Origin of the sequence: Pseudomonas sp. GM18, from assembly GCF_000282195.1 — a bacterium.
Taxonomy (GTDB): domain Bacteria; phylum Pseudomonadota; class Gammaproteobacteria; order Pseudomonadales; family Pseudomonadaceae; genus Aquipseudomonas.
The window spans coordinates 1-112,247 of sequence record NZ_AKJT01000036.1 but is presented as its reverse complement, the minus strand read 5'-3'; the positions used below and the strand labels follow the sequence as shown (position 1 = coordinate 112,247).

113 protein-coding genes and 2 pseudogenes (1 of these 115 running past the window's edge) are annotated in these 112,247 nt (G+C 58.4%); 43 read left to right on the top strand and 72 right to left on the bottom strand.

The genetic code is table 11. From position 1 onward, the window contains the following. The 7 genes in view from PMI21_RS17605 to PMI21_RS17635 are tightly spaced (at most 32 nt apart) and all read right to left on the bottom strand, a layout consistent with a single transcriptional unit that may run on beyond the window. Nucleotides 1–706, bottom strand: the 5' portion of a protein-coding gene (locus tag PMI21_RS17605; RefSeq protein ID WP_007937035.1) for an O-antigen ligase family protein. It extends 662 nt beyond the left edge of the window; only the first 706 of its 1,368 coding nucleotides appear in the window; it begins with the start codon at nt 704–706; its stop codon lies off the left edge, out of view. Beyond that, a complete protein-coding gene (locus PMI21_RS17610) occupies nt 703–1,758 on the bottom strand; it encodes a glycosyltransferase family 4 protein (RefSeq protein ID WP_050550136.1) in 1,056 nt (351 codons plus the stop codon). The genes PMI21_RS17605 and PMI21_RS17610 overlap by 4 nt, the downstream gene beginning before the upstream one ends. 32 nt (nt 1,759–1,790) lie before the next feature. Beyond that, nucleotides 1,791–3,386: a GumC family protein gene (locus PMI21_RS17615; RefSeq protein WP_007937033.1), complete on the bottom strand. Its 1,596-nt coding sequence runs from the start codon at nt 3,384–3,386 to the stop codon at nt 1,791–1,793. Between the two features lie 17 nt (nt 3,387–3,403). Then, nucleotides 3,404–4,426 carry a polysaccharide biosynthesis/export family protein gene (locus PMI21_RS17620; protein ID WP_007937032.1) on the bottom strand — a complete coding sequence of 341 codons (1,023 nt, stop codon included), beginning with the start codon at nt 4,424–4,426 and terminating at the stop codon, nt 3,404–3,406. Nucleotides 4,427–4,449: 23 nt separating this feature from the next. Beyond that, a complete protein-coding gene (locus PMI21_RS17625; RefSeq protein ID WP_007937030.1) occupies nt 4,450–5,094 on the bottom strand; it encodes a CpsD/CapB family tyrosine-protein kinase in 645 nt (214 codons plus the stop codon). Continuing rightward, the gene (locus PMI21_RS17630) at nt 5,095–5,841 is read right to left on the bottom strand and encodes a sugar transferase (protein ID WP_007937029.1); all 747 of its coding nucleotides are present in this window, start codon (nt 5,839–5,841) and stop codon (nt 5,095–5,097) included. Nucleotides 5,842–5,852: 11 nt separating this feature from the next. Then, nucleotides 5,853–6,896, bottom strand: coding sequence for an NAD-dependent epimerase (locus PMI21_RS17635; RefSeq protein ID WP_007937028.1), 1,044 nt, complete (start codon nt 6,894–6,896; stop codon nt 5,853–5,855). 477 nt (nt 6,897–7,373) lie between these two features. Here PMI21_RS17635 and PMI21_RS17640 point away from each other — a divergent pair, with 477 nt between their 5' ends. The 5 genes from PMI21_RS17640 to PMI21_RS17660 all read left to right on the top strand — a co-directional run bounded on the left by PMI21_RS17640 (nt 7,374) and on the right by PMI21_RS17660 (nt 14,938). After that, the gene (locus tag PMI21_RS17640) at nt 7,374–9,071 is read left to right on the top strand and encodes a sulfatase-like hydrolase/transferase (RefSeq protein WP_007937027.1); all 1,698 of its coding nucleotides are present in this window, start codon (nt 7,374–7,376) and stop codon (nt 9,069–9,071) included. A gap of 115 nt (nt 9,072–9,186) precedes the next feature. Further along, entirely contained in the window at nt 9,187–9,855 is a 669-nt protein-coding gene (locus tag PMI21_RS17645) for an ABC transporter ATP-binding protein (protein ID WP_007937026.1), read from the top strand. 1 nt (nt 9,856) lies between these two features. Then, a complete protein-coding gene (locus PMI21_RS17650; RefSeq protein ID WP_007937025.1) occupies nt 9,857–12,328 on the top strand; it encodes an ABC transporter permease in 2,472 nt (823 codons plus the stop codon). After that, nucleotides 12,318–13,388, top strand: a complete 1,071-nt coding sequence (locus PMI21_RS17655) for a lipocalin-like domain-containing protein (RefSeq protein WP_007937024.1) — start codon at nt 12,318–12,320, stop codon at nt 13,386–13,388. The genes PMI21_RS17650 and PMI21_RS17655 overlap by 11 nt, the downstream gene beginning before the upstream one ends. Nucleotides 13,389–14,119: 731 nt before the next feature. After that, entirely contained in the window at nt 14,120–14,938 is an 819-nt protein-coding gene (locus PMI21_RS17660) for a cyclase family protein (RefSeq protein WP_007937023.1), read from the top strand. Between the two features lie 7 nt (nt 14,939–14,945). Here the strand turns inward: PMI21_RS17660 and PMI21_RS17665 are convergent, their stop codons facing one another. From PMI21_RS17665 to PMI21_RS29480, 11 genes are all read right to left on the bottom strand, one after another. Continuing rightward, on the bottom strand, nt 14,946–16,832 hold the full coding sequence (locus tag PMI21_RS17665; RefSeq protein WP_007937021.1) for an ATP-binding protein: 1,887 nt from the start codon (nt 16,830–16,832) through the stop codon (nt 14,946–14,948). 303 nt (nt 16,833–17,135) lie between these two features. Further along, complete coding sequence (locus PMI21_RS17670; RefSeq protein ID WP_007937020.1) at nt 17,136–17,402, bottom strand: hypothetical protein; 267 nt, start codon at nt 17,400–17,402, stop codon at nt 17,136–17,138. After that, the gene (locus PMI21_RS17675; protein ID WP_007937019.1) at nt 17,399–17,746 is read right to left on the bottom strand and encodes a DUF6124 family protein; all 348 of its coding nucleotides are present in this window, start codon (nt 17,744–17,746) and stop codon (nt 17,399–17,401) included. The genes PMI21_RS17670 and PMI21_RS17675 overlap by 4 nt, the downstream gene beginning before the upstream one ends. Before the next feature lie 227 nt (nt 17,747–17,973). Next, nucleotides 17,974–18,405, bottom strand: a complete 432-nt coding sequence (locus PMI21_RS0128075; protein ID WP_033063941.1) for a hypothetical protein — start codon at nt 18,403–18,405, stop codon at nt 17,974–17,976. Nucleotides 18,406–18,538: 133 nt separating this feature from the next. Then, nucleotides 18,539–18,883: a hypothetical protein gene (locus PMI21_RS17680; protein WP_007937017.1), complete on the bottom strand. Its 345-nt coding sequence runs from the start codon at nt 18,881–18,883 to the stop codon at nt 18,539–18,541. A gap of 81 nt (nt 18,884–18,964) precedes the next feature. Then, on the bottom strand, nt 18,965–19,258 hold the full coding sequence (locus PMI21_RS17685) for a hypothetical protein (RefSeq protein WP_007937015.1): 294 nt from the start codon (nt 19,256–19,258) through the stop codon (nt 18,965–18,967). Next, entirely contained in the window at nt 19,258–23,919 is a 4,662-nt protein-coding gene (locus tag PMI21_RS17690; protein WP_007937014.1) for an RHS repeat-associated core domain-containing protein, read from the bottom strand. The genes PMI21_RS17685 and PMI21_RS17690 overlap by 1 nt, the downstream gene beginning before the upstream one ends. Beyond that, complete coding sequence (locus PMI21_RS17695; protein ID WP_007937013.1) at nt 23,919–24,656, bottom strand: DUF4123 domain-containing protein; 738 nt, start codon at nt 24,654–24,656, stop codon at nt 23,919–23,921. The genes PMI21_RS17690 and PMI21_RS17695 overlap by 1 nt, the downstream gene beginning before the upstream one ends. Continuing rightward, nucleotides 24,646–26,688, bottom strand: coding sequence for a type VI secretion system Vgr family protein (gene tssI / locus PMI21_RS17700; RefSeq protein ID WP_007937012.1), 2,043 nt, complete (start codon nt 26,686–26,688; stop codon nt 24,646–24,648). The genes PMI21_RS17695 and tssI overlap by 11 nt, the downstream gene beginning before the upstream one ends. Before the next feature lie 132 nt (nt 26,689–26,820). Further along, the gene (locus tag PMI21_RS17705) at nt 26,821–27,336 is read right to left on the bottom strand and encodes an Hcp family type VI secretion system effector (protein ID WP_007900657.1); all 516 of its coding nucleotides are present in this window, start codon (nt 27,334–27,336) and stop codon (nt 26,821–26,823) included. Nucleotides 27,337–27,441: 105 nt separating this feature from the next. Beyond that, complete coding sequence (locus tag PMI21_RS29480) at nt 27,442–27,636, bottom strand: hypothetical protein (RefSeq protein ID WP_157214303.1); 195 nt, start codon at nt 27,634–27,636, stop codon at nt 27,442–27,444. A 133-nt stretch (nt 27,637–27,769) separates the two neighbouring features. Between PMI21_RS29480 and ligD the strand changes: the two genes are divergently transcribed. After that, entirely contained in the window at nt 27,770–30,316 is a 2,547-nt protein-coding gene (gene ligD, locus PMI21_RS17710) for a DNA ligase D (RefSeq protein ID WP_007937011.1), read from the top strand. 155 nt (nt 30,317–30,471) lie between these two features. Here ligD and PMI21_RS17715 read toward each other — a convergent pair whose 3' ends face one another. From PMI21_RS17715 to PMI21_RS17725, 3 genes are all read right to left on the bottom strand, one after another. Then, nucleotides 30,472–30,753 carry a DUF3303 domain-containing protein gene (locus PMI21_RS17715; protein WP_007937010.1) on the bottom strand — a complete coding sequence of 94 codons (282 nt, stop codon included), beginning with the start codon at nt 30,751–30,753 and terminating at the stop codon, nt 30,472–30,474. A 219-nt stretch (nt 30,754–30,972) separates the two neighbouring features. Continuing rightward, nucleotides 30,973–31,374, bottom strand: coding sequence for a hypothetical protein (locus PMI21_RS17720; RefSeq protein WP_007937009.1), 402 nt, complete (start codon nt 31,372–31,374; stop codon nt 30,973–30,975). A gap of 132 nt (nt 31,375–31,506) precedes the next feature. Then, nucleotides 31,507–31,797, bottom strand: coding sequence for a hypothetical protein (locus tag PMI21_RS17725; protein ID WP_007937008.1), 291 nt, complete (start codon nt 31,795–31,797; stop codon nt 31,507–31,509). A gap of 256 nt (nt 31,798–32,053) precedes the next feature. Here PMI21_RS17725 and PMI21_RS17730 point away from each other — a divergent pair, with 256 nt between their 5' ends. Next, nucleotides 32,054–32,398 (top strand): cupin domain-containing protein, encoded by a 345-nt coding sequence (locus PMI21_RS17730; protein ID WP_007937007.1) that lies wholly within the window; start codon nt 32,054–32,056, stop codon nt 32,396–32,398. Nucleotides 32,399–32,456: 58 nt separating this feature from the next. On the opposite strand, the gene PMI21_RS17735 is transcribed toward PMI21_RS17730, so the two are convergent. From PMI21_RS17735 to PMI21_RS17750, 4 genes are all read right to left on the bottom strand, one after another. Further along, nucleotides 32,457–33,353 (bottom strand): SDR family NAD(P)-dependent oxidoreductase, encoded by an 897-nt coding sequence (locus PMI21_RS17735; protein WP_007937006.1) that lies wholly within the window; start codon nt 33,351–33,353, stop codon nt 32,457–32,459. A 117-nt stretch (nt 33,354–33,470) separates the two neighbouring features. Then, complete coding sequence (locus tag PMI21_RS17740; RefSeq protein WP_238541209.1) at nt 33,471–34,094, bottom strand: eCIS core domain-containing protein; 624 nt, start codon at nt 34,092–34,094, stop codon at nt 33,471–33,473. A gap of 133 nt (nt 34,095–34,227) precedes the next feature. Beyond that, nucleotides 34,228–34,650 carry an MAPEG family protein gene (locus PMI21_RS17745; RefSeq protein WP_007937004.1) on the bottom strand — a complete coding sequence of 141 codons (423 nt, stop codon included), beginning with the start codon at nt 34,648–34,650 and terminating at the stop codon, nt 34,228–34,230. Between the two features lie 81 nt (nt 34,651–34,731). Then, complete coding sequence (locus tag PMI21_RS17750) at nt 34,732–35,685, bottom strand: diiron oxygenase (RefSeq protein WP_007937003.1); 954 nt, start codon at nt 35,683–35,685, stop codon at nt 34,732–34,734. 175 nt (nt 35,686–35,860) lie between these two features. On the opposite strand from PMI21_RS17750, the gene PMI21_RS0128070 reads away from it, so the two are divergent. Then, nucleotides 35,861–36,817: an AraC family transcriptional regulator gene (locus PMI21_RS0128070; RefSeq protein ID WP_033063939.1), complete on the top strand. Its 957-nt coding sequence runs from the start codon at nt 35,861–35,863 to the stop codon at nt 36,815–36,817. 31 nt (nt 36,818–36,848) lie between these two features. Here PMI21_RS0128070 and PMI21_RS17755 read toward each other — a convergent pair whose 3' ends face one another. From PMI21_RS17755 to PMI21_RS17765, 3 genes are read right to left on the bottom strand one after another with little or no spacing between them, the layout of a single operon-like run. Continuing rightward, on the bottom strand, nt 36,849–37,364 hold the full coding sequence (locus tag PMI21_RS17755) for a GNAT family N-acetyltransferase (protein WP_007937001.1): 516 nt from the start codon (nt 37,362–37,364) through the stop codon (nt 36,849–36,851). A 29-nt stretch (nt 37,365–37,393) separates the two neighbouring features. Further along, nucleotides 37,394–37,714, bottom strand: a complete 321-nt coding sequence (locus PMI21_RS17760) for an isochorismate lyase (protein ID WP_007937000.1) — start codon at nt 37,712–37,714, stop codon at nt 37,394–37,396. Between the two features lie 59 nt (nt 37,715–37,773). Then, nucleotides 37,774–38,727: a LysR family transcriptional regulator gene (locus PMI21_RS17765; protein ID WP_007936999.1), complete on the bottom strand. Its 954-nt coding sequence runs from the start codon at nt 38,725–38,727 to the stop codon at nt 37,774–37,776. A gap of 112 nt (nt 38,728–38,839) precedes the next feature. Between PMI21_RS17765 and PMI21_RS17770 the strand changes: the two genes are divergently transcribed. Together PMI21_RS17770 and PMI21_RS17775 are read left to right on the top strand one after the other, a co-directional pair. Next, a complete protein-coding gene (locus PMI21_RS17770) occupies nt 38,840–39,580 on the top strand; it encodes an AzlC family ABC transporter permease (protein WP_007936998.1) in 741 nt (246 codons plus the stop codon). Further along, nucleotides 39,577–39,903 (top strand): AzlD domain-containing protein, encoded by a 327-nt coding sequence (locus PMI21_RS17775; protein ID WP_007936997.1) that lies wholly within the window; start codon nt 39,577–39,579, stop codon nt 39,901–39,903. Before PMI21_RS17770 ends, PMI21_RS17775 begins: the two co-directional genes overlap by 4 nt. 13 nt (nt 39,904–39,916) lie before the next feature. Here PMI21_RS17775 and PMI21_RS17780 read toward each other — a convergent pair whose 3' ends face one another. Next, entirely contained in the window at nt 39,917–40,819 is a 903-nt protein-coding gene (locus PMI21_RS17780; RefSeq protein WP_007936996.1) for a LysR family transcriptional regulator, read from the bottom strand. 92 nt (nt 40,820–40,911) lie between these two features. Between PMI21_RS17780 and PMI21_RS17785 the strand changes: the two genes are divergently transcribed. From PMI21_RS17785 to PMI21_RS17820, 8 genes are all read left to right on the top strand, one after another. Then, nucleotides 40,912–41,919 (top strand): aldo/keto reductase, encoded by a 1,008-nt coding sequence (locus PMI21_RS17785; protein ID WP_007936995.1) that lies wholly within the window; start codon nt 40,912–40,914, stop codon nt 41,917–41,919. 181 nt (nt 41,920–42,100) lie between these two features. Next, a complete protein-coding gene (gene mhpA, locus PMI21_RS17790; RefSeq protein ID WP_007936994.1) occupies nt 42,101–43,759 on the top strand; it encodes a bifunctional 3-(3-hydroxy-phenyl)propionate/3-hydroxycinnamic acid hydroxylase MhpA in 1,659 nt (552 codons plus the stop codon). 2 nt (nt 43,760–43,761) lie between these two features. Continuing rightward, nucleotides 43,762–44,406, top strand: coding sequence for a TetR/AcrR family transcriptional regulator (locus PMI21_RS17795; RefSeq protein ID WP_007936993.1), 645 nt, complete (start codon nt 43,762–43,764; stop codon nt 44,404–44,406). 434 nt (nt 44,407–44,840) lie between these two features. Continuing rightward, nucleotides 44,841–45,455, top strand: a complete 615-nt coding sequence (locus PMI21_RS17800; protein WP_007936992.1) for a TetR/AcrR family transcriptional regulator — start codon at nt 44,841–44,843, stop codon at nt 45,453–45,455. Nucleotides 45,456–45,544: 89 nt separating this feature from the next. Continuing rightward, a complete protein-coding gene (locus PMI21_RS17805) occupies nt 45,545–46,636 on the top strand; it encodes a VOC family protein (RefSeq protein ID WP_007936990.1) in 1,092 nt (363 codons plus the stop codon). Between the two features lie 82 nt (nt 46,637–46,718). Continuing rightward, nucleotides 46,719–47,675, top strand: coding sequence for a fumarylacetoacetate hydrolase family protein (locus PMI21_RS17810; RefSeq protein WP_007936987.1), 957 nt, complete (start codon nt 46,719–46,721; stop codon nt 47,673–47,675). Beyond that, nucleotides 47,675–49,576, top strand: a complete 1,902-nt coding sequence (locus PMI21_RS17815) for an acyl-CoA synthetase (RefSeq protein WP_007936986.1) — start codon at nt 47,675–47,677, stop codon at nt 49,574–49,576. The genes PMI21_RS17810 and PMI21_RS17815 overlap by 1 nt, the downstream gene beginning before the upstream one ends. Before the next feature lie 162 nt (nt 49,577–49,738). After that, nucleotides 49,739–51,058 (top strand): outer membrane protein transport protein, encoded by a 1,320-nt coding sequence (locus tag PMI21_RS17820; protein ID WP_007936984.1) that lies wholly within the window; start codon nt 49,739–49,741, stop codon nt 51,056–51,058. Between the two features lie 286 nt (nt 51,059–51,344). Here the strand turns inward: PMI21_RS17820 and PMI21_RS29875 are convergent, their stop codons facing one another. Further along, entirely contained in the window at nt 51,345–51,656 is a 312-nt protein-coding gene (locus tag PMI21_RS29875) for a hypothetical protein (RefSeq protein ID WP_007936982.1), read from the bottom strand. A gap of 160 nt (nt 51,657–51,816) precedes the next feature. After that, nucleotides 51,817–52,881, bottom strand: coding sequence for an alpha/beta fold hydrolase (locus tag PMI21_RS17825; RefSeq protein WP_007936980.1), 1,065 nt, complete (start codon nt 52,879–52,881; stop codon nt 51,817–51,819). Nucleotides 52,882–53,087: 206 nt separating this feature from the next. Here PMI21_RS17825 and PMI21_RS0128065 point away from each other — a divergent pair, with 206 nt between their 5' ends. Next, a complete protein-coding gene (locus PMI21_RS0128065) occupies nt 53,088–53,552 on the top strand; it encodes a VOC family protein (RefSeq protein WP_033063938.1) in 465 nt (154 codons plus the stop codon). A gap of 113 nt (nt 53,553–53,665) precedes the next feature. Further along, entirely contained in the window at nt 53,666–54,028 is a 363-nt protein-coding gene (locus PMI21_RS28815) for an ASCH domain-containing protein (RefSeq protein WP_081499474.1), read from the top strand. Between the two features lie 74 nt (nt 54,029–54,102). On the opposite strand, the gene PMI21_RS29695 is transcribed toward PMI21_RS28815, so the two are convergent. The 4 genes and pseudogenes from PMI21_RS29695 to PMI21_RS17835 all read right to left on the bottom strand — a co-directional run bounded on the left by PMI21_RS29695 (nt 54,103) and on the right by PMI21_RS17835 (nt 56,731). After that, a complete protein-coding gene (locus PMI21_RS29695; protein ID WP_274517586.1) occupies nt 54,103–54,495 on the bottom strand; it encodes an NUDIX hydrolase in 393 nt (130 codons plus the stop codon). Between the two features lie 75 nt (nt 54,496–54,570). Further along, nucleotides 54,571–55,044: pseudogene (locus tag PMI21_RS0128055) on the bottom strand (GrpB family protein); the annotation flags it as partial. A gap of 166 nt (nt 55,045–55,210) precedes the next feature. Then, nucleotides 55,211–56,083: an AraC family transcriptional regulator gene (locus tag PMI21_RS17830; RefSeq protein ID WP_007936976.1), complete on the bottom strand. Its 873-nt coding sequence runs from the start codon at nt 56,081–56,083 to the stop codon at nt 55,211–55,213. Between the two features lie 129 nt (nt 56,084–56,212). Continuing rightward, complete coding sequence (locus PMI21_RS17835; protein ID WP_007936975.1) at nt 56,213–56,731, bottom strand: cysteine hydrolase family protein; 519 nt, start codon at nt 56,729–56,731, stop codon at nt 56,213–56,215. 313 nt (nt 56,732–57,044) lie between these two features. Here PMI21_RS17835 and PMI21_RS17840 point away from each other — a divergent pair, with 313 nt between their 5' ends. The 3 genes from PMI21_RS17840 to PMI21_RS17850 all read left to right on the top strand — a co-directional run bounded on the left by PMI21_RS17840 (nt 57,045) and on the right by PMI21_RS17850 (nt 59,332). Then, nucleotides 57,045–57,629 carry an eCIS core domain-containing protein gene (locus PMI21_RS17840; RefSeq protein WP_007936974.1) on the top strand — a complete coding sequence of 195 codons (585 nt, stop codon included), beginning with the start codon at nt 57,045–57,047 and terminating at the stop codon, nt 57,627–57,629. Between the two features lie 82 nt (nt 57,630–57,711). Next, complete coding sequence (locus tag PMI21_RS17845; protein ID WP_007936973.1) at nt 57,712–58,839, top strand: saccharopine dehydrogenase family protein; 1,128 nt, start codon at nt 57,712–57,714, stop codon at nt 58,837–58,839. A 1-nt stretch (nt 58,840) separates the two neighbouring features. Continuing rightward, nucleotides 58,841–59,332, top strand: a complete 492-nt coding sequence (locus PMI21_RS17850) for a DUF2269 family protein (protein WP_007936972.1) — start codon at nt 58,841–58,843, stop codon at nt 59,330–59,332. Nucleotides 59,333–59,346: 14 nt separating this feature from the next. Here PMI21_RS17850 and PMI21_RS17855 read toward each other — a convergent pair whose 3' ends face one another. Together PMI21_RS17855 and PMI21_RS17860 are read right to left on the bottom strand one after the other, a co-directional pair. Continuing rightward, nucleotides 59,347–59,715, bottom strand: coding sequence for a DoxX-like family protein (locus PMI21_RS17855; protein ID WP_007936971.1), 369 nt, complete (start codon nt 59,713–59,715; stop codon nt 59,347–59,349). Further along, the gene (locus PMI21_RS17860; protein WP_007936963.1) at nt 59,712–60,164 is read right to left on the bottom strand and encodes a thiol-disulfide oxidoreductase DCC family protein; all 453 of its coding nucleotides are present in this window, start codon (nt 60,162–60,164) and stop codon (nt 59,712–59,714) included. Before PMI21_RS17860 ends, PMI21_RS17855 begins: the two co-directional genes overlap by 4 nt. A gap of 155 nt (nt 60,165–60,319) precedes the next feature. Here PMI21_RS17860 and PMI21_RS17865 point away from each other — a divergent pair, with 155 nt between their 5' ends. Continuing rightward, nucleotides 60,320–60,676 (top strand): VOC family protein, encoded by a 357-nt coding sequence (locus PMI21_RS17865; RefSeq protein ID WP_007936962.1) that lies wholly within the window; start codon nt 60,320–60,322, stop codon nt 60,674–60,676. Between the two features lie 181 nt (nt 60,677–60,857). After that, nucleotides 60,858–61,553 carry a tRNA (adenine(22)-N(1))-methyltransferase gene (locus PMI21_RS17870; RefSeq protein ID WP_338010001.1) on the top strand — a complete coding sequence of 232 codons (696 nt, stop codon included), beginning with the start codon at nt 60,858–60,860 and terminating at the stop codon, nt 61,551–61,553. 10 nt (nt 61,554–61,563) lie between these two features. Here the strand turns inward: PMI21_RS17870 and argC are convergent, their stop codons facing one another. Continuing rightward, entirely contained in the window at nt 61,564–62,493 is a 930-nt protein-coding gene (gene argC, locus PMI21_RS17875) for an N-acetyl-gamma-glutamyl-phosphate reductase (protein WP_007936960.1), read from the bottom strand. 114 nt (nt 62,494–62,607) lie between these two features. Between argC and PMI21_RS17880 the strand changes: the two genes are divergently transcribed. Then, entirely contained in the window at nt 62,608–63,492 is an 885-nt protein-coding gene (locus PMI21_RS17880; protein ID WP_007936959.1) for a LysR family transcriptional regulator, read from the top strand. Between the two features lie 34 nt (nt 63,493–63,526). Here PMI21_RS17880 and PMI21_RS17885 read toward each other — a convergent pair whose 3' ends face one another. From PMI21_RS17885 to PMI21_RS17930, 11 genes are all read right to left on the bottom strand, one after another. Continuing rightward, a complete protein-coding gene (locus tag PMI21_RS17885) occupies nt 63,527–64,141 on the bottom strand; it encodes a LysE family translocator (protein WP_007936958.1) in 615 nt (204 codons plus the stop codon). Between the two features lie 175 nt (nt 64,142–64,316). Beyond that, nucleotides 64,317–64,490, bottom strand: a complete 174-nt coding sequence (locus PMI21_RS29340) for a hypothetical protein (RefSeq protein WP_238541208.1) — start codon at nt 64,488–64,490, stop codon at nt 64,317–64,319. A 39-nt stretch (nt 64,491–64,529) separates the two neighbouring features. Continuing rightward, nucleotides 64,530–65,270, bottom strand: a complete 741-nt coding sequence (locus PMI21_RS17890; protein ID WP_007936957.1) for a Mut7-C RNAse domain-containing protein — start codon at nt 65,268–65,270, stop codon at nt 64,530–64,532. A 121-nt stretch (nt 65,271–65,391) separates the two neighbouring features. Then, entirely contained in the window at nt 65,392–66,156 is a 765-nt protein-coding gene (locus PMI21_RS17895; protein WP_007936956.1) for an ABC transporter ATP-binding protein, read from the bottom strand. A gap of 16 nt (nt 66,157–66,172) precedes the next feature. After that, nucleotides 66,173–66,883, bottom strand: a complete 711-nt coding sequence (locus PMI21_RS17900) for an ABC transporter permease (RefSeq protein ID WP_007936955.1) — start codon at nt 66,881–66,883, stop codon at nt 66,173–66,175. Further along, on the bottom strand, nt 66,880–67,608 hold the full coding sequence (locus tag PMI21_RS17905; RefSeq protein WP_007936954.1) for an ABC transporter permease: 729 nt from the start codon (nt 67,606–67,608) through the stop codon (nt 66,880–66,882). The genes PMI21_RS17900 and PMI21_RS17905 overlap by 4 nt, the downstream gene beginning before the upstream one ends. 55 nt (nt 67,609–67,663) lie before the next feature. Further along, nucleotides 67,664–68,446: a transporter substrate-binding domain-containing protein gene (locus PMI21_RS17910; protein ID WP_007936953.1), complete on the bottom strand. Its 783-nt coding sequence runs from the start codon at nt 68,444–68,446 to the stop codon at nt 67,664–67,666. A gap of 292 nt (nt 68,447–68,738) precedes the next feature. Further along, entirely contained in the window at nt 68,739–69,506 is a 768-nt protein-coding gene (gene phnE, locus PMI21_RS17915) for a phosphonate ABC transporter, permease protein PhnE (protein WP_007936952.1), read from the bottom strand. After that, nucleotides 69,503–70,330, bottom strand: coding sequence for a phosphonate ABC transporter, permease protein PhnE (gene phnE / locus PMI21_RS17920; RefSeq protein ID WP_007936951.1), 828 nt, complete (start codon nt 70,328–70,330; stop codon nt 69,503–69,505). The genes phnE (PMI21_RS17915) and phnE (PMI21_RS17920) overlap by 4 nt, the downstream gene beginning before the upstream one ends. After that, on the bottom strand, nt 70,324–71,121 hold the full coding sequence (locus PMI21_RS17925) for a phosphonate ABC transporter ATP-binding protein (protein ID WP_007936949.1): 798 nt from the start codon (nt 71,119–71,121) through the stop codon (nt 70,324–70,326). The genes phnE (PMI21_RS17920) and PMI21_RS17925 overlap by 7 nt, the downstream gene beginning before the upstream one ends. Then, nucleotides 71,118–71,969 (bottom strand): putative selenate ABC transporter substrate-binding protein, encoded by an 852-nt coding sequence (locus PMI21_RS17930; protein ID WP_007936948.1) that lies wholly within the window; start codon nt 71,967–71,969, stop codon nt 71,118–71,120. The genes PMI21_RS17925 and PMI21_RS17930 overlap by 4 nt, the downstream gene beginning before the upstream one ends. 501 nt (nt 71,970–72,470) lie before the next feature. Here PMI21_RS17930 and PMI21_RS29475 point away from each other — a divergent pair. Further along, nucleotides 72,471–73,532, top strand: coding sequence for a hypothetical protein (locus PMI21_RS29475; RefSeq protein WP_007936946.1), 1,062 nt, complete (start codon nt 72,471–72,473; stop codon nt 73,530–73,532). Nucleotides 73,533–73,942: 410 nt separating this feature from the next. Here PMI21_RS29475 and PMI21_RS28810 read toward each other — a convergent pair whose 3' ends face one another. After that, nucleotides 73,943–74,452, bottom strand: a complete 510-nt coding sequence (locus PMI21_RS28810) for a hypothetical protein (RefSeq protein ID WP_007936937.1) — start codon at nt 74,450–74,452, stop codon at nt 73,943–73,945. A gap of 383 nt (nt 74,453–74,835) precedes the next feature. On the opposite strand from PMI21_RS28810, the gene PMI21_RS17940 reads away from it, so the two are divergent. Continuing rightward, nucleotides 74,836–75,414 carry a hypothetical protein gene (locus PMI21_RS17940; protein WP_007936935.1) on the top strand — a complete coding sequence of 193 codons (579 nt, stop codon included), beginning with the start codon at nt 74,836–74,838 and terminating at the stop codon, nt 75,412–75,414. On the opposite strand, the gene PMI21_RS28805 is transcribed toward PMI21_RS17940, so the two are convergent. Together PMI21_RS28805 and PMI21_RS17945 are read right to left on the bottom strand one after the other, a co-directional pair. Then, on the bottom strand, nt 75,403–75,690 hold the full coding sequence (locus PMI21_RS28805; protein WP_443200763.1) for a DUF7693 family protein: 288 nt from the start codon (nt 75,688–75,690) through the stop codon (nt 75,403–75,405). The genes PMI21_RS17940 and PMI21_RS28805 overlap by 12 nt on opposite strands. 174 nt (nt 75,691–75,864) lie before the next feature. Next, nucleotides 75,865–76,737 (bottom strand): LysR substrate-binding domain-containing protein, encoded by an 873-nt coding sequence (locus PMI21_RS17945; RefSeq protein WP_007936931.1) that lies wholly within the window; start codon nt 76,735–76,737, stop codon nt 75,865–75,867. A 135-nt stretch (nt 76,738–76,872) separates the two neighbouring features. Between PMI21_RS17945 and PMI21_RS17950 the strand changes: the two genes are divergently transcribed. The 4 genes from PMI21_RS17950 to PMI21_RS17965 are packed head-to-tail and all read left to right on the top strand — an operon-like array spanning nt 76,873 to nt 81,091. Then, entirely contained in the window at nt 76,873–77,925 is a 1,053-nt protein-coding gene (locus tag PMI21_RS17950) for an agmatine deiminase family protein (RefSeq protein WP_007936929.1), read from the top strand. A 4-nt stretch (nt 77,926–77,929) separates the two neighbouring features. Then, a complete protein-coding gene (aguB, locus tag PMI21_RS17955; RefSeq protein WP_007936925.1) occupies nt 77,930–78,838 on the top strand; it encodes an N-carbamoylputrescine amidase in 909 nt (302 codons plus the stop codon). A 1-nt stretch (nt 78,839) separates the two neighbouring features. Next, complete coding sequence (locus PMI21_RS17960; protein WP_007936924.1) at nt 78,840–79,943, top strand: extracellular solute-binding protein; 1,104 nt, start codon at nt 78,840–78,842, stop codon at nt 79,941–79,943. Between the two features lie 23 nt (nt 79,944–79,966). Next, nucleotides 79,967–81,091, top strand: coding sequence for an agmatine deiminase family protein (locus tag PMI21_RS17965; protein WP_007936923.1), 1,125 nt, complete (start codon nt 79,967–79,969; stop codon nt 81,089–81,091). 44 nt (nt 81,092–81,135) lie between these two features. Here PMI21_RS17965 and PMI21_RS17970 read toward each other — a convergent pair whose 3' ends face one another. The 4 genes from PMI21_RS17970 to PMI21_RS17985 all read right to left on the bottom strand — a co-directional run bounded on the left by PMI21_RS17970 (nt 81,136) and on the right by PMI21_RS17985 (nt 84,673). Continuing rightward, nucleotides 81,136–81,615: a VOC family protein gene (locus tag PMI21_RS17970; RefSeq protein ID WP_007936922.1), complete on the bottom strand. Its 480-nt coding sequence runs from the start codon at nt 81,613–81,615 to the stop codon at nt 81,136–81,138. Nucleotides 81,616–81,746: 131 nt separating this feature from the next. Continuing rightward, nucleotides 81,747–82,325, bottom strand: a complete 579-nt coding sequence (gfa, locus tag PMI21_RS17975) for an S-(hydroxymethyl)glutathione synthase (RefSeq protein WP_007936921.1) — start codon at nt 82,323–82,325, stop codon at nt 81,747–81,749. Nucleotides 82,326–82,502: 177 nt separating this feature from the next. Next, a complete protein-coding gene (locus PMI21_RS17980) occupies nt 82,503–83,423 on the bottom strand; it encodes a hypothetical protein (RefSeq protein ID WP_007936920.1) in 921 nt (306 codons plus the stop codon). Between the two features lie 278 nt (nt 83,424–83,701). Further along, a complete protein-coding gene (locus PMI21_RS17985; protein ID WP_007936919.1) occupies nt 83,702–84,673 on the bottom strand; it encodes a threo-3-hydroxy-L-aspartate ammonia-lyase in 972 nt (323 codons plus the stop codon). A 216-nt stretch (nt 84,674–84,889) separates the two neighbouring features. Here PMI21_RS17985 and PMI21_RS28800 point away from each other — a divergent pair. Both PMI21_RS28800 and PMI21_RS17990 read left to right on the top strand, forming a co-directional pair. Beyond that, nucleotides 84,890–85,014 (top strand): annotated as a pseudogene (locus PMI21_RS28800) (Mut7-C RNAse domain-containing protein); the annotation flags it as partial. Nucleotides 85,015–85,069: 55 nt separating this feature from the next. Next, complete coding sequence (locus PMI21_RS17990; RefSeq protein ID WP_007936918.1) at nt 85,070–85,369, top strand: alpha/beta fold hydrolase; 300 nt, start codon at nt 85,070–85,072, stop codon at nt 85,367–85,369. Nucleotides 85,370–85,378: 9 nt separating this feature from the next. Here the strand turns inward: PMI21_RS17990 and PMI21_RS17995 are convergent, their stop codons facing one another. The 6 genes from PMI21_RS17995 to xylA form a co-directional block, all read right to left on the bottom strand. After that, nucleotides 85,379–85,957: a DUF4337 domain-containing protein gene (locus tag PMI21_RS17995; protein WP_007936916.1), complete on the bottom strand. Its 579-nt coding sequence runs from the start codon at nt 85,955–85,957 to the stop codon at nt 85,379–85,381. A 380-nt stretch (nt 85,958–86,337) separates the two neighbouring features. Then, nucleotides 86,338–87,267, bottom strand: a complete 930-nt coding sequence (locus PMI21_RS18000) for a malate dehydrogenase (protein ID WP_033063943.1) — start codon at nt 87,265–87,267, stop codon at nt 86,338–86,340. Nucleotides 87,268–87,572: 305 nt separating this feature from the next. Beyond that, on the bottom strand, nt 87,573–88,709 hold the full coding sequence (locus PMI21_RS18005) for a sugar ABC transporter permease (protein ID WP_007936914.1): 1,137 nt from the start codon (nt 88,707–88,709) through the stop codon (nt 87,573–87,575). After that, nucleotides 88,710–90,266 carry a D-xylose ABC transporter ATP-binding protein gene (xylG, locus tag PMI21_RS18010; protein ID WP_007936913.1) on the bottom strand — a complete coding sequence of 519 codons (1,557 nt, stop codon included), beginning with the start codon at nt 90,264–90,266 and terminating at the stop codon, nt 88,710–88,712. A 78-nt stretch (nt 90,267–90,344) separates the two neighbouring features. Further along, entirely contained in the window at nt 90,345–91,346 is a 1,002-nt protein-coding gene (gene xylF, locus PMI21_RS18015) for a D-xylose ABC transporter substrate-binding protein (RefSeq protein ID WP_007936912.1), read from the bottom strand. Between the two features lie 149 nt (nt 91,347–91,495). Beyond that, the gene (xylA, locus tag PMI21_RS18020; RefSeq protein WP_007936911.1) at nt 91,496–92,812 is read right to left on the bottom strand and encodes a xylose isomerase; all 1,317 of its coding nucleotides are present in this window, start codon (nt 92,810–92,812) and stop codon (nt 91,496–91,498) included. Nucleotides 92,813–92,987: 175 nt separating this feature from the next. Here xylA and PMI21_RS18025 point away from each other — a divergent pair, with 175 nt between their 5' ends. Continuing rightward, complete coding sequence (locus PMI21_RS18025; RefSeq protein ID WP_007936905.1) at nt 92,988–94,163, top strand: XylR family transcriptional regulator; 1,176 nt, start codon at nt 92,988–92,990, stop codon at nt 94,161–94,163. A gap of 68 nt (nt 94,164–94,231) precedes the next feature. Here the strand turns inward: PMI21_RS18025 and PMI21_RS18030 are convergent, their stop codons facing one another. From PMI21_RS18030 to PMI21_RS18040, 3 genes are read right to left on the bottom strand one after another with little or no spacing between them, the layout of a single operon-like run. Continuing rightward, the gene (locus PMI21_RS18030) at nt 94,232–94,717 is read right to left on the bottom strand and encodes a MaoC family dehydratase (RefSeq protein WP_007936899.1); all 486 of its coding nucleotides are present in this window, start codon (nt 94,715–94,717) and stop codon (nt 94,232–94,234) included. 20 nt (nt 94,718–94,737) lie between these two features. Then, nucleotides 94,738–95,580 carry a 3-methyl-2-oxobutanoate hydroxymethyltransferase gene (panB, locus tag PMI21_RS18035; protein WP_007936897.1) on the bottom strand — a complete coding sequence of 281 codons (843 nt, stop codon included), beginning with the start codon at nt 95,578–95,580 and terminating at the stop codon, nt 94,738–94,740. A 28-nt stretch (nt 95,581–95,608) separates the two neighbouring features. Next, nucleotides 95,609–96,226: a LysE family translocator gene (locus PMI21_RS18040; RefSeq protein WP_007936896.1), complete on the bottom strand. Its 618-nt coding sequence runs from the start codon at nt 96,224–96,226 to the stop codon at nt 95,609–95,611. A gap of 189 nt (nt 96,227–96,415) precedes the next feature. Between PMI21_RS18040 and PMI21_RS18045 the strand changes: the two genes are divergently transcribed. Both PMI21_RS18045 and PMI21_RS18050 read left to right on the top strand, forming a co-directional pair. Then, nucleotides 96,416–96,868 carry an Lrp/AsnC family transcriptional regulator gene (locus PMI21_RS18045; protein ID WP_007936894.1) on the top strand — a complete coding sequence of 151 codons (453 nt, stop codon included), beginning with the start codon at nt 96,416–96,418 and terminating at the stop codon, nt 96,866–96,868. Between the two features lie 210 nt (nt 96,869–97,078). Beyond that, nucleotides 97,079–98,062, top strand: coding sequence for a GlxA family transcriptional regulator (locus PMI21_RS18050; protein WP_033063931.1), 984 nt, complete (start codon nt 97,079–97,081; stop codon nt 98,060–98,062). An 84-nt stretch (nt 98,063–98,146) separates the two neighbouring features. Here PMI21_RS18050 and PMI21_RS18055 read toward each other — a convergent pair whose 3' ends face one another. From PMI21_RS18055 to PMI21_RS18065, 3 genes are all read right to left on the bottom strand, one after another. Continuing rightward, nucleotides 98,147–99,073, bottom strand: a complete 927-nt coding sequence (locus tag PMI21_RS18055) for a sugar ABC transporter substrate-binding protein (RefSeq protein ID WP_007936889.1) — start codon at nt 99,071–99,073, stop codon at nt 98,147–98,149. Between the two features lie 222 nt (nt 99,074–99,295). Beyond that, a complete protein-coding gene (locus PMI21_RS18060) occupies nt 99,296–100,084 on the bottom strand; it encodes a TIM barrel protein (RefSeq protein WP_007936881.1) in 789 nt (262 codons plus the stop codon). Further along, on the bottom strand, nt 100,081–101,103 hold the full coding sequence (locus PMI21_RS18065) for a Gfo/Idh/MocA family oxidoreductase (protein WP_007936879.1): 1,023 nt from the start codon (nt 101,101–101,103) through the stop codon (nt 100,081–100,083). Before PMI21_RS18065 ends, PMI21_RS18060 begins: the two co-directional genes overlap by 4 nt. 193 nt (nt 101,104–101,296) lie before the next feature. Between PMI21_RS18065 and PMI21_RS18070 the strand changes: the two genes are divergently transcribed. Then, the gene (locus PMI21_RS18070) at nt 101,297–103,312 is read left to right on the top strand and encodes a sigma-54 interaction domain-containing protein (RefSeq protein ID WP_033063930.1); all 2,016 of its coding nucleotides are present in this window, start codon (nt 101,297–101,299) and stop codon (nt 103,310–103,312) included. Between the two features lie 6 nt (nt 103,313–103,318). Here the strand turns inward: PMI21_RS18070 and PMI21_RS18075 are convergent, their stop codons facing one another. Then, complete coding sequence (locus PMI21_RS18075) at nt 103,319–104,368, bottom strand: substrate-binding domain-containing protein (protein WP_007936874.1); 1,050 nt, start codon at nt 104,366–104,368, stop codon at nt 103,319–103,321. A 183-nt stretch (nt 104,369–104,551) separates the two neighbouring features. Between PMI21_RS18075 and PMI21_RS18080 the strand changes: the two genes are divergently transcribed. The 4 genes from PMI21_RS18080 to PMI21_RS18095 are packed head-to-tail and all read left to right on the top strand — an operon-like array spanning nt 104,552 to nt 108,131. Next, on the top strand, nt 104,552–105,664 hold the full coding sequence (locus PMI21_RS18080; protein ID WP_007936872.1) for a fatty acid desaturase family protein: 1,113 nt from the start codon (nt 104,552–104,554) through the stop codon (nt 105,662–105,664). Between the two features lie 36 nt (nt 105,665–105,700). Then, the gene (locus PMI21_RS18085) at nt 105,701–106,021 is read left to right on the top strand and encodes a MocE family 2Fe-2S type ferredoxin (protein ID WP_007936871.1); all 321 of its coding nucleotides are present in this window, start codon (nt 105,701–105,703) and stop codon (nt 106,019–106,021) included. 18 nt (nt 106,022–106,039) lie between these two features. Next, the gene (locus tag PMI21_RS18090) at nt 106,040–107,281 is read left to right on the top strand and encodes an NAD(P)/FAD-dependent oxidoreductase (RefSeq protein ID WP_007936870.1); all 1,242 of its coding nucleotides are present in this window, start codon (nt 106,040–106,042) and stop codon (nt 107,279–107,281) included. 1 nt (nt 107,282) lies between these two features. Further along, nucleotides 107,283–108,131 (top strand): sugar phosphate isomerase/epimerase family protein, encoded by an 849-nt coding sequence (locus PMI21_RS18095; RefSeq protein WP_007936869.1) that lies wholly within the window; start codon nt 107,283–107,285, stop codon nt 108,129–108,131. Nucleotides 108,132–108,231: 100 nt separating this feature from the next. Here the strand turns inward: PMI21_RS18095 and PMI21_RS18100 are convergent, their stop codons facing one another. Next, entirely contained in the window at nt 108,232–108,714 is a 483-nt protein-coding gene (locus PMI21_RS18100; protein ID WP_033063929.1) for a cupin domain-containing protein, read from the bottom strand. A 399-nt stretch (nt 108,715–109,113) separates the two neighbouring features. Here PMI21_RS18100 and PMI21_RS18105 point away from each other — a divergent pair, with 399 nt between their 5' ends. Beyond that, nucleotides 109,114–110,025, top strand: a complete 912-nt coding sequence (locus tag PMI21_RS18105; protein ID WP_050550135.1) for a bifunctional helix-turn-helix transcriptional regulator/GNAT family N-acetyltransferase — start codon at nt 109,114–109,116, stop codon at nt 110,023–110,025. Nucleotides 110,026–110,174: 149 nt separating this feature from the next. On the opposite strand, the gene PMI21_RS18110 is transcribed toward PMI21_RS18105, so the two are convergent. Together PMI21_RS18110 and PMI21_RS29870 are read right to left on the bottom strand one after the other, a co-directional pair. Then, nucleotides 110,175–111,890: an amidase gene (locus tag PMI21_RS18110; RefSeq protein WP_007936866.1), complete on the bottom strand. Its 1,716-nt coding sequence runs from the start codon at nt 111,888–111,890 to the stop codon at nt 110,175–110,177. Between the two features lie 155 nt (nt 111,891–112,045). Further along, nucleotides 112,046–112,247, bottom strand: a 202-nt coding sequence (locus PMI21_RS29870; protein ID WP_238541207.1) for a hypothetical protein, incomplete at its 5' end; no start/stop codon positions are given.

The window sequence follows — 112,247 nt, the reverse complement described above, 5'->3', positions numbered from 1 at the left end:
CCAGCCCGGAACGGGAATCGGTCTTGGTCATGCCGCCCAGCAGCAAAATGCAGCAGCCGCCCCAGAACAATCGGTGCAACAGGTTCGGGCCGCGGATCACCAGCAGCAGGGCCAACGGTACGGCGAAGGCGATCAGCAGGGCAAACGAGTTCGCGTCTTCCAGCAGCCCGGCGGCGCGGCCCTGGTCCTGATACTTGGTGGAGAACATGGCCAGCACAGAGGTCGCGGCGACGCTGAGGGTCACCAGCCGGGCGAACAGATCGAGGTTCAACTCACGGCCGATCAGCAAGGTGATCACAAACAGCACCATGCCGACACTCATGTCCCGCAGATGACTCTGGGACATGTCCATGTTGTCGGTATTGATCATGCTCAACAGATACAACACCACGAAGCCGATCAGGAAGCGCCAGATGTTGCTGCGCAGACGCTCGGACGGAATCTGGTGAATGGCCAGTTGCAACATCAGGATCAGGGCCAGTGACGCACCGATGAATTTGGTGCCTGACAGCGCGCTGCCCTTGAAGAAACCTTCGAACGGCACCAGCGCCGCGATGCCCAACAACCCCCAGGCGGGTTTTCGGTAGAGAACACCGACAGCGACCATGCCCAGCACCGCGCCGGGCGCCAGATAGGGGAAAGGGCTGGCCAGCAAACCGAGGCAGACCAGGGCGAGCAGACTGACGATCGAGAGCGGAAAGATCACGTGCGTGCCTCCCGTGCAGTACGGATATAAAGCTGCGACCAGCGTTCGGCCAAGGCCTTCAGGTCGTAACGGTCCTGTTGCGTACGTTTTGCGTTGTCGATCAGTTCGCCAGCCAGTGCCGGCTCACTCAGCAGCGTGTCGAGCTGCCGGGCGAGGGCGACGCTGTCGGTGGGGGGCGCCAGCAGGCCGTTGTGCCGATCCTCCAGCACATCGGGAATTCCGCCGACGCTGAACGCCACCACCGGCACTCCGGCCTGCATCGCTTCGAGCAAAATCATCGGCGTGCCCTCGGTGCGCGAGCTGATCACCAGCGCATCGAGTTGCGGCCACCAGCGGTTCATGTCGGTCTGGTAACCCGGCAGGGTGATGCGGTTGCGCAAACCGGTGGCGGCTATTCGCGCCTGCAGGGGGTCCCGTTCCGGGCCATCGCCGAGCATCACCGCGTCCAGTTGTGGGTGTTGCTGACACAGCGGGATCAGCGCATCGAGAAACAGGTCCGGGCCTTTTTCATGGGTCAGCCGACCGACGTAGCCCGCCAGCCAGCGTGGGTGTCTGGCGTTGTGGGGCAGAAGACCGTTGGCGGTTGGCAGACCATTGGGAATCACTTGCAGCTTCTCCGTTCGAACACTGGCCTTGCGGTGCAGCACCGCGATGCTTTCGGCCACGCACACCACCCGATTCACCGACGCCGTGCGGCACAGTTGCAGGCTCAGCCAGCCGTAGAAGCGTTGCTTGCGACTGCGTGGGGTGAAACCGTGCTGGGTAATCACCAACGGCAAGTCCAACAATGTCGCGCCGACCCAGCCAAACACCAGACCTTTGAAATTGTGCGTATTGATCAGCGGATGTTCAGCCCGCCGATAACGTAAATGACCCAGCAATTGCCCCAGTCCCGCGAAAGCGCGGCAGTCGATCCCGGCCTCGCGGAAGCGGTCGATCAGGGCCTGCGGCGCATCCAGAAACAGCACCTGGTGGTGTCCCGGCGTCGCCAGGCAATGGTCCAGCAACATCCGCTCAGCGCCATAAAAGCCGCCGCTGCTGATCAAATGCATGATCGGCAGCGCGCTGGCGTTGAGCGGCCCGTTCAATGGCGCACCCAATACATGAAGCTAGGCACGGTCCAGTTCTTGTGCGGGTTGTTCGGCAAAGCGTCCTGATCGTTGATCACCAACAGCACCGGCAAGCCCAGTTCATGGGTGATTTGCGCTGGATGTTTGAAGCTGTGATCGAAGAACTCACGCACGTAGACGAAGGCAATCGCCAGCAGCAGACCGGTCAGCATCCCGAACGGAATGATCAGCAGCGGTTTGGGAAACGCCACCTCGGTCGGTTCGAACGGCGGGCTGAGCACCCGGGCGTTGGACAAATCGCTGTCCAGCGCGCGGGCGGTGCTGCTTTCGGCAAAGCGCTGGGCGTAGGTGGAGAACGCCGCGTGCAAGGCATTGATCTCGGTATCCATCTGCTGCAACTTGCTCTGCGCCACTTGCAACTGGTGGATGCGGTTCTTGAACTCGGCGATGCGCGCGGTTTTCTGGTTGATCACCGAGGTGACAATGGCCAGGTCGCTGGTGCGCTCCTGAATCCGGTTGCTGACGATTTTCAGGAACTGCTGGCGGGTGCGGGTAATTTGCTCGCGGGCCAGCAGCATCGGTTCGCTGCCCGGCTGGAAGACCGCCAGGTCGTTCATGTAGCGGCTGACTTGAGTCGTCAGTTGCTCACCGATCTGCCGGATCTCCCGGTCTTCGAAGGCAATGTTGTCCACCGTGGTGGTGAAGGTGAAAGGGAAGGTGTAGTCGTTGAGCCGAGTGGTATTGTTGGCCGCCGCCAGCGCGGTTTTCAGGTAGTCGAGCCAGCGCTGGCTTTGCAGCAAGCGATCCTGATACTGGTTCAGGTTCTCTTCCTCGGTGTTGATGGCGTTGAGGCGGAAGGTGATTTCTTCCTTCGGATCGGACGCGCCGATCTTTTCGAGCAACGCCAGTCGAGTGCCTTCCAGGCCATCGAGCCGCACCTGATACTGCTTCTTCTTGGTTTCGTAGAAGCTCTGTGGCAGGTCGATCGATTGCAGTTCCTGACGGCTGGCCAGGTAGTTTTGCAACATCGTTGCGACAAACCGGGTGCCTTGGGTCGGATCGCTTGAGCTGTAGATAATGGAGATCACGTTGGAGCCGGGCAGGGTGTCGATCTTCAGGCTATCGATGGCCTCCTGGGTGAAGGTATCCAGGGTGGTGTCCCGCACCGGATCGATTGCAAGCCCGAGCGCGCCGCGCACCGGGTTGATCACGTATTCACGCAAGGGGTTGGTCACGAAACGCTGGATCGGTTCGGTCACCAGTTTGTTGAAGGCCCCGGGGTTGGGCGTGTACTCGCCTTTGGCCTGCAGGTCGCTGATGGTCTGACGGATCAGGGCCGGCGAGCGCAGGATATTGCTCTCGGTTTCCATGTCTGCCAGTGACGGCGGAATGAAAGAGGCGTCGCCCTGGGTCAGGGATGTGGTGGCGTCTCCCTGAGAGAGTTTTTTGGACTGCACGAGCACCTGCGCGGTGATATCGAAGCTCTGTTTGAGCACCAGCGGCAGGAGCAGGGCGATCACTGCAAAGATCAGGAAGATTCGCTTCACCAACCGCTTGTTGGCGAAGAAGATCCTGAAGAACTCATGCAGGTAGTTTTCCTTTGGGTTCATGATCGGTCACCTGAGCTTTAGTTGTTACTGCCTTTGTTGTCGACGCGGTAGCCGAAGCTGAAGCCGACCCCTTGGAACAACACCACGTCCGCCAGTTGCCGCGCGAGTTCGCCGGCGCTGGCCAGTTTGGTCTTGGGTACGTAGAGCATGTCGTCCGGTTGCAGGTAAGCAATCTGCGACGCGTCACCGGCCAAGGCTTTTTCCACGTCGTAGTGCACGGCCTGCACCTGGTTGCCGGTGCGGCGCATGATCACCACCGAATCGAGGCGCGCCTTGACGCTGGTGCCACGGGCCAGGGTCAACGCTTCGAGCACCGAGACCGGGCGGCGAATCGGGTAGGAGCCCGGCTGCCCGACTTCACCCAGTACATAGATTTCGTTGCCCGATGTGGACTTGAGCATGACGTCGACTGTCATCCGTCCCGGCAATTGCGCGTAACGTTGATTGAGGAACGTTTCGAGCTGGTTGACGGTCATGCCTTGCAGCGGCACGGAGCCGATTTCCGGGAAACTCGCATAGCCGTCGTTGCCCACGGTGATCTCCCGGCTCATGCCGGTAGCGGGGTGGTTCAGGGCGCTCTTGAGGTTTTGCTCGTTGCTCAGCGGGCTGGTGACCAGCACGGTCAACTGGTTGCGATTGGGCTGGAACAGGGCTTTGCGGTTATAGGCGCGCTGGATTTCCTCCCGGGCCTGGACCGAGGTCATCCCGCCGATTTTCACCGCGGTGTTGGCCCCCGGCAGTTCGATGGTGCCATCGGGCAGCACCAGTTGCGTGCCGTTGAGCTGGCTGGCCGCGGTGAAGTTCAGGGCGACCTGGTCACCGGGCTGAATGCGGTAAGCCTCCGAGCCACTGGTGCTGACGTGGAAGATCACGTCCAGCACGTCCTTGGGCCGCAAGGTCTGTTCGACCTTGGGCATGTCGGTGGCCTGGGCGTTGGCCGGCTCGGCCGTGAGGATCTGCACCGGCATGTTCTGGGTTTCACTGGTGCTGGAGCAACCTGCAAGCGGTAGCAACAGCAGGACAAGCACTTTGGCATTCATGACTTCATCCTTCAGGTGGGTGCTTACAGGTTTTTGTAGAGCCATTTGGGCATGTAGTACTTGCGTCGGTTGAAGACGCTGCCCACCAGTTTCGCGCCGGCCTGGGTCAGGCGCTGAGCCGCGGCCTGGGCCACTTCCCAGCGGGTGTCTTCCGCGCGCACCACCATGATCACGCCGTCCACCAGAGTGCTGATGACCAGGGTGTCGACGGCCGCATACACCGCATCGCCGTCGATCACCACGAAGCGATACCGATCGACCAACTGCTCGAGCAACGGGTTCAGCTGTTCGCTCGTCAGGTGCTCGGTGCCGCGGATGTGCCGCCCGTTCGGCAGGATGTGGAAGGGCAGGCTGGAGACGTTCACCAGGCAGTCCTGCAGCAACGGCGGGGAGTCGTTGAACAGCAGGTCGCGAAAGCCGCGCTCTTTACTCAGCCCCAGCTGTTGCGTGAGGTTGCCCGCCGACTGGCTGGCGTCCACCAGCAGCACTTGGCCGCTGCTCATTGCCGCCAATTGGCTGGCCAGCGCCAGGGCGCTGGTGGTGGTGCCCGTGCCTGCGTTGGCAGCGGTCAGAAAAAGGATCCGCAGATCCAGGTCGAGCACGGTCGAGGTCAGGTTGGACTCGCTCGGGCTGGCGATGGTCAGGCTGTTGTTCGATGAACCGTCCATTTAACTCGCTCCGTGGCCGTTGAATACGATGAAGGGGGTTTTCAACAGAATCTTCAGATCAAGCAACAGGCTCTGCTCGGCGATGTAGGTGAGGTCCAACTCAACGCGCTGGTCGAAGTCGATATTGCTGCGCCCGGAGATCTGCCACAGGCCGGTCATGCCGGGGTAGATGCTCAGGCGTGCAAGATGGCTGTCCTTGTAACGATGGGCATTGAACGAGGTGGGTCGCGGGCCGACTAAACGCATGTCGCCGCTCACCACATTGATCAGGTTCGGTAACTCATCGAGGCTGCTGCGCCGCAGGAAGCTGCCGATGGGGGTAATCCGCGGGTCGTCGTCGATCTTGAAGTCGATGGCGTCGGCGCCGTGCTTGTTCAGATGCCGCAGGGACTCCTTGAGCTCCTCGGCGTTGGCCACCATGGTGCGGAATTTGTACATGCCGAACATGCGGCCGCGGTAGCCGGTGCGTTTCTGCACGAACAACACCGGCCCCGGGCTGCTGAACTTGATTGCCAGTGCCAGCCCCAGCAGCACCGGGGAGATCAACAGCAAAATCACCAGTGCACCGAGGCAGGCGAGCACCCGATTGGTGCGCGACAGGGTCCAGGGCCGACCACCGTTGCGGCCGGTCACCCAGCCGTGACCCTGCACGTGGATCGCCTTGTCGAGGCGCATCCGGTGCTCGGGATCCAGGCGGTTGTCACTCTGCATGTGATCGAGCAACATGCCTTTTTCATGTCCAGTCATAGAGTCCTCCGCTAAAGCCCTGCCATGAATGGCGAGTGGGCGCTACGCAGTGGGTAGTAGTCACGGAACCAGGCGATGAATCGTCCGAGTCCTTCATCCAGCTCTATCCGTGGCTGGAAACCGGTGGCCTGTGCCAGATCGCTGGCATCGGCGCAGGTGTTGAGCACGTCACCCGGTTGCAGGGGCAACAACTCGACGAGGGCCTTTTGCCCAAGGTGCTTTTCCAGCAGCGCCAGGTAGTCCTTGAGCGCTACCGGCTGCTGTCCGCCAATGTTGTAAATGCGCCATGGCGCCATGCTGCTGGCCGGGTCCGGTTGCTCGCGGTTCCAGTCCGGTGCGGGCTGGGGCGCGCGTTCGATCAGGCGGGCGATGCTCTCGATGATGTCGTCGATGTAGGTGAAGTCCCGCTGGTGCTGGCCGTAGTTGAACAGTTTCAGCGGCTGACCTTCGACAATCGCCCGGGCGAACTGGATCGGCGACATGTCGGGCCGGCCCCAGGGCCCGTACACAGTGAAAAAACGCAAACCGGTGCAGGGAATGCCGAACAGATGGCTGTAGCTGTGGGCCATCGACTCGTTGGCTTTTTTGGTCGCGGCGTACAGCGACATCGGATGGTCGACGTTGTCCTTGACCGAATAAGGCGTGTGCTGGTTGGCGCCGTACACCGAACTGGACGAGGCATAGATCAAGTGCCTGACCGGGTGGTGACGGCAGCTTTCGAGAATGTTGAGGAACCCGCTCAGATTGCTGTCGAGGTAGGCCCGGGGATTTTCCAGGGAGTGCCGCACCCCGGCCTGGGCCGCGAGGTGAATCACCACTTCCGGTTGTTCACACTCGAACAGTGCGTCGAGGGCCTCGGTATCGGCCAGGTCGACTTTTGCGAGGGGGAAATCGCCGACCTGCTCGCGTACCCAATCCACGCGATCATGTTTGAGTTGCGGGTCGTAGTAGTCATTGAAGTTGTCCAGCCCGCACACCTGATGCCCGTCGCTCAACAGCCGCAACACACAATGGGCACCAATGAAGCCGGCGGCTCCAGTGACGAGTATCTTCATGATCGTGGCGCCTCGGGAGCAGCCAATGCCGCAGCTTGGATCAGGCCGACGTAGCCCGTACCAAATACGCTTACGTCCATATTGGCGCGCCTCGTAAGACGGTGGATGTAACTGAAATGAGACTGTCAAAAGGGGTATAGCCCAGCCTTGGGAAAGCGTGTCAGCAAAATGACGGGTAGCGTGGGCTGGAAACCCTGATTTCAAGGGCTATTTGCTATCAAGTGCTTGCCGTTGCTGGATTTGTCGCGGTTTTGAGGGCTTGCTGAGGGTTTCAAGAAAACGATAAACGGTCGAAAGGCTTGTATTACAAGGGTTACAGGCGTTTTTGGGTGTCAGATTTGAGTCAATGTTTTTTTGACGCTTTTGGCAAAAAACCGGCATTTCTTGCGCTTCCGTGGCTCGGTGCTAGTGTCAGAAAATGGCTGATAATCATTGGTTTCCATAGGCTAATGGCGGCCATGGAGGTACTGCACCACCATGATCCGATACCTCAAGGAACTGTTGCTGGTTCTGTATTTACTCAAAAGCTACGACTTTTACCTCGACCGTCTCGACGCGTTGGGCATCGGTTTGCCGATGTTGCTGTATGGCGGGATGTTCGTGGTGCTGACGATCGCGCTGTTCATGACCGCGTACATTCGTCAGACGCTGATCCGTCATTTGTTTGCGTTGGCGATGTTTGGCTCGGCGGTTTTCTTTGACGTTTACACGCAAGTGACTGCCGGTTACCTGACTTACAGCAGTTTTGTGTCGCTGGTGTATTCCGGCGGGTTCATTCAGGAAGCGGCTTACCAGTACCGCGATGCGATCATCGGCGCGATAGTCAGTGGCTTGTTGCTGCTGTTGGGTATCGGGCTCAAGCCGCGTCGACGGCTGCCGTTGCCGGGGGCGCTGTTGGTGGCGGCGCCGGTGCTCGGGGTGTTGCTGCTCAGTGTCGTGCTGTTCGTGCGGGCCGGCGAGGGCGCCCGTGGCTTGCCGATCATGTACACGCCGTTGGCTTATCTGAATCTGTTTACCTATGAAGCGCTGCACAACACCGTCGGCCCGCGCGAGCCGGTGAGCCTGGCGCGCATCGATCAGCCGGTGGGCCACGACATCGTACTGATCATCGACGAGAGCATTTCCGGCAACTACCTGGACATCAACACGCCGTTCGGTGTGCACAGCAACCTCAAGGAAGCGCATCCGGGCGTGGATATCTTCAATTACGGCTACGCCGCGTCCATCGCCAATTGCAGCGCCGACACCAACGTCACCCTGCGCTATGGCGGCACCCGCGCCGATTACATGCGGATCAACACCACGCTGCCGTCGATCTGGCAGTACGCGAAAAAGGCCGGGCTGCGCACGGTTTATATCGATGCCCAGCGCACGGGCGGCAACTTGCAGAACCTGATGAACGCTGCCGAGAAGCAGGACATCGACGAGTTCGTGCAATTCGACCAGACCAGTGTGCGTGACCGCGACATGGCCGCGGCGGCCAGGTTGATCGATCTGCTCAACGACGGCACGCCGGAACTGGTGGTGATCAACAAGGTCGGCGCGCATTTTCCGGTACACGACAAATACCCGGATGCGTTTATGGCCTACCGCCCGACCTTGCCTCGGGGGCAGTTTGTCGAGGTGGCGGACACCGGTAAGCGCGATGGCTTCAACGGTCAGCCGGATGATTGGGTGCTGTACCGCAATGCCTACAAAAATACTGTGCTGTGGAATGTCGGCGAGTTCTTCGCACGGGTTTTCGCCCAGGCGGATTTGCGCAATGCGTTGCTGATCTACACCTCGGACCATGGGCAGGATCTGCATGAGCGCGGTAACCCGGGGCTCAACACTCACTGCGGCAGTGATCCGGTAGAGGAGGAGGGCTTAGTGCCGTTGGTGGTGATTTCGGGCAGCGATTTGAAGACCCAGGACTGGCAGGCGCAATTGCCGGCCAACAAGGATCGCTCCAGTCACTACAACATCTTCCCGACGTTGCTGCAGTTGATGGGCTATGACCTGGCGGGGATCGAGGCGGTGTATGGCAAACCGTTGAGCGTGTCGACGGCGGATGATTTCACCTTCAACTATCGCTTCAATGCGCGGCTCGGCGCTGTGCCGGCGTGGAAGTACATTGACCTGAAGAGCATTGTGACGCCGGGGCCGGTGGTGCCGAGTGTGGCGGTGGGGGAGTGAGATTTTGAGTGAATGAGCGGGCCTATTCGCGGGCAAGTCGTCAGACCGTTCAACCAAAGATCATCGGGTGTACTCTCTATCCTTGCCCCAAGCTCATCAAAGAGAGTTTCCCTTCATGCTCCACGTCCAGGGCGTCTTCAAAAGCTACGCCACCCCCCAAGGCCCATTGCCGGTGCTGCAAGGCGTCGACCTCACGTTGAAACCCGGCAGCAGCCTGGCGTTGATGGGCGAGTCGGGCAGTGGCAAAAGCACCTTGCTGCACCTGATCGCCGGCCTGGACAAGGTCGATCGCGGCAGCATTCGCAGCGGCGAGCATCGGCTGGAGCAGATGAACGAAGGCCAATTGGCTAACTGGCGGCGCACCGAAATCGGCCTGGTGTTTCAGCAGTTCAACCTGATCGGCAGTTTGCGGGTCGAGGACAATCTGGCGTTTCAGGCGCGTCTGGCCGGGCGCCACGATCCGCGTTGGCAGGCGCATCTGGTGCAGCGTCTCGGATTGGGAGACCTGCTGCTGCGCTATCCGGAACAACTGTCTGGCGGGCAACAACAACGAGTTGCACTTGGCAGGGCGTTGGCCTCGCAACCGAAACTGCTGCTGGCCGACGAACCCACCGGCAGTCTTGATGAAGCCACCAGCGATGAGGTGTTGAAGTTATTACTGGAGCTGCTCGACGACAGCCCGACGACGTTGCTAATGGTCACTCACAGCCCACGGGTCGCCGCGCGGCTGGCGGAAAAAGTGGTGCTGCACGGTGGCCGTCTGGCTGGCGCGGACGAGCGCTGAAGTGCGGGTTTTTCGCGAGACATTGCGGGCGCTGCTCAGCCATTGGCGGCAACACCCGGTGCAATTTTTCAGTGTGCTGACCGGGCTCTGGCTCGCCACCAGTCTGCTGACCGGTGTGCAGGCGCTGAACAGCCAAGCGCGAGAAAGCTACGCGCGGGCCAGTCAGTTGATCGGCGGCGAACCTCAAGCCAGCCTCAGCGCGCCCGGCGGCGGAGTGTTCCCTCAGCAATTGTTTATCGACCTGCGTCGCGCGGGTTGGCCGGTATCGCCGGTGTTGCGAGGCCGGGTGACGCTCAAGGGCCATGAAGACCAGCGCTTGCAATTGATGGGCATTGAGCCGGTGTCGCTGCCGGCCGGTTCCGCAGTGGCCGGGCGGTTGTTGCCGATCGAGCAGGTTGTCGAGTTCTTCACGGCGCCGGGCAGCACCTGGATTTCGCCGCAGACCTTGCAGGCGTTGGGCCTGGGTGAAGGTGAAACACCGGTGGCCCAGAGCGGTATCGCCTTGCCGCCCCTGCGTGCCCAGCCCGACATGGCCCCCGGTGTGTTGCTGGTGGACATCGGCTTCGCCCAGCAGATTCTGCAGATGCCCGATCAACTGTCGCGCCTGCTGCTGCCCAAGGATTTCACCGCGCCCCTGCCTGATCAGTTCAAGGGCCAACTCCAGCTCATCAGCAGCGGCGAAGAAAACAATCTTGCGCGCCTGACCGAGAGCTTCCACCTGAACCTCGACGCTTTGGGCTTTCTGTCGTTCGTGGTTGGCCTGTTCATCGTGCACGCGGCGATCGGCCTGGCGCTGGAGCAACGTCGAGGCTTGCTCAGAACCCTGCGCGCCTGTGGCGTCAGCGCGCGAATGTTGATTGCCGGCCTCGCCGTCGAGCTGGGATGTCTGGCGTTGATCGGTGGTGTCGCCGGCGTGGTCAGCGGCTACCTGCTGGCCGGCGTGCTGTTGCCGGATGTCGCCGCCAGTTTGCGCGGCTTGTACGGCGCCGAAGTGCCGGGCCAGTTGAGCCTAAGCCCGCTGTGGTGGTTCAGTGGTATCGGTCTGAGCCTGCTCGGCGCCTTGCTCGCCGGTACCAACAGTTTGCTGCGAGCAGCGCGCTTGCCGTTGCTGGCGCTGGCCGATCCGCAAGCCTGGCATCAGGCCCACGCGCGCTGGTTGCGGCGCCAGGGTTGGGTCGCGGCGATGGCGGCGTTGATCGCGTTGCTGGCGTTGATGTTCGGCGACAGCCTGAGCAGTGGTTTCGTGCTGATGGCCGCGTTGTTGATCGGCGCCGCACTGGCCTTGCCGGTAGTGTTGAACAGCGTGCTCAACCGGGTGCTTCGGCACAGTCGTTCGGTGCTCGGCCAATGGTTTGTCGCCGACTGCCGTCAGCAGTTGCCGGCCCTGAGCCTGGCCCTGATGGCGCTGTTATTGGCGCTGGCGGCTAACATCGGCGCCGGCAGCATGACCGCCGGTTTCCGCCAGACCTTCAGCAACTGGCTCGAACAACGCCTGACCGCCGAGTTGTATGTCAATCCGCAAAATCCGGCCCAGGCCCGAGAGCTTTACACCTGGCTCAAACAACAACCCCACGTCAGCGCGGTGCTACCCAACTGGCAAGTGTCGATTCAGTTACAGGGCTGGCCGGCGGACGTCTTCGGCGTGATCGATCACCCAACCTATCGCCAGCACTGGCCACTGCTGGAAGCCTTGGGCGACGACCCTTGGGAGCGGCTGGCCAAGGACGACGCGCTGATGCTCAGCGAACAACTGGCCCGGCGGTTGAAGGTGCGCCTGGGTGATCACATGACCATTGCCACGCCCAACGGTCCATGGTCGCCACGGATCGTCGGGATCTACGCTGACTACGGCAATCCCAAGGGCCATCTGCTGGTCAACAACAATCACCTACTGCGCGGCTGGCCGCAGCTGACCCCCAGTCGTTTCAACCTGCGCATCGAGCCGGCATCGATTCCCGCGTTCCTGACCGCGCTGCAAGCGCGCTTCGCCCTGGACGACAGCCGCATCGTCGATCAGGCCCGGCTCAAGGGTTGGTCCACCCAAGTGTTCGAGCGCACCTTCGCCGCCACCGCCGCACTCAACAGCCTGACGCTTTGCGTCGCGGGCGTGGCGCTGTTCATCAGCCTGCTGACCCAGAGCCAGAGCCGCCTCGGACAACTCGCGCCGCTGTGGGCGCTGGGCGTGACGCGGCGGCAGTTGATGCTGCTCAACCTCGGGCAAACCTGGTTGCTCGCGGTGCTGACGTTGGTGCTGGCATTGCCGTTGGGCATCGCGTTGGCGTGGTGCCTGGACACGGTGATCAACGTTCAGGCCTTCGGCTGGCGCTTGCCGCTACGGGTGTTTCCGCTGCAACTGTTGCAGTTGATGGGCCTGGCCTTGCTCGCCACGTTGCTCGCATCGGCGTGGCCGTTGTACTCGCTGTATCGCACGCAACCGGCGGATCTGCTGAGGACGTTTGCTCATGAAGATTAAAGTCGGCGTGTTGTTGCTGGCGTTGCTGAGCGGCTGTGACAACACGTCTGCACCGGAAAAAGGCTTCGCCGGCCTCGGCCATCAGGCCGCCGCATTTACCCCGGTGGTGCCCGGGCGAGTGTTCAGTTTCCCGGCGGACCATGGCCCCCACGATGGCTTTCGCATCGAATGGTGGTACGTCACCGCCAACCTCAAGGACGATCAGGGCCATGAGTTCGGCGCGCAATGGACGCTGTTTCGCAGCGCCTTGCAAGCGACGCCCGAGCAACCCGGCTGGGGCAATCAGACCATCTGGCTGGGCCATGCGGCCGTGACATCCGCCACCGCGCACCATGCCGCCGAACGCTACGCCCGAGGCGGCGTCGGCCAGGCCGGTGTGATCCTGGCGCCGTTCAACGCGTGGATCGACGACTGGCGTTTCAGCAGTCAGGCCACCGACGCAAACCCGCTGGCAGACCTGCAACTCAGCGCCCGCGACAAGGCGTTCAGCTACCAGCTTCGATTGACTTCAACCCGGCCACTGGTGCTTCAGGGAGACAAAGGCTTCAGCCAGAAATCCGAACAAGGCCAGGCGTCGTACTACTACAGCCAGCCGTTTTTCCAGGCCAGCGGCCAACTCGAAATCGACGGCAAAACCTACACGGTCAACGGCCCGGCCTGGCTCGACCGCGAGTGGAGCAGCCAACCGCTGACCGCCAACCAGACCGGATGGGACTGGTTCTCCCTGCACCTGGACGGCGGCGAGCAGGTGATGCTCTACCGCATGCGGCAAAAGGACGGCGCGCCATACCTCACTGGCACCTGGATCGACGCCCAAGGACAGACGCAGTTGCTGCACGCCGACGACCTCAGCCTCACACCGCAAGATACCGCCAAGGTCGCCGGGCGTTCGATGCCTGTGCGCTGGTCGATCAAAATCCCGGGCAAGCACCTCGAAATCACCATCGACGCCCTCAACCCCAAGGCCTGGATGGACTTGCGCATCCCCTATTGGGAAGGGCCGGTGCGGCTGAGCGGCAGTCATGGGGGGCAGGGGTATCTGGAGATGACCGGGTATTGAGTTGGAGCTTTGGGCGAAATTGAAGGATCTGAAAGTAGGGCAAAGCGTTGTGCTGATCTATACCGATGTGTTGAAGATGACCAGCCAGCACCCAAGCTGATCATTACTTGTACGTATTGATTGTTCTTGTGCAGATAGCTGTATAAGAACAATCAATTTTAATGGTCGAACTGGTGTGTTTCAGAAGTTTGTAGACGTTGTGTGAGCGAAGCCTTACGAAATATTGCGTGTACAAAATTTCACGTTTATACACGAGGACATATCGGCCAAATTCTATTAAAATCCTTCCCGTTCGCCCGGTGTCAGGGCTCTTTACCGGTGCATGGATTGCCAAGGCCATTACACTGGGCGAACACCTTCTTTGGGAGGTGCTGTTTAAAAGTTTCGGATATAAGAATGGGCGACCCTGGAGTCGCCCATTTTTATTGGAAGATCTAAAGCTGCTTCCGCAAATGCTGCCCGACCACATCCATCAAATCGCAACCGTCCTGCAACGGGATGACCAACCCGCATAAAGTGCTGCGAATATGCCCGGCGAGCCTCAAAGGAGATGATGTCGATGCATAGTGGGGCGCCTGGACGGTTACGGTGATGCATTGAAACGATCAATATTGATACTCTCCAATACACAAACCTCTTCAGGATCAACGAACAGGGAGTAGAGAATGGCTGGAGCCACAGCTGGGCTCGAGGGTAGGAGTCCTTAATGATCAAAGGGGGAGCCAATCGTTATGGCGAGATCAAAGCAAAACAAGAGCTGTTTTAAACGGGTATCCATCGGCGTGCTGGCCGCTTTGCTGTCGGTCGGCGTCGCTAAAAGTTTCGCAGAGGATAAGGACGTCAAAGGAATGCAGAGTATTCAGTTTCGAAAGGTCATTGACCTCAGCCATGTCATTAGCACGACGATTCCACTGTGGCCTAACGACCCTCCAGTGACATTCGATGTGGTGGCTACACAGGAAAAAGACGGTTATTACCTGCGGCGTTTCAGTATTGGCGAGCACAGCGCTACCCATATGAACGCGCCCAATAGCTTTCACCCCAATGCCATCGGGATTGATGCCTATAAACCGGAGTCCCTGGTGCGTCCGGCCGTCGTGATTGATATACGAACCCAGGCTCGGGATAACCCGGATTATGTGATTGGCGTCCAGGACATCGAAAAATGGGAACAGGCTAACGGGCGCATCGACCAAGGCTCTGTTGTGCTGTTTTATACGGGATGGCAAGCCCTGTGGAACGATCCCAAGCGCTTTATCAATGAAGACGCGAAAGGCCCACACTTTCCCGGTGTGGGCGCTGCTACGACCAAATTTTTGCTTGAAGAACGCCAAATCGCCGGTGTCGGTATCGATACACATGGCGCTGATCCAGGTCAGGATACGGTTTACGCCACCAACAGCCAGATTCTGGCCAAAGATGGCATCGTCCTGGAGTGTCTGACTAATCTCGATCAGCTACCTGCGAAAGGCACGACACTGGTCATTGGCGTGCTTCGGCTCAAAGAGGGGTCGGGTTCTCCTGTTTCCGTAATGGCGTTTGTACCCTGAGCCCATTTCAATTTGAAATTGCATCCACTACCGGAGTACTGGCCTGGAGCTGTCGCCGGTAGTTGGCTGCACGCTGAAGTACTTGGGTCAAGGCCTGGAAGTTTGCCGGCTTGGTTAAAATGTCATTGGCACCGGCAGCCCTGAAACGTTCTATCTCGCTCGAAAAAGCGCTCGCGGTGAACGCAACGATGTAGCAAGTATCGCCCAGTGGTAGTTCGCGGATTTTATGGATGGCCGCTAGCCCATCCATAACGGGCATATTGATATCCATAAAAATGATATCTGGAGTCGACGTCATGCACTCGTTGACCGCCTCCAGACCATCTGACGCAAGGGCGGGTGCATAACCCAACGCCTGTAACATCGCCAAGGCAACTTTCTGACTAATGGGATGGTTCTCCACCAGTAGGATATCGAGCGGGTAATCCCTGGCAAAAGATGAGTCGAAACCAACCGTTGCATGATCGTCCCCGAGGGGTATTTCCGAGACGGAAAAAGGCTCCATGGGGAGTGAGAAGGAAAACGTCGATCCGATGCCAGGTTGACTGGTAAAGGATAAAGTCCCCTGTTGCGCCTCGACCAGGCTCTTGCAAATTGAAAGACCGAGCCCACTCCCGGTAAAGCGTTGACTGGCCGGCCCTTTGAACTGAACAAAGGGCTTGAACAGGCTGTCTTGCCGCGCCAAAGGGATACCTATGCCAGTATCGCGTACGGAGAAGTCGAGTCGGGCTCGAGGGCCGTCACCGCTCGTCTTGACCTCGAGCGATACTGTTCCGGTTTCGGTGAACTTGACCGCATTGCCCAACAAGTTGATCAGTATCTGGCGAAGGCAATCGGTATCGGTTTTGACCCAGTGCGGTACATTCGGTGATACCTGAGCCTCAATGATTATTGGTTTGCCCTGGGTGTTTTGCCGGATCATTTCAATACTGGATGAAACCAATGCTCTCACTTCGAATACACGAGGCCTCAATTCAAGTTTGCCCGCTTCGATCTTTGCCAGGTCGAGAATGTTGTCGATAAGCGACAGCAGGGTTCGTCCGCTGGTATGAATCGTATTGACCAGACCGCTTTGCTCGGGATTCAGGGCGGAGCCGGCCAGTAACTCGGTCGCACCGATGACACCGTACATGGGCGTGCGGATTTCATGACTCATGGTGGCTAAAAAACGTGTCTTGGAACGATCCGCGTCTTCGGCGGCATCTTTTGCCTGACTCAATACCTGTTCGTTTATTTGCAGTTGCTGAAGATGAGCACGCATGCGCAATAAGTCGATCACGAACAAAAGACTGAAGGCGAGAAATACCAGAATGGCAAGGATGATATGGTGCAGAGAGTCCTGATTAAGTTGTTGGTAGTAGTCCGCCAACGTCATCTCCGCGCCCGCCACATAAACCGTCCCATCCTGGGATTTCATCGGGACGAAAACCGCGCGAAAGTCTCCCCAGTGATCCGAATAATCGATCCAGGTGGGCTCGGTGCGCTCAAAACTGTCGAGCAGAGCCTGACTGGCATCTGGATAAGGATCAAAAAAACGTACGTAATTCTGTTCTTGAATTTCTTTTTTCGATGCGCTGGAGCTGATCAGATAGGCTTCCCCAGCGCGTTTGACCACGCTGTAGACAAAGGCGGTGCCCATGGACTCGTTGAACCTGGAGAGTCGCTGAATGGCATCCCAGTCTTGCGCTTCCGTTTTCGATTGTTTGTCGATCAGATTGTCATGGTAGCGGTCGCCGAGGATGGCCGACGCGCCCAGCGCGGCATGCAGCAGCTTGTTATTAATGTTGTCAGTGAGGATTCCTTGAGTCTCGACATAGAGGTAGTAGATATAACCACTGACACCTACGATGTAGACCAAAAGTAAAGCCCATGTTTTCCGTCTGAGTTTGAACATTCATCACAGCCTCCATACTGTCAGCCCAAGCATAGATTGAAGACTGGCTCAAAACCAATATTTCTCAGTGAGGAAGTTACTTGACCGAATAGCCAGTTTTTCTGGGTTTTTGGGGTGATTGGGATTTTGTGGAAGAGTCCACCATAGTGGAAATTGGAAGAATTTTGCTCCTGTATCAAGAAATTTGCAGACGAAGTTTTAGCAGCCCCTTGCGAAATGCTCTGTGTATAAAATTGAGGGATGATATTAAACGTCGGATATAAAAATGGGCGACCCAGGAGTCGCCCATTTTTATTGGCTGAATTAAAGCTGCGCCCGTAACCGTCGCCCGACTACATCCAGCAAATCGCAGCCGTCCCGCAATGGGATTGCCAACACCCGCGCAAACTCTTGCAACAGTGCAGCGTCACCGCCAGGCGCTTCGCCCATAGACAGCGTTTCCAACAGTTGAGTGACGCAACGAATGCGATGCGCCGCCGTGTCGTGCAACACGTCGACAGGTGCTTCTGTGTCGATCAGCAGCGAAGGGATCGTGCAGTCGATGCCGGTAATCGGCATGTATCGAGTCATGGCTGAACCTCCTGAGCGTCGGACGCCCCACCGGGTGGGTCGAGGTTGTCCAGCGCCCGGTTTACCAACAACTCGCCCAGGACGGCCAATTGTTGAATCGATAGCGCCAGGCTTCGGTGTGAGCCTTCGAGTTCGCAGGCAAGGTCGGTGGTCAGTACGTTGAGCGAAGCGAGGGTTTCGCAGGCGTGGCTTAGCAGGGTTTCGGTGCGGATGTTGGGGAGAAGGGTGAAGACGTGGCTGATGGGGTCGGGATTTTTGGGGTTGCGGAGGCGGGCGCTGACGGCGCGTTGGGTTGCTTGGCTGAGTTGGAGGGGATCGAGAGACTCGGGTGGAAACTTTTTCATCGTGAAGCTCCTGAATCAACGGAGCCGCAAAGCGGCATTTGCATGCCTTGATCGTGTTCGGTCTGTCAGAACCGGTCGCTGAGGTTGCAGTGACTGGGGGAGGTTATCTGGGGAGGAGGGGGATGTACAAGTTCATGGATGGTGATGGGAGTTGCGGGAAATGTCCGAAGCTCCTGTAAGGTGTATTGAGGGAACCGCAGGGATGCTTTTTGTCATTGGGCGCTGCGTTAGACGTTTAGGTATGGAAAGGTTTCGCCGTTAATGATCAAGGTGTTGTCTATTATTTTGACACTCTTTATATTGCTTATGACTAATTTTAAGTTTTCTGATGTGGGGAATAACGCATCCAGCAGATCAAAGTAAAGATAATCTCTAATGAGCAAGGCAGCTAAGTCAGGTGCGTTTTTAATTAGGTCTGTAAAGTTCTGGTAGTTTGATTTTTTCAATGCATGAATGCCTGCATAGCCTTGTTGTTCATCATCGATCTTGCATTGAGTGATGAAAGAGTTTGCCCTTTCCAAAAAGTCCATCGCTAACTCTTGTGTGGTTGTAAGTAACTCAAAATTTTCTGTTTTGAGTTTCGTGTCTTCTCCAAAGCCAAGGCTGCGGTAACCAACAGTAGACGGGTTGATAGTCTGTCCAGCGGACTTGAAAATCATGGCGATGTTCTTAGTTGTAATATTGGCTAAAGGCAGCCAAAAGCAAACAGATTCATTTTTAATCAGCCAAAAGTGGACGGATTTATTTTCGAGAGCACGCAGAAGAGTGTCTGTCTATATTTTTCTTGGGTGGTCATTGTTCTAGTTTGTTTAAGGCGTTAGAAATTTCTTTGTTTAGATCCGTCCAGTTTTTTGCTTTTTCGCTGAAAGCTGGGTGCTCCCAGTCATTGGCTTTAATTAAAGAAATTCTAAATGCGCCGTTTTCACAGAACTCAGGGTACCAACCTATATCGATAAATTGATCATGGGGGAAGACGGCTTGGAATAGATCCTCCTTTAAGTCGTCGACGATCATTGAAGTGTCAATAAGCTGATTGATATGGGGTATGTCATCAAATGTGATTATTCCGCCAAGTTCAATTATTTTTTTTAGTGTCCATTCAATTTTTTGCTTTGAGTAAAAAGGGTGCTCAGTCAAATGGATGCCTCCTTTTCTAGTCCACTTTTCTTAAAGGTGGGGTGTGTATTTCCTAGTGTGGAAAATAAATATCTCTACTTTTTATTCTGGCTTCCAGAACTCAATGTTTTCCATGCGTCTCTCTATGTCATCCATGTCGTCTTCGCCAAGCGTGTTATCAAAACTTTCGCTTAGAATTCGTCGTACCTTGGCGAGTTTTTGTGTGACTTTTTCGTTGTCTATAAAATCGGTTGTCGCGCGTTGGTAGTCTGCAATAGGTTTATCACTATAATAGCTACCCATTTTATGTAGAGATATTAAGATGAATTCTATCTCTGCTAGTGCTTCGAGTGCGGATTCTCCGGGTATAATAATTTCTTTGTTTGTGTCTAGCATTATTTTCTCCTCGTGAATGTTGGGTTTTCTAGTTTTAGGTTTCCCTTGATTGTTAACTCCATGGTTCCGTATCTTGGATTTTTAACCCATTCCAATTGTGATTCAGGTACATCCGTCTCTATATAGTCTCGCCCTCGGCCTCTTCCTATTTGATATTTTTCTTCAGCTGTGAGTTGGCTAAGAGCTTTTTTGTTGGCAGGTTCTACATATACTCTATTGTTGTCTTGGGCGCTAATTACGCCATCGCTTTCAATACCTGTTGAGCCTTTTCTGTTGGTGTAATGGCGGACTCGGACCGTTTTCTCTGCGTTGCCTGCGGGCGCAGGAACTGGTGGTTCCCCTTGATTTACTTTTGCCTTGCCTGCTGGGTTTTCAGTGCCTGTTGGCGGTTTACATGCATCTCCGCCTGGACATTCCCTATTCAACCCCAATGGATCCACCCACCCCGTAGGGTTAGGCACGTACTGGTAGTTGTTCAACCCACCCGCAAGCTTGATCGGATCCGGCGTCAAAAACCGCCCAGTCCCCGGATTGTAGTAGCGATGCCGGTTGTAGTGTAAGCCCGTTTCCGCATCGAAATACTGACCCTGGAAGCGCAACGGGTTGTCGATTTCTGCAACGTCGAGGGTGGCGAGGTTGCCGTAGGCGCGGTATTTCGCTGACCACATGATCTCGCCGCTGTAGTCGGTGAGTTCTTGCGGGGTGCCGAGGTGGTCGAGTTGGTAGTAGAACGGCGTGGCTTTCAGCGGGCCTTCGCCATCGAGCATGGCCAGCGGGCGGAAGCTGCCCGGTTCATAAATGTAAGTGCGGTAGCGGTTGTCGGAACTCTCGGCGATGAGACGTTCGCCTTGCCACAGGAATTCCGTGGTGTGGCCATCGACGGTTTTGGCGATGCGACGGCCGAAGGCGTCGTACTTGTAGCTTGCGATGCTGCCGCCGGGGAGGTTGACACCGATCAAACGGTGCTGGCAGTCGTAGCGATACTCGGTAACGAGTTTCTGGCCGGCGCCGCGACGTTCGCGGATCAGGTTGCCGTGAGCGTCGTAGTCGTAATGACGGTCGCCCTGCATGAGCAGACGGTTGCCTTTGACGTTGGCGAGGTTCGCGGTCGGTTGATCGCCTTGACCCAGGAGGTTGCCCGCCGGGTCGTGGGCGAAGCTTTCAGGCGTAGCTCCGCGCACGCTGATCAGGCGATCGAGCGGATCGTAATGGTAGCTGCGGTTGCCTTTGCGGCTGTCCTCGATGCCGGCAAGATTGCCGTTGGCATCATAGGCGTAGCGACGACGAAACAGGTTGCGGTCTTGCTGGCTGACGGTGTGGGCTTGCAGTCGGCCTTGTTCGTCGTACTGGTATTGGCTGAGCAGCAGGCCTTGTTGGCGCTGCTGTTCGCGACCGGCGTTGAACTGGTGCGTGGTCAGGCGCGAGCCATTGAGGTCGATGCTGCTCAGGCGGCCGCCGGGTTGGTGGCGGTAGTCGAGTTTGCTACCGTCGGGGAGGCGGCAGTGGCTGAGTTGGCCGAGGTTGTCGTACTCGTAGCGCGTGGTGCCCCAGCCCTGGTGTTCGGTGATCAGGCGGTCTTGCAGGTCGTATTCGTATGCGAGGGGCCAGTGGCCGTCGTCGACGTTCACGAGGCGGCCGAGGGCATCGTAGCTGTAATGAATTTCCTCGCCGTCGGCCAGGGTTTTCACCAGCAGGCGGCCAGCGGCGTCACGCTGGTACTCGGTAACCAGCTCACTGGCGTCGTCGCCGAATTCGGTTTTCTTCAGCAGTTGGCCGTTGAGGTCGTACTCGTAGGCCGTACGGCGACCATCGAAACCGGTTTCCTGCTGGATAAGGCCGTTGGGGTAGTAATCGAGGTGGTAGCGCTCGCCACGTTCGTTTTCGATCTCAGTGAGCAGCAAGCGCGAGTTGTCGTAGCGATAACGCAGTTGGCTGCCATCAGGGTTGATACGACGGCTAACCATATGCAGGCCATCGGCATATTCGTAGCGGGTCACGCGACCCAGCTCATCGCGCTCTGCTGTGACGCGGCCATAGGGGTTGTAGGTGAACGCACGGGTTGCGCCGCCGGGCAGGGTGATTTGCGCGAGGCGGTTGGCGGCGTCCCATTGGTATTGGGTGATGGCGCCGGTTTCTTCCTGACGGGTGATCTGCCGGCCCAGTGCGTCGTAACGGTATTTGCGCTGGCCGCCGTCGGGCAGGCGCTCTTCCAGCAACTGGCCGAGGTTGTTCCAGCCCAGTTGATGGCGGCTGCCATCGGGATGGCGAATTTCCAGCAGACGGCCCTGGCGGTCGTAGCTGTAGAGGGTGGAATTGCCGTCCGGGTCGATCTGTTGAGTGATGTCGCCCTGAATGTTGCGTTGATACTTCCAGGTCGCCTTGCCGCGACTTACTTTACTTACGAATCCATTGCTGTATTCGTAGCCGGTAGGTTGGTCTTCCGGGGGAATAACCGCCACCATGTGACCGGATTCGTTGTAGTGGTATTCCGTGATTGCGCCGAGCGGATCCTGTTCTGCGATCAAACGACCCTTTTCGTCGTAGGCCTTGAGGTTCTCAGCACCATCCGGGTCAATTTTGGCGATCAGTCGGGCCTGATCGTCGTGGGTATATATCTCTTCGCTGCCGTCCGCATTGGTGACAGTAACGCTGCCCTTGTCATCCCAGGCGTAGTGCGCGTCCATCTGCGAGAAGCTTGCCCAGTGATGAATGCAGCGTGCCGACTTGCCTTCTTTTTCCCACTCCCAGTAGAAACTGGCGCCACCGGCCAGTCGGCGCTCAAGAATGACGTTCTGCTCATTGTAGGCGTAGCGCTCGGCTTCGCCTGCCGCGTTTTTGGCTTCGATCAGGCGGTGCTGAGCGTCATAGCTATAGGTGACCAAGGTCTGGACGGTGCTCCAGGCATCTTCCAGATTGTCTGCCGGACTGAACTGCTGGTAATCGACTGCGACGATGTGTTTGCGGTCATAACGCAGGAGCAGGGCGCGACCGGCGCCATTGTCGACACGTTTGATCCGGCCGTGTATGTCGCGGGTGATGTGCAGGCGGTTGTTGTAGGTGTCGCTAATGGCGATCAGCGTCGCGCCTTTGCTGTTGTAGCGGAAATGATAGAACTGGGAACGGTCGTCAGCTTGAGTGAGGATCAGTTCGGAAGGATCGTCACCGATGAAAATCGCCGCTTCGGACAAACTGTTGGTAATCGCCGGTCGTTGCATACTCGGCAATGGGAAGGTCGTAATGCGGTTTTCGTGGTCGGTCCAGACCACCTCATCACCGTTGATTTCCACCCTTTGCGCCAGAGCGTGACTCCACCCGTAGCCGAGGCCGCAATCGATTTCCGCGGCGCTGGTGCGATAGAGGCGGGTCCAACTGAATGGCAGTAGCCCTCCGAGTTCACCATCGGTCAGGGTCAACAGTTCCTCACCCGTCACCATCGAAACCGGACAGCCATTGGTGCAGGTGCTTTTGGCGCAGTTAGCACTTTTTTCGTCAGGAGTCTTGGACTGAGCGGGTACATCGTGGTGGACTTTCGGCGTTTCTACGGTAGTCACTCGCTTCCCGTCAAAACGAACCTGTGCAATCCCTTTCTTCACCTGAGCCGTCACGCCACGAGCCGCCACCGCCGTGTACTTCGCGACGTACTCCATGAAGCCTTTGATGATCTTGAACACCGCCTCAACAAAACCGGTCACGGCCTTGATGACGATTTCACCGTACTTTTTCAAGCGCGCGGCGAGGTAGATGACCCCGGTACCCTCTGCAGCAACGGTCAGCACGATCGAAATCACGATGTCGATCGCGATGCCGACTACCGCTGCCGTGGTCATTTTTGCGGCGTCACCGGCCATCTTCATTGGTGGCAAACCGGCCAGCCAGATCACGGCACTGCGTACCATCAGGAACAGAGCGGCCTCGTCGCTGGCCAACAGCATGGCCTTCTTCATGACGTCTGGCGTTTCTTTTGCCAGTGCTATCAGCTTTTGGGTACCGGCACCGAGGTCTTTGGCAAACTTGCTCGGGTCTTGCAGGATATCGAGCACCAGGCTGATGCCGTCCCAAACCCCTTTGATTGCTTCCCAGCCGCCTTCAAGGATGCCGTTGCCAATCGCCGAGACCGTTCCCAAGGCGGATATGTTCGACCATTGCGGTTTGAAACCGGCCCATTCCTTGCGCAGAAAACCTTCCAGTTGGTCTGTCAGACCGCCGTAGGATTTGAACAAGGTATCGATTTGATCCGGCGTCACTTCATGATGAACGCGAATCTTATAAAACTTGCCTGGAACGCCTTCTGTCCAGCTAGCTTTACCCTGAGCGTCCAACGTAACTTTGCTGACCGCACCGCCTTCCACCGCAACGATTTCAACTTCGATGTCACCCAATGGGATGTCATACACCGATTCGAACTTGCTCTCGATCAGCAACGGTCCCTTGAGCGGGCACTGGGCAACGTTCGAGGTGAAGTCGCCATCGGTCATGCTCACCGATTTGCTGGTGTTACCGACTTTTATCACGCGCTCCATGCCCAGCAGGGAGGGCAGGTCTGCGGCTCGACTGCCTTTGTCGGCGGCTTTCGCGTACCAGGTTTTGGTCTGTTCTTGATACAGCTTCAAGCTGTCCTTGAACGTGCTCAGTTGGTTGTCAACGTAGGCAACGCGATCCATCAGCCTTGCTCCAGAATCAGGTGGTTTAACAGTGCTTCATTAAGGTTTTTCGGAGCATCGGGCCGGCGCACGAAACGTGCGATTTTCAGCTTCAGATTGCTCTCGGGGTAAGCGGCGTAGATGTCTGGACGTTCCTCTTCCAGCCATTGCATCAGGTTACCGATCAGGGTCGACGGGTTTTGCTTCGCCAGGCTGTCGAGCAGCTTCTGCGGCACTTCCCACCACGGCCAGTCTTTCGCCGGTGGCACCGCGCGTGGCCCCACTTCCAGACTCTTCCCATTGATCAGATACCGATCAAACACCGGCAACACCTCACCAGCGGCATCGCCGAGGCCTTCCAGAATCGGGTAGATATGCCGTCCATCCCAGAACCGGAAAAACACCTCGCTACCGTCGGGCATCCGCACTTGAGTCAGACTGCGCAGATGTTCGAACACCACATCCGGCTCACTGGTGGATACCGCCAACCAACCCCAGTCCTGAGCATCGGTTTCGGCAATCCACGGCAGAAAACTTGAGTTGGGTTTCAACTCAATGAGGTAGGGCATCACCGGCTGCCACCCGGCATAGGGTGTACCGCCCCAAATCGGGATCGCCTGGGTTGTGGGTTCGCTTTGGTAAAGTGACTTGAGCGCTTCAGCATCACTGGCCGCACTAACAATCAAGTACAACCGCTCACCCGTCCGCAACGGCCGTTCAGCTAGCCACGCCTGTGGAGTCACCAGATCAGATCGCACAAGCACCTGCCTTGCACTTCTCGCACTCTTCGCAGAACGGCGCATTGCGTTTCAGGGTGTTGATCTGCGCCGGCGTCAGTACCGCGCCAGCCTTGTTGGCATCAGCCTGTTTCAGCGCCCCAGGCATCAGCGGTGCCGCGCCGGTGCCGCTGCCCGGGCTGCCGCCGGAGTTCATGTTGATCGCCGGGCCGCTGAGGGTGACGCCGCTGGCGTCGATCTTGATGAAGCTGCCGCCGCCCTTGAGGGTGAGTTCGCTGCCGGCTTCGAGCACGACTTTCATGCCGCTGCTCAGGTGGATTTCCTGGCCGGCTTCGATGAATTGGCCGGTGCCGACCTTGATGTGCTGGTTGACGCCCACGGTGAGGTGGTCGTTGGCGCGGGCTTCGACTTTGCGGTCGGCGTAGACGGTGTGGTGTTCTTCGGCCTTGAATTCGCTGTAGCTGTTTTGCTCGACGGTGTCGTGGCGCTCGTTGCCGACGCGGATTTTCTGGTCGTGCTCGACGTTTTCGTTCCAGTCGCGCTGGGCGTGCAGGAAGATCTGTTCCTGGCCCTTTTTGTCTTCGATGCGCAGTTCGTTGAAGCCGCCGCCGCCCGGAGAGCTCAGGGTTTTGAAGGTGCTGCGGGTCTTGTTCGCCGGCAGGTCGTAGGGGACGACGTTTTCCTTGTGGTACAGGCAGCCGGTGATCAGCGGTTGGTCGGGGTCGCCTTCGAGGAAGGTGACCAGCACTTCCATGCCGACCCGCGGGATGGCGATGCCGCCGTAATGGGCGCCAGCCCAGGCGGAGGAGACACGCAGCCAGCAGCTGGTCTTGTCGTCGGCCTGGCCTTCGCGGTCCCAATGGAATTGCACTTTGACGCGGCCGTATTGGTCGCAGTGGATCTCTTCACCTTTTGGCCCGGTGACCACGGCGCTCTGGCTGCCGAGGATCCGTGGCTTGGGGTGGTTCAGCGGCGGGCGGTTCGGCACGTCCCAGGGGGTGGCCTGGAAGCGGTTGCGGTAGCCCTGGTGGAAATCGTCTTTGAGGTTGGTGGTGTTGCTGGTCACCGACTCTTCCAGCACTTGCGGCTGTTTGCCTTCGTGGAGGATTTCGGTCAGCAGCCACAGGTCGTTCCACTTGGCCTTGGGGTGTTGGGTCAGGGCCAGGAAGTGGCCGCTGACCAGCAACGGCTGATCGCTTCGGCCTTCGGCCAACTGGAAGTCGCTGCGGTGACGCTCGAGGGCGCGTTTGGCCAGGTGCTTGCCGCGTTCGCGGTCGATGAAGCGGCCGGGGTAGTCGTAGTCTTCGAGGTCGGGCAGGGCGTCGCCACGGTTCTCACTTTCCAGTTTCAGGCGCGGTTTTTCGAAGTCGTAGTCGCGGCGGGTGGTACGGCTGGTGCGGGTTTCCAGGCGCAGGTCGAAGCGCTTGATCACCGGGTCGTTGGCGACCATGCCGGAGTCTTGCTGGTAGGCTACGGGCGCGAGTTTCGGGAACACCGTCTGGTCATCGCCGAACACCAGCTTGTGGGCCGTGGCGCTGTGCTGGAAGTGGTAATGGATACCTTCTTCCTCGCACAGGCGCTGGATGAATTGCAGGTCCGATTCATCGTACTGAACGCAATAAATGCGCTCGGGATAAATCGCCCCGACTTTGAATTCGTAGGCATTGCTCTGGATGCCGTGCTCTTCGAGGACCATACCGATGATTTTCGGCACGCTGAGGTTCTGGAAGATGCGTTGGTTGATGCGGTGCGCCAGGTAGGACAGCTGCGGGCGCAGGGTCACGGCGTAGCGGGTCAGGCGTTTGCCCGAATCGCCCTGGGCGGCGCGGTAGATCTGGCCATGAATGCCGCTGCCATCAGGCGAGAGCTGCAAGAAGGCCGGTTTGTGCAATAGCGTTTCGAGGTCCAGGGACGGCTGTTCACTGACCAGCTCCACCTCAAACACAAAAGGCTGGCTGATGGCTTCCCGACCTTGCAGGGCAAGGACCTGGAGATCGTTTTCCAGACCTTCGACAGTCAGGGCAAAGTGAGTCTGATTGGCCGGCGCGAACATCCCTTGTTCCTCGTGCAGTGCTGCGGCGCGCGTTGACACCCGAAAGCCGGATCAACGGACGCGAAAATTCCTGGAAGGCGCAAATGACATCGACCAGCAGAGCTGGCCGATGTTTGGAACCGTCAGCCGCGATTAAGCGACTGGAACACGCCAGTCATCGGAACCCGAAGTACCGGATACTTCGTGGGTCCAGGTGATTTTGCGGTAGGTGAATTGCACTTCTTCCAGGTGCGTGAAGTGCGAGTTCGACGGATCCTGGCAGTTGTGCATTTTGTTGTTGATGGCGACGATGATCGCGTCTTCCAGTTTGGTGGTGTAGTAGTGCTCTTGGGTACCTTGAGCAGAGGTGCGGTACCACTGGATAACGATTTCGCTCATGCGCTCGCCGGAGGTCAGCGCCGCTTGCAGCAGTGGCGAAGACTTGTCGTAGACCTTGGTGATCACGACTGGCTTGTGTACACGCTGACCGGTTGGTTGGCCGGACTGTGGGTCACGCGGGATGATCACGTCGTGGCTGAAAGCCTGAACCATGACCTGGTCTTCGTGGCCTTCCTGGTAGGTGTTGCCAACGGAGTCGGCGGTGAATGCGCCGGCAGTGATCAGGCCTTGTTTCTCGCCAGTAACGGACATGTACGCTGGTGTAGCCATGGATGTGCTCCTTGCTAAAAGTTAGGGTGCCCGGGAGGCGGTATCGCCCGGTGGGTGCCTGACTGTTATCAAGGAGCGTGCCAAAAATGATTTTTGCCATATAAATCAGGTGGTTGGTGAGATTTTTAAAGCGCGCAGAGGTTTTTCAGCAACGATCACCTGAGAAAGTGCGCAAGAAGTTGCGCAGTGGTGCGCAAGAAGTTGCGCACTCGGCTGGAGGGCTCGATCTACCTGGTGTTCAGCGTTGTTGAGGGGGGCTTGGGGCGAAAAACTGCGCAACTTCTTGCGCATCAAGGCCATGAGCCATCATCCCGATAAACCCAGCCGTCTGTCCGGGCAATTCCAATGGTGATGGAATTTTTTTCCGGACCTGTCGCTCTGCTGATGTAGAGACGTGCCGATTCAGCGTCCGCCAGCGAGCACCCGGTAAGCCATGAACAAGACCCTGGACGATTACAACCGCATACGTGACTTTGTGGCGACTCCGGAACCGGCCGCCGCCAAGCGTTCGGGCAAAAAAACGGCAAAGGATCATGCGCTGCAATTCTGCATTCAGAAACACGACGCGTCGCACCTGCACTATGACTTTCGCCTTGAGCTCGATGGCGCGCTGAAAAGTTGGGCCGTACCGAAAGGCCCGTCGCTGGACCCCAAGGTCAAGCGCCTGGCAATCCACGTCGAAGACCATCCGCTCGATTACGCCACGTTCGAGGGCACCATTCCCGAAGGGCATTACGGCGCCGGCGAGGTGATCGTGTGGGATCGTGGGGTGTGGATTCCCCAGGACGACCCGGCCAAGGCGTACGCCGAGGGCCGGCTGAAATTCGAGCTGCAAGGGGAAAAGCTCGGCGGCCTGTGGAACCTCGTGCGCACGCACATGCCGGGCAAGCAGGAGCAATGGTTTCTGATCAAACATCAGGACGGCGCGGCCAGGCCCGAAAGCGATTACGACGTGGTCGCCGCCGAGCCCGACAGCGTGCTCAGCGATCGCACCATTGTCGCCAGGTCGAAACCCGGTCCCGTAAAAAAGCCAGCGGCGAGGGCGCGCAGAGAGCGCTCATCACAGCTGACAGGCGCTCGCAAAGCCAGGCTGCCGGAGCTGCTCAAACCCGAATTGGCGACACTGGTGGAATCCGCGCCGGACGGCGAATGGAGCTACGAGATCAAGTTCGACGGCTACCGGGTGATGGCGCGCATCGACCACGATGAGGTCAAACTCTTCACCCGCAACGGTCACGACTGGACCCACAAATTGCCAGAGCAGGCCGCAGCGCTGGCGGCGTTGGGCCTGGAGTCGGCCTGGCTCGACGGCGAAATGGTGGTGGCGGACGAGCAGGGCGTTCCGGATTTTCAGGCGCTGCAAAACGCCTTCGATGCCGGTCATAGCGCCAGCATCGTTTACTACCTGTTCGATTTGCCTTACCTCAATGGCGTGGACCTGCGCGAAGTCGCTGTCGAAGCGCGCAGGGTGGCGCTGGCGACTGTGCTCAAGCCCAATGAAAACCCGCTGTTGCGATACTCCGATACGTTCAACGAATCCCCGGAGGCGTTACTCGACAGCGCCTGTAAAATGCACATGGAAGGGGTGATCGGCAAACGCCTGGGCTCGCTTTACGTGTCCCGGCGCAGCAGTGACTGGATCAAACTCAAGTGCAAGCATCGGCAGGAATTTATCGTGGTCGGCTTCACCGACCCCAAAGGCTCGCGCAGTGCATTTGGTGCGTTGCTGCTGGGGCTGCACGACCGTGACAGCGGCGAGTTGCGCTATGCGGGCAAGGTCGGCACCGGATTCAGCGAGGCGAGCCTCAAGCGTCTTTACGGACAACTGAAACCGCTGCTGACGAAAAAGCCGTCGGTGGTCAACCCGCCCACCGGTGTTGAAGCCAAGGCTGTGCATTGGCTCAAACCCGTTTTGCTGGCGGAAGTGGCCTTCGCCGAGATGACCAAGGACGGCTCGGTGCGCCAGGCCGTGTTCCATGGGCTGCGCGAGGACAAGCCTGCCGCAGGCATCACTGAGGAGCGTCCGACAACCGTGAAGACCTCAGGCACTAAAACGAAAAACACCCAAGCCGCACCGTCACAAGTCGGTCTGGGGCGGGGCAAGGTGCGCATCACACATCCGGAGCGGGTGATCGATGCCAGCAGCGGCACCACCAAGATGCAATTGGCGGAGTATTACGCCAGTGTCGCCGAGTGGATTCTGCCGCAACTCAAGGACCGGCCGGTGGCGCTGGTGCGCGCACCGGACGGCATCGCGGGCGAACTGTTCTTTCAGAAGAACGCCGAGAATCTGGCCATACCAGGCATTATCACTCTGGACAAGGCACTGACGGGCCAACCGATGATGGTCATCAACAATGCCGAAGCCCTGATTGGCGCGGTGCAGATGAGCACGGTGGAGCTGCACACCTGGAACGCCACGTCGGTCGATCTGGACAAACCCGACCGCTTCGTCCTCGACCTCGACCCGGATCCGGCGTTGCCCTGGAGGAGCATGGTCGAAGCGACCCGGCTGACCCTCACGGTGCTCGATGAGCTGGGGCTCAAGGCGTTTCTCAAGACCAGCGGCGGCAAGGGGATTCACCTGGTCGTACCACTGACCCGCAAACACGGTTGGGATGAGGTCAAGGACTTCAGCCACGCGATTGTCAGTCACATGGCCAAGCTGCTGCCGGAACGTTTTTCCGCGGTGTCGGGGCCGAAAAACCGGGTTGGGCGCATCTTCATCGATTACCTGCGCAACGGCCTCGGCGCCACCACGATCTGCGCTTATGCCGTGCGCACTCGCGAAGGGCTGCCAGTGTCGGTGCCGATCTTTCGCGAAGAAGTGGCTGAGCTCAAGGGCGCCAATCAATGGAACCTGCACACCGTGCATGAGCGCCTGGCCGAGGTCGGCGATGAACCCTGGGCCGACCTGAAGAAAACCCGGCAGACGATAACTGCCGAGATGCGGCGGCGGATCGGGATGAAAAAGCAGTGAATCAGAAGGCTGTGGCGAGGGGGCTTGTCGGAACGCCGCATCGCCCCGTTTGAGTGCGTAGCACTCACAAAATCTTTGGTACATCAGAGATTTTGGGGCCGCTTCGCAGCCCAACGGGGGCAAGCCCCCTCACCACAGACTCGCCGCCTCGACAACTATTGCTTGCCGACTGCGGCAGCGAGCAGCGGTGCCACCTGTTCATCGGTCAATGCGGCGTGGACTTCCATGTTCATGAGGTCGCTCCATTCCAGCACCCACTTCTGAATCGCCACCGGATCACTGGCTTCGGCAATGCCTACACCGCTGGAACCGCCGACGGCATGCCAGCGCCCCAGCATGCTGACGCCTGCGGGTGGGGCGCCACCGGTCTTGAGAAAACGTTCGATCGCGCTGTTACGTTGTTGCGGACTGATGGACCAACGGACCATGAATAACATCTGCCACCTCCTGCTACGGACTGGCACCTTTTAACTTCGCGTTCCTGGCTGGCGCCGGGGCCACGGTCACGCCTGAGTTTCCAGCTCCGTCCTGGCTGGCCTGAAACCTGTTCTCCCATGAGAAGGCATAGCAGTGGACCGTGTCGCGCGTACGACCGCTGATCCTGTTTCAGGGCATTCGAATGAACGTATCGGGATAACGGTGCAAGCCATCAGGTATCAGGCATCACGCAACAAGTCGTTGGCATTGAGCAGCTCGTAGGCAACTTCCGGGTGCTTCTCCAGTCCTCGGCGAATGGCCGCCGGGATCGACTGACGGGTTTTGCGGCACAGGCCCGGCAGTTCGCCGAGGGTGATGTTGATACCGCGCATGGTGCGCACTTCATTGAAGCCGGGAGCGATCTCCACCCGCAGGCCCAACTGCTCATACATTCGCCGTTGCAGACGTTCCAGGTCGCTCAGGCTCTGGAGGTTTTCCAGGCGTTCGATCAGGCGCTTTTCTTCCGACTGGGTCAGGCTCAGGATGCGCAGGTCCGTGCCGGGCGTTTCCAACAGCTGCTCACGCTCGCAGATGCAGGCGCCGGGAGGGCAGGGTTGGCGGATCGGAAGAGAGGTCGTCATGGGGTTCAATCATAGAGCGCTATGATCGGGTTTGCCCATGGGGTTGTTGTAGCGTTGAGCGCGATGTTTTCCGTCGATGCAACACGCCTCCTGTTTACACAGTGTTTAGTGTGCTGCATCGATCGGTTGAATCTATTTTATCTGCACAATGACCGGACCTTCCGTCACGATCGGCGGTTTCGCTTGGATATGCGAAGCATTTTTCTGAATCCAGTCGCGCGCGACTTTCAAGCTCGCATCGGTGCCGGTCTTGTCCGTGCAAACCGTCACTGATGTACCGCCATCACCCGTATTGAGCAGTGTGTAGCTTACGAGGCCAGGCACTGTCCGCAGGGCCGCGTCGACGTCGGCATTGCGCTCTTCCAGAAACTCGAAAAGCTGCTTTGCGCCAGCACCCAGGTAGGTTCTTATCACCGCATACATAGTCGTCTCCTTTGGGGGTACCGTCTTGATGCCCATCCAGATCTGCTGATGGTTGCCATCATTCCGGTTTCAGTTCCCCCCCGATTTATTCAGCTTAGCCAAACGCCGGTGACAAGCGACATGCCACGACCACCGGCCACTTTTGGCCGGCTGGCGACGGTTTGGCGGCGACCGTCGCCGGGCGGATTTACACCGCTGTCTGTTCTTAGGGTCTTTACTTCCAGTCAGGCCCTGTATGTACAGAGAGGAGAGCACGATGAGCAACGAACAGGCGGCACCCGAAACGCAAGGTGTTGCGGTGAAGTTACTGGCAACGGTCGACCTTGGCCCCGAGATCGAAGGCATGGCGGGGCGCCAACTTAGAATGCGCATGGTGACCATTGAGCCTGGAGGCGTCTTCGGGCCGGTTCACAACCATAAAGACAGACCCGGTACCGTCTACATCCTGCAAGGAACAATCACTGATCATCGAAATGGCGTCGCCACGGACTATGGGCCGGGCGTGGGTTGGCCTGAGGACAGGCACACCACGCACTGGCTTGAGAACCGAGGCACGATTGCGGCGGTGGAGATCTCGGTCGATATTGTCAGGCAGGAGTAAGCAGGTCACCGGGTTGGAACTCGCGGTGTGATCTTCAAACGTCCGTGATGGAGGGCGATCAAGAGGCCGCGACTGAAATACCCGTCCGGGAAACCAGTGTTTCGGAGGCGATCATGAACTGGCTGATGTGCGCTTCAGTCATGCCTGCAGACGGCAGGATCGCTTGGCCCTTGTTGTTGAACATCGCGCCGCCGCGATCCTCGATCTCAGGGGCAACCAGTAGCGGGACGATTCTCTTCGCATACGTTTCGGCGGTGGGTGTCAGCAGCCCGATCAGGCCCTCCGCGATGCGTGATTTCAGAGAGCCCTTGCCGAAAAAGTTATCGCGGATACTGGTTTTGATCAGGCCGGGATTCAGGCCAAAAACGTCCAGGTGCGGGTAGCGCTTCACCGCATCCAGAACGAGCATTTCGTTGCCGGCCACAGTGTTCATGTGCGCGGACATGGCCTTGTAGGATCTTTCAGCATTGAGGTCGTCGAACGTCCCTATCTGGCCCGTGCCGGGATACCCCACGACAATCACCCTTGGTTTGCTCGTAGTCTTGGGCCTGTCTGTACCCAACTTCGGCCCGACGCTGCGCAGGATGACCATGCGGTTCAGATAGCTGACCGCCAGATCGCGCTCAATACCCTCTGCTGTTTCCTGACGCTGGGAGGCGGCAAAGATACCGGTGGTGAAAATGAGCAGGTCCAGGGATTCCGCCGGCAGCTGTTTGGCGACTCGCAGAGCCTCACTCATCAGGCTCAGATCCGCCTGGAGAAAATCGATTCCCTGCGTGCCAGCATCACGAAAGGTTTGCCCAACGACCAGGACGCGAGCGCCGCGAGAGGCCAGCAAGCGACTCAATGCCTGCCCGATGCCACCGGTGCCACCCACAACGGCAACCCGCATCCCGTTGAGGTCAAGGTTCTCTGCATCGACGTGGCGCCACGTCAGGCTGGTGTCACGCTTCATGATGGCTCTCACATAAATGGCTGGAGGCGCATCATCCGCTCTATTGTTTTTGGGATAAATATGGTTTTTTGGATTTGACTGATCCATTTATGGAGCAAACGCCTAACCCTTTGAACATTAAGGATGTCGAGGCGGTTCTGACTGGGCCACGCTGGCTCTTAGCGCTCTGGCTACCTTGGCTTGAATCTCGTAAGCAGGCGCCTCGACGGTTGTGTAATCACGGGCATAGCGAGTAGAAAACTCCCGAACACCCCATTGCTGGTACTGCTGCACGTGCTTCAGTTCATGCGCCCACAGCGCGACATTGTTAAGTGCATCGTCGGGACTGCGAAAGACGATGATGTCTATAAGGGTGACTGCAGTGACATCGGGATTCTGCAGCATGGTGTTTGCGGCGTTAAGCTCCTCATCATCGCCTACCTTGTAGCGAGCCGAATCAAGCACTTGAATGTCATAGTAGGGTTCGAGTTGGGCTCGGATATTCAGCGGGATTGTCCGAATATCGCCAGTTGCCGCGGTGTTGCGCGATTGCACAATCCAACTCTGTAATCCAGTGGAAGCCATTTTGTTCATGCTTTCAAAGATCGGCCCCATTTCCTCTTTGGAGCCTGGAGCACAAAAACAAGTGACCACGCAGGCTTCGTACTGCCCTGCTGGGCAGGCGTAAACAGAAAACGAAGTGCCAACGGAAAAGAGCAGTACCGATAGCCGGAAAACTTGACGTAAAAAGACAGCTGACAATTGGTTCTCCCAGAGGTAGTGGCGGTCGGCAGGAGATGCTTCTGGTAGCTCGCACCCGGCGTCCAACCACGCGTATGACCGCTGCGGCCACTGTTTGTTGCCTTGGCCCGGATTTATCCCTCTATTTGCGTATTCATGCGCCGTAACAGGCAGCGATGACAATGAGCGCGAGAAAACAGACCAACTGAACGCAAAAGAAGGTAAACCGAACCGCTACGAACGTATCGGTTTGCACATGGGATACGTGAACCAGAGACTGGCACACGCGAGCGATCAGGACGCATATGGACAAGTAGTTCACTGCAGGGCCGTCGACACCAAGGGCTGAAATCACCAACACGATGACGCCAAAGACAGGCAGGTTTTCCACGCAGTTGGCGTGTGCTCTTGTCCCGCGCCGATACCAGTCCTCGCCTTCGAGCTGATCGCTTCGGAAAGAGGCAATCGGAACATTTGAGAAGAGGATGCCGACCCAGCGATACACCCCGACGGTTGCCATCAAGAGCAGCAAGGTCCAGGTCGCAAATCCAAGCAACATCCACATCGGTATCGTCATGGCTGCCATCCTCAATCAATCATTTTCAGCACGTCATGCCACAGCCGCGCGGCCGACAAACGGTCGGTCGCGCGCTGTCGATCAATTGCTCATGATGGGTGCCAGTGCGGTCTGAACCCTGGACATCTGTGCTGGCGTTGTCATGTGCGTCAGCAGCCGGCCAAAGTGTGGATGCTGCACGCCCGAGATAATGTACTGCCAGCGGTAGGCGCTCAGAATGCAGGCATGGATTTGCGCTGTCTCATCGACACTGAACGGTCTTGAGGCACTTCGAATAAAGTAGTCGGCATCGGATGCCGATTGTGCCTGCAGGATTGCGTCGACGGCCGCCACCAGCGCAATCAGATCGTTCACTGCCTGGTCACACTCGGCTGGCGAGAGTTTCGCATGCTCCGCCTTCCACTCCAGCTCATCGAGTACGACGTGCCGGCTTTCATCCTTCCAGTGAAATTTGAAGACATCCTTGAACAGGGGGCACAACTCCTCGCGCGGTGCGATGCTCTGTGTGTAGTGCGCCTGAACAAACAGCTCGATATGACAGGTCAGCGCCAGCACCGACCACGTGCTGGCTGCAAGAACCGCACGCGCCACATCGTTTGGATCGGCCACTTGACGATATCCCGCTGGCAATTGCGAACCAATCATCGTCTCCATGCGCCGGAATAACTCCTGGTGCTTGATCTCGTCGTTGGAAAAGCGCACCAGCGCTTCGAGTGCGAGCTGATCGTCAAATACATGGGCTCGACCTTGATCGAGCATTTTGGCACTGATAAAGCGCTCGACCAGGCCAAAGATATACGCATAGGTTCGGCCCTGAATCTGACTGAGCAGGCGTGCCTCGGTCTCGGCGAGAAAGGTCAGGCGGTCGATCTGCGATAGTCCATCGGGCAAGAATTTGCGCGAGAAGTCGAAACTCCGGTCCTGTATCAAATCGCGATCGATTTGCCATTCGGTTTTTTTCGATGATCTGACCATTTGAGCATAACGGGCGGCGTTGCCTGACTCTGAGCTGGGTAGGGTAGCGACGGTGTTCATATGGATCTCCTGCTGCCTTGGTCGAGTTGGAATGGGGCAATTACGATTGACGTCGGAGCCAACGACCATCGATCTCTGAGTCCGCGTTGGTGCTAATCTAGGCGTCGCAGTTCAGGCGGTGAATGACCGATGCGCCTGAATACCTGCTCCGGAGTCCGGAAAAGAGGACAGGCAAGTGTTGGATGCGCTTTCTGATGTCTTGCGTGTGATCAGGCTGTCTGGAGGGGTCTTCCTCGAGGCGGAACTCACTGCGCCCTGGTGCATCAACGGCAGAATCTCGGCGGATGATTGCAAACCGTTCCTGGCGGCACCTCGACATATCATTGCGTCGCATTTTGTCGCCGCGGGGCACATGCAAATACGAATAGACGGTGGTGCCACCCTCGACGTAGGGGCAGGCGAACTCGTTCTGCTTCCTCGCAATGACGCTCATTCTTTTGGCAGTGACCTGAGCATTGCGCCCATGCCGGCGAGGGAAGTCATTCAGCCGCCAGACGTCGGCGGCATTTCACGAATCAAGTACGGCGGGGGCGGCGAGGCCACGCAGTTATTGTGCGGATTCCTCGGCTCTGAAACACCCTTCAGTCCGTTGCTTTCGTCGCTGCCATCCTTATTGAAACTGGACCTGCGGGCGACGGCTTCGGGCACCTGGATCGAAAGCTCTTTCCGTTTTGCTGTGAGTGAAATCGCGGCGGGACGCGTCGGCTCGACAACGGTCATCGCCAAGCTGTCCGAATTGCTATTCGTCGAAGCCGTCAGCCAGTATGTCGCCAGCCTTCCCGCCGAGCGGCGCGGGTGGCTGGCGGGTTTGCGAGACCCGCATGTCGGGCGCGCACTGGCGCTACTCCATGCTCGTCCAACCGAAGGCTGGACTGCAGAAGCCCTGGCTCTTGAAGTGGGCATGTCGCGCTCGGTATTCGCGGAGCGATTCACGGCATTGGTCGGACAGCCACCGATGCAATACCTGACGCTTTGGCGTATGCACGTGGCGGCTCAACACCTGCGCGAAGGTCGCGGCAATGTGGCGCAAATTGGCTTTGCCGTTGGCTACGAGTCCGAAGCCGCGTTCAGTCGCGCATTCAAACGCCAGTTCGGCACGTCACCCGGCACTTGGCGCAGACAATCAGCATGAGAAGTTCCGGTGTCGATGGACACTCACTCAGCTAAATCGAAAGACCAAACCGATATTCGTGCCCTGGCCCTTCTTTCCGTGTCCCTTCTTGCCGAGACGCATGTTCGATCAAGAAGCCACACCGTTCGAGAACTTTTGCCGAGCCGATATTTCCAGCGTATACGGTGGCAACCAGTTGTTTAAGGTTCCAATGCAACTGCGCCTGCTGGATCAGATGCCTCACCGCCAGCGTTGCCAGTCCCTGTCCACAGGCGCTTTGGGCAATCCGATAGCCGACTTCTGCCGACTGCTCGGACATGTCGATGCCTTTGAGGTTCGCCCGACCCACTATGTTTCCGCCGTCATCTTCGATGACGAATGGGTGCCAGGTTCCGGCGGCAAAATCAGCTAAATAAGCCGCAATGTGGTCGGTGACGCCCTGCACTGAGTAAAAAGCAGAACCGCGCGGGTCAATGTGGCGCTCGAACCATTCGCGGTTGTCCACTTCGAATGTCAGCAACGCCTCGGCATCGGTACTTTCCAGGGTACGAATTCTGACGGGTTTCATAAGGTCGCTTTCCTTGCGGGTCACTAGCGTCAGGCTTCGGATCGATGAGCCGCCCAGTGTTTCATCTCTTCGGCAATGAAGTGGTTCACCAGATCGCTGTACATCTTCTCGATGGCATCCGGGCTCAGGCCCTCGGCTTCGGCCCATTCGCGTCGTGTTGCCAGCATGGCCTTGAAACGCTCCGGCGCGCGCACCGAAGTCACCGAGGTCTTGAACTTCGAGGCGGCCAGCACGTAGTGAAAACGCTTGCCCAACAGCTTGATAACGGCTTGATCAAGGGCATCGATTTCGCGTCGGATATCTTCCATGCCTGCACACTCTGCGGGCTGCAACTGATTGATGACTTCCATGTAGGTGACTCCGTTTGTTGAAAAAATCGTGAATTAAATCGTGCCGCTTGCTGTTTTCCTTACTTGAATTGAGCGATCAGCCAATCCTTCAGGCGGCAACACGCTGGATCATCGGCCTTGTTCTCATTGATCATCAGGTAATGAACCGCTTCCCTGAGAACCAGTTCCTCCGATACGGGCCGAACCAGGCGCCCCAGCTGCACAAAATGGCTGACCAGATGATCCCAGCCCAGAGCGACCCCTTGATCATCCAGCGCCATTTGCATGAGCAGGCTGTAGTCATTGCTACTGAAGTAATGCGGGCTTTCCGAGGTCGGGATTTGCAAATCGTGCGACTGGAAAGCGAACCACACGTTCCAGTCGACCTGCTCTGACAGCTGGGAACGGCCGTAAGGGTTCAGATCCAGCAGTACGCTGTTTCGCATGCCCTCCAACGTGCTCAGTTCAGGGTGAGCTTCCAGATACTGAGGTGTGCACACGGGATAGACGACTTCATGAAACAGCGGTATGCGCAGGTAGCCGGGGCGAAGATCAAACGTTTTGGTCATGAAGATATCGGGATTTACACCAGGCTCCATGACCAGAAAATGTTGAGTGGTGATGACGTTCAGGTCGACATCAGGATTGGCGCTGAAGAAGTCTTTCAGTCTGTGCGACAGCCAAAGAGCCGATAGCGCGGGTGAGCAGCAGAGTGTCAGCGTGCGCTTATCGCTTTTTTCTCGGCGAATTCTTTCAGTTGCCTGAAATATGTTGAGCAGCGACAGCTGTGCAGCATCGAAGAGTGCTGCTCCCGAGGCTGTCAGCCTGACCTCCCGCCCTGTACGCGTGAACAACTCTGTACCCAAATAGGTTTCAAGCTCGCGTATCTGCCGACTGATCGCCGCCTGAGTGACGCATAGCGCTTCGGCGGCCCGGGTAAAGTTCCGATACTTGGCGGCTGCCACGAACGATCTCATGGCCTTGAACGACGGCATTGCGATCAGGGACTGATCAGGCTGGGAGCTTTTAGCCATAACAAAAATTACCTGTTTTCCCGGAAAAAAAGTCGGTTTTGCCCATCGGGTCCCGGGTCCACACTCTACCGCGCGATGCGCTGCGCACCACTGGGTAAAATAAGGAGACGAGATGCCGTACCAAATAGGAAGGCAAGCGTTCATGCAAGGTGTCCGGGCGCTCATGCCATTGACTCCCGGCGTCATTCCATTCGGCCTGGTGACGGGGGTCATGGCTATCAAAATGGGCATGTCGCCTGGCACGACCATCGGCATGACGCTGCTGTTCTACTCTGGATCCGCCCAGATGGTCGCACTCCAATTGCTACAGGGCGGTGTTGTGCCGCTGGCGATTGTGGTCACTGCCCTGGTCATCAACTTGCGCTTTATCATGTACAGCGCTTCGCTGGCCCCTCATATGCACCAGTTGCCCCGGCGCTGGACGTGGCCCGTGTCCTACCTGCTTTCTGACCAGTCCTATGCGCTGTGCAGCCTCAAGTTTTCCTCAGGTGAACTTGGGCAATTCGCACACCACTTCTATGCCGGCACGGCTGTTGCCATGTGGTTGTCCTGGCAATTATCGGTATTGGCGGGTATCTACCTCGGAGCCAGCATCCCCGAGACCTGGTCATTAGGCTTTGCCATCCCTCTTTCTTTTCTGGCGCTGCTGGTTCCCGGCATTCGTGGCGCGGCGAGTCTGGGCGCCGCCCTGGTCGGTGGGCTGCTCGCGGTGTTTGCGGTCAATATGCCCTACAACCTTGGTCTGGTAACAGCTTCCATAGGTGGCGTTGTGGCGGGTGTGTTGATCGAGAGTCTGCGCAAGCGCCCGTTGAGCAATGCGCTGAGCAATGACGTCGAGAGGGAGGCACGATGAGCGATTTATCCTTGTGGGGGATGTTCCTGGCGGTTGGCTTGGGAACGTTCGCCATGCGTCTTTCCTTTGTCGAACTGTATGGCCGGTTGCGCATCCCGGCGTTGCTCAGTCGAGCCTTGGTTTACGTACCGGCGAGTGTGCTGGCGGCCCTTGTGCTACCCGCCGTGGTGTACCCCAACGGGCAAGGTGAATTCGTGCTCGATAACCCCCAGATACCTGCAGCCATTATTGCTGCCTGGGTCGCTTGGAAAACACGAAATACTGTCCTGACGCTGGCAGTCGGTATGGGAGTGTTGTGGGTATTCAAGTTTATCGGTTCGTAATGCAGCCTGGAAATCAGGCTCGCAAGTCACTCGCTCTGATAAATTCGATGAGCGCTTTCAAGGCCGGTGGCACATGGCGCCGGCTGGAATAATAAAGAAAGAATCGGCTGGGCGGTGCCTTCCACTCCTGGAGTATTTCTCTGAGATGCCCGTTCCGGATATCGTCGCGCGCCAGCTCCTCGTAGACATAGGCAATACCAGCGCCATCTTTCGCCGCCTGGATCATCAACGCATCGTCTTCCAGAATCAGCGGGCCGGTGATGGACAACCGTATCGGTTGACCGTCGGCTTGATACTCCCAGGCGTAAAGTTTGCCACTGGGAAAACGCCTGGCAATGCACGCATGATCGAGCAAGTCGCGGGGGACGTGTGCGGTTCCCTTCGCGGCCAGATAGGCGTCCGCAGCAACGGTCACGAACGATTGAGGTGCGCCGACAGGGACTGCGATCATGTCACCGGCCAGGCTTTCACCAAAGCGGACTCCAGCGTCAAACCCCTCATTCACGATATCGGTCAATCCATCATCGGTGATCAGGTCCAACTGAATACGTGGATACCTGGCCACGAAGGGCGCGAGCACTTTTGCAAACACGATGCGAGCCGCCGGACGCGCCACGTTGAGGCGAAGTTTGCCAGCGGGCACTTCCTGCATCGAGGTCAATTGCGCCAATGCATCGTTAACCTGGTGCAGGCTAGGGACCAGCGTCGCCAATAGCTGCTGGCCGGCCTCCGTCGGGGTCACGCTACGAGTGGTTCGGTTCAGCAGTCTGATGCCCAAACGTGCTTCCAACGCTCGCATTGCGTGACTCAACGCGGAAGCCGAAACGCCACGTTCGTCGGCGGCCTTGCGAAAGCTGCGATGGCGAGCGACGGCGGCAAAGGCGTCGAGCTCAGAGAGATCGGGGTGATAACTCATGAGTGTTGTTCAGTAGTTCAAATACGATTACCTATCTTATCGTCATGAGACCTCTGCCGGATACTTCCTCCATCATTCGTGGAGAGGTCGCTATGCAACAGAATCGTCTTGGATCGTCGGATTTTCTGATTTCGCCCATTGGCCTGGGGACATGGGCAATCGCCGGCACCGGCTGGGAGTACAGTTGGGGAACGCAGGATGACAAGGACAGCCTGGGCGCACTTGAATATGCCGTCGAACGCGGCGTGAACTGGATTGATACCGCTGCGGTTTATGGCTTGGGCCATGCAGAGCAATTGGTGGGGCAATTGCTGCGGCGGGTGCCGGCTTCACGGCGTCCTTTGGTGTTCACCAAAGGCAGTTTGGTCTGGGACCCGGTCACGAAGAAGATTTCACATTCACTGACCCCTCAATCCTTGCTTGCCGAGATCGACGCAAGCTTGCGCCGACTTCAAGTCGAGACCATCGATCTTTATCAGATCCACTGGCCTGCTTTTCCTGCTGACGCCAGCAGTGAAGGCATTGAAATGGCGCTTTCGGCTTTGGCCGCCGCACGCGATCAAGGAAAGATTCGCGCTATCGGTGTGTCGAATTTCGATGTCGCTCAACTCAAGCGGGCGCAGGCGGTGACACAGATCGTTTCGCTCCAGCCGCCGTACTCGGCCTTGATGCGGGATATCGAGAAGGACGTTCTGCCATTCTGTGAGCAGGCCGGGATGGGTGTTCTTGCCTATTCCACGCTTCAATCAGGGCTACTTTCCGGCAGCATGACGCGCGAACGCATCTCGCAACTGCCCGAAGACGATTGGCGCAAGGCTCGAAGTGCTGATTTCCAAGAGCCCCGTTTGAGCGCGAACCTGGCATTGGTGGACGTCATGGCTCGCATTGGAGAAAGGCACGGGGTGAGCGCTGCGGCGGTCGCCATCGCCTGGGTACTTCGCAAACCGGTCGTGACGGGCGCCATTGTCGGGGCCCGCCATCGCGCACAAGTAGACGGGCTGATTGCAGCCCTGGAGTTGCGCCTTAGCGCTGCGGAAATCGACGAAATTCGACCGTTCCTGCCGTCGGGCATGGGAACAAATGTCCCTGGTGCCGCCTGACGCTATTGAGCGGCGGCACCGAATCGCTGGCATCCAGCAAAGCATTCTTGGTTGCCAGCGATCCGAAAAATTTAATGACAATAATTTCAATATTGAAATATGTTTCAATTTTACATACCTTCACCTTGCCTGACGATGAGACCTGCGTGTCTCACGACTTCAATCACAACAAGGGCTCGAGATGAACAACAACAAGAAAGGTTCCGAATTGCCTCCCACCGATGTCGATGTGTTGGTCGTCGGCAACGGTCCGGTAGGGGCGACCATCGCGGCGCTGCTCGGCCGCTATGGTGTAAAGACACTGGTATTGGACAAGACCCATGAGGTCTTGCTGATGCCCCGCGCCATTGCTCTGGACAACGAGGCGCTTCGCATCCTGCAACTGGCCGGATTGTCGGAAGACGCTTTCGAGAAGATCGTTATCCCTGAAGTGAAGATGCATTCCCCGGTCCTCGGTCAATTCAGTCGGGCCAATACCGCGGGGTGCATCGACGGCCATCCCAAACTGGTGACGTTCTATCAACCCGACCTCGAACACGCGATGCGCAACCAGGTTTCCCGGCTGAAGTCAGTGACCAGCCTGGGTGGATTCGAGCTCGAGAATCTGGTCGAGGAGTCGGATTGTGTCGTCGCCTCCGTACGGGACCAGGATGGCCAGATGCATTCCGTTCGCGCCCGATACCTGATAGGTGCGGATGGTGCCAGCTCCAGGGTCAGGGCCTTGATTGGCCAGGAGTTCGAAGGGCAAACCTATGCAGAGGATTGGCTGATTGTCGATACCAGGAACCGGCATCAGTCAGCGATTGATCACATTGAGTTTATCTGCGATCCACAGCGCCCAACGCCGCACATGCCCGCTCCCGGCGGAAGGGAACGTTGGGAGTTCATGCTGCACCCGGGCGAATCCCGGGAAGAGCTGGAAAGCCCGGAAAGCATAGCCCGGCTGATCGCGCCATGGATCAATCCGCAGGAGCTGGAAGTCGAGCGCAAGGCGGTGTATCGATTCCACGCGCGCTGCTGCAACCGATTCAGCAAGGGGCGAGTCTTCCTCGCCGGGGATGCCGCCCACATCACTCCGCCTTTTGTCGGGCAAGGTCTCGTCGCGGGACTTCGAGATGGCGCCAACCTTACCTGGAAACTGGCCTGGGTCCTTCACGGCCAAGCCGCGCCTTCAATACTCGATACCTATGACGTAGAGCGCCGGCCCCATGCCCAGGCGATGATCGATCTGGCGAAACTCATGGGCCGTCTGGTGATGCCGAGAAACAAGGTCGCCGCTTTCTTCATCCACGGCCTGATGCGGACGCTGGCGTTGACGCCCGCTTCCAGAAAGTACTTCGAACAGCTGGACATCAAGCCGAAGAACATCTTCAAAAACGGTTTGTTCATGCAGCATCGTCGTGGCGACAAACTGGTTCGTGGCAGTCTGTTTCCCCAGGCCTGGGTTCGCAACACGCAACAGCGGATCCAGCTGAGCGACGATGCGCTTGGACACAACCTGACCCTGGTCGGCTTCGGTGTTGACCCGTTGTCACTGCTGAGCGCTGCCGAGGTCTCTTCGTGGACAAAGATGGGCGGTCACTTCTTGCAGATCGGACCCTGCGGTCAGCGCTCCGACAGCGGTTGCGACTTCATCGAAGACCTGAACCATGACATCCTGCCGCTGGCTACCAAAGGCACGCTTGTCGCGATTCGCCCCGACCGTATCATCATGCACCACGCTCCAGGCGCAGATGCAGGCAGTCTGGTTCGAGACTGCCTGATCCTGATGGCTTGCGCCGATTCCACTGCCGATAGCGTTTCCATTACCATCAACGAGCCCCCTCGATTAAGAGCGTGAAGATGCCGTCCCCCACTTTTCCTTCAGAAGCAACTGCGCAAGAGCCTCTCACTCGAGGCCACAAGAAGCGTGAACGCACCCGTCGCGGCCTGGTGGACGCGGCATTGCGTCTTGTCGCGCGCAAGGAGGTGGGGGAGATTGCACTGCTCGAGGTCGCCGCGGAGGCTGCGGTATCCAACGGCACCATCTACAACTATTTTCGTACGCGCGACGAAGTACTCGAGGCGGTTGGCATCGCCATGGCGTCTGAGTTCTCCGATGCCATTTCCGCCTTGAGCTCGGACGTGCACTGCGGCGCACAGCGGCTTTCGATCGGCGTGCGCATGTTCGTCCGCCGGGCCGCCTACGACCATCAGTGGGCCAACGCACTGCTGCGCATCATCCATTCTGATCAGGCCATGCGCTCGCGTTTGGCTGACCATGTGCTGGGCGATCTGCGTGAAGGACAGCGCGCGGGCACTTTCTCTTACGAGGACGAAGGGGTCGCCCTGGACATGGTCGTATCGTGCACAACCGGAGCCATGCGCTCGGTTGTCGAGGGGCGTGCGGCGGCGGAACACGATCTGTTGGTCGCCGAGATGATCCTCAAGGCGCTGGGCGTAACACCGGCCAGAGCCAAGAAAATCGCCGGCAAGCCGCTACCCTAGTCCTGAGATCATCCTCGATTCGCCAGTAAGAAGGACTGGTTTCGCGCATTCCTCGTAGCAGCTGCCGAAGGCTGCGTTCGGCTGCGCAGCAGTCGCAAACCCTGCAACCTCGATTAATCTGTAACACCGCAGCTCCTGATTTTACGATCGCTGCGCGATCGAACGCAGGCTTCGCCAGCTGCTACGGACCGTGTCGTCGCCTTAACTTACTGGCATTACGCTAGGCCCAATCATCTGAACATTCGTGTTCATTTTAGCTGGCGAATAGAACTCCAAATCCCTTCGTGAGCCTTGAAAAATCATTCGGCTAATCCGCTTTTATATGGGATTGAATGATTTTTTTGGATGGTTTCGTTCTTGATTCAAAAAACGTTGTTGACTGCAGATGAACACGCGTGTTCAATTGAGTCATAAGGTAATTTTGGAGAGAGAACGTGGAATCCCTGAATCCGACACAGCGCCGCATTCATCAAGCCGCCTTTCGCCTGTTCGCTGAAAGAGGCACCTCCCAGGTGAACATCCTTGATCTCGCACAAGAGGCAGGAGTAGCGCGCGGAACGATCTACAGCAACATCGACAGCATGGAAAACCTGTTCGAGGCGGTTGCCAGCCATCTCGCCAGGGAGATGCATGAACGCGTCAACAAGAGCTTCGACGCTCTCACCGATCCCGCTCAGCGCCTCGCCAATGGCATTCGATTCTTCATTCGTCGAGCTCATGAGGACTCCCATTGGGGGGCGTTCATCCATAAATTCGCCATGAGCAATGCTTCGTTGCGCGAAATGTTCAGCAGCCAGGCGACTACCGATCTTCTGAGCGGACTTTCCTGTGGGCGGTACACGTTTGCGCAGGGGCAATTGATCTCAGTACTGACGCTGATCTCGAGCAGTGTCCTCGGCTCGATTTTCCTGGTGCTGGAAGGGCATAGAACGTGGCGCGAGTCGGGCTCTGACACCGCCGAGCTGGTGCTGCGGGCATTGGGTATACCGCCAGATGAGGCCCGTGCGCTGGCGACCACAGAGTTGCCGGCACTTCCGCCTCTCGACTGAGCCGCGTTAACCGACCTGACTAAACAACACCCCTGGATTTTCAGGGGTGCGGGGACGGCTTTACCCTCAAAACCCGGAAAACAAAAACAATGAACAACAAAAACGAATTGCACCGGTTGGCGACACCACAACCCGCCCGGCATCCGCAGCCGACGGTGAAGGCCCAGGGGCTGACTCACCTGATCTTTCAACGGCCGGACTTGAATGAGGCGGCGCGGTTTCTGACCGACTTCGGCCTGACAGTAAGTCAGCAGGACGCCGATACGCTTTATCTGCGCGCCACCGATCCCACTGCATACTGCTACCGCGTCCATCGTGCAGAACAGGCACGTTTTGTCGGGTTCGGATTGGCAGTCCAGTCGCTCAAGGATCTGCAGAAACTGACGCGAATCCCGGGCGCGTCAGCGGTCGAGAAATCGGAACATCCGGGTGGCGGGTATTGCGTCCGGCTGACCGATCCTTCCGGTTTCATCGTGGAAGCTGTTTGCGAGCAGATTCCAGGTAAAACGCTGGTACACAGAGCGCCTCTTTCCTGGAATCTGGTCCACGAGCAACCGCGAATCAATGCCACGCAGCGTCCGCCGATCGCTCCCCCTGAAGTACTCAGACTCGGCCATATCGTCATCGAAGTGGCCGACTACCAGGCGACCTGTGCCTGGTACACCAAGCATTTCGGGTTTATTCCCAGCGATGTGCAGGTGCTCCCCGATGGCACACCTATCGTTACCTTCATGCGCCTCGACCTCGGTGAAGTTCCCGCGGCTCACCATACGCTCGCGATAGCGCAAGGGTTCATGGCCACCTATAGCCATAGCGCCTATGAGGTCGTCGATGCCGATGCGGTGGGAATGGGGCAGCGCGTCCTGCGCGAACGCGGTTGGGAGCACTCATGGGGAATTGGCCGACACATTCTGGGCAGCCAGATCTTCGATTACTGGCAAGACCCTTGGGGCGACAAGCACGAGCATTACTGCGACGGGGATGTGTTCACGGCCATACAGCCTACAGGCATTCATCCCGTGAGCCCGGAGGCAATGGCGCAGTGGGGGCAGCGCATGCCCAAGAGTTTTACAAAACCCAGGATGAGCCTGACCAAGCTGCGTGCGCTGATCCGTAACCTGCGACGCAGCCCGGACCTGACCTTTCGCAAGTTGGTAACACTCATGCGGATGTTCGGGTAGAGCTGTCAGCCCCTCCACAGAACAACACCATCGATCTCGCGCCGCCGAGCGCGGGACAAACGCTGCTCCAGGAGTACCCTCAATGTCTGCTGTACACGTTGTCCGCTTTGAATTTCAGAACGGTATCCACTGGGGCGTGCTACGCCAAGGCCGTATCACGGTTGTCCCCGGTGATTTTGAAAGCACCGGTGATTTCATCCGCCAGAACAGCATCGACGATCTCGCTCAACTGAAGGGTACGGAGCTGGATGAAGGCGAAGTGAAACTGCTGTCGCCGGTGACCCGTAACCAGCAGTTCGTCTGCCAGGGCGCCAATTATCGTCAGCACATGATCGAGTCGGGCATGGACCCGGATGCGAAGAAATTCAACATGATCTTCACCAAGGCGACCAGTTGCCTGGTGGCAGCGGACAGCGACCTGATCAAGCCGCGCACCGTGCGCTTTCTTGATTACGAGATCGAACTGGGGTTGGTGATGAAACGCGCGATCACCGGTGCTATTGCGGTCACCGACGCCAATCTGCATGAGTTCGTCGCAGGCGTCGTCATCGTCAATGACTACTCGGCTCGTGACATTCAGATTCCCCAGATGCAGTTCTACAAGGGCAAGAGCTTCCGCACGTTTGGCCCGGTCGGCCCGTACCTCTGCCTTCTGGATGCCAAGAGCATGCATTATCTCAAGGCACTGCAACTGCGCCTGACAGTCAACGGCCAGGTGCGACAGAACGACAGCACGGCCAACCTGGTTTACGGCCCCGCTGAAACCCTTACCGAACTCTCCGCCGTGCAAGATCTCGCCGTTGGAGACCTGATCGCCACTGGTACGCCTGCCGGCTGTGCACTAACAGTCCCTTCGCCTGCCAAACAGCGCATTGCGGCCCTGATGCCGGAAGCTACCAAGTGGAAGCTGTTCCTCAAGGCGCAGGAAGGCCGATCGCAGTATCTCAAGCCAGGTGACGTGGTCGAGGCGCGCATTCGCAGCGCCGATGGTGTGATCGACCTCGGCGTGCAACGTAACCGAGTCGTGGAGGAAGCCTGATGACGGTGCAGACCCTGAATGACATCGAAAGTCTTGAACGAGTCCCGTTGTCGGAGCGTGGCCTGGCATCCAGCACATATGAAGCGCTGCGACAGGCGGCTGAGCGCACCCCTCAGGCGCCGGCGCTAAGCTTCTTCGCCAATGCCGCCGATTTCAGGCGCACCAGCGAGTGGAACTACTCCCGGCTCTTCGCGGACATCACCCGCGCGGCGAATGCTTTCCATGACCTCGGCATAAAACCGGGCGAGGTGCTTGCCTTTATCCTGCCCAATCTGCCGGAAACCCATTTCACGATATGGGGCGGGGAGGCGGCTGGCATTGTCATGGCGATCAATCCTCTGCTCGAGGCCAAGCAGATGGCCGGCTTGCTGAATGCCGCGAAGGCCTCCGTGGTGGTGACGCTCGCACCGACTCCGGGTAGCGATCTGTGGCCCAAACTGGCTTCGCAGCTGGATCAGTTGCCCGCGGTCAGGTCTGTCGTTTGGGTCAGCATGGAGCCCTATGTCGCCGAACCTGTGCGAGGGATCCTGCAAGCCATGGCGCTGAAGGAACGAGACTTACACAGCGGAATCGCGATCCACGATTGGCAATCGCTGATGAATACTCAGCCGCACACACACCTGATTAGCGGTCGACAAATCCGCCAGGATGAGTGCTCTTCCTATATCTGTACGGGTGGCACCACCGGGCTCCCCAAGATCGCCGCGCGAACCCATGGCTCGGAAGTATTCAATGCATGGGCCATGGCCGCTCACATGCAGCCACGCACAAGTGGCCAGGTTATCTTTTGTGGCCTGCCGCTGTTTCATGTCAATGGACAAATGGTGACTGGCCTGATGCCCTGGACTCAAGGCGACCATGTGATCCTCGGGACGCCTCAAGGGTATCGTGGCGAGGGGGTGATCCCACGATTCTGGGAGATGGTCGAGCACTTCGGTATCAACTTCTTTTCCGGCGTGCCAACGGTCTATGCCGCACTTCTGCAAAATGAATGGCAGGGCCGCGACCTGTCCAGTCTTCGCTACGCAATGTGTGGCGCCGCACCTATGCCGGCCGAGCTTCTGCGAGAGTTCGAGCGCCGGACCGGGCTAAAGATCCTTGAGGGTTACGGCCTTACTGAGGGCGCCTGCGTTTCTTCAATCAATCCGCCCCATGGCGAGCGTTGTATCGGCTCCATCGGGATACGGATCGCCTACCAGAATATGCGCGCGGTCTTGCTCAATGATGCGGGTGAGTACCTGCGCGACGCCAACGTGGATGAGATCGGGGTCATCACGATCAGTGGTCCGAACCTCTTCGATGGCTATCTGGAGGAGAGTCATAACCGGGGGCTCTGGATCGATATCGACGGTCAGCGCTGGCTGAATACGGGTGATTTGGGTCGCGAGGATGCGCAGGGTTACTTCTGGCTGACCGGACGCAAGAAGGAGTTGATCATCCGCGGCGGCCATAACATCGATCCCAAGCAAATCGAGGAGGCTCTGCAGGCGCATCCCGCTGTCGCCCTGGCCGCTGCAATCGGCAGCCCCGACGTCTACTCGGGCGAGGTGCCGGTGGCCTACGTTCAATTGCGCCCCGGGCAAGTTTGCAATGCCGAAGAACTGGAGGTGTTCGCCCATCTCCACATCAGTGAGCGGGCAGCCGTTCCCAAACGCATTGAAATCCTCGAAGCACTGCCACTGACGGCCGTGGGCAAGATATTCAAGCCCGCTTTGCAGCAGCGGGAGATTGCCAGAGTCGTCCAGCAGGAAGCGGGGCGCCTGGGGCTTGCGGATATTGCTGTTGAGGTCGTGCAGGACAATCGTCGTGGGCCCGTCGCCTGCATTCGGGCCGGCACTGACCAGGAAATCCTGGCGCCGCTTTTAGGGCGCTATAGCTTCCAGATCGAGTGGCTTAGTTGAGCCCCTGACTCGCGTCTGTAAGTCCAGCAGTCATGCCCTGGCGCTGTTCCGCCAGGGCCTTTTACACAACTTAGATCAACTCCAGCCGGCACTGAAACATGCACGGGAAGGCGAAGCCTTGCCTGCGTGCAATCAACAAAAACAATAAATAAGAGGTGGAAAATGAAACTCAATAGCCGTGTGATCCCGTGTCTCTCTGTTCAGCGAACGTGTGCTGTCTGGATCAAGTTCACCAGTGCCATGGCACTGCTCAGCGCCTCGACCATTGCCGGCGCCAATGGCATTGGCCTGAACGAACAAAGTGCAAGCAGTGCGGGGACTGCTTATGCGGGGAGGTCGTCATCTGCGCTGGACGCCAGCACCATTTACGGAAACCCTGCAGGCCTGACCAAGTTGCAGCGCAGTGAGATTTCCGGCGGGGCCGCAATCGTCTCGGTGAGCGACGACATCAGTGATGCGCAGAGCAGTGCCGCAGGAACGAATAAGGGGGACTCGGTACCTTTGGGAGTCGTGCCATTCGCTTATATGTCGACACCGCTTGATGATCGCTTTTCGATGGGGCTGGGCCTCTATGCGCCGAGTGGTCTGATCAATGATTACGAGAGCACTTTTCAGGGTCGTTACCATGGTTCCTATAGCACCACCAAGGAGATAACCCTGCAACCCACACTGGCCTATCGGATCAATGATTACGTGTCCATTGGTGGCGGACCGACCCTGAACCATTTCGATGCAAAGCTTCAGAATTACATGGCAACCGGCGCCCTGAACAACGGCCAGGACACACTGGTCACCATCAAAGGCGATGACACGGCAGTTGGCTACAACGTTGGCCTCTTGGTTGACTTCAGTGAGGCCACCCGTTGGGGGATTACTTATCACTCGAAAGTGAGCTATCACCTCAAAGGGCATACAGAGGTTTCCGGCTCCCCGAGCGTTATCCCGCTGGACGGAAAATATGACACCCAGATAGATCTGACGATGCCCGAATCCGTGGATACGTCCATCACCCATCATTTCAATAGCCGCTGGACCGGATACCTGGGGGCCACCTGGAAACGCTGGAGCCGGATCCAGAAGGTCGAGGCCATCAACAGCGGTGTTTCCGCCATGGGCCAGGCTGCTGGCCTGGGGAGTGTGGCCGAACAAATGAACTGGCACGACACGTGGTCCACCGCGGTCGGCACATCCTATCAATTGAACCCGCAATGGCTGATACGCGCAGGTTATGCCTATGACCCGGCGCCCGTTGGAAATGCCGATCGCAGCGTGCGCGTTCCGGTTGGGAATCGTCAGGCCGTGACCCTGGGCGGCGCTTATTCGCCGAACCCCGATCTGACGATCGACTTTGCCTATGGTTATCTCTGGGATTCAAAAGCCTCCGTAAAGCACTCGAACGACTCCGGTCTTCAACCGGAATACAGTGCCCATTACGAAAATAGTGCGAATGGAATTTCAGTGCAGGCAACGTATCGGTACTAATTGCCGCCCCCTAAGCCCAATGAAGTTCAGTTAAGCAATTTCAGCCACGACGCATTCTTTTTTGTAGCAGCTGCCGAGTTCACGAGGCTGCGTTCGGCTGCGTAGCAGTCGTGAAATCAGAACTTACGGTGCATCAGGCAGACCACGCCAGCCGGACTCACGACTGCTACGCAGCCGAACGCAGCCTCGCGAGCTCGGCAGCTGCTACAGATCGCATTACGGCTTAACTGACTGGCATTGCCCCATAACCGCGTCAATAAACAAGGCCCGCTTCGCTACCGCGCTATCAGTTTTTGCACTCCGCCATCACCACATGGCAGGTAGTCGGCGTGCCACCGGATTGGCCGGCATAGCGTATGCAATTATCCATGGACTTTTGGCGAGCCGCGTCCAGGGTGGAGCCCCAGGCCAGGCCACCCTCGCCGGCAGTGGGGAGCGCTTTTGCATAGCAACTTGAGCCTGCGCTTGAGTCTGTGCTTGAGGCCGAATAGCGGGCCGTGGAAGTTTTGCTCGCACATCCCGCAGTCAGCGCCAGGTTGATGGCGAGCAGGGAAGGGAGGATCCATGACGAGCATTGGCGTGCTGTTTTGCCGATCATCCCGTTTCCCCCTGTATCAAGAGGCTGGAGGTGTGTTTGTGGTCCTGCTCTATTCAGATTAGACGGTGTTGCGTCTGTCTTGGTTAAAACGGCTCGTTAAATAAACGAGCCGTTTTTGTGAAGGTGTTCATCGAGGCAAGTACACGGCTGTCAGATCACCTCAAAGGTGATCCGCATCAATCACAGCCTTGGCGAACGCCTGCGGATCTTCCTGCGGCAGGTTGTGGCCGATGCCGCCGCTGATCAGCCGGAACTCGTATTTACCGGTGAAGCGCTTGGCGTAATCCTCGGGGGCCGGGTGCGGTGCGCCGTTGGCATCGCCCTCAAGGGTGATGGTCGGCACGCTGATGGAAGGCGCCGTGGCCAGTTTCTGTTCGAGCGCCTCGTATCGGCTCTCGCCCTGGACCAGACCCAGGCGCCAGCGGTAGTTGAACACGGTGATGTCGACATGGTCGGGGTTTTCCAGTGCCTTGGCGCTGCGGTCGAAAGTGGCGTCATCGAACGCCCATTTCGGCGAAGCCAGTTGCCATATCAACTTGGCGAAGTCGTGGGTGTTTTTCTCGTACCCGGCGCGACCGCGATCGGTGGCGAAGTAAAACTGATACCACCACTGCAATTCAGCTTTAGGTGGAAGCGGGTTCTTGCCGGCCGCCTGATTGCCGATCAGATACCCGCTGACCGAGACCAGCGCCTTGACCCGTTCTGGCCACAGCGCCGAGACGATGTCGGCCGAACGCGCGCCCCAATCATAACCACCGAGTACGGCTTGTTTGATCTTCAGCGCATCCATGAAGTCGATGACGTCACTGGCCAGCGCAGCCGGTTGGCCATTGCGAACGGTCTTATCGGACAGAAAATGCGTATCGCCATAGCCACGCGCATACGGCATCAGTACTCGATAGCCCTTTGCGGCAAGCAACGGGGCGACCTCGTCATAGCTGTGAATGTCGTACGGCCAGCCGTGCAGAAGAATCACCACCGGCCCGTCAGCCGGACCTGTTTCGGCGTATGCCACGTCCAGCAGTCCGGCGTTGACATGCTTGAGCGGGCCGAACGGGGAGGGTGTTGCATGAGTGGTGCCAGCATTGATCGCGGTTGGCTGCGCGGCTGCGGTCGTTTGTGCGTGGGCCGCACCGAGAACGCCGAACAGGGTAAGCGCGAGGATCGACGAGCCGACCAGACGGTGGCGGGTTTTGCCGGTTTTGTTCTGCAGTGCCATCTTCATGTGATGTCTCCGTTGCAAGCCGTTGGCCAGGGGTTCTGGCTGATCCCCTCGAAACCTTGCTTGCATTTGAACGCGGCGACGTATCTGGCCTGTGTCGAATCGCAGGCCAGGTGAAAAACCATGTATCGAGAGGCTAATCAGACACACTGTGATACATAGCGGAGAGATCTCGGTATCAAATCGCATATCTGAAAAAGGTGAGGCCATTGAAATTAAAGTTCAGCCACGTCGATGTTCTCGTCAAAGACCTCGAGGAAGCGTGCAGGTATTACGCCCGAGTCTTCAGCGCCAGAATTTCAAAGACACTTGATTGGCAGCGCGACGGTTTGCATGTGCGTTATGCGATTGTCATGTTTGGCACGGAGCGCCTTATGCTGGTGCAACCGTTTACCGGAAATCTCAAGGCTCTGATGGACGCCAACGGCGAAGGCACAATCTACCGGCACTGCTATTCCACACCGGACATCGAGGCAGCCTACGACGAATTGATCGACGCAGGTGTCCAGCCGGAAAATGAGAACGGTAAGCCGCTGTCTCGCGATAATCTCCAGTCGCCAAGTGGGACACGCATACTCTGGTTACCGAAACGCTTCGGGCATTTTTCCATTGAGCTGCTTGAAGAGAAAGAGCTGGAGGCATTTATCAAGGATGCATTTGCCGACGTGGGATGAGGGAAGACGCATAGAGCGTCAGCGTTCGTGATTGGCGCCTGATGATCAGCTAGTCCACTCACCTTGCATGATTAAACGGGCGCCCAGCGATGCATAAATTTTAGGAGAGAACCATCAAGGCTTTATCAATTGTACGGCCCAGTGGTGGTCGAATCGCTTCCGGGGAGAAAACCCTCGAAGTTCGTCGTTGGCATCCAGGCCTGGATCCTTCCGAAGATATCCTGATCGTTGAAAATAGACGATTTCTCCATACCGATGGTGACGAAGACGATGACGGCATCGCCGTCGCAATCGTGCGCGTAAAATCTGTGCGCCCATTCGTCCTCGCTGACATGCAAGCAGCCTGTGCGAGTTATTTTGAGGAGGGCTGGCTCGCCTGGGAGTTGAGTGACTTAAGGCCAGTTACACACCTTGTGCCCATCCGCGCGGCGCGGGGTATCTACGAGGTAGACTTCCTGCTCCCGGACAGATGTTGATCATTACCCAAGCGTGCCCAGGAGGTTTCAGCGAACAACGCTTCAAATATCCAGGCAGCCGATTGGTCCTGGCTCTATGTGGTCAGAGCTTCAACTCTGTTTCTGATCTGAACCAATGCTGACTGGAACAGCCTGTGACAGGGTTCAGGAAGATCAAGCTTCAACGGATGCCAAAAAAACTCAAAGATGCGGCCGCCATCGTCATCTGTTTCAAAACTCCACTTGTCGGGCAATGGGTCTGAAACCTCACATAACTGAAAAGACCAAATCTGTTCCTCGAACTCAGTATCCCAAAGGCCGAGATCCCTCACTGCCCGGGCGTTGCAAATTCCTGACTCTTCGCTGAGTTCGCGTACAGCCGCATTGGGAAGAGACTCACCTGATTCGATAGTGCCCTTCACAAACTGGTAACCAGCGACAGGATGTTTGAACGCGAGGCTGTGTACGATCCCGTGAATCGTGCGCAAAACGACAGGGCAGGCTTTTGTTGCAAGCCTGGTGCATCCGGCGGCATCTCTGCGAACCGACCCGATAACACCGTCGATAAAGGGTGCCTTCTGTGCCAGGTATTCACCTATGCCGCCGGTGTTGTTTGCTTCCAGTTCAAGCTTCAAGTCTTGATACCGCTGGCGAAGCACAGGGTCGCTCCTGAGCAAATCACGAAAGCGGAGCATCCTTTCGATTTGACCGTGGCCGGTGATACAAACGTGGGTCTTGTGTGTTCGCACACCATCAACATCGCGACGATAAAAATGGTGTCCTGCCGACAGATCGCTTCCCCGTGCATACCCAAACCCAAGCATGACATTGTCTCGGCAGGATTCGTTTCGATGCTCCGCAACTTCGACCAGGAGGTCGATCTCTGGCTTGGCAGCGAGCTCGGGAACGGCGGTGCTTCCGACATGATGGATGGCAACAAGCTCAGCGCCGAACGCCTTCGCGATCTGCTCTTTGGCGCTAAGGAAGAGCGCGGGCCATCGACTGTCATAAGGGGAAATCTTGCTGGTTAGCGCCATGGTGCTTCTTCCTTGTATCCATTGGCTTGGTAATACGGACACCCCAAGCGCGCTCTACACGCCGTCATACAGCATACATGCGAGGGCGGAGACGGGCCTGATCCGAATTCCGTTATTGGCCGATGCCTGCCTGTTGCGAAAGGCTGCGGCCCTGAGCGTACACTCGTCAACATTGCAGCGGAACATACACATCAGTTTGCCATTGATCCTGCGGCGTCTCGGGATAGACGCTCAGGTAATTGAAAAACAGCGGGTGGTCACGAAGTTCCTCTCCGCTGGCAGGAAGCCAATCGCGGTAAATCGGATAAATCGTCTCGCCGATGTGATCCGCAGACCCCACGTGTCGCACCACGACGCAGCGACCGCCAGGAATGACGATCTCGTGCACACCGAACTCATTCGGCGCCACAGCCTCGTGAATCTCGCCGCAGATTGCGAAGCGGAATGCTTGTGGAGGTGTCGTATCGGGGTTGCCATAGGGAATGCCAAAGGTGCGACTCGATGCCACCGGCGACTGTCCGCTCTGCATACGCCACTCGATGAACTTGCGCACGCTCTCATTGACGAGCCCGGCGGGTCCGCAGTGCTCAAGCGTTGCTACCCTGACTTCAGGGAACTCCACGATTCGTACTTGCATGATGATAGTCCTGGAAAAGTGAGGGATTGCGAATACCGTATTCCAGACCTGCCAGTTCGGTTCCTTCCTGAACGCGCTCGGCGTCATGCCGAACGCCCGCCTGAACGCCCTGCAAAATGCCTCGGGGCTTTCAAAGCCGGCACCGAGTGCGGCGTCGAGTACCGAGTGATCAGCGAGGGCGGCCAGGCGATGTGCCGCGCGTCTTAGCCGCATCAGTTGCACATAGCGTGAGACCGGCACTCCGGCGAACGCGGTGAATTGTCGATGGAAGTGAAACACCGAAAAATTCGCCACATGGCTCAACGTCTTCACCGACAGATCACCTTCGAGATTGGCATCAATGTAGGCGAGTACGGCGTTGAAGCGTTTTGTGTAAGCGAAGTTGCTCGGCATGTCAGACACTGGGAAAAGGCTCCTGGAAGTACGGTCGGCAATAGAGTCGACTATAGCGGCGCGAACGCGCCTAGCCGCGTTTGCTCAACGTACGTTTTGGGTTGGCCGATGCGATCTCTTCCAAGGCAATGTAAACGGTTAAAAATGCCAGTCCTCAGCGCGAACGACGCGACAGAATGGACCCGCCAGGGTCGCATTGTGATGAGCGATGATATGTTCGGCCTTCAACTCAGGGGTATCGGTGCAGGTATGACCATCGGCGATCAGCACTGCATCGAATCCAAGATCGCGTGCAGCGCGGCAGGTGCTGTCGACACAATACTGGGTCTTCATTCCGGCAATAACCACACCCTGAGATCCACAAGCCTTCAGCCGATCGGCCAGGTCAGTCATAACGAAAGCGTTGGGTCGGTTTTTTTCGAAGATTACTTCGTCGCCTTGTAGCAGCAGTTCCTGTACCAGTTGCGTCAACGGGCTTGCAGGTTCGATAGGCGAGCCAGGAGGACCGACGTGGCGAGCAAGGAAAATTGGCACGCCAGCCGTGCGGGCCTTGCTCAACAGGTGATTCAAAGTGTTCAGCAGCGCTTCGCCAGCCCATGGTTTATCCGGACCATGAAACAATCCAGCCTGCATATCGAGAATCAACAGTGCGTACATAGTGCTTTCCTTGCGTTTGGACCAGCGACACAAGGGCAAAAGAAAAGGCCCTGTCCATCGCTGGCGGGCCTTTGAAGTTCGTGCGTTATTGGCTCACGACACCTCTCACGACCCGCCTTGGGCGGTCGTGGTCGTGGTGGTCGAGGCAATGCGTGGCTGATTCATAAAGTAGACAATATCTGCACGGTACCTGGTTGGCAAGGAGGCGTGACCTGCGTGGCGGCTACTGCTTGTATTGATACGCTAAAGTTATGCAGGGCGTCGATCAACTGTGACCCCACTGTTCGTGCTGCTTCCTTCCCAGGAGGGTCCAATGCCGCCCATCATCACATTCCTGGTGGCGCTGTCTGTGCTTGGCTTGACTCTTGTAGTGCAAGCCCAGACTAACGCCTGCCCACCTGGCGAGAAACAAGTGTGCCTGAACGGCTGCATCTGCCTGCCAGATCTGGGGCAGATGCCTGATGGCGTCTACCAGGTCGCGGCACCTGCCTTGGCGCTGTGGCTGACCCAGGCCCGCGCTGAAGCAGCCAACGCCGACATCCAGCCCATTCCACCGCACATCCGGGAGCAACTGCTGCGCTGGTACGACCCCAGCGTCCTCGATGCCGCGCACTACAAAGTGAGTGACAATGGCCAATTCAGCGCCGCCACTTCCATGCTGCAGAACCCCGATGTCGGTGCCGTGACCCTGATCGACATCATCCTCTTCCGGGACGCTCAAACCGCAGAACAGGACATCGCGCTCTGGGCTCACGAACTGAAGCACGTGCAGCAGTTCCAGGAATGGGGGGTAGAAGGATTTGCCCAGCGGTATACACAAGATTTCAATGCTGTGGAGGCGCCGGCTTATGCCATACAGGCTGAGGTTCGACGGTCGGTGCGGGGAGGGACTCACTGAAGGGTAGCGAAGCTCCCTGACATTACGGGCACAAAGCAGTCATTATTGGCTGAAAGCAGCCTGTCAGTTAGGGAAGAGTTGAATGGTGTTCAGAGTGATGGTGGTCGGTGGCTACGGAAACTTCGGTAGCATCGTTTGCAGGCATTTGGCGGTGATGCCAGATGTGGAACTGGTGATTTCGGGCCGCGATCCACACAAGTTGCAGCGCAAAGTCGATGAGTTGAAAAGCCAATCGGGCACTGTCGCCGAAAGTTGGTGCGGCAATGCCATGGGCACTGAGTTCAAATCCGTTTTGCGCGCGATGAACATCCAGTTGCTCATCCATACCGGCGGCCCGTTTCAGGGGCAATCCTATGCGGTCGCCGAGAACTGCATTGAGGCTGGCGTGAACTACTGCGACCTGTCTGACTGCCGAATCTTCGTTAACGGCGTTGGTGTACTCGACGCTTTGGCGAAACAGGCCGGAGTAGCAATCCTCAGTGGCTGCAGTTCGGTGCCGACACTTTCGTCAGCCATCATCGATCAGCAGCGCTATCGCTTCAGTCGTATCGACTCGATCGAACATGGCATTTCCTCTTCGGCGAAGATGCCGGGATTGTCGACCGTTGAAGGCGTACTCGCCTACGCAGGTAAACCGATCAAACAACTCAAGAATGGCAAGGTGCATGAAGTGTCGGGTTGGCAGGATTTGACGCTGCGCAAGATGCCGCATCTGGGCACTCGTGTGTTGGCTAACGTCGATGTGCCGGACATGGATATTTTCGCCAGCCGCTATGGCGCGCAAACCCTGAGCTTCAAGGCCGGTGCGGGCTTGAAGCTGGGTGGTGTCGCCAACTATCTGCTGGCTCAGGCGTTGAAGATCGGGCTGGTTCGCGACCATGCCCTTTGGGCCGCAAGACTGCATCGGCTGGGGACCCGGTTTGAACGTTTTGGCGATGGCAAAAGCGCGATGTACATCGACGTTCAGGGCAGGGGAGTCGATGGGAAACCGCTGGCCATGACCGTGCAACTGACGGCCCTGAATGACAAGGGGCCGGAAATCCCAAGCTGCGCATCCGTAGCCTTGGCCGCGAAAATGGCCCAGGGCTATGTGCCGCAACCCGGTGCCCGGGCTTGCGTGGGCGAAATTACCGTGGATGAATACATGGCAGCGATCAACGATCCGGACAATTTGAGCCTGTCCGTGCAGTTCTCTGAGGAGCCGCGCTGACATGCTCTATCTGTGCCTGAAGTACCTCCACATTATTGCCGCGATTTTCCTGTTCGGATTCGGCATGGGCTCCTACCTCTACCTGATCGCTGCCAGCCGCACGGCCAACCCTCAAGTGATTGCGCATGTGGCCCGAATGGTCGTGCGCTTCGACACCTGGATTACCACGCCGGCAGGCTTCGTCCAGATCATCACGGGCTACCTGCTGATGAGGCTCTCCGGACTTCCCATGACCACGGAGTGGGTGCTGACTTCGTTGATCATCTTCTTCAGCGTAGGTTCGCTTTGGTTGCCGGTATTGGTGCTGCAGAAGCGGCTGTACCTGATGGCGTCTTGCGCAGTTGAGGCTGGAAGTGGACTCGATGATGAATACCGAGCCGTGTACAAAAAATGGTGGTGGATGGGGGTAGTCGGTTTTGTCGGGATGTTTGTGATTGTGCTGATGATGGTGACGAAGATGACGCCGGTGCAACTGGTTGGGCTATTGGGATAGCAGGATCGGTTGGCTCAAGACCTGGTGTTCCAGGCCACTGCGCACAAGGCAAGTCCCGCCACATTCAACGAGACCGGATTGAAGGCCTCCTTGAGCATCGATGGATTGAAAATTGCCACATCCAGCAGCAGGCCAAATAGCGCCGTCGCGGCGACGGCAAGAGGCCAGGCACTGCGCGACGCGAGCAGTATCCATAAGGCCAGTGCAATTTCTGCGACCCCGGCAATATTGGCGAACAGTTCAACCTGAGTGATCCCGTGAGACTGGATCATCGTCCGCTCGCCCGGGCTTAGCCACAGCAACTTGGGAATCAGACCGTGGTAGCCAAACATGAACGCCAGTCCCCCACGGGCGATCCAGTTAATGCGTGTGAGGGCGTTCATAGCGGCGCTTTCAAAAAGCGCTGTTCATGATCGGGATCCGGCAACAGGCACGTGTCGTATTTCCCGAAGAGCTGATAACGATTAAGTGCAATGCGGTCGTACGCCCAGTCTCGAAGCCTGCGAGGGAAGATGCGCAACAGGTTCACTGGGCGCCAAAGTGCAGGCAACTGGGCGATGACTTCGAAAAATGCATCCGAACGCTCCCAGTAGTGTCGGTCGCGGATCACCGCCATGGTGTCGAATTGATCCACGGGCAAACCTGCCCACGCGAGCAGAACTTGCCCCTCGGGTGACTGAACCGCCGCCAACCGCACTCGCTGCTGGCGGTCATGGCGAATCAAGAACCTCGCCCAGCCATTGCACAGCTTGCAGACACCGTCGAACAAGACCACCGTCTCTCCTGGTTTGAGCAGCGGCGCGGGTGAGGGGCGGATTTGCGAGGCGGGCATAAGTGTGCGTCCAAGGGAACCTGATTATCCCGGATCATAACCGCGTGCCGGCGTTAAAGTCTGCATTTGGCCGGAGGGGGGGGCGGCTCCTTACCGGTAGCTGCAATAGCCAATGCGTTATCATTGTCTCTTTGAAATCAGCCAAGGAGGCATCCATGAGTGTGCGTGGTAAAGACCGGCAGATCGACAATATTGAATTTAATGTCGACGACATTGCCCGCAGCAAAGCTTTCTACGGAAGTGCGTTCGGCTGGACATTCGTTGACTACGGCCCTACCTATACGGAATTCAGTGATGGCCGTCTTACCGGTGGCTTCACTACGGGAGAGCCAGTTCGACCTGGTGGCCCTTTGATCATTTTGTACTCGGATGATCTCGATGAGGCGCAGCAGCGGCTCAAAGCCTTGGGCGCTGTTATCACCCGCGAAACATTCTCGTTCCCTGGTGGAAGCAGGTTCCACTTCATTGATCCAGACGGCTATGAACTGGCCGTTTGGACAGCTCGGCAGTAGGTCTCAGGTCGACCCAAAGCGGCCCATAACCTGGGTCCGCTTTGGGCCGATACGCAAGCGGTAGGGACGGCTCGAGCCATGACCCTGGTCGCATAAATTTGAAATGCACAGCATTGCTCGCCAGAATCGCGCCCCGATCCGGTCAAAGGTGCCGGACGTTCGTGGTGAAAAGGGGCTGCAGTTGAACCAACAGACATTGTCCATGCGCCTGGAGCGCGTGGCGGCGCATGTGCCAGCAGGCGCGTGCCTGGCCGATATCGGCTCGGATCACGGCTATCTGCCGGTGGCATTGATGCGCCGTGGCGTCATCGCTGCGGCGGTGGCCGGCGAGGTGGCATTGACGCCGTTTCGCTCGGCCGAGCGCACCGTGCGTGAGAACGGCCTGGAGCAGCGGATCACCGTGCGCCTGGCCAATGGCCTGGGGGCGATCGAGCCGGGAGACGGGATCACGGCGATCAGCATCTGCGGCATGGGCGGCGAGACGATCCGCGACATCCTCGACAGCGGCAAGGCACGCCTGAGCGGCCAGGAGCGCCTGATCCTGCAGCCCAACGGCGGCGAGCAACCACTGCGCCAATGGCTGATGGAAAATGGTTACCGCATCCTCTGCGAGGAAGTGCTGCGGGAAAACCGCTTCGACTACGAAATCATCGTCGCCGAGCGCGCCGGGCCGGTGACGTACACCGCCGAGGAGCTGTACTTCGGCCCGCTGCAGATGCAGGCACGCAGCCCGGCGTTCCTGCTCAAGTGGCAGCGCCTGCTGCGCGAGAAGCAGCGGACCCTGAACAACTTCGCCCGGGCGCGGCAGGCTGTGCCTGAGGATAAGGTGCAGGACGTCGCCCGGCAGGCTCGGTGGATCACCGAACTGTTGGCTTGAGCCCTCGGAGTCATGCCCCTGCAAGCATCAAATCCAGATTCTGCACCGCCGCTCCAGCGGCTCCCTTCCCAAGATTGTCAAACACCGCAGCCAACAAAACCTGCCCCGTCTCATCATTCTCAAACACTGACAATCGCAAATCATCAGTCCCGTTAAGTGCCTGAGGATCAAGGTACGTCAACCCTTTAGCCTCCTGCATCGACATCACCTGTACATGGCTCGCATCGACGTAGTGCCGCATCAGACACGCATGCAACTGCACCGCACTCACACCTGGCGCCAACAACCGGGTTTGCAAGGGGATGGTCAGTACGATCCCCTGCCGAAAAGCGCCATAGGCCGGCACAAACATTGGCCGCTCCGTCAGACCGCTTTGCTGCTGAATCTCCGGAATATGTTTGTGTGCCAGCCCCAGCCCATAGACCTGAAACGCCGACGCCTGTGCTGCGCCTTCTCCCTCATGTTCCTCCACTCCGATGCGCCCTTTTCCGGAATAACCCGACACGGCATGAATGTTCATCGGGTAATCCTTGGGCAGTAATCCGGCCTCCAGTAAAGGGCGCAGCAACCCTATCGCCCCCGTCGGATAGCAACCGGGATTACTCACCCGTCGCGCGGCGGCGATGCGTTGGCTCTGCTGCGGATTCATCTGCGCGAAACCATAGGTCCAGTCTGGATGGGTACGGTGCGCCGAACTCGCATCGATCACCCGAACGGCGGGGTTTTCGATGGTCGCTACAGCGTCGCGCGCGGCTTGGTCGGGCAAGCAGAGAATCGCGATGTCGCAGTTATTGATGGCTTCGGCGCGACGTTGCGGATTCTTGCGATATTCGGGGCTGAGTGTGATAAGCCGCAGGTCGCTCCGGTCTCGTAGGCGTTGATGGATTTGCAACCCGGTGGTGCCTTGGTCGCCATCGATGAATACAAGAGGACTTGCCATGGAATGCTCTCGGACATAGGAAATCAGGAGTTCCAATCTTCAGCGAGGCGCTAAGATAGGAAAAGTTGAATTTATAAACGATGAAATTCAGTTTTTCTGAACAAGGAGTCACTCATGCGCGAAATCAGCCTGGACCGTCTGCGCACGTTGGTGGCGATTGCCGACCTGGGTTCGTTTGCCGAGGCGGCCCGCGTGCTGCACCTCGCGCCACCCACGGTCAGTTTGCATATCGCTGACCTGGAGTCGCGCGTGGGCGGCAAGCTGTTGTCGCGCACGCGTGGGCGCGTTCAGCCTTCGGCGATTGGACACACACTGGTGGAACGTGCCCGACGCCTGTTGGCGGATGCGGAGCAGGCGCTTGAAGACGTGGAACGTCAGGTACAGGGATTGGCCGGGCGTGTGCGACTAGGCGCCTCCACAGGGGCCATCGCACAGTTACTGCCGCAAGCCTTGGAGACGTTGAGCCAACGCCATCCCGCTATTGATGTGCAGGTCGCGGTGCTCACGTCGCAGGAAACGTTGCACAAGCTTGCCGAAGGCTCTTTGGAGATCGGTCTGGTCGCGCTGCCGCAACCCCCGGTGAAAGACTTGCGGATCGAGCCATGGCGACGGGACCCGGTCATGGCCTTCTTGCCGGCTCGCTGGGAAGCCCCGGATGTTGTGACCCCCGACTGGCTGTCCGCTCAGCCATTGATTCTGAATGACAACACCACTCGCCTTTCGCGCTTGACCTCGGAGTGGTTCGCCAGTGGTGGGCGGCAGCCTGCGCCGCGTATTCAACTGAACTACAACGATGCGATCAAAAGCCTGGTGGCGGCTGGCTATGGTGCGACGTTGTTACCGCATGAAGCCTCCACGCCATTGCCCGATACCAGGATCGTCATGCGACCATTACAGCCCTTATTGTGGCGGCAACTTGGTATTGCCCACCGTAGTCGGGACATCGAACGGCCTACGCAACATGTGCTGGATGTGTTGTGGGAGTTGAGTGCGGGGTAGGGGGATTTTGTCAGGCGAATCAATCGTGGGATTGCTAAACCAACTGACGGACCCCCAGAGACAAAATCAAACCGCCGCACAGTCGATCGATAGCTTTTTTCCTCCCTTGATACGCGCAAGCAATCTTGGGTTGCGAAAGAGTGATTGCGACCATTCCATACCAGGTCATTGAAACCACCACGACAACTGCCAGCATCGACGAAAACGTGCCTGGTGAAACGTGGGCGGGGGCTGCTGCTGAAAAAACAGCGGCATAGAAGGCCATGGACTTGGGGTTGCCGATATTGGTAACCACCCCCTGAATGAAGGACTGCCGGCAACTACCGGCGACGGCATCATTTAGCGGGCCAAGCGCATTCTTCCCTGCGTTGATCAGCAGTCGGAATCCGAACCACATCAGGTAGGTGGCGCCCAGAACCTTTACAACAAGCGCAGCCCAAGGGAGCGCAGCAAATACAACCCCGAGACCTGCAATTGCACAGGTGGACCAGAACAAATTGACCAGTACGATGCCCGCTACCAAGGCCAGAGCTTCTGACCGTGTAGCAGCCACCGCTTTATGGACCACTGCAACGAAATTTGGCCCTGGAATAACGACACCGGCCAGGTAGACCAAAAAGACTGTCAAAACGGCGGAACCATCGATCATGTGCTTCCTCGCGAGTCCTGTGGACGGTGTTCGTCACACAAATAAGATGTTCCAGGAGCAAGGTCGCTCGTGACCTCAACGTCCATCGAGATAAGAGTTTTACACAGGGCTCTCGAGATTAGGGGCTTTTTACGCACTCTGGACTCAAAGCAACCCTTCGCAATCAACAGGGCACTTACTCTGGAATGCCAATGGCAGTCAGCTTGTTCCAGATCGATGGCGACTCAGACATCTCCACCAGCAGTTGTCCAAATGCATTGGCCGCGGGCGTCTTTCCCGTGGCATTCCATATCAGCCTGAAATCAGCATCCAGCAGCGGTGGCAGGCCATGTTGGCCGTCAATGACCACCGTGCCAGGCTCTAGATCGAGCCCGTCGGCATCACTCGGCTATCGGTCCAGCAGAGGTGCCAGCAGTGCACACATGCCGCGCCAGTGCGAACCCTCCCAGTAAATCCGTTGGCAGGCGTCGCAGCGCAGGAAGTGCGAATAGAGGACGCCAACGCGTGGCGGCACCTGTGGCCGGGCCAGTTCCGGGCTGATCTCGTGCAGCGGCAGGTTGCAATGAAGGCACAGGCTGAATGGCCGCGCGCTACGCGCCAGGTCGAGGCGCTCGTACAATTCGCGCAGCTGCAGCGACGGTTTCAGGGCGTGCACGTAACAGCCGTGGCTGATGATCCGCCGCTTGAGCAGTTCGCGGTCGCGGGTTAGCACGATGCGTCCTTGCTGCGCAGCGATCTCGGCGATCTCGGCATCCTCGAAGCCATTGTCGTAGAGGGTGTCGAAGCCGCTCATGCGCAGCAGGCTGGCCAGCCCGCCAAGGTGCGCATCAGCAACGAAGCGCAGCACTCGTAAAGGTTGTGCACGAACCTTGAGCAACGGGCTGATGTCCAGCGCTTCGAACTTGGGATATACCGCCAGCCGGTCACCGTCGAAGATTACCCGCTCGAAGCCCACCGACTCGCCGTTGAGCAGCACCATCTCGACCTCGGTGTGCGGTATCCCGAGCGCCTCGATCATGTGCTTGACCGTCGCCCCTTGCGCGCACTCGCAAGTGAAGGACTGCCGCCGACGCTCGGCCGGCAGGAAATCGTTGAGCTCCTCGTAGAAGCGGAAAGTTGCACGGGTCATGCTGAACAGTATGGCAGGGCTGCAGGAAGAATGAGTCCAGCTGCTCAGCGCGAATGTGACTTGTAATGGTCAATAAGCCTCGGCCTTAGAGCGACCCTGCGGTCGCTCTAAGGCGCTCCGGTTACTTCAGGTTGCCGCTGAGGAATTGCTGCAGGCGCTCGCTTTTGGGGTTGCCCAATACGTCCTCGGGCGCACCTTGCTCTTCAACCCGCCCCTGGTGCAGGAACAGCACCTGGTTCGACACTTTGCGCGCAAAGCTCATTTCGTGGGTCACCATGATCATGGTGCGGCCTTCTTCGGCCAGACCCTGGATCACCTTGAGCACTTCGCCCACCAGTTCCGGGTCCAGGGCCGACGTCGGCTCGTCGAACAGCATGATCTCCGGTTCCATGCTCAGGGCGCGGGCAATGGCGACCCGTTGCTGCTGACCACCCGAGAGAAACGCCGGATATTGATCGGCAACCCGTGCCGGCAAACCGACCTTGTCCAGGTAGCGCCGGGCGCGATCCTCTGCGTCCTTCTTGCTGACGCCCAGCACCCGGCGTGGGGCCATGGTGATGTTCTCGAGCACGGTCATGTGGCTCCACAGATTGAAGTGCTGGAACACCATCGCCAGGCGAGTGCGGATGCGTTGCAGTTCATTGGCGTCGGCCACGCGCATGCCGTGGCGGTCATGGACCATTTGAATGGGCTGGTTGTCCAGGCTCATGGCGCCGTCGTTGGGCGTTTCCAGGAAGTTGATGCAACGTAGAAAGGTGCTCTTGCCCGAACCACTGGCGCCAATCAGGCTGATCACATCGCCGGTCCTGGCGTTCAGCGAAACACCCTTGAGGACTTCATGGTTGCCGTAACTTTTGTGCAGGTTTTCAACGGTCAGTTTGTACATGAACAAGCATCCTGAATTAGTGAGCCGGGCCAAGGAAAGACAACCAGCGGCGTTCAGCCAGGCGGAACAGGCCGACCAGGGAGAAAGTGACTGCCAGGTAGATCAACGCGGCGAGGCCGAACGACTGGAAGGTCAGGAAGGTCGCCGAGTTGGCGTCCCGCGCGACTTTCAGGATGTCCGGGATGGTCGCGGTGAAGGCCACGGTGGTCGAGTGCAGCATCAGAATCACTTCGTTGCTGTAGTAAGGCAGCGAGCGACGCAGGGCGGACGGCATGATCACGTAGGTGTACAGCTTCCAGCCGGTCAGCCCGTAGGCTTTGGCCGCTTCGACTTCACCATGGTTCATGCTGCGAATCGCCCCGGCGAAGATCTCCGTGGTGTAGGCGCAGGTGTTCAGGGCGAAGGCCAGGATGGTGCAGTTCATCGCATCGCGAAAGAACGCATCCAGTACTGGCTGAGCACGCACCGCGGCCAGGCTGTAAATGCCGGTGTAGCAAATCAGCAGCTGGATATACAGCGGCGTACCGCGAAACAGGTAGGTGTAGAACTGCACCGGCCAGCGCACCCAGACATTGCTCGAGACTCGGGCAATCGACAGCGGGATCGACGTCACGAAGCCGAAGAAGATCGAGGCACTGAGCAGCCAGAGGGTCATGGCCAGCCCGGTGATGTGATTGCCGTCCTGGAACAGGAAAGGTTTCCAGTATTCCTGCAGTAGCTCGATCATCGCACGGCCTCCCGGGTGCCTGCGGCGTAGAAGATTTCCATCCGGCGCAAGACGTAGTTCGAAACGGTGGTTATCACCAGATAGATCAAGGCGGCCAGAATCAGGAAGAAGAACAGCTGATAGGTGCTCTTGCCCGCGTCCTGGGCCACCTTGACCAGATCGGCCAAGCCAATGATCGACACCAGCGCGGTGGCCTTGAGGATCACCATCCAGTTGTTACCGATGCCCGGCAGGGCAAAACGCATCATTTGCGGGAACACCACCAAGCGAAAGCGCTGAGCGCGGGTCAGGCCATAGGCGGTAGCCGCTTCCATCTGCCCTCGCGGTACGGCAAGGATGGCGCCACGGAAGGTTTCGGTGAAATAAGCCCCGTAGATGAAGCCCAGGGTAATGACCCCGGCGCTGAACGGGTTGATCTCGATGTATTCCCATTCCATGAAGTCGGTAAACAAGGACAGCCAGGTTTGCAGGCTGTAGAAGATCAGCAGCATCAGCACCAGGTCCGGCACCCCGCGAATCAGCGTGGTGTAGGCCTGCGCGGGGACGCGCAGCAGTGCCGATTTCGAAAGCTTGGCGCTGGCGCCGATCAGGCCCAGGCCAACGCTCACCAGCAAGCACAGAAAGGATAATTTGACAGTCATCCAGGAGCCTTGCAGCAACAGCGGGCCGAAACCCTTAAGGCTAAAGTCTGACAGCCCGAGAATCTGCAATAGGTTTTCTAGCATTGAGCAGCCCTACGTCAATCAAAAAAGTGCCCATCCGGAAATGGGCGCAGGGTCATTATTTGCCGCTGTAGAGATTCAGATCGCCAAAGTGCTTCTGCTGGACGGCCGCATAGGTGCCATTGTCGTGCAGTGCCTTGATACCTTTGTTCAGCAAGGCCTGGAGCTCGGCGTTGCCTTTGGCGAGACCCACGGCGGTCTTGGCTGGAAGCAGGGGATTTTCGACCGGCTCGCTGACCTGGAAGTCGGCGCCTGGTGGCGACTTCAGGAAGCCCAGTTCGGCTTGCAGCATGTCCTGGATTGAGGCATCGAGGCGTCCGGAGATCAGGTCAGCGTACACCTGGTCCTGGTTGGCGTAGGCCTGGGTCTCTACCCCGGCCTTGTCCAGCACGGCCTTGGCGTAGGCTTCCTGGATGGTGCCTTGCTCATAGCCGACTTTCTTGCCCTTGAGGGAGGCCGGATCGGTGCCGATGGCCGCGCCTTTCTTGAATACCAGCGCGGTCGGGCCAGAGAACAGCTCGTTCGAGAAATCGATGACTTTCTCACGCGCCGGCGTGACGGTCATGGAAGAGATCACGCCATCGAACTTGTTGGCCTTGAGGCCGGGAATCATGCCGTCGAAGTCGCTTTCAACCCACTTGCACTTGACCTTCAGCTCAGCGCAGATCGCGTTACCCAAGTCGATATCGAAGCCCGCCAGGCCGCCATCGGCGGCCTTGGATTCGAACGGCGCATAAGAGGGGTCGACGCCAAAGCGCAACTCCTTGTACTCCTTGGCCAGCGCAGAACCGGCAGCCACACACAAAGCCAATGCAGAAAGAGTGAGAAATGCTTTTTTCATTATTTTATTCCCAAGGACCATCGAAAGCGCTTGTGCCGCAAGAGCGCGTGTAACTGCGTGGCAGATGTCTTATGCACACGCAGATACTTGTACAGACAAGCATATGCAATCAACCGGCCAATTTGCCGATTGGGCGTTTGAGAAAGCGCGTACAGCGCTCTGGTATGGGCTTGGCAGGCAGGTGAGCGCAGGGGGTGAGGCAGCCTGTGAGGCTGTTACCAAAGCAGGTTTTTACCCCCGGCTGGGGTATGCGGTAACAAAGTGTGAGATCAAGGGCACCGACTTTCCTGGCTCAAGCCTTGACCCAACGCTGACGGCTCCAGCTACTCAATGTATCGACGGCCAAGACCAAGAACAGCATCGCCAGAATAACCGTGCTGGCTTGAGCTTCCTGGAACAGGCTGAGGCTGACATAGAGCATTTGCCCCAAACCACCGGCGCCGACGAAGCCGAGCACACTGGCCATGCGGATGTTGTTTTCCCAGCGGTACAGGATGTAGGCCAGTAGCTGTGGCAACAGGTTGGGCAGGGTGCCGTAACAGAACGCCCATACGGCATTGGCGCCCTGCAGGCGGATCGCGTCGGCGGGTTCGGGTGGGGTATTTTCCAGTGCTTCGGCGAACAACCGGCCGAGCACGCCGGTGGTGTGCAGGGCTAATGCCAGGGTGCCGGCGTTGGGACCGAGCCCGGCGGCCAGGACCATCAGCGCGGCCCATACCAGTTCCGGCACCGCGCGCAAGGCGTTGAGCACCAGACGTGACGCGCTCTGCAAAGGCCAGCCGTAGCGCCCGGCTGCGGGCAATGCCAATAACAGGCCGAACACCGCCGCGAGCAGGGTGCCAAGGGCCGACATGGCCAGGGTTTCCAGGGCGCCGTGGCCGATGGCTTGCAGATGGCCCGAGCTCAGGTCCGGGCTGAGAAAACGCTGGGCATAAGCACCCATCTGCTTCAGGTTGCCGGCGCCGCCGAGCTCGCCGAGGTCGATGCCCAGGTAGTTGAACGAGGCGATGACCGCTGCGCCGATGCACAGGAGCAGTGCCAGGTTGAACAGGCGATTCATGTCAGCCTCCAGCGCAGCAGGCGGCTGAGTTGATCGGCGAGCAGCACCAGGACGAGGAACGTCAGTAACAGACTGGCCACTTCACCACCGGCGAACATGCGCAACGACAAATCCATTTGCTGGCCCAGGCCGCCGGCTCCGACGAAACCCATCACCACCGAGGCGCGGATTGCGCATTCCCAGCGGTACACCGTGTACGACAGCAGTTCCGCAGCGACATTGGGCAGGATCCCGTAGCAAAAGGCAGCGAGCCGACCACTGCCGGATTGCAGTAGCGCGTGTACCGGGCGCTGGTCGACCGACTCGAAAATTTCCGCGTAGACCTTACCCAACATGCCGCTGTAGGTGATGGCAATGGCCAGTACTCCGGCCGTCGGGCCGAGGCCGACGGCGCGCACGAACAGCAGGGCCCAGACGATTTCCGGCACGCTGCGCAGGAAGATCAGTAAACCGCGTATGGGCCAACGCAGCAGTTGGCCCCAATAGCTCGGGTGGCCTGCACGCGAGGCAGCAGACAGCGACAGAGCACGACTGGCGAGCAGGCCGGCGGGGACTGCCAACAGCAACGCCAGGGCCATGCCGGCCGTGGCGATGGCCAGGGTCTGCAGGGTGGCTTGCAACAACAGCTCAATGAATTCCTCGCCATGGGCCGGTGGCCAGAAGGCGGATACAAACCGGCCCATCTCGCTCTGACTGTCACTCGCCACCAGTACGCTCAGGTCCAGCTCGCTGAAGCGGATGCCGGGCCACAGCAAGGCAAGGGCCAGCAAGGTGAGCAGCAGGCGCGGCAGGGCAGCTGGATCGCGGGTGTCAGACGTCAGCATCGGGGAATCTGCACGCTCAGGGGGGGCAGAGGAGCCGGCGAGGATTGCAACTGTTCATTAGCGTAGAGCTTATCGAGCAGCTCGCGGTCGACGGCGCTGGCCGCAAGGTCGAACAGGATCTGTCCATCACGCAAGCCGATGATGCGCGAAAAGTGCGCCAGGGCCAGCTCCACCGCATGCAGGCTGGCGACCAGGGTGACGTTCTGTTCCCGGGCATGGCGACACAGAACCGAAAGCGTGTGCTCGGCCAACACCGGGTCCATGGCCGATACCGGCTCATCGGCCAGTAACACCTCGGGCGCTTGATACAACACGCGGGCAATGCCCACGCGCTGTAGCTGTCCACCGGACAGTTGTTGGCAATGCGCGAACAGCTTGTCACTCAGGTCCAGTCTGGCCAATGCCGCGCGTGCGCCCGGAACGTCCAGTGGATGCAACAGGTTCAGCAGGCTCTTGCCCAGACCCCACTGACCCAGCTTGCCGGCCAGAACCGCGGTGACCACGCGTTGGCGCGGGGGCAGGGGAGGCGCCTGGTGGATCAGACCGATGCGCGCGCGCAGCCGCTGACGCTGACGGGCAGAAAGCTGCCAGACGCGCTCGCCAAGCACCTGCAGTTCGCCGTTGCCCGGACGCAGGGCGGTGGCCAGCAGATTGAGCAAGCTCGACTTACCCGCGCCGGACGGACCGATGATCGCGACCTGTTCGCGTGCACCGATGTGCAGGTCCACGCCACGCAGCGCCTGGACGCCGTTGGCGTGGGTAAGGCTGACCTGGGTCAGATGCAATGTCATTTGAGCAGTTCGGCGGCGCGTGCGGCTTCCTCGATGCCCTTGTAGTTCTCAGGCTTGGTTTCGATGAAGCGGCTGGCGGCCTGCAGGTCCAGAATCTCCTTGTCTTTCGGGTTCGCCGGATCGAGCGCCAGGAAGGCTGCCTTTATCTTGGCCGCCAGCGCCGGGTCGAGGGTTCCGCGCACCGTCCAATTGTAGTCGAAGTACGCTGGGGTGGTCGAAAACACTTTGACCTTGGTGGTATCGACCTTGCCGGCAGCGACCAGTTTTTCCCACACGCTGGCGTTGAGCACCCCGGCGTCCACCTTGCCGGCCTGGACCCAGGCAACGGTGGCGTCATGGGCGCCGGAGTAGCCGACGCGACTGAAGTAGGTCTCCGGCTTGATGCCATCCTTGAGCATGAAATAGCGCGGCATGAGACTGCCGGAAGTGGAGGACACCGAGCCGAAGGCAAAGGTCTTGCCCTTGAGATCGGCGAGGGACTTGACGGCTGGGTCGGCGGTGATGAATTTGCTGGTGAATTGGGCGTCCTGTTCACGCTGCACCAGCGGAATGGCATTGCCGGTTTTCAAGCGTGCCTGCACGAACGTGAAGCCGCCCAGCCAGGCCAGGTCGATGCGATCGGTAGCCAGCGCCTCGACCACCGCCGGATAGTCGCTCACAGGCACGAACTCGACTTTCATGCCCAATTGTTGTTCCAGATAGGCGCCAAGCGGCTTGAACTTGCGCAGCAGTTCGGTCGGGGCTTCATCGGGAATCGCGCTGACTTTCAGGGTCTCGGCGGCTTGCGCCAGCAGGGTGCAAAAAGACAAGGACAAGCCGACGGCCACTGCCAGGGTACGCTTGAGCATGGAAGATCTCCGGTGCATTTACGGAAGAATGTCGAGGCGCCTGGCACAAGCTGATTGCTGCCTGGCGCTTTGTGAGGGTAGCCGAAATGGAGCGAAATTGACTGCTTTTGGCTTATTGCTGTCTGTTGCGAAGGGCGGCATGCGACCCTATGTAGCCGGTCAAAGTGCTGCTTTCAATGGACTACCTGGGAACTACCGTTCTCCGCGCTCTTCGCCTTCTATCGGAAGGCTAGTCGAATGCTAACAGCGGACATGACTGCTTGGAGTGGAAAATCGCCCTGATTTTGTGCATCGTCTAACCTCCTAGGTGTGTTTCATGATTGTCCCCGGTCAAACGACAAAGCTAGCCCCGATATCGGATGAAATACCGAGAACAAGCAGACTCAACGGTTTGGTCGGCCATTATAAATTTGCTGTCGCGAAAATAAGCTAATGTTGATGATTAGATCGAAGAGCTATCTCATTTAATGCAGAGTTTACAGCCTCAACTCTAGGACATTTATGACTGAATTCTTTTTGTATTTTGAGCCGTTACCTCAGGTACTTCCTCAAGCGCCACCTCAGGCATCACCTCAGGCAGCATCTCAAGCGCCACCTCAGGCATTACCTCAAGCAGTACCTCTAGCACACCCTCCAAAACCGCGACCGACTTCACTAATAATGCAAAAGAAAGCGAAGGCCGAAGCAGCCATTGCGTTAGCAGAAGCTGCCAAAGCTGGGCCATCCGCTGCCGCAGCTCCCAACGGCCATCTCAAAATCCATGCATCAGCATTAAAAGCCCAAGCCGACATCAACGCATTCAATGCGCGAATGTCAGCTGCGAAAGCATCAGCTGCGCAAGCTCCCCACCCCAATCAAAAAAGAAAGGCGAAATTCAAAATCTGGCAAGCCGGAAGACACCAAGCCCAAGCATCAGCTGCATCAGCCCCCAAAACCGAATCCAAAGAATCTTCTGAGCAAGTAGCAAACCCGTCGAAAACATTGGTTCTCTGGGCACACGGCATGCAGGAAGAAGTCTTTTACGAGCCGATTCCCGAGGGTGTAGGGTATATACCAGTGCCACCTCGAAACTACGCTTTTACTATTCCGTTTGGATATGCATTATTCAATCCTGATTTTACGCGCACCCCCCAAAAATTAACGTTGTATGCCAATACCTTCATAGGTTTCGCAAAAAAATTCGCTAGTCGTGCTCCATTTCTACATCTCTATTCTTTTAGAGTTGGAAGTGATGAAATCCTGGAAGCGCTCGCGGCAGTGGCGCCTAATATTAACTGCGATTTAATGTTGTTTCTTGATATTGATGGTGGGCATGGTGAATATATTACTTTTGTTGATTTCCTAAATAGTCCTGTGCCGCCTGAGATTAATGGGGAGGGACTAGTTTCTTCGTTCAGGGATAAGTATTCTTCATTTCTTCTTGTTTGCTGTCGTACTAATGCAACTGCTCTCGGTATCGGTTTGGGTGGAGGGGAAATTGGTCATCCTGACGGTCTATACAAAGTCGTCGGCAATACCACCCCCGAGGTGCCAATTACTTATGCGGCTCCTCCGGAATTGTAAGATTTGCCATACCCATCAGAGTCCCTTCAAGTCAGACGAGGTAAGTAGTTGTTTCGTTTGGCGAATTTTCTAAAGTTACATTTCTGAAATAAATTGATGGCGGCGACCTGCCTATTCCTATCGTTGTTACCTTTCAAAATGAAAAGGTCGTACAGATACGAGTACGGGCTCAACTGCACTATTACCGGCTCGCCTGAGTCTTTGGCCAGGCTCCATACCCACTCGCGCTGCGCAGTGGATATAGCTTGAGAGGGGGGCGAAGGATACTGCGAAATTCTGTACAGACCGACCCAATAGGCACCCCGAGGCAGGATCAGTGCCAGTGCAAGAGTTCCGCTTAGCAAAAAGCCGATACGATGCATCATGAGGCTGAATCCCTTTGCCAGAAAGTAACCATCGCTGCCTTTTTCCTATTGTGGCGCTTTCGGCTTGGGCGGGCGTTTAGGGCGAGGGTTGTAATGTTCTATCTCTCGAATGTATTCGCGCGCTTCGCGAAAGTAGTAGAGCCTTAAATGAATTCGCACGTTCTGCCTTAGCCGCCAAGTACCGTATGCGCCTGCGCAAAGAAAGAAAAAAAGCAATGCCAGTTGATTGGAGTCAGATAAAAATACAGCCAGACAAATAAGTGTTGCGACAATTAATTGATCAGACGTATTGAGCCACCCCCTGTTTACTTCTTGCTTTCCCAGTGTGCGAAGGGATCGTCTATACATGGCAAAAAAAAGAGCACTCAAGGAAAAGAAAGCTAACCCTATAATCCAGCTTCCTGACATGGGTAAAAAACACAACTTAACCCCAAAGCCAGCAAGGAAAATGCTTGTGGTGAACCCACCAAAAGGAGCGTCCCACTGTTGAGCGGCGTAGCGATACAGCCTTCTTTTGATCTCGGCCTTGTGTATTTCGCGGTAGCGAGGGTTCATAGGCATGACCTGAGGCTAGCCAGCATAAAGAAGCCGTGCCTTTGTTTCTCGAGTGTATGTTAGATAATGTTTTTGTCCAGGTGGCGCTCCCTGTACGGGAAGAGCGGGAGGGATTGTGCAACCACCGATAATGGCCGTTTGTGAGGTCACGTCGGCGCGTCTTTCATGGATGCTCCTGACCAACTGATGCCAACCTGCGAAAGCTGGGTCGTCCGTGGTGAGGCGCCGCCTCTCCAAGCGAGGCGACTCGGAGTTCCGGCGTTGCATGCGGGTGACGGATTTATGGAATAGCGCTTTATAAAGGCGTACAGGCTCATGTGTCATAGTCATGTGAGCCTCGTATGAGGCGGCTCTCAACCCAGTATGGATACGACGGACAAACAATGAACACTGCTCAACTATCGATTCGACAGTACATCAACGCCAAGGACGGCAACCGTCCACATTTGTTGCACCAGGCCTTTGCGCCAGACGCGATACTGGACATGGTCGTGCACACCGGATCCATCTCGTTTCCACCCCACGTCGAAGGCCTTGGGCCTATCGGTGATGTGCTGGTCAGGCGATTCGGCCAGACCTTCGAAAACGTCTATACCTTCTGCCTGGGACACCCACCTGAACCGCATGCCAAAACATTCCAGTGCAAATGGCTGGTCGGCATGTCCGACAAGCACTCCGGCGAAGCCCGGGTCGGTTGCGGTCTGTATGAATGGCAGTTCAGCCCCGAGTTGGGACTTGTCCAGAGGCTCACTATCACCATCGAGCACATGAAAACCCTGCCAGCGACTGATCTGCACTGCATCATGGAGTGGGTGTCGCATCTGGATTACCCATGGTGCCGCCCGCAAGCGTTAGTGAGCAATGCTCCAGACATAGACACGCTTGAAGAGGTGATCCAGTACGTTACGGCCAATATTCCAAATGGCCCCTCGCCAGTGGACGGGGCGTCGCTATCTCAATAGTCGCTCGACCTGCGCCAACTCCCAGGTGCTCAGCAAACTGACCGGGTCAGTGCCGTAACGCCAGGCCTGGAGTGTTCCCTCGCGACCGTCCGGGCTCCGGCAGTGTTGGCAGTGGTGCAAGCGGTTGCCGTCGAAGTCGAGGGTCAGATGCCAGCCTTCGATATCGACCTGTACCTGGCCGGGTTCGCACGGTTCGTGGAGGTGCCGCAACGGGAGGACTTCCAGGGCGGCGTCTCGCAGGCGTTGGCAGACTTCGCGGGCGGTGAGGGCGGGTATCGGGGTTAGGTTCTGCAAGGTCATTCTCATTTGATTTGAAGTCTGTTCTGAGCACACTACAAGATAAGCGCCTGGAAATCCGTCAGGCCGTGGTCATGCAAAAGCCCGTGGATATCAAGAAAAGCGGGTTGTTGCACTGGTTGCTGCAAAGGAAGTGAAAATCGCCGCCAGTCGTCAGGCTGTCGGACTTGCAACCTCCAGATTACTCAGCAGCCACTCGCTGAAGCTTCGCGCCAGCGCATTGTTCTCACTGTCGCGATGGGTCAGCAAGGCCCAGTTCGGGCCGCGAATGGTTTGCTCCACCAAGGGTTGCAACAGCCCGTTGGCGCGCGCCTGCCGACTCAGTAATTGGCTGACCAGGGCGATACCGAGCCCCGAGCACGCAGCATCCAGCAGCAGGCCGGGGTCGGAGAAATTCAGCCCCTGATCTTTCTGCCCAACATCGATACCGGCCTCTACCGCCCAGTGACTCCAGTCCATTTCCCGCTCGCCGTGGAGGGTGGTGCGTTGTTCGCGGGGCACCGCCAACAGGTGCGGGTGACAAGCCGGGTAGAGGCGGTCTGCGTGCAGCACCTTGAAGCTGCATTCGGCTTGGGAACTGATGTCGTCACGCACGGCGAGGTCGATGGTCTGGCTGGTCATGTCCGGGACCTCATCGGTACTGAAAATCCACAGATCGACTTCCGGATGCTGACGGCGAAAATCCCCCAGGCGCGGCAGCAGCCAGTGACGGGCGAACGCCGGAGTGGTGTTGAGCACCAGTTGGTTGGGTTTCTGATACTGCCCAAGCCGGCGTATGCCGACGGCCAGTTGTTGCAACAGCGCCTGGGTGGTACTGAGCAGATCGTGACCCGCATCGGTCAGGCTGACGCTGCGGCCACTGCGAAAGAACAAGGGCTGTTCAAGGTACGCCTCAAGGCTGCGGATTTGCTGACTGATTGCCGATTGGGTGAGGTGCAGTTCGGCAGCAGCCTTGTGAAAACTGCCCAGCCGGGCAGCGGCTTCAAAGCCGCGAAGGGTGCTGAGAGGCGGCCAGTGCTTGAGCATACTGATAAGTTCCTCTAATCATTTATCTGCAAAATCCATCGTTTGTTTGCCCGTTTTTACAGCCGTAGCATGCATGCCAAGACCGCCAAGGCAGTTTTAGTGAACACAATAACTTAACTAAAAGGGCTTTTTGTCATGCAGCAGAATGAAATTCGAAACAGTGGTTGGTGGATGCCGGCAGAGTGGGCCCGGCACGCCGCGACCTGGATGGTCTGGCCGCACAACAAGGCACTCTGGGAGTCGGGTTGGGGCGTCACATTGGCGCTGGTGCAAGAGGACTTCGCCCGTGTGGCCAACGCCATCGCCCGTTTCGAACCGGTGAAAATGGTTGTCGACCCGTCCGCTGTCGCCAGTGCCCAAGCGTTGTGTGGGCCCAACATCGAATTGATCGAATCGGCGGTGAACGACAGTTGGTGTCGAGACTCCGGCCCAAGCTTCGTCTGCCACCCGCAACAAGGGTTGGGCGGTGTGAGCTGGCGTTTCAACGCGTGGGGCGGCAAGTCGGCCCATGATCTGGATGAGAGCCTGGCGCGCCGCACACTCAATCACCTGGGCGTGCAGTGCTTTGGCACACCCCTGAGTAACGAAGGTGGTGCCATTCATGTGGACGGCGAGGGCACGCTGATCACCACCGAGTCTGTATTGCTCAACGCCAATCGCAACCCGGGCATGAGCAAGGCTGAGATGGAGGACATCTTCACGCGTCTGCTGGGTGTGAAGAAGACCATCTGGCTGCCGGGTGATCCGGACCATGTCACCGGCGACATGACCGACGGCCATGTCGATGGCGTGTGTGCATTCGCCCGCCCTGGTGTGCTGCTGGTGGACGCCACTCACGACAAGCAGTCGGTGTATGCCGAGGTGGTACGGGAAAACCGTCGCGCGCTTGAACTGGCCACCGATGCTCAGGGCCGACAGTTTGAGCTGATCGAGTTGTATGAAGCGAGCGATGCCGTGGACACCGACGCTGAAGTGTTCTGCGCCTCCTACACCAACTTCTACATCGCCAACAACGCCATCATCATGCCGGCCTATGGCATTGATGCCGACCATGCGGCCGCGAAAGTGTTGGCCCAGGTCTTCCCCGAGCGTGAAGTGGTACCGGTGCGGATCAATCATCTGGCCCATGGCGGCGGCGGTGTGCATTGCATCACCCAGCAACAGCCCGCCTGGCCACTGGAGGGTTGATGCCATGACCTTGTTGACGATTGCCACCACCCAGATGCCCTGCACCTGGGACTTGCAACACAACCTCGATCAAGCTGAGCAGTTGGTGCGTGAGGCGGCGGCCAAGGGCGCCCAGGTCATCCTGCTGCAGGAACTGTTTGCCACACCGTATTTTTGTATCGAGCAAAGTCACCAGCACCTGGCGCTGGCCGAAGAATATCGAGACAGCCATGTACTCAAGCGCTTTGCCGCATTGGCCGGGGAGTTGGGTGTGGTGCTGCCGCTGAGCTGGTTCGAGAAGGCGGGCAATGCGTACTTCAATTCCTTGAGCGTGGCCGATGCCGATGGGCGCTTGTTGGGTGTGTATCGCAAGACCCACATTCCCAACGCCATCGGTTATCAGGAGAAGGAATACTTCAGCCCCGGTGATACGGGTTTCCGTGTCTGGGACACCGCTTTTGGGCGTATCGGTGTGGGAATCTGCTGGGATCAGTGGTTCCCCGAGACCGCGCGCTGCCTGGCGTTGATGGGCGCGCAAGTCTTGCTGTTTCCCACCGCCATTGGCTCTGAACCTGGCTGTGCAGCGCTGGATTCACGCGACCACTGGCAAATGACCATGCGCGGTCATGCGGCTGCCAACATCCTTCCGGTCGTGGCGGCCAATCGCGTCGGCCGAGAGGTGGCGACCACCGATCCGACCCTGCAGATGAGCTTCTACGGCTCGTCCTTTATCTGCAACCACAAGGGCAAATTGCTCGCCGAGGCCGACCGTGACAGCACCGGCGTGCTGATGCACAGCCTGGATTTGACCGCCATGGGCGAAGAGCGCCAGAGCTGGGGCATCTACCGCGACCGTCGCCCGGACATGTACGGGGCGCTGTTAAGCCAGGACGGTCGTCACATCCATGCACGCTGGAGCACTCAGGGGATTTGACATGCGCATTTACAACAAGCTGTTGATCGGCACCCTGGGATTGGCGCTTGGCGGTGTCATGCCGTCACTGCACGCCGAGGAAAAAAACTTAAGGCTGTACAACTGGGCCGACTATTTCGCCGAGGACACCCTGACCCGATTCACCGCCGAAACCGGGATCAAAGTGATCTACGACGTCATGGATGGCAGTGAGACGCTGGAAGCCAAGATGCTGGCCGGCGGAAGCGGTTATGACCTGATCTTCCCCGGCGATACCGTTGCCGAACGCTTGATGCGCGCCGGCAGTCTGCTGCCGCTGGACCGCTCAAAGCTCACAGCTCTGGATGACATCGAACCCGGCTTGCAGAAGCTGCGTACCCATTATGTGCATTCGAGCCAGGCCACCGTCCCCTATACCTGGGGCACCATCGGCCTGACCTACAATGCCGAACAGATCAAACAGCGCATGCCGGATGCCCCGGTCAACAGCCTGGACATGCTGTTCAAACCGGAACTGGCCGCCAGGTTTGCCGATTGCGGTATCTCGATAATCGATTCGCCCGATGAAGTGTTGGCGGTGGTGCTCAATTACCTGGGCCGGGAGCCACGCAGCGCAAAGCCTGAGGACCTGGTCGCGGCGAGTGAGCTGCTGCTCAAGCTACGGCCATACATTCGCAAGTTCCAGTCGCAGCCGGTGACCGATCTGGTCAACGGTAACTTGTGCCTGTCGCTGGGTTACAGCGGGGACATGACTCAGGCGCAACGGACGGCGGATACCGCGGGCAAGAAAACCACGTTCCAATACCGCATTCCCCGTGAAGGCACTACGGTGTGGATGGACACGATGGCGATTCCGGTCGACGCCAAGCATCCTGAGTACGCCTATGCGTTTATCAACTTCATCATGCGCCCGGAGAATATGGCCGCGATCAGTAACTTCACCGGCTACCCCACCTCCAACGCCAAGGCACGTCCGAGCGTCGATGCAGTCATGCGCAACAATCCGGATATTTATCTCGACGAGGCCACGTATGAACGGCTGATCCCCGGCAAGGACATTCCCCAGCCCGATATGCGGGCGCGCATGCGAACCTGGACCAAGTTCAAGACGGCCACCGTAAAATGAGTACATATTCCAGGGATCAACCCATGTCGACTCGTCGCGAGTTCATTAAGCAGGCTTCGATCGTTGCCGGTTTGGGCGCAGTCGCATCCATCGGACTGGGCCTGACACCTTTGCGCGTGCAAGCAGCCACTCAGGGCGGCTGGCGTATGCCGGATGAGGCCGACAAACACCAGCGTGCCTTCGTCGCCTTTGGCGCACAGAAGGCTATCTGGAAAGACTTCACCCCTCACGTGCAAGAAGCCATTGGCCTGATCGCGAGCACCATTGCCCGATATGAACCGGTGACGGTGTTCTGTCGCGAGCGCGAGCGGGATCTGGCCGAAGAACACTGCGGCACGGTCAATATCACTTACGTCACCACCGAACTCGACGATATCTGGATGCGTGATACCGGGGCCAACTTTGTCGTCGACGGGGAGGGCGGGCTCGGCGCCGTGGATTTCAACTTCAATGGCTGGGGCAATAAACAGCGACATGCCGAGGATGCGCAGTTGGCCGCTTTGGTTGCCCGTACCGTGGATGCCCGCCACATGCGCAGCGGGTTGGTGGGAGAGGGCGGTGGTATCGAAGTCGATGGTCACGGAACAGGGATCATGACCGAAAGCAGTTGGATCAATAGCAACCGCAACCCCGACTGGAGCAAGGCCGAAGTCGAACAAGAACTGAAAGCCCGTCTGGGCTTGCGTAAAATCATCTGGCTACCGGGCATCAAGGGCAAGGACATCACTGACGCCCACGTCGATTTCTACGCCCGCTTCGTCAAGCCAGGCGTGGTGATCGCCAACCTCGACAACGACCCTGAGTCATACGACCACAAAGTGACACTGGCCCACCTGGAGATTCTCAAACAGGCCACGGATGCCGACGGCCGCAAGTTGCAGGTGCACACAGTGTCGCCACCGCTCAATCCACGAAAGAGCCAGTTCAGCCGCAACAACCCGGACTTTGCCGCCGGCTACATCAACTACTTCGTCATCAACGGGGCGATCATTGCGCCGGAGTTCGGTGACCGGGCGGCAGATATCCGGGCCTTTGATCTGTTGTCTGAACTCTATCCGGAACGTGAAGTGGTACAGCTCAACATCGACGCGATCGCCGCCGGTGGTGGCGGAATCCACTGCGTGACCAGTCACCAACCGCAGGCTTAGTCTGAACCCGTGCGTCGGCATGCCCTCGCATCCGTGCGCGCTGGTTAACGCTTCAGAGCCGCTTCGATCGCTGCGATGTCGATCTTGCCCATCCCCATCATGGCGTCGAACGCGCGCTTGGCCGCCGCTCGATCAGGATTGGCTATCGCGGCGCTCAGGACGCGTGGCGTGATCTGCCACGACAGTCCCCACTTGTCCTGGCACCAGCCGCATACATTTTCCTGGCCGCCGTTGCCGACAATCGCGTTCCACAAGCGGTCGGTTTCGGCCTGGTCGTCGGTCGCCACCTGGAACGAGAAAGCCTCGTTGTGCTTGACCCCCGGCCCACCGTTCAGCCCGAGACAAGGGATGCCCATCACCGTGAACTCCACCGTCAAGACATCACCCTGTTTACCCGCCGGATAGTCGCCAGGCGCGCGAAGGACAGCACCCACCGCGCTGTTCGGAAACGTCTCGGCGTAGAACGTCGCAGCGTCCAGCGCGGTGCCGTCGTACCAGAGACAAATCGTGCTCTTGCTGATCATCTTGGTTCTCCAGGGTTGGGACAGGTACGTGGATTCTAGCAGTGCAGGTAACCGCATATTCCTGGTCTACGCTACAGGGCAGAAGGTGAATCGGACCGCGGTCCGGAAAAGAAACCGCGGCGACCGATCAATCAGGCGGCGGGGAGCAGGCCTTTCTGTCTGGCGACATGAGTCGCCATTGCGTCCATCAAATCCGGGGACAGGCAGTCATAGGGTTCCAGACCGATCGAGCGCAAGCGCTCGCGGATAGCCTTCATTTGCGCTGGCGGTGTGCCGGTTTCGATGATGGAGGACACGAACGCCGCGAATCCTGGCGCAGCCCATCCGCTCTGTGGCGAAAGCTCGGTGTGGACGAAGTCCAGGCCATAAAACGCATGGTCCTTGTTCTCGATGCGCCCAAAGAGATGGGCGTGACACTGCTTGCAGGCGTGGCGTTGGATGGTGGCGGATTCGTCGACAATCGCCAGTTTTTCGCCGTGGGCAATGACGCTGACCTTATCTCGAGGCACCACGGCGATAACGGCGAATGTCGCGTTTTGTGGTTTCCAGCATTTGCTGCAGCCGCACGCGTGGTTATGCAGAGTTTGTGCGTCGATCTTGACCACGACCTTGTCGGTCGCACACAGGCATTGCAGGGTGCCACCTGTGAAATTCGCGGCGGCGGGTTGGATACCATTGTCCAGTGAAGGGTGAAGTTGCAAGGTGCTCATGCTGGCGTCTCCGTTTCAGGGTGTCGGACAAAAGTGCCTGGGGTCGTGCCCCAGACCGGTCGGTTACCCAGATCAAGAATAGTCTGCGATGACGCCTCGAGCGCGGCTAGGGCCAGCGCACGGGCGAGTGTGCCGAATTCAGATGGAATTCAAGCACACCGGTCTTTCCCCAAGCGACTACCGGCGCCAGCGCCAGGGCTCTGCTGGCCGCAGATAGGGCTCGATAAAGCCGCAGCCAAGGATCTCGTTCAGGCGTTGCGCATCGTTCATTCGGCGAAACAGTCCAATAGTCTTCCAAGGCGCGTGACCATCGACATTGGGCGCTCCCAATCCGGCCAACAGGTCGGCGATCAGTATTGATCGAGTCTCGAAAGAGATGCGTGTCAGCCCGGTGCTATTGCCGACGCCGGCATGGGCATGAGCTCCGGAAAAGGCGATCAGGCTCCCCGGAGCGATATCGACGGCAATCCCCTCCTGCGGGTCGATCGCTTCCAGCAGATGCGGAATGGCTTCGTCGGCATCCACGGCATTGCGGCCGTCTCGATGGGATCGCTGCAAAATGGCGCGCATATCGAAATCTGCACTCGAATTACCCAGCGGTTGCTGCCAGAGGCCTGGATACAAGACGACGGTACGCCCTGCCGCGATGGGATAGATGGGCGCCCACCAGTTGGTTTGTGCATAGATATTCGACCCCCAGGTATCGCGGTGAAACGCGATGGTGGCCGTCGTGCGGGCACGCGGCGTCGACTGCCCTGGCTCGCAATGCGGCTGGAAACGCAAATGCAGGCGATCGCACGCCAAGGTATCGGGGGCGATGCCAAGGCTTTGCACGACGTCCTGCCAGCGCTGCTGGACCTCAGCCAAGCCTGCGAAGTTGTTCTGAATTTTCGCAAAGCGCTCAGTCTGCTCAGGGTGGCTCAAATGGCGATGGATCTGTTGCGGCGACCAGGGATGCAGCGCGTCTTCGAGGAACGCACGCGTATATTCCACCAGCGCCGTCATGGGCTGCAGGTCAGTGAAGCGAATGATCTCGCCAGCATAGATCCGGTCATGCAATTGGCGAGCGGTACTCGGTATGGCAAGCGAGCTGTACATGACTGGAAGTCCCCTGGAGGTGCGCCCCTGACTTTAGATCCACGCCGATTGTGGCGAAAGTGGCAGGTGGGGCGAAAAAGCGCGGATCAGGCCCTGGGGACGTGAGCAACAGGCGACCTTCAAGTCATGAATGGGGCACTTATGGCAGTTCTTGGCAGGCAGTTGACGGCCAGAAGCGGTCACTCAAACCTATGCGCATCGATTGCAGCGGTCGCACAGATCGCACAGGATCTCTTCGGGTCCGCCCCTAAGAGATCGACTAGTGTCAGCGTTAAAAGCTACGCCAGCAACCGGGCATACCGATCCAGGTCAATATTACCTCCGCTCACGATCACACCGACGCGTTTACCCCCCAGTACCTTGCCCATCTCACGTACGGCGGCCAACCCCAGGCATCCGGTAGGCTCCACGACCATCTTCATGCGCTCGGCAAAAAAACGCATACCCTCGACCAGCTGTACATCAGTGACAGTCAGGATGTCATCAACGTCGCGGCGAATGATTGGGAATGTATAGTGCCCCAGATGCTGGGTCTGGGCGCCGTCGGCCAAGGTATCTGGTGTGTCGATATGTACAATTTCTCCCCTGCGAAACGACTGTTGACCGTCATTCCCCGCCTGCGGCTCTACACCGTAAAGTTTGCAGTCAGGCGACAGTGCACGGGTTGCCAAGGCACCGCCCGCCAATAGTCCACCGCCTCCGAGGCAAACGAATAGTGCGTCCAGCGGGCCGGTCTCTTGCAATAACTCCATGGTCGCCGTCCCTTGTCCAGCGATGACATCCGGGTGGTCATAGGATGGAATCAAGGTGTAACCATGCTCATCAGCCAGTTTTCGACCAATGGCTTCGCGGTCCTCGCTGTAACGATCATAGAGCACCACACTGGCTCCATATTCGCGTGTCGCTGCCATTTTCGAGGCCGGAGCGTCATGGGGCATCACGATGGTCGCGGGAATACCCAGGATACGTGCAGACAAGGCGATGCCCTGGGCGTGATTGCCGGAAGAAAACGCCACCACGCCGGCTTTACGCTGGCGCTCGTCGAAACGGGCCAATGCATTAAAAGCACCGCGGAACTTGAAAGCGCCCATGCGCTGATAGTTCTCGCACTTGAAGAACACCTCGGCACCCAGTTGTCCGTTCAACGTACGTGAGGTCAGCACCGGGGTGCGATGAGCGTGGCCCTGGATACGTTCGGCGGCATCAAGGACGTCTTGATAGGTAGGAAGCGTCAGTTGCGTCGTGGTCATAGGGGCCTCGCTTTTGATATGAAAATTTTCAGAAGTGCGCGCAATTAATACGCCCTGAAGTCATCACAAACCCGCCGACGATACAGAGGTGAGCATAGTGCCCTGTGGGAGGACTGATAGAGCTACTGTTGGCGCACTGGATGGCAGGGATAAGCATGGCGATACCTTTATTCGGACTAGACTCGCTCATCCTGCAGCCCTGCCATATTGTTCAGCATGACCAGTGCAACCTTCCACTTCTAGAGGAGCTCAACGATTTCCTGCCGGCCGAACGACGGCGGCAGTCCTTCACCTGCGAGTGCACGCGAGGGTCGACGGTCAAGCACATGATCGAGGCGCTCCAGGGATAACTGGCTTTTGCATCAGGTAGATAACGGCCAGAAGGAGTCACTGGACATGTCTGCTCTGGACGCGCATGACTGGCGCCCGGATTTTGCTGCCGCCGACCCGACACTGCCGAGTTGGTTTCTCGACGACCGCACCGACCTCACGCTCCGGTCGATCGAATTGCGCATGCCAGTCCTGCTCCTCTGGGGAGATTCTGATCCGATCAGCCCCGTCCGCGTCGGCCAGCGCCTTGCTCAACTGTTACTCCGTGCTGAACTACACGTTTTCCCTGGCGCCGATCACAGTCTGGGCTTTACTCACGCAGCCGAAGTGGCGAGGTTGATCGAGAGACATCTGGCCTGCTGGTGAGCGCCTCGCTTAGATATGCAGCCAAGCCAGCGAACCCAACATGACGCCAACACCCGCGGCCCCAAACGAGAGCCGCTTGAGCCATTCCTTACGCGTCAGCAAGGTTATGGCCGCCAGTGAAATTGCTATTTGAATCGCTGTCATTGCCTGGGCCCATCGGTGATGCTGATGCAGCATCTGCTCTGACTTCTCGTCCCACTCTCTTGCCTCTTGTTCGAATGCTTCAGCCTTCTTGCGCGCCTCCTCCTTCTGTTCCCCGTACCGCCGCGCCTCAGCAACATAATGGGCGGAATCCAGCCCTGGCAGATGGCTTGCCAGATCCGACAGGTTCTGCCGGCTGGACTTGGCCTGGTAGTAATTCCACTCGTTGGCGGCTTCGGTTTTCTGGATGGCGGCGTTGTTTTTGTCCATGGCCGCCTCATTCTCCGTTGAGCCGGCCTGATAGCTCATCAGGGCGCCGACGGTCGCCATGATGGCTGTCATCACCGCAATCTTGCTGGCAAAGCTGTCGCCTTGTGCATGCGCATGATGGGTGGTGTGCTCAATATGTTGCTCATGTGGGCTGGGGACTTCGAACTCTTCAGGCATGGGTGTCGATCTTGGAGGAGTTAGTGGAGATGGACAGCATTATGAATTGTCCCTGATTCTTTAGACACAAATGACTGGCAGCTAGTGGTCGGTTTTAGCCCTTCGCGACAGGCAGTAATCGGCCAGAAGCGGTCATTGAATGTCCACTTATTCAGGGGCGATTCACAAACAGGATTGGCCTGATAGGGGATGGGGACAGTCGAAACACGCATCGGTCGTCCGCGCCAGCTGTATACCGGTTTGAAGAAACGCGACTATCCGACCTGTTCAGACCCATAAAAGATCATAGTGCCACTGCCTGACACCAGGTAACACCATGACCCCGAGCGCCAGGGACCGGCGCTCCACTCCCCGTTGCGCGCCCCCTCATATAGCCCCGCTCACAAAGCATTCATTTCAGCAATATCACGCACCACCTGATCTGCAGAGCGGTCGAACATCGCCTGCTCCTGCGCATCCAGAGACAACTCGATCACCCGCGCAACCCCATCCTCTGCCAGCACACAGGGGACACCCATGGCAATACCAGTTCGCCCGTACTCGCCCTCGAGAATCGCGACCGTCGGCAAAATGCGGTTTCGCCCATTGGCGATGGCATCCACCATTTGTGCAATTGCCACGCCCGGCGCATCGCAGGCGCTCCCCACCTTCTTCAAACCCAGAATCTCGCCGCCACCCTGACGTGTGCGCTCCACAATCTGCTCTATCTGCTGATTGGACAGGAAGTGAGACAGCGGCACCGAGCCGACCGCACAGTATCGCATCAGCGGCACCATGCTATCGCCATGCCCTCCCAGCACCAGCGCCGTGATATCCCGAGTAGAAAACCCTGTCGCCTCGGCAATGAAACACTTCATGCGCGCTGTATCCAGTACCCCCGCCTGCCCGAACACCTTGTTGCGTCCCAGCCCACTGAGACACCAAGCCCGATAGGTCAGCACGTCGACCGGGTTCGACACCACCAACACCGTCGCCGCCGGAGCATGACGATTAATATCCAGCATGATGCTATCGAGAATTGGCAGATTGATACTCAATACATCCTGACGCGACTGACCAGGCTTGCGGGGCACACCCGCCGTAATCACCACCAGGTCAGAATCCTGCAGCAATTCGGCATTGGACCCGCCGTAAACCCTGGTATCAGAACCTGACTCAACTGCCGCCTGCCAGACGTCCAGCGCCTTGCCCTGTGCCAACTCGCCCTGCACATCAATCAACATCAACTCACGACAGAACTCTTCCCGGGCGATGATCTGAGCCGCCGCCTCACCCACCATACCGGCACCCACAATTGATAGCTTGTTCACCTCACACCTCCCCGCGGCTCGCGCCACCAGCAACACGCCTGCCTATACAGAGAAGTATTACCCGCTAACGCTAAAAGGCCACCCGAAGGTGGCCTATAGTTGTTTTACCTGCTTTTCGCCATTCCCATGGCGGCATTACTTTAGCCTCTGATAACCCCCATAGGCACGAGCCGTGCGGCCTTAGCGGACTGCTCCAGGTCTATCGCAGCCCTTTGCCATCGTCCGCAATGGGTTGGTTTCAGCCCCTCACGACAACAGTTATCGGCCAGCAGCAAACGGTCGTGGATGACTTCATCCGCAGCGGATCAGCGTCGTCCAGTCCGGGTGCTCACATCTACCCACACGGCCAACACCAGAATGCTGCCCTTGACGATCATCTGCCAATAACTGTCGACGTCGAGCATGGACATGCCGTTGTCCAGGCTGGTGATGACCAGCGCGCCGAGGAGGGCGCCGTAGACAGTGCCGGAGCCGCCGCGCATGGAGGTGCCGCCGATGAAGCAGGCGGCGATGGCGTCGAGTTCGCCCATGCTGCCGGCCGAGGGCGAACCGGCGGCCAGGCGCGCGGTGTTGACCACGCCGGCGAGGGCGCACATCACGCCCATGATCCCGAAAATCCAGAGCTTCACGGCCTGTACATTGATACCGGACAGGCGCGTTGCTTCCATGTTGCTGCCCACGGAATAGACGCGTCGGCCGAAGACGGTCTGACTGGTCACGTAGCTGAACCCGCCCAGTAGAATCAGCAGAAGCAGGACCGGCACGGGAATGCCGTCATAGCTGTTGAGGGTCTGGACGAAGCCGGCCAGCACCGCGCCGATCAACAGCACGCGTACGACGTCACGCACCAGTGAATGTGCCGCCAGGCCGTGAAGGGCGCGATTGCGCCGTTGTTTCCAGGTCAGGAACAACGTCAGTGCGAACAGCAGAACGCCCAGGCCCGCGCCGATCGTGTGTGGCAAATAACCCTGGCCAATGTAGACGAGCTCCGGCGACACCGGGGCGATGGTCGTGCCGCCGGTAATCCCCAGCAAAATGCCCCGGAAAGCCAGCATACCCCCCAGCCCCACGATGAAAGACGGAATGCGCAGGTAGGCGGCCATGTAGCCGTTGGCGAGGCCGATCAGCAGTCCGCACAGGACGACAAGGCTCAGGTTCGCCAGCAGCGGTATGTGGTAGATAACGTCGAGAATCGCCGCGACGCCACCGAGCAGTCCCAGCAATGAGCCGACCGACAAATCGATCTCGCCGCTGATGATGACCAGCACCATACCGCAGGCGAGAATCCCGGTAATGGACATCTGGCGCAGCAGGTTGGAGAGGTTGCGCGGTGTCAGGAATCCGCCCTCGGTCTGCCAGCTGAAGAACAGCCAGATAAACGCCACGGCAAACACCAGCGCGAGCATCTTGTAGCGGGTGAAGAGTTGTTTGACCTGATTCATTTACGCGGATTTCCGATCTTTATTGTTATGGCTGTCAGGCTGGCTGAGTGCGGCGGCGAGCACCTGTTCCTGAGTAAGTTCATGGTTGATGAAGTCGCCCTGCAACCGGCCTTCGCCGATCACCAGTACGCGGTCGGAAACACCGAGCACTTCGGCCAGTTCCGAAGACACCATGATGATCGACACGCCTTCGGCCGCCAGCGCCCCCATCAACTTGTAGATCTCGTACTTGGCGCCGACATCCACACCTCGGGTGGGCTCATCGAGAATCAGGACCCGGGGTTTGGTCAGCAGCATCTTCGCCAATACGGCTTTTTGTTGATTGCCGCCGGACAGACTGGTGATCGGCAGGAACGGGCTCGCGGTCTTGAGGTGCAGGCGCGAAATTTCCCGATCGATGCTGCCCAGTTCGGCTTCGGCATCGATGCGGGTCAGTTTCGAGTAACTGTCCAGCACGGCCAGGGTGATGTTCTGGCCGACGCCCAGGTCTGGAATGATGCCCTGGCGCTTGCGGTCCTCGGGCACCAGGCACAGGCCGGCACGGATTGACTTGAGCGGCGTGCGGGTGTCGATGAGTTGGCCGTCCAGCCAGACTTCGCCTTCGTGGCGACCGGGGTAGGCGCCGAACAGCGCTGTCACCAGTTCGGTGCGGCCTGCACCGACCAGCCCGGCGATGCCGAGGATTTCCCCGCGTTTGAGGCTGAACGAAATATCGTCGACCCGTTTGCGCCTGGGGTTGTCGACGTCGTAGCAGGTGATGTGGCGGGCCTCGAAAATCACCTCGCCGATGTCGTGTGGCTCGGTGGGGTAGAGGTTGCTCATTTCCCGTCCGACCATCTGGGTGATGATCTGTGGAATATCCATGTCCGCCATGGCGGTCGTGGCGATGTGTTTGCCGTCTCGGATCACCGAAATGGTGTCGCACACGGCGGCCACTTCATCGAGCTTGTGGGAGATGTAGACACAGGCAACACCCTTGGCCTTGAGGTCGCGGATGATGTCCAGCAACACCTCGATTTCCGAACGGGTCAGGGCCGATGAAGGCTCGTCGAGGATCAGCAGGCGCGCCTGCTTGTTCAGCGCCTTGGCGATTTCCACCAGTTGCTGATAGCCGCCGCCGTACTGCGAAACCGGCAGCGATACGTTCATGTCCGGCACTTTCAGTTCACGCATCAGGGCTTCGGCGCGGTGGATCATCGCCGGGTAATTCATCCGCCCACCAGGCAGCGTCAGTTCATGGCCCATGAAAATGTTCTCGGCCACCGACAGGTCGGGAACCAGTGTCAGTTCCTGGTGAATGATGACGATACCGGCGGCTTCCGTTTCGCTGATCGATTGCGCCTTGAGCGGTTGACCGTCCCAGAGGATTTCACCGTCCCAGGTGCCATGGGGGTACACCGCGGAAAGGATCTTCATCAGCGTGGACTTGCCGGCGCCATTCTCGCCGCACAGCCCGACGCACTCACCCGGCTTGACCTTGATGTCGATGCCATTGAGCGCTTTGACACCGTCGAAGGTTTTGACGATGCCGTTCATTTGCAGCAGATAGTCGGGCATGGCAGAGACTCATAAGCGGCAGGTACGAGGCTGGTCCCGCAGGAGCTCGCTCCTGCGGGGGACATTACGGGGTGATGATCACTTTCCGGCTATCTGCGCCTTGGTGTAGAACCCGTCCTGTTCCAGCAGGTCGATGTTGTCCTTGGTCAACGGAGTCGGAGTGAGCAGGATGGTGTCGACTTTTTTGCTGCCGTTGTCGTACTGCGAGCTGTAAGCGGGTTTCTCGTTACGCGCCAGTTGCACCGAGAGCCTGGCGGCTTCGGAGGCGATGAGTTTCAGCGGCTTGTACACGGTCATGGTTTGAGTGCCAGCGATCACTCGCTTGACCGCTGCGAGGTCCGCGTCCTGCCCCGAAATCGGCACCTTGCCGGCCAGTTGCTGAGCGGCCAGTGCCTGGATGGCGCCGCCTGCCGTGGCGTCGTTGGAGGCGACGATGCCGTCGATTTTGTTGGCGTTGCGGGTCAAGGCGTTTTCAACAATGCTCAGCGCTTCGGTAGGGTTCCATTCCTTCACCCATTGTTGGCCGACGATCTTGATATCACCCTTGTCGATGGCCGGTTGCAGCACTTTCATCTGACCTTCGCGCAGGACTTTTGCATTGTTGTCGGTAGGCGCACCACCGAGCAGGAAGTAATTGCCCTTGGGCGCTGCGTGCAGCACGCCGCTGGCCTGCATCTCGCCGACCTTTTCGTTATCGAACGAAATGTAGGCGTCGATATCCGCGTTGAGTATCAGACGGTCATAGGACACGACCTTGATTCCGGCTTTCTTCGCTTCGGCCACTGCGTTGGTCAGGACGGTAGCGTTGAACGGCACGATGACGATCACATCGACGCCACGGGAAATGAGATTTTCGATTTGCGAAATCTGCTTTTGCTCGTTGGCATCGGCCGACTGTACGAAGACCTTGGCGTCCATTTTCTCCGCCGCCGCCACGAAGTAATCGCGGTCACGTGACCAGCGTTCCAGCCGCAGATCATCAATGGAGAAACCGATTTTCGGGTGGGCGGCATCGGCCATCACCGGCAGCGACAGCAGAGCCAGGGCGCTGGCAAATAGCGCGCGTTTTACTTTCTTCATGGTGGTGCGTCCTTTTATTTTTGTTTGAAAGACACTGCCTGACGATGAGTATCGGGCTGGTGGAACTGTAGAGAATCTGCAGACGCAGCGGACACAGATTTGTCGTGCGAATGTCACAGCGTTGTTGCGCCCGCAGACTCCGTTGGCAATCAGCGATAGATAAACCGGTTGACGACGTTTTCGAGCATCTCCTGCCTGCCGCTGACGGCCTGCGGATTCAGCTCGTTGGCGAATGCATGTTCGGCCAATGACTGGAGGTTAAACTCACCCGCCAGCACCGCCTGCCCGAACGGCTGCTGCCAGCCGGCGTAGCGTTGATCCTTGAGCCGCTGAAGCTGGTCGTTCTGCACCATGGCGGCTGCCCGCTCCAGGGACAGGGCGAGGACGTCCATTGCGCCGACGTGACCATGGAACAGATCGATCTCATCGAGGCTCTGGCGGCGAACCTTGGAGTCGAAGTTGAACCCGCCATTATTGAACCCGCCGGCCTTGAGAATTTCATAGGTGGCCAGGGTCATTTCTTCGACGCTGTTGGGGAATTGATCGGTGTCCCAGCCGTTTTGCGGATCACCGCGATTGGCGTCGATGCTGCCGAAAATCCCCAGCGAGACGGCGGTCGCAATCTCGTGATGAAAGCTATGACCTGCCAGGGTCGCGTGGTTGGCCTCGATGTTGACCTTGATTTCCTTTTCCAGGCCGAACTGCTGGAGAAAGCCAAACACGGTGGCGCTGTCGTAATCGTATTGGTGCTTGGTCGGCTCCTGCGGCTTGGGTTCGATCAGCAGGTTGCCTTTGAAACCGATCTTGTGCTTGTGCTCGACCACCATGCGCATGAAGCGGCCCAGTTGTTCGCGTTCACGTTTCAAGTCGGTGTTGAGCAGGGTTTCGTAGCCTTCGCGACCGCCCCACAACACATAGTTGGAGCCTTTCAGGCGTTGGGTCGCGTTCATGGCGCTGAATACCTGGGCAGCGGCGCAGGCGAACACTTCGGGGTCCGGGTTGCTGGCGGCGCCTGCGGCAAAGCGCGGATTGCTGAAGCAGTTGGCGGTTCCCCACAGCAGCTTGATCCCGCTTTCTTCCTGGTGTCGCTCCAGGTGATCAATCATTTGCGCGAAGTGGTTGCGGTACTCCTTCAGCGAATTGCCTTCCGGGGCGACATCCGTGTCGTGGAAGCAGTAATAGTCGATACCCAGTTTGGAGAAGAACTCGAACGCGGCTGCCGCCTTGCCAATGGCCAGCTCCATCGGGTCGCCGGCGTGTTGCCATGGGCGCTTGAAAGTACCTGTACCGAACACATCGGAACCCGGCCAGACGAAGGTGTGCCAATAACAAGCGGCCATGCGCAGGTGTTCGCGCATGGGTTTACCGAGGATGATTTTGTTGGCGTCGTAGTGACGGAAGGCAAGGGGAGAATCGCTGGCAGGGCCTTCGTAGCGAATCGGGTCGACACCGGGGAAGTACGGCATTGGCAATGTCCTTGTTGTTCTTGGCGGTGTCTCGATACTAGCAACGGCCCTGTGCCTGCTGATTATGAAAATCACCAACACAGGGTGCGATTTTGCGTATTGAGATTCGTCGTCTGCGCGCCTAGTCTGTGCAAACCGCCTCCGTGACAAGGGGCCCGGAACAAGCATAAAAACAATGAAAACCGTACCGCCTGTTCACCGCATCGCACTGTTGTTCAACGGGAGCAAGATCTATGACCGCGGCATCATCAGCGGCATCGGCAACTACCTGAGCAGCACCCGCGCGTCCTGGGACCTGTTCCTGGAAGAGGATTTTCTCTGCCGGTTGAAAGGGATCGAGCGCTGGCAAGGTGACGGAATCATTGCCGACTTCGACGATCCGCTGATTGGCGAGGCGCTGGCCGGCATCAAGTTGCCCGTGGTGGCGGTGGGTGGTTCTTATCAGGATGAGCGGGCCTATCCGAAAGGGATCCCGTACGTCGCTACCGACAATAACGCACTGATCACACTGGCTTACGCGCACTTGATCGAGGCAGGGCTGCAGCGTTTTGCCTGCTTCAGCCTGCCTGAAGCGCAGGCTAATCGTTGGGCTCAGGAGCGGGAAAAATCCTTCCGACGACTGATGCAACGTGACGGCTTGCACGCCGAGGTCTATCGCGGCATGGGTACCAGCGCACCGCTCTGGGACAGCGCCGTCGAACAACTGATCGCCTGGCTCCAAAGTCTGCCCAAGCCTATTGGCATCATCGCCGTCAGTGACGCCCGCGCCCGGCAGTTGCTGCAAGCCTGCCTGACCGCCGGAATCGCCGTACCGGAGCAGGTGGCGTTGATCGGCATCGACAACGACCCCCTGACACGCAGCCTGACCCGGGTCCCCCTGAGCTCGGTCATCCAGGGCACCGAAACCATGGGCCGCACCGCCGCGCAACTGCTGCACCAGATGCTGCACGGCAAGCCGTCCACGGGCACGCACATCCTGATTCCGCCTGATGCGATCAACGTGCAGGTGTCGAGTTTGCACCAACCTTTGGGCAACCCCTACGTCATGCAGGCGCTGTTGTTTATCCGCCAATATGCCTGCCAGGGCATCAAGACGGCGCAGGTGGCGGCTTATGTCGGCGTGTCGCGCTCATCGCTCGAGTCGCACTTTCGCACTGTGCGAGGCTGCAGCGTGCACGACGAGATTCTGCGTTTCAAACTGGCGGCGGCCACCCGCGGGCTGGAAAATACCGACACAGCGATTGCGGACGTTGCCCGCACTTGCGGTTTCAAATCCGCACAATATCTACACACGGTGTTCCGTCGCGAGTTTGGATGTACGCCCCGTGAATACCAGCAGGGCGCCAGATAGCGATGCGGGGTGCAATTGGTCGATTGTTGTGCGGTGCATCGACCGGTTGAATCCACAACCCATGGCAATCATCCATCAGAACGCGCCACCCCGTTTGTAGGATCACCCTCGGCCAGCATCTGCCTCATGATTTCCCGCTCCCTCGGGCCAGGCAAAACACCGCTGGTTTCTCCCTCCATCACAGTAATGCCGTCCTCGTTGGCCATCGTGATAACCGCCGTCGCACGACCTTTTTCATCCACGTCCTTGATGACCCAATAACAGGTGACGGTATCCCCTGGATAAACAGGGCGCTTGAAGTGGAACGTCATCGCCGAGGCCAGCCAGCCAATCTGGCCGCCGATTTCAGTCATCAGGCTGGCTGTCAGCAAGCCCTGGGAGACCGGTGCCTTGAAGTGTCGCGCTTGCGCGAAATGCGTATCGAAATGCACTGGATTGTAGTCGCGGGAGATCTGCGCAAAGCGCTGGATGTCTTCCTGCGAGAAGCAGCGGGAGAGGGTGAAGCTATCGCCTGTCTGGAGCCCTTCGGCTGCACGCTGTCTGAAGCTTTTCATTTAAGCGCCTTCTCTTTCGACTAAAAAGAATGCTCGGTCCCTGGAAAGTCGCCCGTTTGCACATCGCCGGCGAAGTCGCGCGCGGCCCCGAGCAGCACGCCTCGCAGGTCGGCGTATTGTTTGACGAACCTGGGCAGAGGTCCGGTGCGCAATCCCGCCATGTCCTGCCACACCAATACTTGAGCATCACAACCGTTGCCGGCACCAATGCCGACGGTAGGAATGGCAACAGCGGCTGCGATGTGTGCAGCGACTTCAGCGGGCACCATTTCAATGAGCAGCGCGAAGGCGCCGGCAGCCTCGAAGGCTCGGGCACTGTCGATCAACCGCTGCGCATCGTCACCTCGCCCTTGAACACGGTAGCCACCGAGTTGATGTTCGGCTTGCGGGGTGAAGCCGATGTGAGCCATCACCGGAATCCCCGAGCGTGTGAGTTTCTCGACCTGCGGTAGCATCTCGATGTCTCCCTCGATTTTCACCGCATGGGCGCCACCTTCCTTCATGAAGCGCACGGCGGTGTGGAAACACTGCTCGGCCGAAGCCTGGTAGGAGCCGAAGGGCAGATCGGCAATCACCAGCGGTCTGCGGGTTGATCGGGAGACGGCGCGTACCAGTGGAATCAGCTCGTCAACCGTGACGGGCAGGGTGGATTCATGGCCGTAGACGTTGTTGGATGCCGAATCGCCTACCAGCAGCACAGGAATGCCAGCTTCTTCGAAGATCGTTGCCGTGTACATGTCGTAGGCGGTCAGCATCGCCCACTTCTGGCCACGTACTTTCATTTGTTGCAGATGAGGAATCCGGATACGTGATTTCACATTCGATACTTCGTTGTTGCCGTAGGGCGAGCAGGTGTCACTCATTATTTTTTCCTTCGAGATGAATAAACGATCAGCGCAAGATCTGCTCGATCAACAACAGCACCGCGATGATGATCATGATCGCGCCCGAGAGCCGACTGACCACTTGAGCCGCAACGGGACGTGCCTGCAACACGACCCGAGAGCCGAACCCCACCAGCAAATAGACCACGCCACAACTGAACGCATGGAGCAGGCCTAACGCGATGATCTGCATCGGCACCGGCCAAGAGGCTGTCGGGTCAGTGAATTGAGGCAGTAACGCCAGGAACAGCAGAAAGACCTTGGGGTTGAGGCCGCTCACGCAAACCCCTTTAAAGGTCCAGCGTGCCCAGGAGCCGGATTGCTGGGTTTGCCCCGCGCGAGGAACCGAAGGATGCAGGAGCATGTTGATGCCCAGCCATAGTAGATACGCAGCTCCGCCGACGGTGAGCACCGAAAGGGCAACGGGGTTGCTCGCAACAAGTCCACCGACACCGGCCGCCACGACCAACGTTGCGACTAAATGCCCGATCAGCAGCCCGGCCACGGCGGGCATCACCACGCGCCCGAATAACCCGGCCGATATGGCATAGGCCCAATCGGCGCCCGGTGTAATCACGAATAAAAACGACACGGCCCAGAAAGCGGCGAAAACACTAAGGGTCATGATCGCCACCTTCTAATTTCAACGGGTTTTTGCATTTCTCTATCTCGCAGACAGGGAGGGGCGACCGACTTGTCTCGAAGTGCGGACGACCAACAGCGCTAAAGTTCGCGAAAAAGAATAATTGAAACCGGCTAGAATATTTTCCCTATTATTCCAATGCAGATACTGGTTTGAGGGAGATTCTTCTATATGGACAGAATTGATCTGAAAATTCTTGCCGAGCTTCAGGCAGACGGGCGCCTGTCGGTGACTGAACTGGCAGAGCGGGTCGGTCTCAGCCTGTCCCCATGCCACCGTCGAGTGCGTGCCCTGGAAGAATCAGGCGTGATCCTGGGTTATCGCGCGCAACTCGCCCCCGGCGCACTCGGCCTTAACTTCTCGGCAATGGTGTTTGCGACGCTTCGCGAGGGCGATCACCGGGCGGTTGAAGCATTTGAGGTTGCGCTTCAGGAGATACCCCAGATCGTGGAGGCTCAAAGGCTTTTTGGAGAGCCCGATTACCTGCTCCACGTCGTCACCCGGGATCTGCCGGCTTTCCAGCAGCTTTATGATGAACGCCTCTCCACGCTGCCCAACGTCCAGCGCCTGACATCCACCCTGGTGATGAAACGGGTCATTCAGGACCGTTCCCTTCCTCTGTGATGTGAACCTGTCTTTTGGGTGGTGCCGGATCGGGCCACAACACTATTTTTGTCGATGACAAAGACCCGCTTCGTCACGGCTTTCAACTGGCTTGATCGGTCGCATAATGGTGCTAGGGCTTTTTGCGCTTCTACAGTTAGCATTAGGCTTTATCTACGCAGTAACCGAGTGGGTCGAACATTGATCGAACGACGTCAATTCAGCGGAGGCATGAAGGGGAAAAATCTCCGCTATCTGAATGAAAACCCTGATGAGCCTGCTCGTATGACCCGGGCAGGCTTTGTACTGCTCGAGCATTTCTCGCTGCCTGCGTTCACCCAGGCACTGGACACCATTGTCACCGCGAATCTTCTACGACCCAGGTTGTTCTCTTCGCGAACGTTCGGCTTGAACGACGGCGAGGTCATCAGCGATCTGGGCCTGGTCATCCGGCCGGATGCACGTCTGGATGCTTCAGCCATTCACGACCTGGATCTGCTGGTGATTTGTGGCGGCTACAGGACAGAACTCAAGGCTAATGATGAGTTCATCAGCCTGTTGCGAATGGCGGCGGACCAGGGTGTCTGTCTGGCCGGGTTGTGGAATGGCTCATGGTTTCTGGGCAGCGCAGGTTTGCTCGATGGGTATCGTTGCGCCATTCACCCCGAACATCGCCCCGCACTCGCGGAAATCTCCAAGGCGACGCAGGTCACCAGTGAACCCTACGTGATTGATCGCGACCGGCTCACCGCATCCAGCCCCTCGGGGGCATTTCATATGGCGCTGGACTGGATCAAGGGCCTGCACGATAAAGCCCTGGTCGAGGGGATCGAGGACATTCTGGCGTTCGAGGAGTCCCGTTATCGGCGCATTAAGCCGGCTGAAAATATCTGCGTGAGCGCACCCCTGCGCGAGGTGGTCAAGCTGATGGATGCCAACCTCGAAGAGCCTCTGGAGCTGGAGCAACTGGCGGTTTACGCCGGCCGTTCCCGGCGGCAACTTGAACGGCTGTTCAAGGAGCAACTGGGAACAACGCCGCAACGGTATTACATGGAACTGCGCATCACCGAAGCGCGGCGACTGCTCCAGCACACCGAACTGTCCCAGGTCGACGTGTTGGTGGCTTGTGGCTTCGTGTCACCCAGTCATTTCAGCAAGTGTTATAGCTCGTACTTCGGGTACAGACCTTCCAAGGAAAAGCGGCTCGTTAAATAAAGGCTTTCCTTCGAGTCTGCGCACCTGACGTCCGGTCCGATTGCTGCCCCGTCCCGCAGGGCAGCCATCGAACGGCTTTTGACGCTATTTGTAATGCTGCTCAAACACCGCCACCTGATCCGGTGTGATCAGTTGAAACGGCACCCAGACATCCGCCTCGACCGATTCCCCTTTGATCATTTTGATGGCCGCTTGCACCGCGCTGGCCGCCTGGGCCTTGGGGTCTTGAAAGACCGAGGCGACCAGCATCCCGCGTTTGATCGCCGCCAGGCCATCGGGCAGCCCGTCGATGCCGACAATCGCAATTTCACCCTTGGCTTTGCCGGCTTGCTGCAGGGCCATGGCGGCGCCGATGGCCATCTCGTCGTTGTTGGCGACGATGGCATCGAAGCCGGTGCCGGCCAGCAGCCAGTTGCTGGTCAGGTCCATCCCTTTGTTGCGCTGCCACTCGGCACTTTGTTGTTCGATGATCTTGATCCCGGGGTAGTCCTTGAGCACCTGTTTGACCCCTTCGGTGCGGTCGTGCGTGGAGTTCTGCGCCAGGTCGCCCATGATGATCGCGATGTTGCCTTTGCCCCCCAGCTTGTCGGCCAGGTAGCGCATTTGCAGCTGCCCGGCCTCGATGTCATTGGACGCCACCGTGACCACGCCTTTGGGCAGCACGCGCTCGTCCGGGTGGCGGTTGACGTAGACCAGCGGAATCTTCGCCTCGACGGCGGCGCGGGTCATGTTGGCGGTGGCGGCGGTGTCCACCGGCAGGACGATGACCGCATCCACCTTCTGGCCGAGAAAGCCCTGAATCTGGTTGAGCTGGCGAACCACATCGCCCTGGGCATCCTCGAACTGGATCTGGACGTTTTCCTTCCTGGCGGCATTTTCCAGGCCGCTGCGCACATAGGTCATGAAGTTGTCGTCAACCCTGGCAATGCTGACGCCGATGCGATAGCTGGCGGCGGCCCATTGGCTGGCGAGTAATAACAGCGTGGCAAATAGAAGTGTGCAGCGACGCATGATGGTTTTCCTTTTGTTGTTATGAGATGAGCCAGTCAGTTAAGCCGTAACGCGACCCGTAGCAGCTGTCGAGCCCCAGCGAGGCTGCGTTCGGCGGCGAAGCCGTCGTGAATCCGGCTGATGCAGTCTGCCTGACGCACCACGACTTCTGGTTTGACGACGGCTTCGCCGCCGAACGCAGCCTCGCTGGGGCTCGACAGCTGCTACAAAGAGAGCGGCATTTCAATCCAGCGTGAAGGCTTGCCGAAAACGCTCAAGCGCCACTTCGCTGTCACCGCTGGCCCAGCCCTCGAGCCCGACGACACCGGTGTATCCCATGCGGAACAAGGCCTTGGCAATGGCCGGGTAATGGATTTCACCGGTGCCGGGCTCCATGCGGCCGGGGACATCGGCCACCTGGATTTCGCCGATGGCGCTGCCGGCGCGCTGGATCAGTTCGATCAGGTTTCCTTCGCCGATCTGGGCGTGATAAAGGTCCAGGTTCATCTTCAAATGCGGGCTGCCCACGGCCTCGATCAGCGCCAGGGTATCGTCGGCGCGAGCGAAGGGCGTGCCGGGGTGGTCCACCTCGGTATTGAGGTTTTCCAGCAGGAATACCCGGCCGGCGTCTTCGCCCAGGCGGGCGATTTTTTCCAGGGTCTTGCAGGCACTCAACCACATGCGTCCCGTGGTGTGGGCCACGGGTTTGACCGGCAGGCCCTTGTCGCCCAGGCCAGTGCCATGCAGGTTGAGGCTCGGGCAATTCAGCTGTGCGGCCACGGCCAGCGATTCCCGTGCACTGTCGAGCAGGTGCTGGATGCCTTCGGCGTCGGTCAGGTTGCCTGAGATGTAGCCGGTCATGGAGGTGAAGTCAGCGCCGGTGGCGACCAGGGCCGCAATGTCTTTCTGGGTCCAGTCCCAAATTTCGGCGCTGAAACCCAGCGCGTGAATGCGTTTGACGCGTTCGGTGAACGGCAGGTCGAGGAACACCATCTCGGCACTGATCGCCAGTTTGAACGGGATGAAACTCATGAACGGGCTCCTTGCACGCGCACCGCTTTGCCCTGTTGGACGGACTCGATACACGCGCGGGCAATGGCCAGTGCCGCTCGGGCATCTTCACCGCTGGCCAGTGGTTTTTCACCGGTGCGCAGGCAGTCGACAAAATGATTGAGCTCGGCCACATAGGCATCCCGCAGCAGGTCGGTGTCCATGCGTTGGGTGTCGGCCTGGATGCCATTGGCCAAGTAGCGCAGCAGGTCAGAGTCATTGACGCTGCCCATGGTCAGCATGCCGGCGCTGCCGAACACTTCCCCCCGAACATCGTAGCCATAAACGGCCTGGAAATTGGCCTCGGCGGTGGCGATGGCGCCGTTGTCGAAACGGATTGTCACCACGGCGGTGTCCAGAAACCCTTTGCTCTTGTAGTCCGGTGCAATCAGCGCATCGGCCATGACATAAACTTCGACTGCTTCGGCGCCGGGGTTGAGGTAGCGCAAGGTATCGAAGTCATGGATCAGGGTTTCGAGAAAAATCACCCACTGCGGCGATGCGGCCGGATTGTTCAGCGCCGGATCGCGGGTCAATGAGCGCAGCAGTTGCGGCGTACCGATACGGCCGGCGACCACGTCCAGATGGGCGGCGCGGAAGCTTTTGGCAAAACGACGATTGAAGCCAACTTGCAACGGCACGCGGGCATCGGCGGCTGCGGCGATGGCGCGGTCGGCCTCGTCCAGGGTGATGGCCATGGGTTTTTCACAGAACACCCCTTTGCCCGCCCGTGCCGCACTGATCACCAGTTCGGCATGGCTGCGGGCCGGGGCGGCGATCAGGACGCCGTCAATTTCCGGGTCATCGAGCAGTTGCTGTGGATCGGTATAGACCTTCTGCACCCCCAACTCTGCCGCCAACCGGGCGGCCTGGCCGGGTGTCGGGTCGGCGATGGCAGCCAGGCAGGCGCCGGGAATGTGCCGGGCGGCCGTCTGGCCGTGAAAACTGCCCATGCGGCCGGCGCCGATGAGGCCCAGGCGGATGATCTTGGACGTACTCATGAATTGACTCCCTTTTATTGTTGTTCAATGACTTGGCCGCAGGAATGTCCTCGCTGGCATAACCCTTGGAGCAAGCGCTGTGCCAATATTTAACTCATTGATATTTAAGGATTTGATCAATATTTCCTGAAAGGAGTGTTCATTCTCAGGACATGTCTACACTGACATGTCAAAAACATGAACATGGAAGCGGATGTCGATGATGGTCAACCCACAGGTAACAGCCTTCAGCGCGCAAGACCTCGATTACATCACCGCTCTCGGTCCTGCGTCGCTGAACGAAGGCCCGATCGCCGCGCTGGAGCAGGCTTGGCTGGACTGCCTGAAAGGGCGCACCGATCGACCTGTCGGGGTCAGGCAGGTGATTTGGGATTCCTGGCGGCGCAGCGTCGATACCAGCCTCGATCCTGAAGATAGCGAATATCGATTTGTTGCTCCTGCCGTTCTGGCCGCGACGCTGGCGGCCAATCGCACGTTGATTGCCGCGGCGGCGCAGGTCATGGGGGGATTGCTGGCCTACAACCCCAGGGGCCATATCAACCTGACCGATGCTCAAGGCACGACCCTGTATTTCTGTGGCCTGGACCTCACGCCGGTGGGCAGCCGGTTGCTGGAGTCGGTGCAGGGCACCAACTGCACGGGGCTGGCGCTTGCCGAGGACCGATTGGTGTATGTGCTGGCTGAGGAAAACTTCGCCAGCGGCTTGCGTCGACGGCGCATGCATTGCGCCGCCGCGCCGATCAGGGACGCCCAGGGCAGGACGCTCGCCATGCTGACCCTGACCGCCGAGCCGGGCTGGTTTCATTTCCATACGCTGGGCACCGTCCAGGCCGCGGCCGAAGCAGTCTCGCGGCAGATGGCGCTACAGGCCCTGCTGGAAGAACAACAAACCGTGCTTGAAGTGCTCAACGAGGGACTTGTGGTGCTGGATGAGCAGGGCTGCATCAAGGCGCTCAACCGTTATGCCCGGCAATTGTTTCGCGTAGGCCAGGATCTGCTCGGCAGCCCGTTCCAGCGTCTGGGGCAAAGCGAACTGACCAACCAGATTCTGCTGCGCGGCGGGGAAGGGCTACGAGATTTGGATTGCACGTTTGAGCTGCATGATCGCAGCCACTTGGCGTGTCTGGTGTCGGTATGCCCATTGGAGCAGGGTGGGCGGATTGTTTCGTTGCGTGAAAACCGGCGCATCCGCGAAATTACCCGGCGGGTCATCGGCACTCAAGCCAGCTACACCTTCGAGACCATTCAAGGTAATTCGCGAGCGATACAAGACGCCTTGCACCTGGGACGGATCGCCAGTCGCAGTGAATCGACCACGCTGATCCTGGGTGAAAGCGGTACCGGCAAGGAGCTGTTCGCCCAGGCGATCCATAACGCCAGCGAGCGTTGCGGCGGTCCTTTCGTGGCGGTCAATTGTGGGGCGATTCCACGGGATCTGGTGCAGAGCGAACTGTTTGGTCATGTCGAGGGCGCCTTCACCGGATCGGCTCGCGGCGGATCTGCCGGGAAGTTCGAATTGGCCGATGGCGGCACGATCTTCCTCGACGAAATCGGTGACATGTCGTTCGATGCCCAAGTCAGCCTGCTGCGCGTCTTGCAGGAAAGCGAGGTGACGCGCGTGGGGGCGAAAAAGTCGCAGCAGGTGGATGTGCGCATCATCGCCGCCACCCACCGCAACCTGAGCCAGGCGGTGGCCGATGGCGCTTTCCGTGAGGACCTTTACTACCGGCTCAACGTCCTGAACCTGACGGTTCCGCCGCTGAGGATGCGCCGGGAAGATGTGCCCTTGCTGGCGCGACATTTTCTCGGTCGTTGCGCCCGCTCGCTGCGAAAATCGGTGCAGGGGATCTCGCCCGAGGCGCTGGATATTCTTTCGGCCCACAGCTGGCCGGGTAATGTTCGGGAGCTTGAAAACACCATCGAGCGCGCAACCAATCTGGCGATGACCGAACTGATCCAGCCAGGTGATCTGCCACTTGAAATCAAGCAAAGGCTGCGGCCATCGGTACCGGGAAGTGTGCCCGAACCTCGGGCTGCACTGGACCTTGGCACCCATGAAATGAACGCGATCATCGCCGCCCTCAGGGATGCCCGAGGCAACATCCGCCTGGCTGCCCGGCAGCTGAACGTTTCTCGTGGCGGCTTGTACAACAAGATGAATCGGTTCGGGTTGAGTGCTGATGCTTTTCGTGCGGGCGCCAGCCTCTGAGGGCGTTCACGCTCGAGCGTTCTGCGAGGTGATGATCTGCAACGGAATATGCACCCGATGCCGGAGCGGATCGAAGTCCGGCGTGGTCTGCAACTCGACCAGCAACTCGACCAGCGCGGCCGCCAGCAATCGTGGTTGGGAATCGATGACCAGGCTGATCAATCCCTGATCCAGGGCTTGTCGCGACAGCTCGGTCGACTCCTGCAGAATGCAGCACAGCGACGGCCGCTTCGGCAGCTGCGACAGGGCGCTGATGATGCCGTCGCCACCACCGCCAACCACGCATAGCCCTCGCAAGTCGGCATGGCGCGCGAGGAGTTCCAGCGTCGCCTCTTCGGTGACGTCGCAGTTGTCCAGGTTGATCACCGCTTCGAGTAGCCGCAACCCCGGTGCGCGCTCCGCCAGGTAACTGCGCAGCCCCTCGACCCGAGCCTGATGACCAAGAAAACGATGGCCGCCGAGCAGCACGCCGACGCTGCCCTTGCGTGCACCGCAGGTGTGAGCCAGCAGCCAGCCCATGGTGCGCCCGACCTCATGATTATCCAGACCGACGTAAGGCTCATCCGCCGCCTCGTGGATGTCGGACAGCAGCGCGATCACCGGAACACCCGCCGCTCTGATCTGCGCGATGGCGGCATTGATCAGCGGGTGAGCGAAGCTGACCACCGCCAGGCCATCGCACTGCACCGCCAGTTGTTCGATCTGGGCAATGATGGCGCCGGGTGTGCGATCGAAGACGTATTCGAACTGGCAGCTCAGATTGGCGTCGGTCTGACGCTGCGCCGCTTCGGTGATGGCGGCGGCAACGTTGGCATAGAACGCCTGGGCAGTACCGAGCAGCAGGATGCCGAAACGATAGCTGGGACGACGTTCGCGAATGCGCTGGCCGATCAGCCTGGCAGCGAAATAACCGACGGCTTCGGCGGCCTGGAACACCTGCTCGGCGGTGGCCGGGCTGACCGGAGCCCTGGCGTTGAGCACCCGGTCCACGGTGGCGACACTCAGGCGAGCGTGCTCGGCGACCGTGGCGATGGTGGGGCGTTTTTTGTTGTTCATGGTGGGCCCTTGAGTCGCTTTGATAGAAAACTATCAAGCTGCAATGGGCCTGGATGATAGCTTGATAGGGAATGTATTCAAGGGCTTGAGGGGGATTTGTGCGCTCCCTATATTTTCTCCAGCGATGCCATCCCGCATCGAAAGCAAGTGCTTAAAACCATCAAGCTTGCGGAGAACAATAAAATGCCCGAACACAACGCAGCCTTTGAAAAACCCGATAAACCCGTGCCAAGGGATTATCGATTGACCGGCCCCGAAGCCGCCCGAGCGGCACAAAAAGGTTTGGTATCGGCAACGTGGTACCAATCGCCGATCTCCCGTAAACGTATGAAGGAACTGATGCAGCGTCGCGATGGCCCGGCCCTGCGTGATACCGCAATCTGGCTGTCGGCGATGGTCGTCACCGGGTTCGGCGGTTACTGGTTCTGGGGTTCCTGGGCCTGCGTTCCGTTCTTCTTCGTCTACGGGCTGCTCTACGGCACGGCGTCCAATGCCCGTTGGCACGAAACGGGTCATGGCACGGCATTCAAGACTCGCTGGATGAATGATGCGGTCTATCAGCTGTCGAGTTTCATGTTCATGTTCGAACCCCACGTCTGGCGTTGGAGCCACGCACGGCACCACACCGACACCGTTATCGTCGGTCGCGATCCGGAAATCGTCGAGCCGCGTCCGCCAAGCCTGATCATGATGGTGCTGAGTCTGTTCAGAATGCCTTATGCGCTGAAGACGATGGGGTCAGTCTGCCGGCATGCCGTCGGGCGGATGGGTGAAGCGGAGCAGACGTTCATCCCCGAATCCGAGTGGCCCAAGGTGGCGAGGGACGCGCGTGTCTGGCTGGCGATTTATGCGCTTACCGTGGGCACTGCGCTGTATCTGCAGAGCTGGTTGCCGCTGATGTTGATCGGTCTTCCAACGCTCTATGGCGGTTGGCTGTCTTACCTGTTCGGCCTTTCGCAACATGTCGGCCTGGCGGAAGACGTACTTGATCACCGCAGCAACTGCCGCACGATTTACATGAGCCCGGTGCTGCGCTTCATGTACCTCAACATGAACTATCACCTCGAACACCACATGTATCCGATGGTGCCGTTTCATGCGCTGGCGCAGCTTCACGAAGAGATCCGTCACGACTGCCCGCCACCGTACAGCAGCCTGTTCGAGGCCTTCCGGGAAATCCTCCCGACGATCTGGAAACAGCGCAAAGACCCGAGCCATTTCGTCTGTCGTCCTTTGCCACAACGCGCAGCGCCAGTCGCCAACGTCCAGGCAGAGCCTCAAGTAACGCCGGCCTGACACCTTCCTGTCTGTACCACTACCAGAGAAAACGCCATGACCGATCAATGGATCGATGTATGTGCCGTGGGCGATATCGATGATGAAGATGTCATCCGTTTTGACCATGGCCAACACACCTATGCCATCTACCGCTCCGCTGACAGCGAGTTTTTCGCCACCGCGGGCCTGTGCACCCACGAGTCCATCCACCTGGCCGATGGCCTGGTGATGGAGCATGTCATCGAGTGCCCCAAGCACAACGGGCGTTTCGATTACCGTTCCGGCAAAGCCCTTGGCGCACCGGTGTGCGTCAACCTCAAGACCTATGAAGTCCGGGTCGAGGCGGGGCGTGTCCTGCTGGCCATCACGGTTTAACTGCACGGAGTCTGTGCCATGAGTCTTGCCAATGCTCCACTGGTCATCGTCGGCGCCGGGCATGCCGGTGGTCGCGCGGCCCTGACCTTGCGCGGCGAAGGTTATCGCGGTCGCCTGATCCTGATAGGTGACGAGTTTCACCCGCCCTATGAACGTCCGCCGCTGTCCAAAGGGTTGCTGCAGGGCACGGTCGATCTGGCGGGCTATAGCCTGTGCGATAGCGCCCGGCTCGCCGAACTGGACATCGAACACCTGGCCGGCAACCCGGTAAAAGGCTTGGACCCACAGCAGCATCGTCTGCAATTGGCCGACGGCAGCTGGCTGCATTACTCACGACTGTTGCTGGCGACGGGAGGGCGTTCGCGCAGACTCGCCTCGGTGCCCGAGCATCTGCGCAATGTGCTTTATCTGCGTAGCCATGACGAGGCGCTGGCACTGCGCGCTTCGTTGCAGCCCGACACCCGACTGGTGATCATCGGTGGCGGCTTCATCGGCCTCGAAGTCGCGGCCACCGCCCGAGCCTTGGGTTGTACGGTGACCTTGCTCGAAGCCGGGCCGCGCCTGGCGGGGCGGGTGTTGCCGGAACGGTTGTCCAGCGTTTTGCTGGAATTGCATCGCAGCCAGGGCGTGGATGTCCGATTGAACGTGGCCATCGAGGCGGTGCAGGGCACTACTCATGTTGAATCGGTGCAACTGGTCGACGGCCAACTGCTGCCCTGTGATCTGGTGGTGGTGGGCATCGGCATGCAGCCCAACACTGAGTTGGCCATGGCCGCAGGGCTTGAGGTCGGCCAGGGCATCCGTGTCGATGCGCAACTGCGCACCAGCGCGCCGGACATCTTTGCGGCGGGGGATGTCTGTGAATTCCGGCTGCACCCGCAAGGGGTTTTCCAGCGTCAGGAAACCTGGCGCAACGCCGAAACCCAGGGCCGTCACGCCGCCCTGAATCTGTTGGGCGGCGAGCTACCCTTTGAGGTCATTCCCGGTTTCTGGTCCGATCAATACCACTGGGGATTACAGACCGTAGGCGTGATTTCAAACACCGAACCCACGGTAAGCCGGACAACCCCGGGCGGCGGTTTCCTGTTGTTCTACCTCGATGCCGAGCAGCGTTTGCAAGGCGTTTGCGGCTGGGGCCAGGGCAATAGCGTCGCCAAGGACATCAAGTTGTGCGAACGAATGATCGCTTCGCATAACCCCCTCTCGGTAGAGGCCCTGGCCGACGCCGAAGTATCGCTCAAACAACTGCTGAGGAACTGACATGCGCGAATTCCTGGTCTTCCAGTCCCTTTGGGCCATGCAAGATCACCGTGGCCAATGCGAGCTTGCGCTGGAAGCGCAGCTGGAGAAAATCGCCGCCGCTGGTTTCGACGGAATCACTGACCATTTCTGGGTAGCGAATCATGCCGCACGCCTGCACGAAGCTGCCAAGGCACAGGGCCTGCAAATCGAAGGTCAGGTGTTCCCCCGCACCGTGGATGATCTGGCGGCGGCGATCGATGTCGCGTCTCGCTACGGCTGCCACCATCTCACGCTGCAAGCCGACGTCCGGCCACGCACCCTGGCGCAAGCCATCAAGTTGATCGAAGGCTGGCAGCGTCTGGCCGAGCAGGTGGACTTTCCGATCCTGCTGGAAACCCACCGTTATCGCCTCACCAATGATCTGTTGTTCACCCTCGACATTCTTGCTGAAATGCCCGATCTCAAACTGTTGGCCGACTTGTCCCACTATGTCGTGGGCCGCGAACTGCCAGAGCCGGCCACGGCCGAAGACGACGAACAGATCCAGACCATTCTGCGCAATAGTTGGGGTTTTCATGGTCGTGTCGCCAGCAGCGAACAGGTCCAGGTGCCCTTGAGTTTTGCCCAGCATCGACCCTGGCTGGAGCGTTTCCTGGGCTGGTGGCGTTATGGGATCGAGGACTGGCTGGCCCGACCGAACACGCCTGCCAGCCTGTCCTTCACCTGTGAACTCGGCCCGCCACCCTATGCCATCACAGGGGGTGACGGACGTGACATCACCGACCGTTGGGCCGAAGCGCTGATGCTTAAGGAGTTGATGCGTGGGGTCTGGAATGATTGTCAGAGGCGACCTCGCGATGGCCTCTGATTGGGGCAGCGGCATGTCGTTCCCCTGTAGCCACATACGGAACTGTTCACTCGTATGAGCCAGTCTAAGGGCCCAGGGGGGATATCTCTGGTCAGGGGCACTACATTTTGCTGTTTCTGGGATCATCCGCCGGGTTGAGGTAGGTGATCCCCCAAGGCCCCGTGCCGTGGAGTTGGAGCACAGTTTCCTGTTCTCGACTGGCGCCGTACATCGACATGCCGACTGGAATGATCAGAGTGTCACCTGGTCGATAGGCCTTGGCCCGTGCTGGATCGAAGGTTTTTCCGGTGGCGAAGTAGAAGGTGCCGGACATAACGGTTACGCGTTCGGTCACAGGATGGGTATGCACACCGATTTTTGTATTGGCTGGCAGCTTCACACGCAGGGTGAAGGGCTCGGCGGCTTTCAGGTCACCTTCAATCACCGCCATCATTACGCCGGGCCCCAACGCCGGCGCAGCCGTCCACTTGAGTTCGGATGGGGTGGCAGCAATGAAACCTGCTTCCCCAGCCAAGGCGGCAGGGGACAGGGAGGCTGCGCTGAGCAAGGCCAGCAAAACAGCGGCAACTTTGTGGGCGCTCATCATGGTTTCCTCGTGTCTGGGAGCTATGGGTGTGTCGCAACAGAGGTAAACATCGCTTCAATGCACAGGAGTAGAGCCTGCGCGATCAAGTTATATATGAGACGGTAGCTGAATGGTGGAGTGTGGATATACCCATTGTGAACCAGCGCTATAACGCACAGCTATGGTGGGCTGGCCCGGATTGCAGGCACCGCTACTGCCTGCTGCGCACGCGGTTATTCATGCAGTATTTGACCGAACGGGGGACGCAGTTACCTGGTTTCATGCCTTAGCCGCGAGCCGTCGATTGACGGATATTTGGTTGTTCTATACAACTAAATAAACATTCTGTTCGAGGTGCTCCCCGTGACCCATTCCCAATCAGACCTGATTAACCAAGTCCGCTCGGCGTCGCGTTTCATGGTGCGCGAGTTGGGGTTCATGCAAACCACGCTGGCGGCGACGGATTATTCGCCTTCGTTTGTTCACACGATCGTGGAGATTGGGGATCGGGGTTCGCTGACGGCAGGGGAGCTTGTGGAGCTTCTCGGCCTGGAAAAATCCACCGTGAGCCGGATGGTGCGCAAGCTCATTGAGGCCGGTGAGATCGAAGAAATTCCACACGAGGAGGATGCGCGCTCCAAGAAGCTGCGACTCACAGCGCAGGGCAAGAAAACCCTGCGAGCCATTGATTCGTTTGCCAGGCAACAGGTGGACGCTGCCATGGTTTATCTGACGCATGAACAACAGCAGGCGGTGAGTGAGGGCATTGCCAACTATGCCGGTGCCCTGCAAGCTCATCGACTCGGTGCAGCGCCGAGCCCCCCGGCGCAGCTGGATATCGCTCGGGGCTACCGGCCCGGAATCATCGGCCGCATTGTGCAAATGCACGCTGACTACTACGCAAGGCATTCGAATTTCGGTCAGCCGTTCGAGAGCCTGGTTGCATCAGACATGGCGGAGTTGATGGGGCGTTTGCACAATCCACGCAACGAGGTTTGGGTGGCGTTGGATGGCCAGCGAATTGTCGGCTCCATCGCGATAGACGGCGAGGGAGAGGGCGGCGAAGCGATTCTGCGCTGTTTCATTCTTGATGACTCGGCGCGAGGCAAGGGTGCAGGCAAACGCTTGTTGGCTGAAGCGATAAAATTCTGTGACGAGCACGGTTTCTGCGCGACGCGGCTTTGGACGTTCAAAGGTCTGGATGTGGCTCGCAAACTGTATGAAGACTTCGGTTTTAAATTGGAACAGGAGCAAGAGGGGCAGCAGTGGGGGGCAACGGTTATCGAGCAGTGTTTTGTGCGACCTGGCCGGGCTGCTGCGCAAGCGTAGGAGCTGGCGAAGCCTGCGATCTTTTGATCTTGATTTTCGTGATGGCGAACACAGCCCAAAGATCGCAGCCTGCGGCAGCTCCTACATCGACCGTGTACAACCACGATGCAACGGGTGTACCTAACCTCTGTAGGAGCCTGCGATTTTTTCTACTTTTTGCCAACCGACAATGGTGGGGTGCGAGGCGGGATCAAGCGTTTCGTTCCCGTAGACTCGAACGCCGAAGCCAGGCGAAGCAGCGTCGAATCGTCATAGGCACGGCCGGCAAATGTCAGCCCGACGGGCATGCCGATGTCCGGCATGACGCCCATCGGGACTGTGACCGTTGGAACACCCAGGTGGCGGATGGCGAGATTGCCGTTGGCAACCCATACCCCGTTACTCCACGCGATATCCGCAGACGTCGGATCGACATCGGCATTCGCCGGCCCAACGTCGGCTACCGTCGGGAAAATCACCGCGTCGAGCCCCAGCCGATCCATCCAGTCTTCCAGATCGATTCGGCGCGTGTGTTCCAGCCCGCGCAGTCCGTCAGGCAGCGTGTCGATCTGGTCCCACGGCGTAATGCCGCGTTCGGCCATCCGTACATACTCGTCCATGCCCGCGGCAAGATCGCCCTCGCGGTTGGGTAGCGTCCCCGGGTCGTGTGGAAAAATCAGCGGCCCGTTCACGTCGACCAGGCGATTGAGTTTTGGATCGCCGTTGGCTCGCAGAAAATCATCGAACGCCCAAGCCGTCAGATCCCACAACTCATGATGCTGGAACTCTTTGGACACCAGGCCCCGGTTAAACACTGTCGGTGCACCAGGACGATCACCCTCGCAATTGGAAACCAGCGGGAAATCGACCTCGAGCACTTCAGCGCCGGCTGCTTCGAGTGCCTTGCGAGCCTGCTCCCAGAGCCCGATCACCGAGGGGCGGGTGTTGATGCGCTGACCCGTCGGCCCACCGATGCCAGGCGCGTCGCTGGTACCCGCATCGGGATCGGCGTTGATGTACATGCGAGGCACGCCGAAGCGCTTTCCTTTGAGCGCATCGCTTTTCGCGGCCAGCGACCCATAGGACGCGGGGCGCACCGAGGCGACACTCGGAATCGGCACCCAGGGTTGCATCCGCCACAGATCGCCCCGTGTGTCGGGATCATCGGCCACTACCACATCGAGCACCTCGAGCAGGTCCGCCATCGTCCTGGCATACGGCACGACCACGTCCATCGTCGGCGTCAACGGCCAGTTGCCGCGCACCGAGATCACTCCGCGCGAAGGCGTATAGGCGCACAGGCCGTTGTTCGAGGCAGGGCCACGTCCGCTCGACCAGGTTTCTTCCGCCAGGCCAAATGCCGAGAAACTGGCGGCGGTTGCCGTGCCGGCGCCGTTCGATGAGCCCGAGGCGAAAGGGGCCGTGAGGTAGTCGGCGTTGTACGGGCTCTCCGCACGGCCATACACCCCGCGCTGCATGCCGCCGTTGGCCATCGGCGGCATATTGGTCTTGCCCAGGCAGATCGCCCCGGCGGCGCGAAGCCGTTCGATGGTGAACGCATCGCGATAAGCAATCAGGTTGGCGAAGGCGGGACTTCCAGAAGCTGCGGTCAGCCCCTTCACCAGATAACTGTCCTTGGCCGTGTAGGGGATACCATCGAGCGGCCCCAGCGTCTCGCCCCTGGCCCGACGGGCATCGGACGCCTGCGCTTCCTTGAGCGCATCGGGGTTGCGAACCACCACCGCGTTGAGGGCGGTGGGCGTGTCAGCACCGTCGTAGGCGTCGATCCGGGCGAGATAGGCCTGGACAAGCTCAACCGCCGTGGTCTGGCCGGATTCGAGCGCAGCACGCAGCTCGGCAATGGAAACCTCGGTGACCTCGATCATGCTGTTACCACCGGCTGCTGATGAGGAACGCGGTGAATGTTTGCGGAAAGGACATCACTTCTCTCAAAACGGGTACTCGAATGGCGTTCGGCAGAACTCGCCACCCCAACTTTTACAACGTGTACGCAGGTCATTATCAGCGCCTCGAAAATTGCTCACCGGTGAGAAGGATAACTGAAGTCCGCTTCTGCCATGGAGCCTTGATGCTGTCCTGCGGGGTAGTGGTTTGCACCGTTGTGGCTGAACAGAGCTCTGTAAAAGCGCCTTAGGCCACGTAATGCATCTGTAGCAGCTGTCGAGCCTGCGAGGCTGCGTTCGGCTGCGCAGCAGTCGTCAAGCCAAACCTTGCGGTGCATC

Excerpts from the sequence above, each read along its gene's own strand:
- PMI21_RS17610 (WP_050550136.1), bottom strand. The coding sequence starts at position 1,758 with ATGCATTTGATCAGCAGCGGCGGCTTTTATGGCGCTGAGCGGATGTTG.
- PMI21_RS17615 (WP_007937033.1), bottom strand. The coding sequence starts at position 3,386 with ATGAACCCAAAGGAAAACTACCTGCATGAGTTCTTCAGGATCTTCTTC.
- PMI21_RS17620 (WP_007937032.1), bottom strand. The coding sequence starts at position 4,426 with ATGAATGCCAAAGTGCTTGTCCTGCTGTTGCTACCGCTTGCAGGTTGC.
- PMI21_RS17625 (WP_007937030.1), bottom strand. The coding sequence starts at position 5,094 with ATGGACGGTTCATCGAACAACAGCCTGACCATCGCCAGCCCGAGCGAG.
- PMI21_RS17630 (WP_007937029.1), bottom strand. The coding sequence starts at position 5,841 with ATGACTGGACATGAAAAAGGCATGTTGCTCGATCACATGCAGAGTGAC.
- PMI21_RS17635 (WP_007937028.1), bottom strand. The coding sequence starts at position 6,896 with ATGAAGATACTCGTCACTGGAGCCGCCGGCTTCATTGGTGCCCATTGT.
- PMI21_RS17640 (WP_007937027.1), top strand. The coding sequence starts at position 7,374 with ATGATCCGATACCTCAAGGAACTGTTGCTGGTTCTGTATTTACTCAAA.
- PMI21_RS17645 (WP_007937026.1), top strand. The coding sequence starts at position 9,187 with ATGCTCCACGTCCAGGGCGTCTTCAAAAGCTACGCCACCCCCCAAGGC.
- PMI21_RS17655 (WP_007937024.1), top strand. The coding sequence starts at position 12,318 with ATGAAGATTAAAGTCGGCGTGTTGTTGCTGGCGTTGCTGAGCGGCTGT.
- PMI21_RS17660 (WP_007937023.1), top strand. The coding sequence starts at position 14,120 with ATGGCGAGATCAAAGCAAAACAAGAGCTGTTTTAAACGGGTATCCATC.
- PMI21_RS17665 (WP_007937021.1), bottom strand. The coding sequence starts at position 16,832 with ATGTTCAAACTCAGACGGAAAACATGGGCTTTACTTTTGGTCTACATC.
- PMI21_RS17670 (WP_007937020.1), bottom strand. The coding sequence starts at position 17,402 with ATGACTCGATACATGCCGATTACCGGCATCGACTGCACGATCCCTTCG.
- PMI21_RS17675 (WP_007937019.1), bottom strand. The coding sequence starts at position 17,746 with ATGAAAAAGTTTCCACCCGAGTCTCTCGATCCCCTCCAACTCAGCCAA.
- PMI21_RS0128075 (WP_033063941.1), bottom strand. The coding sequence starts at position 18,405 with ATGATTTTCAAGTCCGCTGGACAGACTATCAACCCGTCTACTGTTGGT.
- PMI21_RS17685 (WP_007937015.1), bottom strand. The coding sequence starts at position 19,258 with ATGCTAGACACAAACAAAGAAATTATTATACCCGGAGAATCCGCACTC.
- PMI21_RS17690 (WP_007937014.1), bottom strand. The coding sequence starts at position 23,919 with ATGGATCGCGTTGCCTACGTTGACAACCAACTGAGCACGTTCAAGGAC.
- tssI (WP_007937012.1), bottom strand. The coding sequence starts at position 26,688 with ATGTTCGCGCCGGCCAATCAGACTCACTTTGCCCTGACTGTCGAAGGT.
- PMI21_RS17705 (WP_007900657.1), bottom strand. The coding sequence starts at position 27,336 with ATGGCTACACCAGCGTACATGTCCGTTACTGGCGAGAAACAAGGCCTG.
- PMI21_RS29480 (WP_157214303.1), bottom strand. The coding sequence starts at position 27,636 with ATGGCCTTGATGCGCAAGAAGTTGCGCAGTTTTTCGCCCCAAGCCCCC.
- ligD (WP_007937011.1), top strand. The coding sequence starts at position 27,770 with ATGAACAAGACCCTGGACGATTACAACCGCATACGTGACTTTGTGGCG.
- PMI21_RS17715 (WP_007937010.1), bottom strand. The coding sequence starts at position 30,753 with ATGTTATTCATGGTCCGTTGGTCCATCAGTCCGCAACAACGTAACAGC.
- PMI21_RS17720 (WP_007937009.1), bottom strand. The coding sequence starts at position 31,374 with ATGACGACCTCTCTTCCGATCCGCCAACCCTGCCCTCCCGGCGCCTGC.
- PMI21_RS17725 (WP_007937008.1), bottom strand. The coding sequence starts at position 31,797 with ATGTATGCGGTGATAAGAACCTACCTGGGTGCTGGCGCAAAGCAGCTT.
- PMI21_RS17730 (WP_007937007.1), top strand. The coding sequence starts at position 32,054 with ATGAGCAACGAACAGGCGGCACCCGAAACGCAAGGTGTTGCGGTGAAG.
- PMI21_RS17735 (WP_007937006.1), bottom strand. The coding sequence starts at position 33,353 with ATGAAGCGTGACACCAGCCTGACGTGGCGCCACGTCGATGCAGAGAAC.
- PMI21_RS17745 (WP_007937004.1), bottom strand. The coding sequence starts at position 34,650 with ATGACGATACCGATGTGGATGTTGCTTGGATTTGCGACCTGGACCTTG.
- PMI21_RS17750 (WP_007937003.1), bottom strand. The coding sequence starts at position 35,685 with ATGAACACCGTCGCTACCCTACCCAGCTCAGAGTCAGGCAACGCCGCC.
- PMI21_RS17755 (WP_007937001.1), bottom strand. The coding sequence starts at position 37,364 with ATGAAACCCGTCAGAATTCGTACCCTGGAAAGTACCGATGCCGAGGCG.
- PMI21_RS17760 (WP_007937000.1), bottom strand. The coding sequence starts at position 37,714 with ATGGAAGTCATCAATCAGTTGCAGCCCGCAGAGTGTGCAGGCATGGAA.
- PMI21_RS17765 (WP_007936999.1), bottom strand. The coding sequence starts at position 38,727 with ATGGCTAAAAGCTCCCAGCCTGATCAGTCCCTGATCGCAATGCCGTCG.
- PMI21_RS17770 (WP_007936998.1), top strand. The coding sequence starts at position 38,840 with ATGCCGTACCAAATAGGAAGGCAAGCGTTCATGCAAGGTGTCCGGGCG.
- PMI21_RS17775 (WP_007936997.1), top strand. The coding sequence starts at position 39,577 with ATGAGCGATTTATCCTTGTGGGGGATGTTCCTGGCGGTTGGCTTGGGA.
- PMI21_RS17780 (WP_007936996.1), bottom strand. The coding sequence starts at position 40,819 with ATGAGTTATCACCCCGATCTCTCTGAGCTCGACGCCTTTGCCGCCGTC.
- PMI21_RS17785 (WP_007936995.1), top strand. The coding sequence starts at position 40,912 with ATGCAACAGAATCGTCTTGGATCGTCGGATTTTCTGATTTCGCCCATT.
- mhpA (WP_007936994.1), top strand. The coding sequence starts at position 42,101 with ATGAACAACAACAAGAAAGGTTCCGAATTGCCTCCCACCGATGTCGAT.
- PMI21_RS17795 (WP_007936993.1), top strand. The coding sequence starts at position 43,762 with ATGCCGTCCCCCACTTTTCCTTCAGAAGCAACTGCGCAAGAGCCTCTC.
- PMI21_RS17805 (WP_007936990.1), top strand. The coding sequence starts at position 45,545 with ATGAACAACAAAAACGAATTGCACCGGTTGGCGACACCACAACCCGCC.
- PMI21_RS17810 (WP_007936987.1), top strand. The coding sequence starts at position 46,719 with ATGTCTGCTGTACACGTTGTCCGCTTTGAATTTCAGAACGGTATCCAC.
- PMI21_RS17815 (WP_007936986.1), top strand. The coding sequence starts at position 47,675 with ATGACGGTGCAGACCCTGAATGACATCGAAAGTCTTGAACGAGTCCCG.
- PMI21_RS17820 (WP_007936984.1), top strand. The coding sequence starts at position 49,739 with ATGAAACTCAATAGCCGTGTGATCCCGTGTCTCTCTGTTCAGCGAACG.
- PMI21_RS29875 (WP_007936982.1), bottom strand. The coding sequence starts at position 51,656 with ATGATCGGCAAAACAGCACGCCAATGCTCGTCATGGATCCTCCCTTCC.
- PMI21_RS17825 (WP_007936980.1), bottom strand. The coding sequence starts at position 52,881 with ATGAAGATGGCACTGCAGAACAAAACCGGCAAAACCCGCCACCGTCTG.
- PMI21_RS17835 (WP_007936975.1), bottom strand. The coding sequence starts at position 56,731 with ATGTACGCACTGTTGATTCTCGATATGCAGGCTGGATTGTTTCATGGT.
- PMI21_RS17840 (WP_007936974.1), top strand. The coding sequence starts at position 57,045 with ATGCCGCCCATCATCACATTCCTGGTGGCGCTGTCTGTGCTTGGCTTG.
- PMI21_RS17845 (WP_007936973.1), top strand. The coding sequence starts at position 57,712 with ATGGTGTTCAGAGTGATGGTGGTCGGTGGCTACGGAAACTTCGGTAGC.
- PMI21_RS17850 (WP_007936972.1), top strand. The coding sequence starts at position 58,841 with ATGCTCTATCTGTGCCTGAAGTACCTCCACATTATTGCCGCGATTTTC.
- PMI21_RS17855 (WP_007936971.1), bottom strand. The coding sequence starts at position 59,715 with ATGAACGCCCTCACACGCATTAACTGGATCGCCCGTGGGGGACTGGCG.
- PMI21_RS17860 (WP_007936963.1), bottom strand. The coding sequence starts at position 60,164 with ATGCCCGCCTCGCAAATCCGCCCCTCACCCGCGCCGCTGCTCAAACCA.
- PMI21_RS17865 (WP_007936962.1), top strand. The coding sequence starts at position 60,320 with ATGAGTGTGCGTGGTAAAGACCGGCAGATCGACAATATTGAATTTAAT.
- argC (WP_007936960.1), bottom strand. The coding sequence starts at position 62,493 with ATGGCAAGTCCTCTTGTATTCATCGATGGCGACCAAGGCACCACCGGG.
- PMI21_RS17880 (WP_007936959.1), top strand. The coding sequence starts at position 62,608 with ATGCGCGAAATCAGCCTGGACCGTCTGCGCACGTTGGTGGCGATTGCC.
- PMI21_RS17885 (WP_007936958.1), bottom strand. The coding sequence starts at position 64,141 with ATGATCGATGGTTCCGCCGTTTTGACAGTCTTTTTGGTCTACCTGGCC.
- PMI21_RS17890 (WP_007936957.1), bottom strand. The coding sequence starts at position 65,270 with ATGACCCGTGCAACTTTCCGCTTCTACGAGGAGCTCAACGATTTCCTG.
- PMI21_RS17895 (WP_007936956.1), bottom strand. The coding sequence starts at position 66,156 with ATGTACAAACTGACCGTTGAAAACCTGCACAAAAGTTACGGCAACCAT.
- PMI21_RS17900 (WP_007936955.1), bottom strand. The coding sequence starts at position 66,883 with ATGATCGAGCTACTGCAGGAATACTGGAAACCTTTCCTGTTCCAGGAC.
- PMI21_RS17905 (WP_007936954.1), bottom strand. The coding sequence starts at position 67,608 with ATGCTAGAAAACCTATTGCAGATTCTCGGGCTGTCAGACTTTAGCCTT.
- PMI21_RS17910 (WP_007936953.1), bottom strand. The coding sequence starts at position 68,446 with ATGAAAAAAGCATTTCTCACTCTTTCTGCATTGGCTTTGTGTGTGGCT.
- phnE (WP_007936952.1), bottom strand. The coding sequence starts at position 69,506 with ATGAATCGCCTGTTCAACCTGGCACTGCTCCTGTGCATCGGCGCAGCG.
- phnE (WP_007936951.1), bottom strand. The coding sequence starts at position 70,330 with ATGCTGACGTCTGACACCCGCGATCCAGCTGCCCTGCCGCGCCTGCTG.
- PMI21_RS17925 (WP_007936949.1), bottom strand. The coding sequence starts at position 71,121 with ATGACATTGCATCTGACCCAGGTCAGCCTTACCCACGCCAACGGCGTC.
- PMI21_RS17930 (WP_007936948.1), bottom strand. The coding sequence starts at position 71,969 with ATGCTCAAGCGTACCCTGGCAGTGGCCGTCGGCTTGTCCTTGTCTTTT.
- PMI21_RS29475 (WP_007936946.1), top strand. The coding sequence starts at position 72,471 with ATGACTGAATTCTTTTTGTATTTTGAGCCGTTACCTCAGGTACTTCCT.
- PMI21_RS28810 (WP_007936937.1), bottom strand. The coding sequence starts at position 74,452 with ATGAACCCTCGCTACCGCGAAATACACAAGGCCGAGATCAAAAGAAGG.
- PMI21_RS17940 (WP_007936935.1), top strand. The coding sequence starts at position 74,836 with ATGAACACTGCTCAACTATCGATTCGACAGTACATCAACGCCAAGGAC.
- PMI21_RS17945 (WP_007936931.1), bottom strand. The coding sequence starts at position 76,737 with ATGCTCAAGCACTGGCCGCCTCTCAGCACCCTTCGCGGCTTTGAAGCC.
- PMI21_RS17950 (WP_007936929.1), top strand. The coding sequence starts at position 76,873 with ATGCAGCAGAATGAAATTCGAAACAGTGGTTGGTGGATGCCGGCAGAG.
- aguB (WP_007936925.1), top strand. The coding sequence starts at position 77,930 with ATGACCTTGTTGACGATTGCCACCACCCAGATGCCCTGCACCTGGGAC.
- PMI21_RS17960 (WP_007936924.1), top strand. The coding sequence starts at position 78,840 with ATGCGCATTTACAACAAGCTGTTGATCGGCACCCTGGGATTGGCGCTT.
- PMI21_RS17965 (WP_007936923.1), top strand. The coding sequence starts at position 79,967 with ATGTCGACTCGTCGCGAGTTCATTAAGCAGGCTTCGATCGTTGCCGGT.
- PMI21_RS17970 (WP_007936922.1), bottom strand. The coding sequence starts at position 81,615 with ATGATCAGCAAGAGCACGATTTGTCTCTGGTACGACGGCACCGCGCTG.
- gfa (WP_007936921.1), bottom strand. The coding sequence starts at position 82,325 with ATGAGCACCTTGCAACTTCACCCTTCACTGGACAATGGTATCCAACCC.
- PMI21_RS17980 (WP_007936920.1), bottom strand. The coding sequence starts at position 83,423 with ATGTACAGCTCGCTTGCCATACCGAGTACCGCTCGCCAATTGCATGAC.
- PMI21_RS17985 (WP_007936919.1), bottom strand. The coding sequence starts at position 84,673 with ATGACCACGACGCAACTGACGCTTCCTACCTATCAAGACGTCCTTGAT.
- PMI21_RS17990 (WP_007936918.1), top strand. The coding sequence starts at position 85,070 with ATGTCTGCTCTGGACGCGCATGACTGGCGCCCGGATTTTGCTGCCGCC.
- PMI21_RS17995 (WP_007936916.1), bottom strand. The coding sequence starts at position 85,957 with ATGCCTGAAGAGTTCGAAGTCCCCAGCCCACATGAGCAACATATTGAG.
- PMI21_RS18005 (WP_007936914.1), bottom strand. The coding sequence starts at position 88,709 with ATGAATCAGGTCAAACAACTCTTCACCCGCTACAAGATGCTCGCGCTG.
- xylG (WP_007936913.1), bottom strand. The coding sequence starts at position 90,266 with ATGCCCGACTATCTGCTGCAAATGAACGGCATCGTCAAAACCTTCGAC.
- xylF (WP_007936912.1), bottom strand. The coding sequence starts at position 91,346 with ATGAAGAAAGTAAAACGCGCGCTATTTGCCAGCGCCCTGGCTCTGCTG.
- xylA (WP_007936911.1), bottom strand. The coding sequence starts at position 92,812 with ATGCCGTACTTCCCCGGTGTCGACCCGATTCGCTACGAAGGCCCTGCC.
- PMI21_RS18025 (WP_007936905.1), top strand. The coding sequence starts at position 92,988 with ATGAAAACCGTACCGCCTGTTCACCGCATCGCACTGTTGTTCAACGGG.
- PMI21_RS18030 (WP_007936899.1), bottom strand. The coding sequence starts at position 94,717 with ATGAAAAGCTTCAGACAGCGTGCAGCCGAAGGGCTCCAGACAGGCGAT.
- panB (WP_007936897.1), bottom strand. The coding sequence starts at position 95,580 with ATGAGTGACACCTGCTCGCCCTACGGCAACAACGAAGTATCGAATGTG.
- PMI21_RS18040 (WP_007936896.1), bottom strand. The coding sequence starts at position 96,226 with ATGACCCTTAGTGTTTTCGCCGCTTTCTGGGCCGTGTCGTTTTTATTC.
- PMI21_RS18045 (WP_007936894.1), top strand. The coding sequence starts at position 96,416 with ATGGACAGAATTGATCTGAAAATTCTTGCCGAGCTTCAGGCAGACGGG.
- PMI21_RS18050 (WP_033063931.1), top strand. The coding sequence starts at position 97,079 with ATGAAGGGGAAAAATCTCCGCTATCTGAATGAAAACCCTGATGAGCCT.
- PMI21_RS18055 (WP_007936889.1), bottom strand. The coding sequence starts at position 99,073 with ATGCGTCGCTGCACACTTCTATTTGCCACGCTGTTATTACTCGCCAGC.
- PMI21_RS18060 (WP_007936881.1), bottom strand. The coding sequence starts at position 100,084 with ATGAGTTTCATCCCGTTCAAACTGGCGATCAGTGCCGAGATGGTGTTC.
- PMI21_RS18065 (WP_007936879.1), bottom strand. The coding sequence starts at position 101,103 with ATGAGTACGTCCAAGATCATCCGCCTGGGCCTCATCGGCGCCGGCCGC.
- PMI21_RS18070 (WP_033063930.1), top strand. The coding sequence starts at position 101,297 with ATGTCGATGATGGTCAACCCACAGGTAACAGCCTTCAGCGCGCAAGAC.
- PMI21_RS18075 (WP_007936874.1), bottom strand. The coding sequence starts at position 104,368 with ATGAACAACAAAAAACGCCCCACCATCGCCACGGTCGCCGAGCACGCT.
- PMI21_RS18080 (WP_007936872.1), top strand. The coding sequence starts at position 104,552 with ATGCCCGAACACAACGCAGCCTTTGAAAAACCCGATAAACCCGTGCCA.
- PMI21_RS18085 (WP_007936871.1), top strand. The coding sequence starts at position 105,701 with ATGACCGATCAATGGATCGATGTATGTGCCGTGGGCGATATCGATGAT.
- PMI21_RS18090 (WP_007936870.1), top strand. The coding sequence starts at position 106,040 with ATGAGTCTTGCCAATGCTCCACTGGTCATCGTCGGCGCCGGGCATGCC.
- PMI21_RS18095 (WP_007936869.1), top strand. The coding sequence starts at position 107,283 with ATGCGCGAATTCCTGGTCTTCCAGTCCCTTTGGGCCATGCAAGATCAC.
- PMI21_RS18100 (WP_033063929.1), bottom strand. The coding sequence starts at position 108,714 with ATGAGCGCCCACAAAGTTGCCGCTGTTTTGCTGGCCTTGCTCAGCGCA.
- PMI21_RS18105 (WP_050550135.1), top strand. The coding sequence starts at position 109,114 with ATGGTGCGCGAGTTGGGGTTCATGCAAACCACGCTGGCGGCGACGGAT.
- PMI21_RS18110 (WP_007936866.1), bottom strand. The coding sequence starts at position 111,890 with ATGATCGAGGTCACCGAGGTTTCCATTGCCGAGCTGCGTGCTGCGCTC.